The sequence below is a fragment of the Niastella sp. OAS944 genome (assembly GCA_024809215.1).
Lineage (GTDB): Bacteria > Bacteroidota > Bacteroidia > Chitinophagales > Chitinophagaceae > Niastella.
The window spans coordinates 57,672-173,014 of sequence record JANUBW010000008.1; the positions used below are offsets into that span (position 1 = coordinate 57,672).

General features: G+C 42.6%; 106 protein-coding genes (2 of these 106 cut by a window edge). 71 read left to right on the forward strand and 35 right to left on the reverse strand.

The features are described 5' to 3' along the window. Positions 1-866, forward strand: the 3' portion of a protein-coding gene (locus GGD38_RS26620; RefSeq protein ID WP_375303222.1) for a hypothetical protein. It extends 2,272 nt beyond the left edge of the window; the window shows 866 of its 3,138 coding nt (coding positions 2,273-3,138); the start codon falls outside the window, past its left edge; its stop codon occupies positions 864-866. A gap of 869 nt (positions 867-1,735) precedes the next feature. On the opposite strand, the gene GGD38_RS26625 is transcribed toward GGD38_RS26620, so the two are convergent. The 9 genes from GGD38_RS26625 to GGD38_RS26665 form a co-directional block, all read right to left on the reverse strand. Further along, the gene (locus tag GGD38_RS26625) at positions 1,736-2,014 is read right to left on the reverse strand and encodes a hypothetical protein (protein WP_375303221.1); all 279 of its coding nucleotides are present in this window, start codon (positions 2,012-2,014) and stop codon (positions 1,736-1,738) included. A gap of 256 nt (positions 2,015-2,270) precedes the next feature. Beyond that, the gene (locus GGD38_RS26630; protein WP_375303220.1) at positions 2,271-2,768 is read right to left on the reverse strand and encodes a TlpA family protein disulfide reductase; all 498 of its coding nucleotides are present in this window, start codon (positions 2,766-2,768) and stop codon (positions 2,271-2,273) included. Positions 2,769-2,928: 160 nt separating this feature from the next. After that, entirely contained in the window at positions 2,929-4,488 is a 1,560-nt protein-coding gene (locus tag GGD38_RS26635) for a hypothetical protein (protein ID WP_375303219.1), read from the reverse strand. A gap of 29 nt (positions 4,489-4,517) precedes the next feature. Beyond that, positions 4,518-5,375, reverse strand: coding sequence for an AraC family transcriptional regulator (locus GGD38_RS26640; protein ID WP_375303218.1), 858 nt, complete (start codon positions 5,373-5,375; stop codon positions 4,518-4,520). Between the two features lie 11 nt (positions 5,376-5,386). Beyond that, entirely contained in the window at positions 5,387-7,015 is a 1,629-nt protein-coding gene (locus GGD38_RS26645) for an NAD(P)/FAD-dependent oxidoreductase (RefSeq protein WP_375303217.1), read from the reverse strand. A gap of 201 nt (positions 7,016-7,216) precedes the next feature. Beyond that, positions 7,217-7,705: a MauE/DoxX family redox-associated membrane protein gene (locus GGD38_RS26650; RefSeq protein ID WP_375303216.1), complete on the reverse strand. Its 489-nt coding sequence runs from the start codon at positions 7,703-7,705 to the stop codon at positions 7,217-7,219. A gap of 492 nt (positions 7,706-8,197) precedes the next feature. Then, on the reverse strand, positions 8,198-8,551 hold the full coding sequence (locus GGD38_RS26655; RefSeq protein WP_375303215.1) for a helix-turn-helix domain-containing protein: 354 nt from the start codon (positions 8,549-8,551) through the stop codon (positions 8,198-8,200). 67 nt (positions 8,552-8,618) lie between these two features. Next, entirely contained in the window at positions 8,619-8,948 is a 330-nt protein-coding gene (locus GGD38_RS26660; RefSeq protein WP_375303214.1) for a DNA-directed RNA polymerase subunit alpha C-terminal domain-containing protein, read from the reverse strand. Between the two features lie 97 nt (positions 8,949-9,045). Beyond that, entirely contained in the window at positions 9,046-9,390 is a 345-nt protein-coding gene (locus tag GGD38_RS26665) for a helix-turn-helix transcriptional regulator (protein ID WP_375303213.1), read from the reverse strand. A 429-nt stretch (positions 9,391-9,819) separates the two neighbouring features. On the opposite strand from GGD38_RS26665, the gene GGD38_RS26670 reads away from it, so the two are divergent. Both GGD38_RS26670 and GGD38_RS26675 read left to right on the forward strand, forming a co-directional pair. Continuing rightward, complete coding sequence (locus tag GGD38_RS26670; RefSeq protein WP_375303212.1) at positions 9,820-10,113, forward strand: hypothetical protein; 294 nt, start codon at positions 9,820-9,822, stop codon at positions 10,111-10,113. A gap of 281 nt (positions 10,114-10,394) precedes the next feature. Further along, complete coding sequence (locus GGD38_RS26675) at positions 10,395-12,125, forward strand: GMC oxidoreductase (protein ID WP_375303211.1); 1,731 nt, start codon at positions 10,395-10,397, stop codon at positions 12,123-12,125. Positions 12,126-12,260: 135 nt separating this feature from the next. On the opposite strand, the gene GGD38_RS26680 is transcribed toward GGD38_RS26675, so the two are convergent. Both GGD38_RS26680 and GGD38_RS26685 read right to left on the reverse strand, forming a co-directional pair. Continuing rightward, positions 12,261-12,608, reverse strand: coding sequence for a helix-turn-helix domain-containing protein (locus GGD38_RS26680; protein ID WP_375303210.1), 348 nt, complete (start codon positions 12,606-12,608; stop codon positions 12,261-12,263). A gap of 153 nt (positions 12,609-12,761) precedes the next feature. Beyond that, positions 12,762-13,409: a GNAT family N-acetyltransferase gene (locus GGD38_RS26685; protein ID WP_375303209.1), complete on the reverse strand. Its 648-nt coding sequence runs from the start codon at positions 13,407-13,409 to the stop codon at positions 12,762-12,764. 290 nt (positions 13,410-13,699) lie between these two features. On the opposite strand from GGD38_RS26685, the gene GGD38_RS26690 reads away from it, so the two are divergent. Continuing rightward, a complete protein-coding gene (locus GGD38_RS26690; RefSeq protein WP_375303208.1) occupies positions 13,700-14,578 on the forward strand; it encodes a hypothetical protein in 879 nt (292 codons plus the stop codon). A gap of 51 nt (positions 14,579-14,629) precedes the next feature. Here GGD38_RS26690 and GGD38_RS26695 read toward each other — a convergent pair whose 3' ends face one another. Beyond that, the gene (locus GGD38_RS26695; RefSeq protein WP_375303207.1) at positions 14,630-15,874 is read right to left on the reverse strand and encodes a hypothetical protein; all 1,245 of its coding nucleotides are present in this window, start codon (positions 15,872-15,874) and stop codon (positions 14,630-14,632) included. Between the two features lie 10 nt (positions 15,875-15,884). After that, positions 15,885-17,174, reverse strand: coding sequence for a DUF4270 family protein (locus GGD38_RS26700; RefSeq protein ID WP_375303206.1), 1,290 nt, complete (start codon positions 17,172-17,174; stop codon positions 15,885-15,887). A gap of 867 nt (positions 17,175-18,041) precedes the next feature. Here GGD38_RS26700 and GGD38_RS26705 point away from each other — a divergent pair. The 11 genes from GGD38_RS26705 to GGD38_RS26755 all read left to right on the forward strand — a co-directional run bounded on the left by GGD38_RS26705 (position 18,042) and on the right by GGD38_RS26755 (position 30,892). Continuing rightward, entirely contained in the window at positions 18,042-19,070 is a 1,029-nt protein-coding gene (locus GGD38_RS26705; RefSeq protein ID WP_375303205.1) for a Kelch repeat-containing protein, read from the forward strand. Continuing rightward, positions 19,057-19,398 (forward strand): DUF4907 domain-containing protein, encoded by a 342-nt coding sequence (locus tag GGD38_RS26710; RefSeq protein ID WP_375303204.1) that lies wholly within the window; start codon positions 19,057-19,059, stop codon positions 19,396-19,398. Before GGD38_RS26705 ends, GGD38_RS26710 begins: the two co-directional genes overlap by 14 nt. A 181-nt stretch (positions 19,399-19,579) precedes the next feature. Further along, complete coding sequence (locus GGD38_RS26715) at positions 19,580-20,287, forward strand: LytR/AlgR family response regulator transcription factor (RefSeq protein WP_375303203.1); 708 nt, start codon at positions 19,580-19,582, stop codon at positions 20,285-20,287. 102 nt (positions 20,288-20,389) lie between these two features. Beyond that, positions 20,390-20,863: a Panacea domain-containing protein gene (locus GGD38_RS26720; protein ID WP_375303202.1), complete on the forward strand. Its 474-nt coding sequence runs from the start codon at positions 20,390-20,392 to the stop codon at positions 20,861-20,863. Further along, on the forward strand, positions 20,863-21,258 hold the full coding sequence (locus GGD38_RS26725; RefSeq protein WP_375303201.1) for a hypothetical protein: 396 nt from the start codon (positions 20,863-20,865) through the stop codon (positions 21,256-21,258). Before GGD38_RS26720 ends, GGD38_RS26725 begins: the two co-directional genes overlap by 1 nt. Positions 21,259-21,646: 388 nt before the next feature. After that, positions 21,647-22,399 (forward strand): murein L,D-transpeptidase catalytic domain family protein, encoded by a 753-nt coding sequence (locus tag GGD38_RS26730; RefSeq protein WP_375303200.1) that lies wholly within the window; start codon positions 21,647-21,649, stop codon positions 22,397-22,399. A gap of 120 nt (positions 22,400-22,519) precedes the next feature. After that, entirely contained in the window at positions 22,520-23,494 is a 975-nt protein-coding gene (locus GGD38_RS26735; RefSeq protein WP_375303199.1) for a Gfo/Idh/MocA family protein, read from the forward strand. A gap of 8 nt (positions 23,495-23,502) precedes the next feature. Further along, positions 23,503-24,915, forward strand: coding sequence for a sugar transferase (locus GGD38_RS26740; RefSeq protein ID WP_375303198.1), 1,413 nt, complete (start codon positions 23,503-23,505; stop codon positions 24,913-24,915). Positions 24,916-24,989: 74 nt separating this feature from the next. Further along, entirely contained in the window at positions 24,990-26,555 is a 1,566-nt protein-coding gene (locus GGD38_RS26745) for a M1 family metallopeptidase (protein ID WP_375303197.1), read from the forward strand. 465 nt (positions 26,556-27,020) lie between these two features. After that, on the forward strand, positions 27,021-29,945 hold the full coding sequence (locus GGD38_RS26750; RefSeq protein ID WP_375303908.1) for a M1 family metallopeptidase: 2,925 nt from the start codon (positions 27,021-27,023) through the stop codon (positions 29,943-29,945). 14 nt (positions 29,946-29,959) lie between these two features. Then, complete coding sequence (locus GGD38_RS26755; protein WP_375303194.1) at positions 29,960-30,892, forward strand: GNAT family N-acetyltransferase; 933 nt, start codon at positions 29,960-29,962, stop codon at positions 30,890-30,892. A gap of 4 nt (positions 30,893-30,896) precedes the next feature. On the opposite strand, the gene GGD38_RS26760 is transcribed toward GGD38_RS26755, so the two are convergent. The 3 genes from GGD38_RS26760 to GGD38_RS26770 form a co-directional block, all read right to left on the reverse strand. Then, a complete protein-coding gene (locus GGD38_RS26760) occupies positions 30,897-32,042 on the reverse strand; it encodes a hypothetical protein (protein WP_375303193.1) in 1,146 nt (381 codons plus the stop codon). Positions 32,043-32,053: 11 nt separating this feature from the next. Then, positions 32,054-32,728, reverse strand: a complete 675-nt coding sequence (locus tag GGD38_RS26765; RefSeq protein ID WP_375303192.1) for a 2-C-methyl-D-erythritol 4-phosphate cytidylyltransferase — start codon at positions 32,726-32,728, stop codon at positions 32,054-32,056. 350 nt (positions 32,729-33,078) lie between these two features. Then, entirely contained in the window at positions 33,079-33,453 is a 375-nt protein-coding gene (locus GGD38_RS26770; protein ID WP_375303191.1) for an STAS domain-containing protein, read from the reverse strand. Between the two features lie 111 nt (positions 33,454-33,564). Between GGD38_RS26770 and GGD38_RS26775 the strand changes: the two genes are divergently transcribed. The 4 genes from GGD38_RS26775 to GGD38_RS26790 all read left to right on the forward strand — a co-directional run bounded on the left by GGD38_RS26775 (position 33,565) and on the right by GGD38_RS26790 (position 40,270). Continuing rightward, positions 33,565-36,093 (forward strand): ATP-dependent Clp protease ATP-binding subunit, encoded by a 2,529-nt coding sequence (locus tag GGD38_RS26775; RefSeq protein ID WP_375303190.1) that lies wholly within the window; start codon positions 33,565-33,567, stop codon positions 36,091-36,093. Between the two features lie 421 nt (positions 36,094-36,514). Next, positions 36,515-37,207, forward strand: a complete 693-nt coding sequence (gene cmk, locus GGD38_RS26780; protein ID WP_375303189.1) for a (d)CMP kinase — start codon at positions 36,515-36,517, stop codon at positions 37,205-37,207. A 514-nt stretch (positions 37,208-37,721) separates the two neighbouring features. Further along, positions 37,722-39,194 carry a T9SS type A sorting domain-containing protein gene (locus GGD38_RS26785; RefSeq protein ID WP_375303188.1) on the forward strand — a complete coding sequence of 491 codons (1,473 nt, stop codon included), beginning with the start codon at positions 37,722-37,724 and terminating at the stop codon, positions 39,192-39,194. Positions 39,195-39,721: 527 nt separating this feature from the next. Further along, on the forward strand, positions 39,722-40,270 hold the full coding sequence (locus GGD38_RS26790; RefSeq protein ID WP_375303187.1) for a hypothetical protein: 549 nt from the start codon (positions 39,722-39,724) through the stop codon (positions 40,268-40,270). A gap of 50 nt (positions 40,271-40,320) precedes the next feature. On the opposite strand, the gene GGD38_RS26795 is transcribed toward GGD38_RS26790, so the two are convergent. The 5 genes from GGD38_RS26795 to GGD38_RS26815 all read right to left on the reverse strand — a co-directional run bounded on the left by GGD38_RS26795 (position 40,321) and on the right by GGD38_RS26815 (position 42,959). Further along, positions 40,321-40,785 (reverse strand): YcxB family protein, encoded by a 465-nt coding sequence (locus GGD38_RS26795; RefSeq protein ID WP_375303186.1) that lies wholly within the window; start codon positions 40,783-40,785, stop codon positions 40,321-40,323. Positions 40,786-40,814: 29 nt separating this feature from the next. Further along, positions 40,815-41,345, reverse strand: a complete 531-nt coding sequence (locus GGD38_RS26800) for a DUF1877 family protein (RefSeq protein ID WP_375303185.1) — start codon at positions 41,343-41,345, stop codon at positions 40,815-40,817. 12 nt (positions 41,346-41,357) lie between these two features. After that, positions 41,358-41,792, reverse strand: coding sequence for a hypothetical protein (locus tag GGD38_RS26805; RefSeq protein ID WP_375303184.1), 435 nt, complete (start codon positions 41,790-41,792; stop codon positions 41,358-41,360). A 131-nt stretch (positions 41,793-41,923) separates the two neighbouring features. Further along, positions 41,924-42,460, reverse strand: a complete 537-nt coding sequence (locus GGD38_RS26810; RefSeq protein WP_375303183.1) for a hypothetical protein — start codon at positions 42,458-42,460, stop codon at positions 41,924-41,926. A gap of 31 nt (positions 42,461-42,491) precedes the next feature. After that, positions 42,492-42,959, reverse strand: a complete 468-nt coding sequence (locus tag GGD38_RS26815) for an NUDIX domain-containing protein (protein ID WP_375303182.1) — start codon at positions 42,957-42,959, stop codon at positions 42,492-42,494. 1,208 nt (positions 42,960-44,167) lie between these two features. On the opposite strand from GGD38_RS26815, the gene GGD38_RS26820 reads away from it, so the two are divergent. Further along, on the forward strand, positions 44,168-44,782 hold the full coding sequence (locus GGD38_RS26820; protein WP_375303181.1) for a hypothetical protein: 615 nt from the start codon (positions 44,168-44,170) through the stop codon (positions 44,780-44,782). 424 nt (positions 44,783-45,206) lie between these two features. Here the strand turns inward: GGD38_RS26820 and GGD38_RS26825 are convergent, their stop codons facing one another. Together GGD38_RS26825 and GGD38_RS26830 are read right to left on the reverse strand one after the other, a co-directional pair. After that, positions 45,207-47,399 carry a glutamine synthetase III gene (locus GGD38_RS26825; protein WP_375303180.1) on the reverse strand — a complete coding sequence of 731 codons (2,193 nt, stop codon included), beginning with the start codon at positions 47,397-47,399 and terminating at the stop codon, positions 45,207-45,209. Positions 47,400-47,550: 151 nt separating this feature from the next. Next, positions 47,551-48,810 carry a hypothetical protein gene (locus tag GGD38_RS26830; RefSeq protein WP_375303179.1) on the reverse strand — a complete coding sequence of 420 codons (1,260 nt, stop codon included), beginning with the start codon at positions 48,808-48,810 and terminating at the stop codon, positions 47,551-47,553. Between the two features lie 292 nt (positions 48,811-49,102). On the opposite strand from GGD38_RS26830, the gene GGD38_RS26835 reads away from it, so the two are divergent. Beyond that, positions 49,103-50,248, forward strand: a complete 1,146-nt coding sequence (locus GGD38_RS26835; protein WP_375303178.1) for a glycosyltransferase family 4 protein — start codon at positions 49,103-49,105, stop codon at positions 50,246-50,248. 36 nt (positions 50,249-50,284) lie between these two features. Here GGD38_RS26835 and GGD38_RS26840 read toward each other — a convergent pair whose 3' ends face one another. Together GGD38_RS26840 and GGD38_RS26845 are read right to left on the reverse strand one after the other, a co-directional pair. Next, complete coding sequence (locus GGD38_RS26840) at positions 50,285-51,199, reverse strand: hypothetical protein (protein ID WP_375303177.1); 915 nt, start codon at positions 51,197-51,199, stop codon at positions 50,285-50,287. Between the two features lie 242 nt (positions 51,200-51,441). Next, the gene (locus tag GGD38_RS26845; protein ID WP_375303176.1) at positions 51,442-52,362 is read right to left on the reverse strand and encodes a glycosyltransferase; all 921 of its coding nucleotides are present in this window, start codon (positions 52,360-52,362) and stop codon (positions 51,442-51,444) included. 144 nt (positions 52,363-52,506) lie between these two features. Between GGD38_RS26845 and purL the strand changes: the two genes are divergently transcribed. The 6 genes from purL to GGD38_RS26875 all read left to right on the forward strand — a co-directional run bounded on the left by purL (position 52,507) and on the right by GGD38_RS26875 (position 62,357). Further along, positions 52,507-54,741: a phosphoribosylformylglycinamidine synthase subunit PurL gene (gene purL, locus GGD38_RS26850; protein WP_375303175.1), complete on the forward strand. Its 2,235-nt coding sequence runs from the start codon at positions 52,507-52,509 to the stop codon at positions 54,739-54,741. A gap of 208 nt (positions 54,742-54,949) precedes the next feature. Then, positions 54,950-55,945 carry an ADP-glyceromanno-heptose 6-epimerase gene (rfaD, locus tag GGD38_RS26855; RefSeq protein ID WP_375303174.1) on the forward strand — a complete coding sequence of 332 codons (996 nt, stop codon included), beginning with the start codon at positions 54,950-54,952 and terminating at the stop codon, positions 55,943-55,945. A gap of 12 nt (positions 55,946-55,957) precedes the next feature. Continuing rightward, complete coding sequence (proC, locus tag GGD38_RS26860) at positions 55,958-56,761, forward strand: pyrroline-5-carboxylate reductase (protein WP_375303173.1); 804 nt, start codon at positions 55,958-55,960, stop codon at positions 56,759-56,761. A gap of 809 nt (positions 56,762-57,570) precedes the next feature. Next, the gene (locus GGD38_RS26865) at positions 57,571-59,220 is read left to right on the forward strand and encodes a CTP synthase (protein WP_375303172.1); all 1,650 of its coding nucleotides are present in this window, start codon (positions 57,571-57,573) and stop codon (positions 59,218-59,220) included. 156 nt (positions 59,221-59,376) lie between these two features. After that, positions 59,377-61,209 (forward strand): membrane protein insertase YidC, encoded by a 1,833-nt coding sequence (gene yidC, locus GGD38_RS26870; protein ID WP_375303171.1) that lies wholly within the window; start codon positions 59,377-59,379, stop codon positions 61,207-61,209. A gap of 482 nt (positions 61,210-61,691) precedes the next feature. After that, positions 61,692-62,357 carry a hypothetical protein gene (locus GGD38_RS26875; RefSeq protein ID WP_375303170.1) on the forward strand — a complete coding sequence of 222 codons (666 nt, stop codon included), beginning with the start codon at positions 61,692-61,694 and terminating at the stop codon, positions 62,355-62,357. Between the two features lie 23 nt (positions 62,358-62,380). Here the strand turns inward: GGD38_RS26875 and GGD38_RS26880 are convergent, their stop codons facing one another. Next, on the reverse strand, positions 62,381-62,743 hold the full coding sequence (locus GGD38_RS26880) for a hypothetical protein (RefSeq protein ID WP_375303169.1): 363 nt from the start codon (positions 62,741-62,743) through the stop codon (positions 62,381-62,383). Between the two features lie 363 nt (positions 62,744-63,106). Between GGD38_RS26880 and GGD38_RS26885 the strand changes: the two genes are divergently transcribed. The 3 genes from GGD38_RS26885 (at position 63,107) to GGD38_RS26895 (ending at position 66,500) form a co-directional block, all read left to right on the forward strand. Continuing rightward, complete coding sequence (locus GGD38_RS26885) at positions 63,107-64,528, forward strand: tetratricopeptide repeat protein (protein WP_375303168.1); 1,422 nt, start codon at positions 63,107-63,109, stop codon at positions 64,526-64,528. 302 nt (positions 64,529-64,830) lie between these two features. Then, positions 64,831-65,604, forward strand: coding sequence for a phosphosulfolactate synthase (locus GGD38_RS26890; protein ID WP_375303167.1), 774 nt, complete (start codon positions 64,831-64,833; stop codon positions 65,602-65,604). A 161-nt stretch (positions 65,605-65,765) separates the two neighbouring features. Beyond that, positions 65,766-66,500 (forward strand): shikimate dehydrogenase family protein, encoded by a 735-nt coding sequence (locus tag GGD38_RS26895; protein ID WP_375303166.1) that lies wholly within the window; start codon positions 65,766-65,768, stop codon positions 66,498-66,500. A gap of 157 nt (positions 66,501-66,657) precedes the next feature. On the opposite strand, the gene GGD38_RS26900 is transcribed toward GGD38_RS26895, so the two are convergent. The 5 genes from GGD38_RS26900 to GGD38_RS26920 are packed head-to-tail and all read right to left on the reverse strand — an operon-like array spanning position 66,658 to position 69,947. Beyond that, complete coding sequence (locus tag GGD38_RS26900) at positions 66,658-67,089, reverse strand: acyl-CoA thioesterase (RefSeq protein ID WP_375303165.1); 432 nt, start codon at positions 67,087-67,089, stop codon at positions 66,658-66,660. 8 nt (positions 67,090-67,097) lie between these two features. Next, positions 67,098-68,135: a hypothetical protein gene (locus tag GGD38_RS26905; protein ID WP_375303164.1), complete on the reverse strand. Its 1,038-nt coding sequence runs from the start codon at positions 68,133-68,135 to the stop codon at positions 67,098-67,100. Between the two features lie 4 nt (positions 68,136-68,139). Beyond that, positions 68,140-68,718, reverse strand: a complete 579-nt coding sequence (locus GGD38_RS26910; protein WP_375303163.1) for an RNA polymerase sigma factor — start codon at positions 68,716-68,718, stop codon at positions 68,140-68,142. A 32-nt stretch (positions 68,719-68,750) separates the two neighbouring features. Continuing rightward, complete coding sequence (rdgB, locus tag GGD38_RS26915) at positions 68,751-69,341, reverse strand: RdgB/HAM1 family non-canonical purine NTP pyrophosphatase (protein ID WP_375303162.1); 591 nt, start codon at positions 69,339-69,341, stop codon at positions 68,751-68,753. 12 nt (positions 69,342-69,353) lie between these two features. Continuing rightward, on the reverse strand, positions 69,354-69,947 hold the full coding sequence (locus tag GGD38_RS26920) for a hypothetical protein (protein WP_375303161.1): 594 nt from the start codon (positions 69,945-69,947) through the stop codon (positions 69,354-69,356). A 130-nt stretch (positions 69,948-70,077) separates the two neighbouring features. Here GGD38_RS26920 and GGD38_RS26925 point away from each other — a divergent pair, with 130 nt between their 5' ends. From GGD38_RS26925 to rpsG, 3 genes are all read left to right on the forward strand, one after another. Continuing rightward, on the forward strand, positions 70,078-71,142 hold the full coding sequence (locus GGD38_RS26925) for a branched-chain amino acid aminotransferase (RefSeq protein WP_375303160.1): 1,065 nt from the start codon (positions 70,078-70,080) through the stop codon (positions 71,140-71,142). A 204-nt stretch (positions 71,143-71,346) separates the two neighbouring features. Further along, complete coding sequence (gene rpsL, locus GGD38_RS26930) at positions 71,347-71,727, forward strand: 30S ribosomal protein S12 (protein WP_014220863.1); 381 nt, start codon at positions 71,347-71,349, stop codon at positions 71,725-71,727. Positions 71,728-71,757: 30 nt separating this feature from the next. Further along, the gene (gene rpsG / locus GGD38_RS26935; protein WP_375303159.1) at positions 71,758-72,225 is read left to right on the forward strand and encodes a 30S ribosomal protein S7; all 468 of its coding nucleotides are present in this window, start codon (positions 71,758-71,760) and stop codon (positions 72,223-72,225) included. Positions 72,226-72,951: 726 nt separating this feature from the next. On the opposite strand, the gene GGD38_RS26940 is transcribed toward rpsG, so the two are convergent. After that, positions 72,952-75,576 carry a S8 family peptidase gene (locus GGD38_RS26940; RefSeq protein ID WP_375303158.1) on the reverse strand — a complete coding sequence of 875 codons (2,625 nt, stop codon included), beginning with the start codon at positions 75,574-75,576 and terminating at the stop codon, positions 72,952-72,954. A gap of 262 nt (positions 75,577-75,838) precedes the next feature. Between GGD38_RS26940 and GGD38_RS26945 the strand changes: the two genes are divergently transcribed. The 36 genes from GGD38_RS26945 to GGD38_RS27120 all read left to right on the forward strand — a co-directional run bounded on the left by GGD38_RS26945 (position 75,839) and on the right by GGD38_RS27120 (position 109,584). Next, positions 75,839-76,633: a M57 family metalloprotease gene (locus tag GGD38_RS26945; RefSeq protein ID WP_375303157.1), complete on the forward strand. Its 795-nt coding sequence runs from the start codon at positions 75,839-75,841 to the stop codon at positions 76,631-76,633. 227 nt (positions 76,634-76,860) lie between these two features. Then, positions 76,861-77,655 (forward strand): M57 family metalloprotease, encoded by a 795-nt coding sequence (locus GGD38_RS26950; protein WP_375303156.1) that lies wholly within the window; start codon positions 76,861-76,863, stop codon positions 77,653-77,655. A 191-nt stretch (positions 77,656-77,846) separates the two neighbouring features. Next, entirely contained in the window at positions 77,847-79,997 is a 2,151-nt protein-coding gene (gene fusA, locus GGD38_RS26955; RefSeq protein WP_375303155.1) for an elongation factor G, read from the forward strand. Between the two features lie 299 nt (positions 79,998-80,296). Next, positions 80,297-83,275: a T9SS type A sorting domain-containing protein gene (locus GGD38_RS26960; RefSeq protein WP_375303154.1), complete on the forward strand. Its 2,979-nt coding sequence runs from the start codon at positions 80,297-80,299 to the stop codon at positions 83,273-83,275. Positions 83,276-83,489: 214 nt separating this feature from the next. Continuing rightward, on the forward strand, positions 83,490-87,074 hold the full coding sequence (locus GGD38_RS26965; protein ID WP_375303153.1) for a T9SS type A sorting domain-containing protein: 3,585 nt from the start codon (positions 83,490-83,492) through the stop codon (positions 87,072-87,074). Between the two features lie 187 nt (positions 87,075-87,261). Next, a complete protein-coding gene (locus tag GGD38_RS26970) occupies positions 87,262-87,558 on the forward strand; it encodes a hypothetical protein (RefSeq protein ID WP_375303152.1) in 297 nt (98 codons plus the stop codon). Between the two features lie 134 nt (positions 87,559-87,692). Beyond that, on the forward strand, positions 87,693-89,894 hold the full coding sequence (locus GGD38_RS26975) for a S9 family peptidase (RefSeq protein WP_375303151.1): 2,202 nt from the start codon (positions 87,693-87,695) through the stop codon (positions 89,892-89,894). A gap of 25 nt (positions 89,895-89,919) precedes the next feature. Continuing rightward, positions 89,920-91,029, forward strand: a complete 1,110-nt coding sequence (locus GGD38_RS26980; protein ID WP_375303150.1) for an acyltransferase family protein — start codon at positions 89,920-89,922, stop codon at positions 91,027-91,029. Positions 91,030-91,081: 52 nt separating this feature from the next. Beyond that, positions 91,082-91,669, forward strand: coding sequence for a CDP-alcohol phosphatidyltransferase family protein (locus tag GGD38_RS26985; protein ID WP_375303149.1), 588 nt, complete (start codon positions 91,082-91,084; stop codon positions 91,667-91,669). Then, complete coding sequence (locus GGD38_RS26990; RefSeq protein WP_375303148.1) at positions 91,642-92,082, forward strand: phosphatidylglycerophosphatase A; 441 nt, start codon at positions 91,642-91,644, stop codon at positions 92,080-92,082. The genes GGD38_RS26985 and GGD38_RS26990 overlap by 28 nt, the downstream gene beginning before the upstream one ends. Positions 92,083-92,086: 4 nt before the next feature. Then, positions 92,087-93,463: a sulfatase-like hydrolase/transferase gene (locus tag GGD38_RS26995; protein ID WP_375303147.1), complete on the forward strand. Its 1,377-nt coding sequence runs from the start codon at positions 92,087-92,089 to the stop codon at positions 93,461-93,463. An 85-nt stretch (positions 93,464-93,548) separates the two neighbouring features. Beyond that, positions 93,549-94,382: a hypothetical protein gene (locus GGD38_RS27000; RefSeq protein ID WP_375303146.1), complete on the forward strand. Its 834-nt coding sequence runs from the start codon at positions 93,549-93,551 to the stop codon at positions 94,380-94,382. A 524-nt stretch (positions 94,383-94,906) separates the two neighbouring features. Further along, the gene (gene rpsJ / locus GGD38_RS27005; RefSeq protein WP_014220852.1) at positions 94,907-95,212 is read left to right on the forward strand and encodes a 30S ribosomal protein S10; all 306 of its coding nucleotides are present in this window, start codon (positions 94,907-94,909) and stop codon (positions 95,210-95,212) included. A gap of 500 nt (positions 95,213-95,712) precedes the next feature. Continuing rightward, entirely contained in the window at positions 95,713-96,330 is a 618-nt protein-coding gene (gene rplC / locus GGD38_RS27010) for a 50S ribosomal protein L3 (protein WP_375303145.1), read from the forward strand. A gap of 59 nt (positions 96,331-96,389) precedes the next feature. Beyond that, the gene (rplD, locus tag GGD38_RS27015; protein WP_375303144.1) at positions 96,390-97,022 is read left to right on the forward strand and encodes a 50S ribosomal protein L4; all 633 of its coding nucleotides are present in this window, start codon (positions 96,390-96,392) and stop codon (positions 97,020-97,022) included. Between the two features lie 44 nt (positions 97,023-97,066). Further along, positions 97,067-97,366, forward strand: a complete 300-nt coding sequence (rplW, locus tag GGD38_RS27020; protein WP_375303143.1) for a 50S ribosomal protein L23 — start codon at positions 97,067-97,069, stop codon at positions 97,364-97,366. An 86-nt stretch (positions 97,367-97,452) separates the two neighbouring features. Continuing rightward, positions 97,453-98,292, forward strand: coding sequence for a 50S ribosomal protein L2 (rplB, locus tag GGD38_RS27025; RefSeq protein ID WP_375303142.1), 840 nt, complete (start codon positions 97,453-97,455; stop codon positions 98,290-98,292). Positions 98,293-98,348: 56 nt separating this feature from the next. Beyond that, entirely contained in the window at positions 98,349-98,621 is a 273-nt protein-coding gene (gene rpsS / locus GGD38_RS27030; RefSeq protein WP_132556752.1) for a 30S ribosomal protein S19, read from the forward strand. A gap of 57 nt (positions 98,622-98,678) precedes the next feature. Continuing rightward, positions 98,679-99,020: a 50S ribosomal protein L22 gene (gene rplV / locus GGD38_RS27035; protein WP_375303141.1), complete on the forward strand. Its 342-nt coding sequence runs from the start codon at positions 98,679-98,681 to the stop codon at positions 99,018-99,020. A gap of 25 nt (positions 99,021-99,045) precedes the next feature. Then, positions 99,046-99,867, forward strand: coding sequence for a 30S ribosomal protein S3 (gene rpsC / locus GGD38_RS27040; protein ID WP_375303140.1), 822 nt, complete (start codon positions 99,046-99,048; stop codon positions 99,865-99,867). A 66-nt stretch (positions 99,868-99,933) separates the two neighbouring features. Beyond that, positions 99,934-100,353, forward strand: coding sequence for a 50S ribosomal protein L16 (gene rplP / locus GGD38_RS27045; RefSeq protein WP_132556758.1), 420 nt, complete (start codon positions 99,934-99,936; stop codon positions 100,351-100,353). Between the two features lie 91 nt (positions 100,354-100,444). After that, positions 100,445-100,651 (forward strand): 50S ribosomal protein L29, encoded by a 207-nt coding sequence (rpmC, locus tag GGD38_RS27050; RefSeq protein ID WP_375303139.1) that lies wholly within the window; start codon positions 100,445-100,447, stop codon positions 100,649-100,651. A 61-nt stretch (positions 100,652-100,712) separates the two neighbouring features. After that, the gene (rpsQ, locus tag GGD38_RS27055; protein ID WP_375303138.1) at positions 100,713-100,970 is read left to right on the forward strand and encodes a 30S ribosomal protein S17; all 258 of its coding nucleotides are present in this window, start codon (positions 100,713-100,715) and stop codon (positions 100,968-100,970) included. A gap of 125 nt (positions 100,971-101,095) precedes the next feature. Further along, positions 101,096-101,464 (forward strand): 50S ribosomal protein L14, encoded by a 369-nt coding sequence (gene rplN, locus GGD38_RS27060; protein ID WP_014220841.1) that lies wholly within the window; start codon positions 101,096-101,098, stop codon positions 101,462-101,464. A 104-nt stretch (positions 101,465-101,568) separates the two neighbouring features. Continuing rightward, positions 101,569-101,907 carry a 50S ribosomal protein L24 gene (gene rplX / locus GGD38_RS27065; RefSeq protein ID WP_375303137.1) on the forward strand — a complete coding sequence of 113 codons (339 nt, stop codon included), beginning with the start codon at positions 101,569-101,571 and terminating at the stop codon, positions 101,905-101,907. 121 nt (positions 101,908-102,028) lie between these two features. Next, positions 102,029-102,598 carry a 50S ribosomal protein L5 gene (rplE, locus tag GGD38_RS27070; protein ID WP_375303136.1) on the forward strand — a complete coding sequence of 190 codons (570 nt, stop codon included), beginning with the start codon at positions 102,029-102,031 and terminating at the stop codon, positions 102,596-102,598. 40 nt (positions 102,599-102,638) lie between these two features. Beyond that, positions 102,639-102,908: a 30S ribosomal protein S14 gene (gene rpsN, locus GGD38_RS27075; RefSeq protein WP_375303135.1), complete on the forward strand. Its 270-nt coding sequence runs from the start codon at positions 102,639-102,641 to the stop codon at positions 102,906-102,908. Between the two features lie 102 nt (positions 102,909-103,010). After that, a complete protein-coding gene (rpsH, locus tag GGD38_RS27080) occupies positions 103,011-103,409 on the forward strand; it encodes a 30S ribosomal protein S8 (RefSeq protein ID WP_375303134.1) in 399 nt (132 codons plus the stop codon). 130 nt (positions 103,410-103,539) lie between these two features. Further along, positions 103,540-104,094: a 50S ribosomal protein L6 gene (gene rplF / locus GGD38_RS27085; RefSeq protein ID WP_375303133.1), complete on the forward strand. Its 555-nt coding sequence runs from the start codon at positions 103,540-103,542 to the stop codon at positions 104,092-104,094. A 123-nt stretch (positions 104,095-104,217) separates the two neighbouring features. Then, on the forward strand, positions 104,218-104,571 hold the full coding sequence (rplR, locus tag GGD38_RS27090; protein ID WP_375303132.1) for a 50S ribosomal protein L18: 354 nt from the start codon (positions 104,218-104,220) through the stop codon (positions 104,569-104,571). Positions 104,572-104,614: 43 nt separating this feature from the next. Next, entirely contained in the window at positions 104,615-105,133 is a 519-nt protein-coding gene (gene rpsE / locus GGD38_RS27095; RefSeq protein WP_375303131.1) for a 30S ribosomal protein S5, read from the forward strand. Between the two features lie 95 nt (positions 105,134-105,228). Then, entirely contained in the window at positions 105,229-105,411 is a 183-nt protein-coding gene (gene rpmD / locus GGD38_RS27100) for a 50S ribosomal protein L30 (RefSeq protein WP_081146055.1), read from the forward strand. Positions 105,412-105,591: 180 nt separating this feature from the next. After that, complete coding sequence (gene rplO, locus GGD38_RS27105) at positions 105,592-106,041, forward strand: 50S ribosomal protein L15 (protein WP_375303130.1); 450 nt, start codon at positions 105,592-105,594, stop codon at positions 106,039-106,041. Between the two features lie 80 nt (positions 106,042-106,121). Then, entirely contained in the window at positions 106,122-107,453 is a 1,332-nt protein-coding gene (gene secY / locus GGD38_RS27110; protein WP_375303129.1) for a preprotein translocase subunit SecY, read from the forward strand. Positions 107,454-107,528: 75 nt separating this feature from the next. After that, positions 107,529-108,329: a type I methionyl aminopeptidase gene (gene map, locus GGD38_RS27115; RefSeq protein WP_375303128.1), complete on the forward strand. Its 801-nt coding sequence runs from the start codon at positions 107,529-107,531 to the stop codon at positions 108,327-108,329. A gap of 7 nt (positions 108,330-108,336) precedes the next feature. Beyond that, on the forward strand, positions 108,337-109,584 hold the full coding sequence (locus GGD38_RS27120; RefSeq protein ID WP_375303127.1) for an NAD(P)/FAD-dependent oxidoreductase: 1,248 nt from the start codon (positions 108,337-108,339) through the stop codon (positions 109,582-109,584). A gap of 48 nt (positions 109,585-109,632) precedes the next feature. On the opposite strand, the gene GGD38_RS27125 is transcribed toward GGD38_RS27120, so the two are convergent. Continuing rightward, positions 109,633-110,109, reverse strand: coding sequence for a DinB family protein (locus GGD38_RS27125; protein ID WP_375303126.1), 477 nt, complete (start codon positions 110,107-110,109; stop codon positions 109,633-109,635). A gap of 371 nt (positions 110,110-110,480) precedes the next feature. Between GGD38_RS27125 and rpsA the strand changes: the two genes are divergently transcribed. After that, on the forward strand, positions 110,481-112,400 hold the full coding sequence (gene rpsA / locus GGD38_RS27130) for a 30S ribosomal protein S1 (protein ID WP_375303125.1): 1,920 nt from the start codon (positions 110,481-110,483) through the stop codon (positions 112,398-112,400). A 724-nt stretch (positions 112,401-113,124) separates the two neighbouring features. Here rpsA and hxpB read toward each other — a convergent pair. Together hxpB and GGD38_RS27140 are read right to left on the reverse strand one after the other, a co-directional pair. Further along, positions 113,125-113,781 (reverse strand): hexitol phosphatase HxpB, encoded by a 657-nt coding sequence (gene hxpB, locus GGD38_RS27135; RefSeq protein WP_375303124.1) that lies wholly within the window; start codon positions 113,779-113,781, stop codon positions 113,125-113,127. Between the two features lie 56 nt (positions 113,782-113,837). Continuing rightward, positions 113,838-114,542: an SIMPL domain-containing protein gene (locus GGD38_RS27140; RefSeq protein WP_375303123.1), complete on the reverse strand. Its 705-nt coding sequence runs from the start codon at positions 114,540-114,542 to the stop codon at positions 113,838-113,840. A 135-nt stretch (positions 114,543-114,677) separates the two neighbouring features. On the opposite strand from GGD38_RS27140, the gene GGD38_RS27145 reads away from it, so the two are divergent. Then, positions 114,678-115,343, forward strand: the 5' portion of a protein-coding gene (locus GGD38_RS27145) for a lysophospholipid acyltransferase family protein (RefSeq protein WP_375303122.1). 102 nt of this gene lie beyond the right edge of the window; only the first 666 of its 768 coding nucleotides appear in the window; it begins with the start codon at positions 114,678-114,680; the stop codon falls past the right edge of the window.

Here is a 115,343-nt window from a genome sequence, read left to right on the forward strand (position 1 = left end):
TTACAAGGGATATATTTAAATTTCCTGTTCCGGATTATAATTGGTCGCCAATAGCACCAGGCTTTTCTCCCATGTTACTTTTAAACAACGGCTATTTGATTTTTACACCAGATATATATACAACACCACTTAAATATGGGTCTTCTGCGTTAAATGTAATTGAGGGTGCTGCTATCTATTTAAAAAAGTTGTCCTATGTTGATAAGAAACATATTGGCGGTGCTGCTCACAGTTGGTCGGCAAAATTGGCTTCCTACGTGTTTACTCATTCTCATGAACTTTCGGCAATGGCTTTAAGTGAAGGTTTTGTGTATGCTGATCTTATTAATACTGCATTATCAATCAACTACGATGACGGAAGGAGTAATATGGAAATGGTCGAAGATGGTTTTGAATATGGCAATTTATGGGAACACAAATCGACGTGGCTAGATCAAACTACTGTTTTGAATGCAGATAAAATTGAAACTCCCTTGTTACTTTATTGTGGAAAGAAAAGCTCAAAAGACTATCAAGACCAAACAATACAATTTTTTTCATCCTTAAGAAGACTTGAGAAAAGAGTTTGGTGGCTACAATATGATAACGGAGATCATACATTATTTTCCAACGATGCTAAAGACTATACGATACGATATCTACAATTTTTTGATCATTACCTAAAAGAAGCGCCTGCGCCAAGATGGATGACAAATGGGCTTCCACATAAGCTTAAGGGTATCGAAAGTCGATTAGAATTAGATCCTATGGGAAGTTGTGCTTTAAGCAAGAGAAAAGATTGCTTGGTATGCAAGAAATGGAATATGAAATGTTTTAAACAAGCCAAAATGTTTGAAGAGCCGATTAATAAATGGCATCTCGAATAATATAGAATTGAATCTGGCCGATAAGATCGCTGCATTATTCAATTCGGTAACATACATTGTAAGTCAAACTATACGGGGCCTACTTGTACATCAAAAGTAATGTTCAATGTGTGGTAGATCTACAATGCATTATCTAACTGTCAATTTCCCGAAACTTGCCCATAAACAGGTAGGCGAGTTAGGCGATAATTTTAGTTTATTTGAATCAAGTATGGAAATTAAGATTCATAAAAACGTAAATTTATTTATTCTTAAATGCGAAACGACTGTTATGTAGTGAAGATGAACGCGGTGCTAGGGGAAAATAACAGGCTTAAATGTATTTAAGGGTAGCCTAACACTCGAAATAATTCCACCAAGAAGTGCTGGAAAACAAGTTAGGCCGGTTGACAACAAAGGGGTACAGTAACAGACAAACATCTAAGTGTTCATCCCGCTTTCAGATATTTGGTGTTCTCTGATCAGTACCCGGTATAAACATTTCTAAAGATGTTGTGTGCTTATGATGCATGGAAGAATTATTTAAAATTGAGCGACCATTGGGTTTTGTCAATGCTATTACCGCTTACGCCGGAAATGATAGTCTAAAATCATAAGCGCCTATTAACGTAGACAAAGTCCAATTGATTTGAGATAATTTTATAAAAGTTGTCGATTTTCAATATTTGTAAGAGTTAAAGTCCGATTTAGAAAAGAGCCTCCCTTTCGTTATATTGAAAATAGCGCCCTTTGGGTAAATAATTCTTGGATAACGCCGTAAACAAGTTTAGGTATTGTGGCTGGAGAGAAAGGCTGCGAAGTAATCGCAGCCTTCCTTCTAAGCTAAACTCTAGTAATCCCATTTATTTATTGGGGATTTATACTAAGGTTTAATCTGTGGTTAATGTAGTTTTTGTTGTACAACTTGTTATACCAGAACAATTATTCTGTGCACTCAATTGAGTAGTATAACAAACCACATCGCCTGTACCGCCAGCATTAGTTTGCCCTGTATATAAAGCACAAGAAGAAGGGCTTGTAGGGCAAGATCCATTGCTTAATGTTGCAATAGTGCAAAATTTAGTAGTACGTTTTGCATTGAATGCCATGGCTCCTCCGGCTACGGCTAACACTAGCAGAGATAAAAGCATGATTTTTACTCTTTTCATAACATAATGCTTTTTACATCAAAAAGCTAAAGCTTAATTTAAAATGTGCCTACTCTTTTGTAGTGGTTTTCGGCTTGGCCACTTATTCGCACGAATAAACTTAAGCAAGCGTTGCAACGCTGGGTTGTTACTCATCAATAGTTGAAGTCGCCAGCATTTAGGTTGTTGTAATCCGATTGAGAAGATGAATACTTTCCGTATGGAAATATTTTCCTTAAAGGTTTATAAGCTTGGTATTTTATTAACAATTGGGGTATTACTCACTCTGTTCTGCAATCTTCTTTAGTTGACCGCTGTAGATTTTTCCTACATATGTGTTATGTAGTGTTTTGTTCTTTTTGAATACAGCTATAAAAGGCACATTTGTTATTTCAAAATAATCTGCTATGGTATTTGCGGTGTCCATTGCTGCTATTATATTAGGATATCGTTCCAGTTGATAGTCTTTACAATAGGGTTTAAACGAATTCAAAGGGAAATTTGTAATGAAATAAAATTGTATATTTTTCAAGTTCTCAAGATCTTCAATTATCTCTTTCGTTTGTGCTTTACAATAAGGGCAAAAAGGACTCAAATAAAAAAAAACAATTGATTTGTTAGATGGCAAATCTGCATTACTTAGTAAAGTAATACTATCGGTGAGCAGCAGCTTAAAAGGAGGCAAGGGTTTCCCCTTTAAGCTGGTGTTTTGAGGTTCGGATCCAAAACAACCCACCAAGGAAGCAATTATAAATGATAAAGTAAGTGTTTTCATATTTATTTTGTTTGTATGTCAGACAATGGTTAAAGGGGCGTTTTTTATCGCCTGTAGAATGATTTGTGTTTAAGAAAAAGAGCATGCCTTAAAGAAACATGAGCAATTTATCACTGCGTTGCGACCGTTCAATTATTATTTCTTTTAGTTTTTTTACTCATTAGTAAGTTGTGATACTATCAATTCCTTTGTATACCTGATTTTTTATTTTCAGTTTATTCATGTCTGTTAATTTTAAGGCTTTCATCAACTGGATCAACCAGTCTACTAATAAGAGAACAAATATTGTGGAAAGTAATATTGGAAATGACTGAAAACGTAATGCAATTGAGGCAGAACAAACGGAGAAGACTGCATTTAATAACCAAAAAATGCCACCGACAAATATTATTTTTGAGAATAAAAGGTTGTACTTCCAGCCTTTTAGCATAATATAGTATAATAGTCCAAACAACATCAGTAAGCTGATAATGCCGGAAAGAACAGAATAGAAATCTAATATTGAGATTTTGTTTTCGCCTGTATTAGTAGTTACTATCCGGTTTTTATAGCCAAACCACTTTTGCGTTCGCTCCGTCACTGTGTCAGTTTGAGAGTTATAAAAGGCCAGAAATTCAATCGGTAGGGCAAAAAACTTTTTGGAGTTGGGCCAAATAAAATAGCGCATGTAATATAAAGGGTATGTTTGGACAATGTATTTTCCATAATCCCTATAAAAAGGTGCCATAGTAGCCCATAATTTCAGTTTGTTTTGATCAGTTGTTTTTACATTTTTGAATAAACTATCTTGATATCTTCTTAACGGCAAACCTTTTGTCCACATATAAAACGTATTTGCCTGGTTTTCCTCTACATAGTAGAAAGGGTCGTTTCGAGTTTTGTAAAAGAACTTACGTACCATATTATCTAGAGCCTCAAATTTTTTAGGTACAGGTTGACGATCTTTCTTATCAACGTACCTGTAGGCATATAAGGCGTTATTGGCCAGTTGCCAGCCGCTAAATGGCGTGAATTGTTTGTAGCCGCTTAGCTTTTTATATTTATAGATATTAAAGAATATAAAAGAACTACATAGTGCCCCTGTTATCATTAATCCATATATTTTTTTGCTTAAAGGCATTCCTGACAACCAGAAGGCGGCGATGGAAATTATTGGATATATTAAGGCGTTATATCGAACTGTAAAGGATATTAGCAATACTATGGCATGCCATAGTAATATCTGATTTGAGGGGCGATAAATTATCCATATAAGTAATCCAAACCAAAAACAGCTCAATGCCAAGAATAAGCCGTCACTACTTACGAGGTTACTTAAATGAAGAAACAAAGGATTAAATACCATAAAAATAAGTAGTAAATATTGTGTTATGTTGCCCAGTTTAGTAAAATAGAAAATAGTAAATAACAAATAAAGCATACTCGATTGAATAAGTAGGTATTGTCCAGCCGTCAATGCTAAATCTGTTCTGTTAAATACACTAAATAGTCGTAGAAATTTAGAATAACCTATGGGGTGGGTGCTGATATCTAAATTCTCATGTGCCGCATTAATGTATACAAAGGAGTCATGGTGAATGTAGTTTGCAAAAGGATATAGGTATTTAAATACGGTAAATTGCAGAACAATTGCCGAAGCTGCAAGCAATATTTTCAACCTGTTTTGACGATCATACAATAAATATTGCTTGAATGATCGCTTGATATTTATGTTAGACATTTTTAATTAAGTTTAATTTATTAAATGCATTATAAATGGCAATTATTTGAGGTTGAAAAATTTCGATATTGTAGTGGCGTTGTTTGTTTTATTTTAATGAATTGTCTATGAAAATGCGCTGTGGTATTGTAACCACTTTCGAAAGCAATATCTCTTACTGACTTGTTACTTTTAATTAACTGATCACAAGCATAATTTATACGTACTTCATTTAGGAAAAATGTATAGGTTTTTTGCGTGTACTGTTTGAAGTAACGGCAAAAGGTAGATGTACTCATGCATGCGATGGAAGCCACATTCAATAGTGTAACGGGTTCTTTGAACATACTAAAAGTAAATTGAACGACTCTTTCTATGCTGTTTTTGTTAATGTAAGATTTATTGTCGAACATATGTGTAGATAGCAGGATATACTCGTTGGCAGTAGCCATTATTTGTAAACATTGTAATAGAAGAATAATGCGATTAATCTCCGATGAAGTTTCCAGCATTTTTAATAATGGATTTAAGCGAGATGAACTATTCCCAATAAACTTTAAGCCATAACAAGCTATGTTAAATAGTTTTTTAATTTGACTGCATTCTGGGATACTTGTAAACTGTTGACTAAAAAAGTCATTATCAAAATGAACCACTACTCCAGTAAGTTGCTGTTTGCTTTTTTTTTGAAAATAATGGGGCATATTGGTACCTAAAAAAAATATATCGCCTTGTGCGAATGTTTCTACATAATTTCCTATGAATGCCAGGCCTGCCCCTTTTGTAAATAATATGATTTCATACCCCGTATGAGGGTTCCGGCTGCCTTCAAAATATGTGCCTCCGCATGTTTGCACAACCAACGATTGGCCATGCGGTAATTCCGATTGCTGAACAAATGACTTCATTTTATTTATTATTATTTCTCCAATTGAGGCTTAAATGTGGATTTAGTTTTAGGTATTAGGTGGAGCGTTTGTTTTTTCTCATGATACTCTTGCTCCGTATTAATCGACCATATATTTCCTTTGCTGCTAACGCCTTCATAAATATTATCCACCGCCACCATCGCCGTCAACATACTATGATCACTATTGTTATACTTATGCATCCCATTACGACCAATTAGAAACAGGTTCTCAAACTGGTCAGTGTATTCCCTGACTTTATCAAATCGATCATAAGTGCCAAAATAAGCCGGATATGTTTTCTCCATCCGTTGCACCGTACTATCCAGTACATCTTCAACTTTAGCAAGGCCCATTTTCTCCAATTCTGCAATGGCGGTTCGTTCAATTTCTTCGTTAGTTAGGCTCCAGAACGCATCGCCTTCATTGCAGAAGTATTCCATGCCCAGCCAAACAGTATTAGGGTCTTTAACCATATAGGGGCTCCAGTTGTTGAAGATCTGAAGACGGCCTACTTTTACATCCTTTTCCTGTATATATATCCATGTGTCGGGTAGTATCTTATTATTGTCGGGCGGCGTTAATTTTTTCAACAGCACACCTATGGTAATAAAATCACGATACTGTAAACCTGCTGCAATTTCTTTTACATCGTTGGGAACCTGTCCATTCATGCCGGCTATAAGTTCCTGTACAGGCATGGTGCTGAAAAAGTAATCGCCTGTATATTCTGTTTGTTTACCGGTTTCTTTATTTTCGGTAATAACCCCTGTTACCTGGTTGCCAGTTGTCACTGTTCCTTTAACATATTCATTCATAATGATGGTTCCACCCATTTCCTGTACCTGGCGCGCTACTTCTTCCCATAACTGGCCCGGACCTAATGCGGGATAAAGAAATTGTTCTATCAAACTGGTTTCGGTGTCCTTTTGCGAAATATCAGTTGTCTTCTTTTTCTTTACCATCGTTTGCGCGGCATGTTGTATGGCCTTACTGATAGATACACCCTTGATACGTTGTGCGCCCCATTCGGCAGAGATCTCATTACAGGGTACACCCCAAACTTTCTCTGTATAATCTTTGAAGAATAATAAATATAGCTTAACACCAAAGCGGTTTATTAAAAAGTCTTTCAGGCTTTTTTCCGGTTTGCGGGGGAATAGTTGTGCCTTTATGTAGGATACTAGAATACTAGTCGTTCTGATAGGTCCTAACTTGCGTAATGTATCTATTGATAGTTGAATAGGGTAGGTAAAGAACTTGCGTAAGAAATAAATGCGTGACAGGCGTTTACGTATTAACATCATCTTACTCTCATCTTCGGGGGCAACCCGTGAATGGGTTTCTTCCTGTTTGATAGTACGCTGATTTCTCTGATAAGTAATAGTACTATAAGTATCGGCAGTGGGTTGAACGGGCATGATATTCAACCACCAGTTCATTACCCGGTCGCTTTTTGAGAAAAAGCGGTGGCCGCCGATATCCATTCTATTTCCTTTATAATTGATCGTTTTAGAAATGCCACCTATGTCACCCGATTTTTCAAGTATGATCGGTTTTGTATCCGTTCTTTTTAACAATTCGTACGCTGCAGTTAAACCAGCAGGCCCGGCGCCTATTATGATTGCTTTTTTACTCATTTCCTTACATTTCAAAATTTACTTAAGATCATTTTCCAGAAGAACAGGATGCGGTACGGATGGCCGCTCATGGTGAGCCGTATACCACATCTTCAATGTCAAAATCCTTTACCAACAGTGTATTGCCGGTTGCCTGGGCAATGCCCGTATGGTTAGCCGCATCCTTTCCCTGGTTTACATCTTGAATTATAGTAATAGAGGTCAGTTGCTTTGCTTAGATCGTCGTAATTGTTTTTCTAACCGTACCCCAGCAAATGCCAGCAGTATAAATACACTATTAAAGATCAGGTGATCTCGCCACGAGAGTAACGATATTATACCGCCACAACTACAGGGTAATTCCTTTGCAAATAGCATAATAGCGCCTATGTATATAGTAAATGCGATCATTAAAAATAAAGAGGCATATAATCCCTTTAACCGCCACCGGGGTATTATAAGCGTTGCACACACAATGAACTCTGCTAAGGGTAATGCCCAGGCAATAAACGGGGCAATTGGTTTTAGTATAGGTGATTCGGCTATCTGCTCTTTAAATACTGCGTAGTCCATCAGCTTGCTTATTCCTGTATACAAAAACAGGATCATGAACAGCATAGAGATTATTTCAACAATAGTCGTTTTGGATAGCCATGAAAACGAGAAGATTCTTGCAAATACATTTCGGTTTTGAACTACAGGCCCTTCCATATTTGATAATGTTTAATAGTTGTGTTAACTGCTCCGGATAAAAGCGGTGAAAGATGAGCGACATCCTCCGCCTTGCGGATACAATTCAGGAAAAAGCATTCATTGACCCTCGTTACTATTCATAGAACTGCCTCACCAGCTTTTAGTTCCGGATACCCCACCCAGCCTCCCCTAAAAGGGAGGTGAGGAAAACTTTAGTATTAGTATGTTCTTAAATGGTGTAGGGGTGTAGTATGAATGTAGGTTGGTATAGCTTGTTCGCCTTTGCCTAGAATTCGTCGGGCGAGGCCGGCGATGCTGCAGTTCGACAACCACGGCGTACCGGCGGAAACCTTATCCTTTGTTGAGGATAATATCGGTTTGTACTTTATGGTCCTGTACAATTAGTTTACAATACCAGCGAATCATTCATTCTTGATGCAAGTTACAATCACTTCTTTCGCATTTTTGCTCCATTGTTTTGCTTATTTGTAAGAATGTTTATCATTCTTGCTACATATACTTGTTCAACCACTCGGTGGGGGTTATCCCAAACTCCTTTTTAAACGCCCGGCAAAACGAACCCTGGCTGCTATAAAAGCATTTGGCTGCTATTTGCTTCTTGGTCATACCCGACTCAAGATATTTCTTGGCAACCTCTAACCGCTGCCGCACCTGGTATTCTTTTATACCGGTGCCATGTACTTCTTTAAATGCTTTTTCTACCGAGCTCCTGTTCGGCATACTTACATTTTCAAGTAATGCAGCAGCTGTCTTATACTGAAAGGGATTGCTGTCAATATGCTCCTTTATACACTTAACGGCATCGAGCACGTACTTTGAAGAAGACCTTACACTGTTGATCATGTGGACAAGGTTTTACTTACTAAAAAAATATTTAGCCAGTAAGGTTTATCATCGTGTAACTGCGTAGCTATTCTGTTCTTCCTGCCTTAACCTGGGCCAGCTTTTCCTTTAGTTCAGCCAGCACCTTGGCGCCGGCCCCTTTTAATTGCTTTAAGTTGTCCCAGTCGGCCGACATTTGTAAAAGTTGACCTATGGTGGTTATTTTATTATACTGTAGAATATTTAATGCGCGGGTTGATAGTTGGAACTGCTTTATGCTGGTGTGGTATAACTGCTCATCGGCCTCCAGCGTATGGATATGCTCCCATAACCAGCTGGCAATAAGTTTGCACTGCTTTAAATCAAAGTGTTGTAGTGTGTGTTGCAAATGGGCTATTTCATGGTCGTACCTGTTCATATACTATCATGTAAACAGAAAAAAGCATGACTGTAATTTACTGCCATGCTTTATACCATTTTGTACCATTGTTGTACCTTTTTGCAACTTTATGGGGCTATGATCTCATCCAGTCGGTTGGCGTCATGTTAAACTCTTTTTTAAACGCCCGGCAAAAAGCGCTTTGCGAACTGTAAAAACATTTATTCGCCACCCGTTTTATGGGCATGCCCTCCAGTAATAACAGTTTGGAAGTACCCAGCCGTTGTTTTAACTGGTACTCTTTTATTCTGTAACCATATTCCTGTTTAAAGGCATGTTCCAATATTCTTCGGTTAATTGTACTGGTCCTATCTAACAAGTCGCTGCATGTTTTGTATTTTAACGGGGATCTCTCCAGTTGCTGTTTTATGTTTGCTACAGCACTGCGCACGTAAAAAGAATATGGATGGTTGTTGCGCATTCCACGTATTATTGTTTGTGCGGGTCTTAAATAAGTAAAGGAGGCTGAACATCACCCGGGTAAATATCGTTTGCAGTATATGGTAAGCAATAGGATAGGAGTGCAATAATCCTGTATAGGGTATTGCATACGTGCAAAATATAATTATCCGCTACAACTCTTCCGGGCACAAATTGCCGGAGCCTTTAACCATGGGCCTGTGACCTTTTAAGCGCAATTTAGATGGAGCCTTTATACCTTTTTGCTCTATTACATCATCTTTTGCCTTTTTTACGTCATAGATGGACCGCGTATGTTGGGCGGAAGGGAAAAAACGCATAAAATAAAATGCGCTTACTGTGCTAGTAAGAACCTTGTATATATATGTTTAAAATCAATGCATGCCGTTAATTCGATTAATAAATAGCTTTGTATATAAATGATGCTGCTATGGAGGCTTACCCCCAAAATAATGGCCGGCATAAAAAACGACCCAACTATTTACATGCTGTTGTAGAAGCAAAAGGCTACATCATAAAAGCCTACGAAAAAAGAATACGTAAGCTCGATAAATACCTGAAAGACGGCATTATAGATGAACAACAATACCTGCAACTGCGTACCGAATTTGCCCGCAAAGCCGATACCCTGCTTCGCTGCGAAATAAGAAGCCAGGAAGATTATTCGCATATCAGGTTAATGGCCGTGTTTGATACGGCGGAGGCGCATGAATTCAAACTATGATGGTGAGTAATGAGTGTTAGTTGGTTAGTGGGTGGCAGGCTATAAGCAGTAAGCTATAAGCTGTAAGCAAAGACAGAATACAGCTGCAAGCCCCAAGCCGCAAGCAAATACAGCCTAAAGCTCAAAGCTAAAAGCCTAAAGCGAATACAAATACAGCTAAAAGCAAAGAACTAAAAACTTAAAACTAAAAACTAAGAACTACATCTATAAAAAATTAATGTCCAAATCACACATAATCCCCTTTAATTCTATAAATTGAACTTCTATTAAAAAACGATGCTATGCCAGGGGATTCGCTCAATGTTAACAGCAAAGCTGTTATCCAAAACACATATGACGCTATTGTAGTAGGTTCAGGTATCAGCGGTGGCTGGGCTGCCAAAGAACTTACCCAAAAAGGCCTGAAGGTGCTTATGCTCGAACGCGGCCGAAACATAGAACACATTAAAGACTACAAAACTGCCAACAACAACCCGTGGGATTTTACACACCGCGGTAAACAAACCCAACAAATAAAACACGACCTGCCGGTGGCTACCCGCGACTGGGCAGGCGGTACCATCGTTCATGAAGAGAACGCCGCCTACTGGGCTAATGAAAAAGACTGCCCCTACGTTGAAAAAAAGCCCTTTACCTGGTGGCGCGCTTACCAGGTGGGTGGCCGCTCATTATTATGGGGTCGGCAAAGTTATCGCCTCAGCGATTTTGATTTTGAGGCCAATGCCAAAGACGGCTATGGGGTCGACTGGCCCATTCGTTATAAAGACCTGGTGCCCTGGTACGATCATGTGGAACGTTTTGCCGGCATCAGCGGTAGTAAAGAAGGCCTGCCCCAATTGCCCGACGGCCAATTTCTTCCACCCATGGACCTTAACTGTGTGGAGAAGGATGTAGCAGCCCGCATAAAAGAACACTATAAAAATCAACGCCATTTATTTATAGGCCGGGTGGCCAATTTAACGGCGCCCATTGAGGGCCGTACGCAGTGCCAGTTCAGGAACCGGTGCTGGGAAGGCTGCCCCTTTGGTGGTTATTTTAGTACCCAGTCGAGCACCTTACCAGCCGCAGTAAAAACCGGTAACTTAACGGTAAGGCCCTGGTCGATAGTTACCAAACTCATATACGACAAAGACGCCAAACGGGCCAAAGGGGTGGAGGTGCTGGATGCCGAAACCAATAAAACATATGAGTTTTACGCAAAGATCGTTTTTGTATGTGCCTCAGCGTTAAACTCAACCTGGGTGCTGATGAACTCTGCTACTGATATTTGGCCGGGTGGGCTTGGTAGCAGCAGTGGTGAACTGGGCCACAATGTAATGGACCATCACTACATGCTGGGTGCAAAAGGATTGGTAGAAGGGTATGAGGATAAATACTACTATGGCCGCCGCGCCAATGGTTTTTATATTCCACGTTTTGCCAATTTGTTTGGCGATAAACGCGATTTTCTGCGGGGCTATGGTTACCAGGGCGGCGCCAGTCGCGATAACTGGTCGCGCGATGTGGCCGAAATGGGCGTGGGCGCCGAACTGAAAGAAGCGCTTACCGAACCGGGCGCCTGGCATATTGGCGCCACCGGTTTTGGCGAAGTGTTGCCTTATCACGATAATAAGATCACCCTCGATACCTCGGTTAAAGATAAATGGGGACTGCCCGTGCTGGCTATGGATGCCGAATTAAAGGAGAACGAGTGGAAGATGCGCAAAGATATTCTTAAAGAACTGGTGGCCATGTTTGAAGCGGCCGGCGTAAAAGATATTACCACCTGGAATGCCGATAATTATGCCATAGGGCAGGGCATACATGAAATGGGTACGGCCCGCATGGGCCGCGATGCCAAAACATCGGTGCTTAACGGGCATAACCAGGTATGGGATGCACCCAACGTATTTGTTACCGATGGCGCCTGTATGACATCATCGGCCTGCCAAAACCCTTCGCTTACGTATATGGCGCTTACGGCAAGAGCGGCGGATTTTGCGGTGAGTGAGTTGAAGAAGCAGAATTTATAGTTGCCATAGACCTGTAAGGTCCATCATAGAGGCTTGCCTTATGGTTAGCTAGCATTGGACCTGACAGGTCGTGCTATAATTCGACCTGTCAGGACCGCATAGACCATCTGATTGTGCAAACTCAAATGGCGGACCTTACAGGTCTTCTCTTTTCTGTTTTCTCCACTCTGTAGGTGTTAACCCAAACTCATTTTTGAACAGCGTTGTAAAATGCGTTACATGGCTGTAACCAATATCGTAGGTGATATCGGTTACCGACATTTCGGTGGTCAATAATAATTGCTGCGCTTTTTGTAATCGCAACTGTTGTAAATAGGTATGTATGCTTTGCCCGTACAACTCCTTGAACCCTTCCTTCAGCTTTGCTTCATTAATGCCCGTTTGCCGGGCTAATAGTGGAATGGTAATGTGTTTATCGAAGTTTTCGGCAAGTATCGTTTGGGCCCGTTGGATATATTGTATATCCTGATTACTTAAAGGCATAAAATAAGGTTTAAAAATGCGCTGGTTGCGTTTGTTAATGAACATACGCGCATTAACAAACGAAGTTAATTAATCAATCAATTATGTATGTGCCTTTTCTGGCTCAGAAGTATTAGAGTGGATTACAACCGTGGATTTTAACGCTTATATAATTTACACAAGTTTTTTTATTTGTTGTTGCCAGCTGTCAGAAAACCGCTCGTGTTTTTCGCGCGAATACAGGTAAACATGTACGCCCGGCCAGTTATAACGGTTGCTTACTGCGAAACCTAAGTGGTTAGCCAGATTAATAAAATGTTTTTCCCGCTCATGCAATACCCACGCTATTCTGTTTGCCTGCGGGTAACTGAAGAAATACTGCAGGCTGCAGCTTACCGCATTCATAAGCGTTTTACGACTGTTTATAAGGGTTGGTGATGTTATTATGTTGATCATATGGTCGCCTCGTTCAAGCATATAAAAACCTGTTTCATATTCTGCCAGTTGTTTTTCGCCATCGCATATTTCAAGCAATAAACCAGGTGTATTGTTTATTAGTACAATAAGCGGTTGCGCAAAATCGCACATCAGCATGGTGGCATAGGTTTCCTGCAAATGTTTTTCGGGCAGGCGAAACGGTTGTGATGTTGAACGGGCCATTTCACAGCTCATCCATTTGCTTATAAAACGCCAGTCGCCGGGTAACTGTAATGGCCGCAATGCTATCGTTAACTTTCCATGGTTAAGGCTTTGCTCATGTACCACCCCGGTTTTGTTGTTGGGCATAAGCGACGCATACAAAGGCGTATTCATGTTGTTCATGGCACAATCATTAGGTTTAATAATTAATAGTACGTACCGTTTAGCTAAAAAAATCGCTTCGATAAAGGGAATAAAATCCCGGCGACCCTGTAGGGCGCTTGCCGGAATGAAGTAGTTTTAAATGAGAACCGCCATTGCACGCGGTAGGGCAATATAAAGAACCTGAGCTTCTTTTGTTTATGAAATCGGAAGAAAATATTTACAGCTGTTAAATTCTTATTGCCTGTTTCGATTTGGCAAACCGTATTGCCGGTATTTTTAATACCTTGGTTTCCTTATTATTAAACCCCATGTGTTCATTCAATTACAGGCATCTCGTATTTTTTGTACTGGCCGGTTTGCAGGCATGTAGTAATAAGAAAGGTGAAGATAGCATTGCCGGTTTTTATATTACCCCACAGGAATTTGCAGTTAGTGAACCTGCGCTTAATGAGGCATCGGGTATTGCCGATAGTAAAGCAAACCCCGGCTATTTATGGGTTGAACAGGATAGCGGCAACCCGCCCAGTATTCACCTGTTACAACACAATGGTACCTGGTTAAAGTCAATTCACCTGGCCAATGTGGTTAACCGCGATTGGGAAGATCTTGTTTTGGCTGCCGGACCGAAGCCCGGTGTGCAATACCTTTATATTGCAGAAACCGGCGATAATTTACTGGTGCATACTGATTATGCCATTTACAGGCTGGAAGAACCAACAGCGGCCGCCGATACCGTTAAACAGGTTGATAAGATCGCGTTTTTTTATCCTGATGGAAGTCATAATGCCGAAGCCATACTGGTTGATGGCGATACAAAAGATATTTATATCATTACCAAGGTAGACAGGCGATCGAAAGTATTTAAGCTTACGTACCCGTATAGTACTACCGTAGCCAATAAGGCGGAAGAAGTGGGTGTTCTTACCTATAATTTAGCCGTTAGTGCAGCCATATCGCCATCGGGTAAAGAGATTGTTGTGAAAACATACGATGCTATTTATAGTTACCCGCGCAAAACCAGCGAAACCATTATGCAAACGCTGGCGAAAGAACCGGTAAGCCTGCCTTATACACAGGAACCGCAAGGTGAGGCCATTGTGTTCTCAAATAATGATTCGGGTTATTATACCCTCAGTGAGAAAGCCCTGGCCTCATCGGTAAAGTTGTACTTCTATAAAAGGAAATAAAAAAAGAGGCTTTCAAATGAAAGCCTCTCTTAAAAGTATAGAGATTATATTCTAGTCGTATTTTCTTCCTTTGCTGTACAACACTTCTCTGTACGAGAGCGACAGGGTGAATTGAACATAATTTTCGCGCACCAGGTTGGCGCTAATGGTTCCGCGGCGGCCGCCTTCAACTGCAAGGTTGTATGCGAAAGCACGGCTTAAATAACCACCAAAACCAATGGTGGCGCCTACTTCATTTATCTCCTGCCCCTTTACCTGCAAATAAGATTTACCGGTAAACAAACCTGCCTGGAAGTAATTCTTTTCGGCAGTAAAACCATAGCGTTGTACTTGGTTGCTGAGTTGGAAACCGGCAGAAATGCGTTCGTTATCCCTCATGGTCCAGGTGGTACCGCCGGGGTTCAACTTGTTCCAGTTACCATAGCTATAGTCAACGGTGAACGTGGCGCGGCCTTTATTCACCAGCGCAATACCGGCATCATACTGCCAGGGCAGGGTAAAGGTACCGTCGGCCAGCACTTTATCTTTTTCAACGTAAGAATTACCTTCTGTTACAGTAAGCGTTTTTTCGGAAGTGAGGTCGTTTTTAGTGGTTACTTTACCGCCTACTGAAAAACGCCAGTTCTTATTGATCTTGGCGCCGTAAATGGCACCACCTTCAAACCTGAAACCGGTATAATAACTGGTGATCTGTGAAACCACTGGTGTATTAAGGGCATTGAGCGTTTCGGTTTGGTTAATTGAACCGAAGATCAAATTTGAGCGTACGCCCAGCGCCAGGTGTTTGCCTATGGCAAAGGCGTTGTTCCAGAACAAATTGTGCAAACCGCCATTACCGTCGTACTGACCGGTATAGGTGCTGCTTGAACCTTCGATGCTTTTTTGCGCCGTGAACGAATAGTTCACATAGCTGAAGGGTTTAAAACCTACGCTGCTGGCCCAATGGTTCGATAATTTGCTTGAAATGGAAATGCGTTTTATTGTTACGTCTTTGGTAGAGCTGTTATCGCTGGTGATATTATTGCCTTTGAACGATACCGTTTTACCTACCAGTGCCAGGTCAACCTGGGCAACGCTTCTTTCTAACCCCATAAGTGAGGCCGGGTTTTTATTGATAAGAAAGCCCGGGGTAGACAATATTGATATAGATGTATTGGCCATACCGCTGCTGCGGTCTGGCTGCAGTTCCTGAATTTCGCCCACGCCATATACAGAATATGGTGAACTCATATTCTGTGCATTGGCCTTACTCAAAAGCACCACAAACAGCCCAATCAGTACAATTAGTTTTCTCATTATATAGTGGTTATTCGATTGTCAAAAGGTTTAAGATCAGTTTGGTTTGGTAGAACTCGTTCTGTCTGCTGCCAATTACAGCGCGGTTGATCTGTTTGGCTGCCCCCATTTCTGCCTCCATAATAAATAACCCGTTTTCGGCTGTGCCCGGGGTATTGAGCAATGCGTTTATATAGGAAGTGATATTGAACGAATAGTTGGTGTTAACGCCATACACATCATCGATCACAGGGGCACGTTGTTGAACGCCCTGGCCGGTAGTATCTAAGATGGTACCAGTAGCCTCATTCGAAGCATCGGTTGTTTGCAGGAACAGTGGGTTGGGCAGTTTGTTGCCATAATAATTATAGGAGCCTCTTACCGGTTTTAATATCAGCCGGGCATCCATAAGCCGCACCACATCATTTATTTTAAGTACCTCACGTAAGGTTGGGAATAATGCTTTCAGGTATACGCCGGTACCTGTTTGGGTAATGGCGAATGGATTGGTAGCAGTTGCAAAGAATTCCCGTTGCTCGGGGCTCGATTTCTGTAAAGTTGTACCCGTTCTGTCGGTAATAATGCGATTGAACTGGTAATTGGTACGGGTAAGTGCAAATTGAATTACCTTATCCTGTTTAACAGGAAGGGTAAGGTGATAGTGTAACCGTACTATTATGCTGCTATCGGTCATGTTAAAGCCATACACTGCACCACTGTTGGTATTGGTAGGCTTTATAGCAAGGCCTTTAAAATATTCGAGGAACAGGTTAGCGCTGGTGAACTGGTTGGCCTTGGTTTGTATTTTGGTATAGAAGTCCTGTCCCAGAGCCTGGGGCAGTCGTAACACAATAGAATCTTTTGACGAAGGTCTGAGTATTTTTGAACCGGTAACCAGGGGAACCGTTTTTACCGGAACATCAGATGTATTGTAGGCGTCTATGTGGTTTTCTTCGGGGGTAGGCTGTTGGTTCAATTCATACACCGAGATGTCGAAGGGCTGGGTGGTATCTCCGTAGTAGTAACCATTGCCCCGCATATAAAGTACAATTGAATCGTATACGGCGGTTTTGGGCAGCAGGGTAGCTGCATCTTCACTGAGAGTAGGTAAGCCAATTTGGAAAAAAGTGCTGGCATTTGTTTTCCCTGTATAAGTGTCGTGATAATTGCCTATAAGGGCCAATCCCTTGTTCGCTGTTACAAATGAGTCTTTTACATAGCTGGATAGTAACACCCCAATTGTATCAACCGTTATAATGCGGGTATGGCTTTCGGCCAGGTCACTGCCCACCTGGATCTCTTTTTTGTAGCACGAAGACAAAAGACAGGCAAAAACTAAGCAGTAAGTAAAAATGAAAGGTACCCTTTTGTTTATCTGCATATTATGTTTAGTGAGTGATTGTTAATGCTAATCAAGGACGGTTTTGGTTAATTATGGCAATCCCGGCTTTTTCAAGCGGGTGTAAAGTAATGGAATATCAGGTTTATAAGTTTCGGCTGTTGGTAATATTGTTTTCATTTTAACACCTCTTTGTGTTCGCATACCCACTTTCTGCCATAGCTTGTGCGCGCGAAAGCGGCACCCATTGCGACCAAACACGTAATTTATACGCGGGGCAGCACCAAAATTTGTTATTATATATTATTGCCACCGAATAATCGACTAAGCTTTTATTTTTGCCGGTGGAAACTAAATTTCAAATGTGCAGCCGAAATTGTGCAAATTTGCAAATTTATAATAAGCCGGGTAATATTCCCGGCTAAATTGCGCCAAGTTTCGGCGGCAAGCCGGTACCAGCGGGTGCAAAAGTGCGTTGTGGAAAATGATATGGGATGGGGAATATGTTAAGACTTGGTTAATGTTGTGGTTTACAGTATTTAACATGTTGGTTGTTTCTGTAAGCTTGCAGCTTTTTAACCCGAAAAGTTGTTTATTAAGCAAGATTTGGTAGGGCTGTAAGGCAAAAAATAAGCCTTCTGGTCTCAAAAGATGATAAACTCATGTTGGTCGACTCATTAACCTTATCTATCTATTTTATAAAGTTGTTTGGAATTCACGGAAATATTTTTACCTGCCGATATATTAAAAAATTAAAAACGGGCATGTGAAAATGCCTGCCAAGACCGGGATCAACGGCGTTCCTGGTCGCTGGTATTGTTTTAAAAATAAAACAGCAAAAAAAACAAAATGAAGAATGTTCTAGTTTACTCCCTGGCCCTTGTGATTGCTACCGCACCACTTCTCATTATTCCTGCTTGTAGTAAGAGTTCCGACAGCTCAAGCGACCTGGTGGGTAACTGGGTATATTTTGGCGATTTTGATGGTAACGCCCGTAGTGAGGCAGTTGCCTTTACTATTAAGGATACTGTGTTTGTAGGTACCGGTTTGACCTCTTCTAAACGTTTGGCCGATTTTTGGAAATATTCAAATAGTGACAAATTCTGGACACAGATTGCCGACTTTGGTGGTGGTGTACGCAGCCAGGCAGTTGCCTTCAGCGTTAACAACAAAGGTTATGTAGGCACCGGTTTGGATGTTAGCCAGAACTACACTAACGATATTTGGGAGTTTGACCCAGCTGCAAACAAATGGACCCAAAAAGATGATTTTGATGGTACTCCCCGCAGAGACGCCGTTGCATTTGTTGCTAATGGCAATGCTTACATTGCTACCGGTTACGATGACAACTACCTGAAAGACGTTTGGCAATATAATGCCGGCACTGATAGCTGGAGCCAAAAACCCGCTATCGCCGGTTCAAAAAGAGCTGAAGCCACTGTATTCACTATAAACGATAAAGTATACCTGTTCAGCGGTAACAACAATGGATCTGCCATTAACGACCTGCAGGTGTTTGATGCCGGTTCTCAAACATGGACTTCATTAAGAAAACTGACCAACATAAGCGACGAAAGCTATGATGATAAATACACTTCTATCATCCGTTACAATGCTGTAGCCTTCACTATCGATGGCAAAGCATATGTGACCAGCGGCGAAAACGGCAGCATGAACTCACGCACCTGGGAGTACAACCCCGGTGACGATACATGGGTTGAAAAAACTGCTTTCAGCGGCACAGCCCGTACCGGCGCTATTGGTTTCACACTGCAAAACCGCGGCTTTATTATGAGCGGCCGTAGCGGAACCAATCCTTTTGACAACATGTACGAGTTTCAGCCTAACGCTGAAGACAATACCGATGACAATCAGTAAAACGCATAAAATGGTACTGCTGGCAGCATGTTTATTTGCAGCCGGCAGTACTTTTTTTTTATTGGTAATTAAGAAGCCGGCCCCCCAACAGGGCCTGCATTACAACGTTTTCAAAGCGGAGAATGGCTGGGGTTACGACGTACTTGTTAACGAACGGATATTTATACACCAGCCTTTTATACCGGGTAAACCCGGTAACATCGGATACAATACTCAGGAAGAGGCGGCCGCCGGCGCCAAAACTGTTATAGAAAGTTTAAAATCAGGCGAAAATCCCATGTTTGGTCAAAAGAAGGAGCAACGCTCTGGCGTCTTACCTGCTCAATAAAGTAATGACCAACGACATCTTCAATCATTCGGTCCTCGTTATTCTTTTATTCGTCAATTTCTTTTTAGTAATACCCTGCCTTTTGGGGTACAAATACCGTATTAGGTATACGCCACGTTCGGGCCCACCTGGTTGTGAACGGGCCGCCTGTTTATTGTAAATCTGAAAATCGAATTGTTCTATGAGAATTAATTGCCTTATTATCGATGATGAACCCTGGGCGCTTGACCTGTTAGAAGATTTTATTCAGAAAGTACCTTACCTTAACCTGGTAGCCCGTTGTGAAGGGCCTGTGGAGGCATTCCCATATTTTGAAAAAGAAGAAATTGACCTGGTGCTGCTTGATATTCGTATGCCCGAACTAAGTGGTACCCAGTTTTTAAAAACCCTGAACAAAAAACCGGCAGTTATTTTTGTTACAGCTCACAATGAGTATGCAATGGAAGGCTTTGCGCTGGATGCCGTTGACTATTTGCTGAAACCTGTTCCGTTCGACAGGTTTATGTCTGCCGTAAATAAAGCTTACGAATACATCAGTTATCGTAAAACGAAATCGTTGTTGAAGAAAGACGATTTCCTGTTCATTAAGACCTCGCACAAAATTCAGAAGATCTTTTATAACGATATACTTTACCTCGAAGGGTTGAAAGACTATACCAAGATACATTTGGTTGATAGCAAGAAACCTTTTGTAACGTTACAAAGTCTCAAATACTTTGAGAACCGCCTGCCACACGAAGATTTTATTCGCATACACCGCTCGTATATTATTTCATTGCGAAGGGTAGATACCGTATCGCGCAAGGCTGTGTTGCTTGGCGAAACGGAACTGCCATGCAGTGAGCATTATCGTAATATGTTGTATTCTATCATAGGAGAGAAGCTGTGATAGGGTGAGCGGGGTGCCGTTAGAGAACGCTAAATTAATTAGTATTAAAAAGAAATACGTATATTTGGTTAAGAAGAAAAAATCAAATACCAGCGTAATTGTATGTCTTATCCAGCCTCACTCATCGCCTATGCCTTTGTAAAAAAGGGTATCAATGAAGGAAAGTTTGTGACGCAAATGAAGTTGCAAAAGCTAGTGTATTTTGCACATGGCCATCACCTTATTAAATACGGCACCCCGCTTATTAAAGAAAATTTTCAGGCATGGTTATATGGTCCGGTTATTCCGGAAATATACGACGATTTCAAGCTCTACGGCAGCCGCCCAATTACCGATACTTCTTCCTGGCTGCCTTCAGAAACCGATAAAGCGCCCTACCTCTTCGATGAAGCTGCAACCGATTCTATTAATTATACCTGGGAAGTCTTAAAAGATATCTCGGCTATGTCGCTTAGCAATTGGACACACCAGCCCAACTCACCCTGGTCAAAAGTTTACGATCCCGATAAAAGGTCTACTCCCATCAACAACGATGATATCAAACTCTACTTTGAAGGCCTGCTAATAAAAAAATAATGAAAACCGCACCCGAACAAAGTGTTGCTTCAGTTACTGAGGCAAAAGATCTACTGCATCCTTTGTACGAAGAAAAGGCAGATAGCCGGGTGAACCTGAAAGACACCAATGAAGCAGAGATCAAAAAGCTCGACCTGGATGCCGCATTCTCACAGGCGCAGTTAAAACGGCTGCTCGATGATAATAAAGCCCGTAAGAATTTCAGTGTGTTTATATTCGCTATCACGGTTTTATGGATGTTTCTGGTACTGTTTATCATAATCCAGTGCAGCCGCAAAAAATTCATTCTTTCCGATGGCGTACTAATAGCCCTTATTACCACCACCACCGCCAATGTTTTTGGCTTTTTCTACGTTGTGGTGAATTATCTTTTTAATAAAGACAAATCAACTTAGGCTCGTTTTTGAAAGCCGGATGCTTTATTTCCTTTTACAATCTGTTACAGGTTACAAGTTGCAGGTTGCAGGGGTTTGAAATCAGATCCTGCTTAGAATTGCGGCAGTTTCCTTGAAACCTGGAACCTGCAACCTGGAACCTGCAACCCGAAAAAAGTTATTCACATTTTCACGCAAAGCGGCCTGTTTAAAAGTTAAAAGCAAATTAATAATATAGTTAATGTACCCTTTGCCCGTTCCCGGACTGATTATTGTTGCATAAAAAGGCTATTTTTAAAGATATCCCAAGGGATAATATCCTTTTAAAGAATAGCGTTCATTAATTTCTGTACCGGATAGATGATGGTCTGGTTTCATTCCATCTATCCAAAAAAGCGGAACGGATTCCATGCGAAAACCATTAATCGTAAAACCGGGAAAACGGCTATACCTGTACCTGTTGATAGGTATTGTAGCGTTGCAAACGTCAGCTACCCACACATTTGGGGGTACCAGGGCGAATAATAACCTCTTTTCCGATTCTTCGGCAAACAACTCCTTCTTTTCCATTGCAAATAAATTGAATGTATACGACAGCCTGCATTTAAAAGCCGCCGGCCTGTCGAAAAAGGTCTTTACCATGGCCTTAAAAGGGATGGCCAAACTGGTAAAGAACCGTCATATAAAAGACAACCTGCTGGCGATCGTTGACTTTAGTCAGCCCAGCAATGCCAAACGCCTGTATGTGATAGACCTGAACTCGTATCAGTTGGTTTACAATACGTATGTGGCGCATGGTATGAAGACCGGCAAGTTGAATGCCGTATCGTTCAGTAATAGACAATCGTCAAATAAAAGCAGTCTGGGTTTTTATGTAACCGGTGAAACCTACAATGGCAGCAATGGCTATTCGCTTCGTTTACAAGGCATGGAAAAAGGCATTAATGACGGGGCCATGCGCCGCGGCATTGTGATACATGGCGCCGATTATGTATGCGAAGGATTGATTGAAAGCCAGGGTTATATTGGCCGCAGCTGGGGCTGCCCGGCAGTAGCGCCGGAGGTTTCGCAACCACTTATTGATCTGTTGAAAGACGGCTCCTGCCTGTTTATTTACCATCCTACAGCGGCTTATACAAGCAGGTCTGCCTTATTAAAATAGTGAGAATTTCCACAAATCGCATTATCTCAGTCACTTATTAACATCCCATACAATTACTGGTAATAAAAAAGCGTTTGGTAACGGGTGCTACCTGTTATCTTTGCGCCTTTAATTGTACGTATGCTAAAGATCGGTGTATTTGGCGTTGGTCATCTGGGTAAATTTCATTTGAATAACTGGAAAGAGATCAAGGGAGTAGAGTTAGTTGGCTTTTACGATCCCTCGGATGACGCGTCGCAGGATGTTACGGAAAAATATCAGATTCCCCGTTTTTTGGATGCAGAACGGCTCATTGATGCCGTTGATGTAATTGATGTAATTGCGCCTACACAATACCATTATAACCTGGCCAAAATGGCCATTCGCAAGGGTAAACATGTGTTCCTCGAAAAGCCCATGGCCCATACCATGCAGGAAGCTCAGGAACTGGTGAACCTGGTAAAGGAATCGCAAATAAAACTGCAGGTGGGGCACGTTGAACGGTTCAACCCCGCTTTTCTGGCGGTAAAGAATATGGAGCTTAACCCCATGTTCATTGAAGTACATCGCCTGGCGCAGTTCAATGTACGTGGTACCGAAGTGAGTGTTATTCTCGACCTAATGATCCACGACATAGACATTATTTTAAACCTGGTAAAAAGCGAAGTGAAACAGATATCGGCCAGCGGCGTTGCTGTAATGACCGATACCCCGGATATAGCCAACGTACGTATTGAGTTCAATAATGGTTGTGTAGCCAACCTTACCTCAAGCCGTATCTCCATGAAGAAGATGCGGAAAATGCGGTTATTCCAGAAAGATGCTTACATTGGGATCGACTTTTTAAACAAGAAGACTGAGATCATCAAGTTGAAGTCTCCCCAGGATGTTGACGCCTTTTCCTTCGATCTTGATACCTTACATGGTAAAAAAACAATTGCGGTTGTAAATCCGCTGGTGCCCGAAGTGAATGCCATTAAACAAGAACTGGAATCATTTCGCGATGCCATCCTGAACAATACCCCTACAATGGTATCGGAGGTGGATGGTTACCGGGCCATGGATGTAGCACACCAGATATTGCAGAAAATAAAAAACAATAATATTATTGTGTAACCCTGTACATGCCTTCGGAAAAACGTATCCATAGTACCTGGTACCTGCTGGGCGATTATTTCGCAGCCATATTGGCCTGGGTCGTTCTGTATTTTTCGCGACGGCTGTTGTTACATGAACAGGTAATTGTCGACAACGAGCTATTGCTGAACGATCGCTTCTGGTATGGTATAACCATCATCCCTGTTGTATGGATTATCTTCTACGCACTTGTTGGCGCTTACAACGATCTTTACCGGAAATCGCGTTTCGGCGAATTCAACATCACCCTTCTTTGCTGCCTCATTGGCTGCACCTTTATTTTCTTTGCCATTGTAATTAACGACCCGCAAAAAGATTATACTTACTACTACAAAGCATTGTGTTGTTATATTGTTGCCCAGTTGGTGTTCACCTGGCTATGGCGAAGCGCTTTATTGAACCGGGTAAAAAAGCAATTGCTGCAGGGACATTTGCGCTTCAATACGTTGCTGGTGGGTGGCAATAGCATGGCCGAACGTATATTTTTAGATACCCGCGATGGTTTGCGTACCGCCGGTTACCATTATACAGGTTTTATAAGCGCCGGCGAACCCAATGGCATCAGCCATCATATACCCTGGCATGGCTGGCTGCACGAAATGGAAAAAGTGATTGATGAAGGCGCCATACAGCTGGTAGTTATTGCATTGGAGAAAGAAGAAAAAGTGCATGTAGAAAAGATCGTTGACCGGCTAAGCGAATTGGATGTAGAAGTGAAGATAGTGCCCGATGTACTGGATATTTTGTCGGGCTCGGTAAAAACAAGCAACCTGTCGGGCGCTTTTTTAACCGATATAAAATCGGGTTTAATGCCGCAATGGCAACAAAATATAAAACGGGTAATTGATGTGGCCATTGCCTTAATTGGGTTTGTACTGCTGCTGCCACTGATGATCTATGTGCTCATCAGGGTTAAATTATCATCACCAGGCCCGGTGTTATATTCACAGGAGCGAATAGGGTATAAGGGCAGAAAATTCCGTATTTACAAGTTCCGCTCCATGTATCACCCCGCAGAAAAGAACGGCCCGCAGCTGTCTTCAACCCACGACCCCCGGGTTACCCAATGGGGCCGCATAATGCGTAAATGGCGGCTCGATGAATTGCCCCAGCTTTGGAATATCATAAAAGGTGAAATGAGCCTGGTTGGACCAAGACCCGAACGGGCCTATTATATAAATCAAATACACGAACAGGTGCCGTACTACTCGTACCTGTTGAAAGTAAAACCGGGTTTAACCTCCTGGGGCATGGTGCAGTTTGGGTATGCCGAAAATGTTGATGAAATGATCAAGCGTATGAAATACGACCTTATTTATATTGAGAATATATCCCTGGCGCTTGATTTTAAGATAATGATATACACCTTGCGCATTATATTTATGGGCAAAGGAAGATAGCACAATTAGCTAATTTGCTAATTTGATAATGTGCTAATGAAATACAGTACTTAAAACTTAGGATTAATAATTCTATGAAAACACTTTGTGCTTTTTTAATGATTGCGGTATTGCCACAGATTGGCTTGTCACAAAAAGATTACTGGCAACAGGAAGTGCGGTACGATATTCAGGTAGCATTAAACGATAAACAACATAGTTTAAAAGGCGATCTGTTGGTAGAATATATCAATAACTCACCCGACACACTTAACTACATCTGGTTTCATTTATGGCCAAATGCATATAAAGACAAGAACACTGCATTGGCCAAACAGCTGGCGCAGGAAAAAGACAATGTAAAGAAAGTGTTGATCAACGATCCTGGCTATATTTCTAACCTGCATTGGAAAATAAACGGGCAAAACGCAAAAACAGAAGATGATACGGCTAATATAGATATGGTAAAACTGGTATTGGCGCAGCCCTTATTGCCCGGCAAACAAATTACCATAACCACGCCGTTTACTGTAAAGCTGCCCAGCTATTATTCAAGATCGGGTTATACCAATAAACAGTTTATGGTTTGCCAGTGGTACCCCAAACCGGCTGTATACGACCGCACCGGCTGGCACCAGTTCCCGTACCTTGACCAGGGTGAATTTTACAGCGAATACGGCAGCTTTAAAGTGAATATTACCGTGCCTGCCGAATATGTTGTTGGTGCTACCGGCACCCTTCAAACCCGCGATGAACTGATGAGGTATAAAGAAATAGGCCTTGAAAATAATAACGGAAAAGCAACCCAATATAAAACCGCTACCCCGGGTAAATTAAAGACCTTACAATATTATGGCGAACGCATTCATGATTTTGCCTGGTTTGCCGGTAAGGACTTTATAATCCGCTATGATACTTTGCAGTTGACCGAACGTGATACCGTTGAGGTGTTCTCTTACGGACAAACCTCGGGCAACAAAACCTGGAAGAACAGCACCAGCTATATAAAAGACGCAGTGCGCCATTATTCAAAATGGATAGGCCAATACCCTTACCCGGTAGTACAGGCCGTGGAGGGACCAAAAAATTTATCGTCGGGTGGTATGGAGTATCCGATGATCACGTTAATAACCAGTCCGAACGCAAAGGAAGAAGAAATGGATGCGGTGATCACACATGAAGTAGGGCATAACTGGTTTTATGGTATTTTGGGTAGCAACGAACGCGATAATCCCTGGATGGATGAGGGGCTCAATACCTATTTTCAGTTCAGGTATGAGGCTGAGAAGTACCGCTCCAACACCATTCTGGCATCAATGATACCAAAGGACCTTAAGGAATTATCGGAGCCGGATTTTCAGGCAAGGATCTATGAAGTGTTGAATTCTATTCCGGCCGATAAACCGATCACTACCGGTTCAACCGGTTTTACCAATAAAGATGATTATGGTATTGTTGTTTATGTAAAAACAGCTGTATGGATGTTTATAATGGAAAATGTGCTTGGGCGCGATGTGTTGGATAAGGCCTTACAGTCGTACTTTACTAAATGGCAGTTCAAACATCCCCAGCCTGAAGATTTTAAAAAGGAACTGGAATTGGCTAGTGGCCAGAATTTGGACAAATACTTTGCTTTGTTGGATAAAGAAGGGAAGTTGTAGAACACAATGTGATAATGTGATAATTTGCTAATGTGATAATGGAATACAGTTTGACGAGTTGATCCCGATGCAATCGGGAACGAGTTAACAAGGCAGTGATGAGTTGATAGAGGTGTTGAGTTGATAAAGGAGAAGGTAGTTTTTAGTTCTCAGTTTTTAGTTCCAGGGTTCAAGTTCCGATTCTCCGTTATGGTGTGGTCCGCGTAGTAGCTGTATTCTGTATTCGATTTAAGCTTTAGGCTTACAGCTTTCAGCTGTTTTCACGTTTGCCGTTTCACGTTTCACGATAGCGAGGCCCGAAGTTCCGGGAACATTGCCGATTGCCGATTCACGCTTGCCGTTTCACGGGCAGCGAGGCTTGGGATTTCGGAAACCATTGCCATTGCCGATTGCCGATTCACGATTGCCGTTTGTAGATAACTTATCCTTAGCTTATTGCTTCATGACTATTGACCATTAACAACAATGAAAAAGCTTTACCTTCTACTACTTATTGCATTGCTGCGGTTACCAGCCATTGGCCAGGCCGATTACTGGCAACAGGAAGTGCATTATACTATTGATGTATCGCTCAATGATACCGAACATTCGCTGGAAGGTTTTTTAAAGCTGCGGTATGTTAACCATTCGCGCGATACGCTGCGTTTCATCTGGTTTCATTTATGGCCCAATGCGTTCAAGAACGATAGAACGGCATTTACCGAACAAACCCTGCAAAACGGGGATACGAAATTCTATTTTTCTACCCGTGATAAAAGAGGATATATAAACCGCCTCGATTTTCGGGTAGCAAATAGTACTCTTAAAACAGAAGATCATCCGCAATACATAGATGTTATAAAAGTTAACCTGCCGGCGCCATTGGCACCCAACCAGGAAACCGAAATAACCACGCCTTTTCATGTACAATTACCTGCCAATTTTTCGCGCGGGGGGCATACCCGGCATTCCTACCAGGTTACGCAATGGTATCCCAAACCAGCCGTGTACGATCGTTTAGGCTGGCATCCCATTCCTTACCTCGATCAGGGTGAGTTTTACAGCGAGTTTGGCAGTTTTGATGTGCGCATTACCGTTCCCCAGGGATATGTAGTGGCTGCAACGGGTGAGTTGCAGAATGAAGAGGAAAAAGAATGGTTGAAGAAAAAGGCCGATACTGCCAATCAAACGCGCGAAATAATAATAAAGAAGAAACCGGGGTTCGGCCAAAAGCCAGTGGCAAAGAAACCTGTAGCAAAGAAACCGGTAGCTAAAAAGCCAACTTCTATTGGGAAAAAGAAAATTCCGCAAAAAAAGCAGCCGGCTCAAATTGCGGAGCAACCACAAACCACCAACCGCAAACCACAAACTCTTAAAACCCTTCAATACAAACAAAATAACGTACACGACTTTGCTTGGTTTGCCGATTCGGCTTTTGTTGTAAAGCAGGATACCATTCAACTGGCATCGGGGCGGGTAGTGCAGGCCATGAGCTTTTATCGCTCAATAAAAAGCAAGGGCTGGAACAAAAGCATTCAATTCTTAAAAGACGCGGTGCATTTCAGATCGAACCTTATTGGCGAGTACCCTTATAATGTAGTGAGTGTGGTAGAAGCCAAAATGGGTTTTGAAGGCGGCATGGAATACCCTACCATTACCAGCATTTCGCCGGGCTTTGATGAAAAAACACTGGATATGACCATTGAGCATGAAGTGGGTCATAACTGGTTTTATGGCATACTGGCCAGCAACGAACGCGATCATGCCTGGATGGATGAAGGTGTGAACACCTATTACGATAACCGGTATAAGGCAATGAAATATCCCAGCAACAATTACCCGAAATGGCTGCAAAAAAGATTGCCCGATAACATTGAAGAGTTACCTGTTGATGCCCTGGCACAAATTAAAAAAGACCAGCCAATAGCTACGCCATCAGGCGACTTTACCGAGGTGAATTACATGGCTATAGTGTACCTGAAAACGGGTTTTATGATGCAACACCTTGAGAATGCTATAGGCACTCAGCGTTTCGATAGTTGTATGCAGGCGTATTACCGCCAATGGCAATTCAAACATCCGTATCCGCAGGATTTTCAAAAAAGCTTTACGGTAGGGGATGGTAAGGCCGTGCAATCGTTTATGGATTCGCTGCAACAAAAAGGCGGCATAAATACGATGGCCCGCCGCAAGTGGAAACCGGTGTTTTTATTCTCTCTGAGGAATTATGACAGCGTAAGTTATTTAAACTGGATGCCGGCAGCAGGGTACAATAACTACGACCAGTTTATGATAGGGCTGCTGTTGCATAACTATACCTTTCCGGCACATAAGTTCCAATACTTTTTGGCCCCCCTGTTTGCAACCGGCAGTAAAGAAGTAACGGGCCTTGGCCGTATTGGTTATACCTGGCGGCCTAATAAAACATTCGATAAAATTGATCTTTCAGTAAGTGGTGCACACTTCTCAACACAGGATGGTGTTGATAGTTTGGGTAAGACCCTCTATAATGGTTTTTACAAAGTAGCCCCGGCGCTGCGGTTCACATTCAAAAATAAAAATGTTCGTAGCACTGTTGATAAATGGCTCGAGTGGCGCACCTTCTTTATTTGGGAAAACGGTTTCAGGTATGTGATGAAAAATGAAGATGGTGAGTTTTACCCAACAGAAGGCAAAACAACCAACCGCTATCTGAACCAGCTTACCTTTAATATTGCCGATTACCGCACTTTATATCCTTACGATGCACAGTTACAGGTGCAACAGGGGGAAGGGTTTTACCGGGCAACGGCCACCGGCAATTATTTCTTTAACTACGCCAGCTACGGCGGCTTGCAAATGCGGGTATTCGCCGCCAAATTTGGTTATATAGGTGAGAAAACGCTTTCAAAGAAATTCAGCACACTGGCCTATCAACCCAAGTTAACTGCCGTGCGGGGCAACGAAGATTATACCTACAGCAATTACTTTGTGGGCCGTAATGAAGCGGAAGGGTTTTTAAGTCAGCAGGTAATGATGCGCGATGGCGGACTGAAATTGCGCACCGATCTGTTTCAGGGTTTGCAGGGCCGGTCAGATAACTGGATCGCTTCCATGAACCTGAACACTACATTGCCCAAAGGACTGTTGCCCGTTCAACTGCCAATAAAGATCTTCCTCGATGCCGGTACCTATGCCGATGCCTGGAAGAAGGATGCGGCCACCAGCCGGTTCTTGTATGTGGCAGGTTTACAACTGGGCCTGTTTCACGACCTGGTTAATATTTATGCGCCCCTGTTATACAGTAGGGAGTTTAAGGATAACCTGAAAACGGTGCCCGAACAAAATTCATTCTTTAAAAAGATCTCCTTTAGCATCGATATTCAACGGTTCAATATACGCAAGGTAACAGGCAATAAGATCCCATTTTAGTAGCTTAGCGCATTATGCACCCCAACCTGCAATACCTGCATCGTACACAGATCGATACCCAAAAATGGGACCGATGTATTGCCCATGCAGCCAACGGGTTGTTGTATGCCCATTCTTTTTACCTCGATCATATGGCCGATAACTGGGATGCCCTGGTGCTGGGCGATTATGAAGCGGTAATGCCGTTAACCTGGCGTCGTAAATTTGGCATCAGTTATTTGTACCAGCCATTTGTAACTGCCTCATTGGGGGTGTTCTCTGCATTGCCCATTGATGAGGCGTTGATTAAAACATTTATAGATCACATACCCGGTAAGTTCAGGCTCATAGATATTGACCTTAACGCCGGTAACAATGCTTTAAGCGGCCGCCATGTAACCCCGCGAAAGAATTATGAGTTGAAACTCGATGCTTCATATCCATTACTTCAGGAACAATACAACAGGCATGCCCGCCGTAAATTAAAGAAGGCCAATGAGGCGCGATTAACAATCACTGAAGATGTAGATGTTGAGACCATTGCCGAACTGTCATTTACCATGATGAAGGAAAAGGATGCCGTACCAAAAGCCGATTACGACCGGTTTGTGCGATTGTACAAGGGGATCCGGCCGCAGGTAGAAGCCTGTAACACCATGGCAGCGTTGAATGCAAATGGCAGCATAATTGCCAGTGACATTAATATTGTTTACAACAAAAGAGTTTACTCATTGCTGGCTGGTAATACATCCGGTTCAAATGAAAACGGCGGGTTTTACTTTGTGCTCGATCAGCTGATAAAGAAGTATGCCGGCACAGGGTATGTGCTCGATTTTGAGGGGTCTGATATTGCGGGTATTGCTTTTTTGTTTGAATGCCTGGGGGCGCAATTAACCTGGTATCCCCATATTACCATAAACAGGCTGCCGCCAATACTGCGTAAGCTTAAAATGTTAAAGTATCAATAGCGTTTTATTTCTTCTCTGTAAGATAAGACAATAGCTTTTTCATAGCCCACTGGTTGCCATGCTCGTTCCAGTGAATATCGCCACAATCAAAGAACTGCTGTTTGTAGTTCTTCTGATCATCGGGGTTGCCGGTTGTAAGCAAATCGGTGTATATGATATTTTGCGTCTTACAGAATTTTTCAAGCTCAGTAACAAGTGAAGGGAATGTTTTGCTGTTGCCATACCGGCGCCAGTCGCTGGCAATGGGAATGGTAAAGGCAATGATCCTTTTACCGGGTGCTGCATTGCGCAATGACAATAAAGATTGCTTTAAGCGGTCGAGCTCTATGGGTGAATAATCGAAATAACCAGAATAAGTTTTGTGGCCCTGGGCATGCTTTGCAATAACATTCACCGCACCTTTTTTCTTCATAACAAAGTACAGGATATTGAACCAGCAGGTAGTGTTTTCCAACACGTGCCGCAATTTGTATTTGAAGGTTGTTTTGTAATGCAGGTAGGCATTGTAACTAAACTCCGATTTATTTAAATGATCGGTGTAGTAATAGATGCTCATGTTAGGGTAGGCGCCTTTCCAGTAAGGTTTATAGCGAAGCGGGCTTTGTGATGAATCGAACTGAATATTGTCGTTCATAAAATCGTTCGCCGGTAAAATGCCTAACAGTATTGTATTGTGATCGTATTTTGATGCCAGGTGTTTATACACCAGGTATTCCTGGGTGCTGCCCATATCGCTGCAGGCAAAGTTCATGAATTCATGACCGGTGGCGGCCTCCAACAGGTTCGATACGCGGTCTTTATCAGCAATGCCAAAGCCTTCCATAAACGAATCGCCCAATACAATACAGCGGTTGGTATCGGTGCTGTGCAATGTTCTTTCAACGTCTCTGGCGCCTGTGGAATTAGGATCGCATGTAAGCGTTACACAACCATAGCGCGCTTTTACCGGATAGTTATAATGCCATACGCCCCATTGTTCATTTACATCGGCATAGGTGTAAGGGAAAACCATGGTATCGCGCGGATCGGTAAAAAATTGCGGAAGGTTGGCGCCTATGTAGCCGGTTTTGATGAAAATAAAACAGGTTATTTCTATAAGGATGTAGGTGACTGATCCAACAAGAAAAATTCGTTTTATTTTATTTTTCATCAGGGGCGATGTTATGCGGTTCGTTCCTCAAGGATCTTTTGGGCCAGCAGAATATCGAGTGGCCGGGTGATTTTTATATTGGTGGCTTCGCCTTCGATCAATTGAATGGCAACACCCAGTTTCTCAACCACACTGGCTTCATCGGTAAATGAAGCATTGTAGGGTTGTTCAAAGGCTTTTTTAATGATATCGCTGAAGAATGTTTGCGGGGTTTGAATAACACGCACTTTGGTGCGATCGAGCAGCTGACTGCCGTCAGGGGTTTCAATACGCAAAGTGTCGATGGGTTGAATGGCAGGAATGGCATTGCCTTTTTCAACCGTTTGTTCATAACAGCGGTGAATAAGGTTGGTGGTGATCAAACAACGTACGGCATCATGAACAAACACAACGCCGGGGTTTTCAATAAGGGCAAGGCCGTTCTTAACTGAATGAAAGCGGGTTTCGCCACCTACTGTTATCCTTATACGGGTGGGGTCGCTGGTGGTGTTTACGACATCGGCACCGATTTGCTGGTGATCTTTAGGCAGTACCAGAATGATCTGCACATCGGGCCAGGCTGTAAGAAAGGTTTCCAGTGAATGCCATAGCACCGGTTTGCCGCATAAGGGCAAAAACTGTTTAGGCAAAGTGGTGCCCATTCGCAAACCGGACCCTCCGGCTACTATAATTGCATATTTGTCCAAGTCTTTAATTCTGAATTGTTGGTTTTTTAGTTCCTGGGCCTGTCCCCGGTTATTGAGTTGTTCAGTTATTCAGTTGTTCAGTTTTCTGCTTTAGGCTTTGTTTACACTTCGCACGCCGGGTGTGTGGTCACATTTATGCTTCATTTTCCAATCTCTTGCTTTCAACTTGTTAACTGGTTAACTTGTCAACTTGTTAACTTCTAAACTTTAACATATCCGAAAAAGGTGTTTTAACCCATTTTTACTCTGTAAACAGGTGACACAACGGCGGTTCTTGACATATTCCGGTTTTGAGCTGTTCAACACATTTTTATGAGCTGTGAATAATACCGGGTGGGTAAAATTTTCAACTAAAATGAATCGCCCAGTTCGCGTTCTATTTCTTCCATATGTACTATATCCCATGCTTCGCTTTCTGTTGGCGCTACGTTCAATAATTCAAGCAGATCGGCGGCGTCAAGCTCTTTTTCCACCTGCTTTTGAAGGCCACAGATCACAAATGAAGCGCTTTGTTCGTAAAAGCTTTGTTGCAATTTCACAAGGTGCTCACCGGCAGCGTTATCAATGTTTTGAATGTCTTGTAAAATAAGCACCACGTTTTTAACTTCCTGTTGCAACAGGGGCATTAAACAAGCATCTAGTTCTCCTGTCATATTAGCAGATAAAGACACTTCTTTGATCTGAATGGCATGGAATTTCTCACTGGTATCAATTTTGAACTGCATAAGGTCTTAAAATTAAATTGATGCAAAACACAAAAACCATTAATAAAAGGGTACAACAGAATGTCAAAAATATTCGTTATTATTGTATAACACACAACAAATTATAATTAAATGGACAACAATTTTTCAGCCCAGGTAAAGGAGATCATTTCTTTTAGCAGAGAGGAGGCTTTACGGTTGGGAAACGATTTTATCGGAACTGAACATTTGTTGCTGGGGTTGATCCGTGAAGGAGAGAACACTGCTGTCCGTATATTGAAAAGCTTTAATGTGGATCTGTACGAATTGCGGAAAGAGGTAGAACTGGCAGTAAAAGACAAAACCGGTAAAAACATTGCTAACATAAACAGTTTACCACTCACCAAGCAGGCTGAAAAGGTGATACGTGTAACTGTGTTGGAAGCAAAAGCCCTGAAGAGCCCTACAGTTGAAACGGAACACTTAATGCTCTCCATTCTCAAGAATAAGGAAAACATAGCAACTCAAATCTTAAATCAGTTCGACGTGGATTACGATTTATTCAGAAACGAATTAGGCGTTGTTAAAAGCAACGACGTACGCAGCGAATATGCCGATGAGAACGAAGACGATTTTGATGATGAAAAAAAGTATTCGCAGCAGAAATCACGCTCTGCCGGTAATACAAAAAGTAAAACACCGGTATTGGATAATTTTGGCCGCGACATTACACGCTTAGCCGAGAGTGGTGCCCTTGACCCTATCGTTGGACGTGAGGAAGAAATTGAACGCGTGTCGCAGATCCTGAGCCGTCGTAAAAAGAACAACCCAATACTCATTGGCGAGCCCGGTGTAGGTAAAACCGCTATCGTTGAAGGTTTGGCCCTGCGCATCGTACAACGTAAAGTATCAAGAGTTTTATTTGATAAACGTGTGATCTCATTAGACCTTGCCGCTCTGGTGGCCGGTACAAAATACCGCGGTCAGTTTGAAGAGCGCATGAAAGCCATCATGAATGAACTGGAAAAAAACAGAGATGTGATCCTGTTCATCGATGAAATACATACCATCGTAGGCGCTGGTGGTGCAAGCGGTTCTCTTGATGCATCAAACATCTTTAAACCAGCCCTGGCACGTGGCGAACTCCAATGCATTGGCGCTTCTACCCTCGACGAGTACAGAATGTACATTGAAAAAGATGGCGCACTCGATCGTCGTTTCCAAAAAGTAATGGTAGAACCACCAAGTGTTGATGAAACTGTTCAGATCCTGAACAACATTAAATCAAAATACGAGGACTATCACAACGTTACTTACAGTGACGATGCCATTGATGCCTGCGTTAAATTAAGCGACCGTTACATTACCGACCGTTTATTGCCCGACAAAGCAATTGACGTTATGGATGAAGTAGGCGCCCGTGTTCACTTAAAGAACATCAACGTGCCTAAAGAGATCCTCGACCTCGAAAAGAAGATCGAAGATGTAAAGGTTGAAAAGAATAAAGTAGTAAAGAGCCAGAAGTTTGAAGAAGCCGCTTCTTTACGCGATACCGAAAAACGTTTGCAGGAAGAACTGGAAAAAGCGAAAGCAAGCTGGGAAGAAGAAAGCAAACACAAACGCTACCCCATAGATGATGAAGCCATTGCCGAAGTAGTGAGCATGATGACCGGTATACCGGTGAAGAGAATGGTGCAGGCAGAAAGCGAAAAACTGCGCCGCATGGCCGAAGATATGCGCGGTATGGTGATTGGTCAGGATGATGCCATTGAAAAAGTGGTAAAAGCTATACAACGTAACAGGGTAGGGTTGAAAGATCCTAAAAAGCCTATCGGTACCTTTATCTTCCTCGGACCTACCGGTGTTGGTAAAACCGAGCTGGCACGTTCACTGGCCCGCTACATGTTCGACTCTGAAGATGCGCTTATTCGCATTGACATGAGTGAATACATGGAAAAATTCACGGTGAGCCGTTTAATAGGCGCGCCTCCGGGATATGTGGGTTATGAAGAAGGTGGTCAGTTAACCGAGAAAGTACGCCGTAAACCATATTCGGTGATATTGCTCGATGAAATTGAGAAAGCACACCCGGATATTTACAACATCCTGTTACAGGTGCTCGATGATGGACAGCTGACAGATGGTTTAGGTAGAAGAGTTGACTTTAAGAACACTACCATCATCATGACCTCAAACATAGGTGTACGTCAATTGAAAGATTTTGGCGATGGTGTAGGTTTTGCTACCGCAGCACGTACGCAAAATGCTAATGAAAATAACAAAGCCGTTATTGAAAAAGCGTTGAAACGTACCTTCTCGCCAGAGTTCCTCAACCGTATTGATGATGTGATCATCTTCAACTCGCTGAACAAAGAGAACATCTTCTCAATCATCGACATCCTGATGAAAGGTGTAATGAAACGTTTGGCCAACCTGGGCTTCACCCTTGAGTTGACAACCGAAGCAAAACACTTCATCGCCGAAAAAGGATATGATGTACAGTTTGGCGCCCGTCCGTTGCACAGGGCTATTCAGAAATACCTGGAAGATCCTCTTGCAGAAGAGATTCTGAGCCTCCACATCAAGCAAGGCGACACCTTGTTGGCCGACCTTGATAAAGAGAACAGCAAGATCAAGTTCACGCTGAAAACGGAGAAAGAGAAATCGGAAGCAAACAATTAAGCATAAGATTAAGTATATCAATCCCTCCCGATACATCGGGAGGGATTTTTTTATGTCATTTTATGTGTTGTGGACAACTAAATAGGCAACATTTCGTTAATATTACCGTGTCCCTCGGTTTACAATACCCCCGGGTATAACGTGGCATTATCGCTATGCCGGCATATTATTCAGGGCATCCTCTAAGGTGATGGACTGCACCAGGTGACACAGCGTAGTGTGCCGATTTAGTCCCACTACAAATTAGATGTCGTCCCAAGACCGGGGCGACATTTATTTTTAAGGCACAAGGTTCAAGGCTCAAGAATCAAGGAACAGGGCCTGAAATTCAGGATTTCCGACTATGTTCAGACTGCTGGAAAATTAAAGACTTGCGCCTTGTTCCTTGTTTCTTGTTCCTTTACATTTGTACCCAATGTCTATGCAACATAAGATCATAATAACCATCGACGGATGGTCGTCTTGCGGAAAAAGTACACTGGCCAAACAACTGGCGCGTGAGTTAGGATACATATATATAGATAGTGGCGCTATGTACCGCGCTATTACGTTGTATTTTCTGCGTAACCACGTTGATTGGACGCATCCCGAGATAGTACATGAGGCTATGCAACATATAAAGCTCTCGTTTATGTCGAACCACAAGAGCGGCCAAAGCGAGATGCACCTAAATGGTGAGAATGTGGAGTACGTTATTCGCGACCTGGTGGTGGCAGAAAAGGTGAGTGAGGTTGCAGCCATTAGGGAAGTACGGGAGTTTGCTGTAAAGCAGCAGCAGGAAATGGGCCGTAGCAAGGGTATAGTAATGGATGGCCGCGATATAGGCACGGTTGTATTTCCCAATGCTGAATTAAAGATCTTTATGACGGCCGATAATGATATAAGGGTTAAACGCCGCTTTCAGGAGTTATACGAAAAGAACCCCAACGTAACTATGGAAGAGGTTAGGGCCAATCTTGAAATGCGTGATTATATTGATTCTCACCGCGAAGTAAGCCCGCTGCGTAAGGCCGACGATGCCCTTGAGCTCGATAATACAAACATTACCATGAAAGAACAGCTGGAAATTGCCAAGAAATGGGTGCTGGAGCGGGTGCCTGCATCTCATTCGTAATAATGTATACGCTATTTATAGTTAAAGCTTTTTCTGCCAGTTGCGGGAAAAGTTTTTTCTTTTATAAGGGGTTATAAATATTGTTGTTATGTTTAATGCAGACTTGTTTCAAGTCAATTATATATCTGTTCTCTTGCGAATATGAAATTCACATTCTATATTTGACTCATCTATCTCCAATACCCCTGATCATCACATCACGTCTCCTTAAAAACATCGGTATCAACAATTCTATTCCTGAGAAATTCCAGTAGACAGAATACGCTTAATTGCTGTATATAACCTCTAAATAACCGAAAAGAAAGTATGCATTGCATTGCTTCGCTATGCATATACTCCCCGGCTATTACAGGTATAACAGTTCCATTTTCACCAATAACCGATAACATACAACTTATTGCTCCGGCAAAACCGGCGTGCAGGATACTTATGTTCATACCCCTTGAAACAGTAGACCCAATATACCGCTGTGAAACACCCCTAATATTTTCCCTAACCACAAAATGCATTCATTATGAAGCGGTATTTACTTTTTATTTTATTTGCGACAATTACGACTATTACGCAAGCTCAGCTGGAAGAGGATTTTAGCCCTAACCCTACTGGTTGGATCTTAGATCAAGGATCCAAGTTTTATGTTTTAAATGGAAATGATGTTGTGCAAACTTCCGGGGCGGGTGATAATGTACCTGCGGTAATAGGTACGCCTGCGGTAAATAAAACATCTAATACAGTAAAGGTGTGTCTTGATATTACGGCTTGGGAAACCTCTATGAAAAATCAGATCCCTTTTCCCTGTATCACTTATGCAGATGTATTGTTTGTAAAATCTTCTGTAACTGATAAAAAGGATTTAGAAACAGCCTCCAATATTTATGCACACGTTGATAATTACCAGTTGGCGCAGGCAGGAGGAACGAATTGTTTTAGTTTTACTTTTCCTGCTGGTGTAAACGAAAGTAGCTTCAAAGTCTTTCTTTCGTTTCATGGAGCTTGTGGTAGTGGTGGATATAAATATGTGATCGATAATGTTTCTATCAGTGGCGTAGCGCTTATATGCGGTGGTACCAACTGTGCGCCTGTTGCATTGAACGATTGGTTTATTCGTGGCAACGGTACTGAAACAGGTTTTAGCGGCGCCTTGTATGGTTCTAATTTAGATTACCCTACCGGCAACACTGTAGATGCCGGCGGAACCGATAATGACGAGAACGATACGTATGCCCATTTGCGATGGAATGTACCTACACAACCAGTAAACGGAACGGTAGTTGTGAACAGCGATGGAACCTTTACTGTTACCCGTAATTCAACTACTATTACACAGTTGACATTTACTTACCAGTTAACTGATGACGGTCCGGATAACGACTTTGCCACAACAGCCGATAATATGACCGACGATGCAACGGTTACCATTAACTGGCCGCCGGCAGGTTCGCTGCCTGTATCGTTCACCAGCTTTACCGGTAACCGTAATGGGCAGAATGTTACATTACAATGGGCTACCAGTATGGAAAGCAACAATACCGGTTTTGAAATTCAACGCAGCACAGGCAATGGCGCATATGAAAAGGTTGGATTTGTAACAACAAAGGCTGCTAACGGAAACAGCAACCTGCCATTAACATATCAGTTTACAGAAGTTAATATGGCCAAAGCCAATACCTGGTACCGTGTAGTGCAGATAGATAAAGATGGTACCCGCAAAATGACACCATTACGCGGTGTGCGCGGTATGGAAGAATTATCGAAGATAACGGTATATCCTAACCCGGGAACTGCAAGTAACATGAATATATTGTTCGGAAGCAGTGCATTACGCGATATCAGGATCATTGACCTGAATGGAAAGGTGATAAAGCAATGGAACAATTATCATGAAGATAATATGTCAATAACCGGACTGCATACCGGAATTTACATGATGGTAGTAACAGAAAAAGGCAGCAATGAAAAGCTGACCCAAAAGATCATGATCAAATAGGTATCAGAATATGGAAGGCAAAGCGCTCCCCGACAATGCTGTCGGGGACGCTTTTTTTTTAGCGGCATACGCCGCAAGAGCCACCATTTTTAGCGCAATGGCCGCATCTGCTGCAGTTTTTACATGCCGAGCAGTACTTAGACCCTTTGCAGGTTTCATGATGTTTTTTCAGGTTATAAGAATAGCCAGAGAAAGCGGTAGCAAAGGCGGCGATGGCCACCATAGCGGATACAGCAAGCATTCGTTTCATAATGAGGGTTTGAATTAAGGGGTAATGGTAGGAATTATTTGGGTTAAAATAAATTGACGAAGGACAAGTTCGGATGAGTTGAGAAGGATGGGCATGTGGGACAAGGGGTTATGAATGGGAGGGTGGGAGAGAAGTTGATGGAGGTCAATGGGGAGGGTTAATACTTAGTTTTATTTTTGAGCTTCAATAAGCATCTAAAAGTATAAATCATAAATTAACTTAGCTCGCAAGCTTTCTAATGAGGTTCCCGGCATTCATTAACTACAAACCCCTCATTATGAAATTGATCATTTTCGCAAGCATTCTATTATTGTTTTCATGTAAAAAGAACGACGCAACTGTTAAAGAGGAACAAGTATTGCTCGTTGTTGTAAAGGATTACCGGCCAACCTCAAATGGGAATCTTTATTGGGGTATAAATATAACTTTCTCCTCCGCGGTTACACTCAATGGCTCCGTGAATGTTGAATATGATATATACAGTCAGAGCTTGCTTTATAAGCATTATTCATACAAGGTTCAGTTTTTTCTGAACAACCAAAGTAGTTATATCTATAACACTTTTGAAAGCGCACAGCTTACTGGAGCGGAGATTAAAAACATTAAAGTAAGTGGACTAACTACGGATGGGAATTATAATATTTCAATCATGGAGCCTACTGGCACTGTATCAGGTGGTTCCAGTTCGTCTGGTGGTTCTGGTTCGTCAGGTGGTTGCGGCACTCACAATGGGAAGCAGCTATACAAAGGCTCAGACGGTGGCTGTTATTACATTAATTCTAATGGAAATAAGACTTATGTAGACCGAAATGAGTGCCATTGCTAGCTTCATTGTTTTAAATTATTTAGAAGCGGCGCAAGTCGCTTTCTTTTTTTCTACTTCTTCCCAACCCTCCCCTTTATAAACTCCACCTGCTCCTGCGTTAACTTGCTTTTGTCAATGAAGGTACCTGCCTTTTTTGTATGATACAAGATCAGAAACCTGCCTATCTCTTTCTGTTTGTTAATATGTGCCCACACAAACTCGCCTTTAAAGGTTTGTCCTTGTACCGTTACTCCGCTTTCACTAAAGGTGTATGTGACGTCATTTTTAAAACTGGGGTTAGAAGTAAATTGCTTAATGGCAGCTAAAGCAATCAAACAGGGCGCCAGTAAAAGAAAGCAACCTACCGCTGTTTCGTATAATGGTGTATCTGATTCGCCGTAAATAAATGGCGACATAATCAGGTATAATCCTAAAACGGTTGAAAGAATAAATACGGGTCTTTTGTAAAGACCTTTAAAAAAAACTTTAGCGTACTCAGCAGTTGTTAACCGGGTAGTAATTGAAAAGGTTTCCATAAAATGTTGTTGTCAGGGTATGGAGGCGCTTATCCCTCAAACACCACAATATAATCCCCCTCTTCAGCTGCCTTCTTTATAATTGATTTAAGTTCTGCAAAATCATCGCTTACATGCCGAAAGTTAAACGCCTGGTCTTTCGAATCACCATCCTGCCATACTTCCGGATAAATGCCATTGCTGTTTAATTCGTCGGCATCATATAAGCTTTCAATTTCTGTGGTCGATATTTTATCAAGTGTGTTATGTATGCCGCCAATGGTTGCTGCATCGAGATAAGATATAGACATTTCATCAAAGTCAAACTCCTCAAATGAATCAAGATCATCGATGCCAATGTTTTGACCGCCTATCTGTTGGCTTGGACTGAATAATTCCTGTATCTGTTCTATGGTTGAATCATCCTGGTCTTTTGATAAAATAAATTCAAGGGCCATAAATGATCCTTGAAGTGTTATATAGTTTTTGGCCCATGATGGCTCAAATGAATTGCCGCCTGAGTTCTCCAGTTCGCTGAACTTATCCTTCGATAGTCTAAAAAGAGTTGTTGATTGGCTCATGTAATTTACTTTTTACTTCCAGTCGTATTCATCTTCGTTCTTAAATGTTACACCCAGCTCTATCTCCGTTACCTCATCATACTCTACATGTAAAATAAACCAGTTCTCTTCATTGAAGTAAGTACTGAAAAAGTCATAATCTTCAATTTCCCATTCGGTAATTGATTTACCCAGCACATCTTTTTTGATTTGATCGATGGGGACATTTATTACCGGTTTGCCCTGGTAGGTAAGCTTTGGGTTGGCGCTTCTTATATAGCCCAGTCTTCCTTCGTGTTCAAGATAAAAGGTGAGGCGTAATTTATGTTTATTGTATTGATATATCAGTTGGTCCTCATCTTCTTCATCTTTCATGGTCTTATCGGGCTTGCCAAGTTTTGCGATCACTGCGGCTTCTTTCATGCCGAAGGTAAATTCCCCTATTCCGAATTTTGGCTTTATTTCCATATTCATTTTGATATTAATATACAACTTTAATTAGCAGGTATTGGGTTGCAATATTAATAAAATAAGAAAGCCTGTGCTCAGAAAACCCATTCTTTTCCTCGCACAGGCTTGTTTACCGTTGTTTTAACTATTTATGCCAAACGGCTTTTCTTTTTGCCTTTGGTAGTGGAAGTCTTTTTGGTGGCTTTTGTTGTGCCCGACTTTTTAGTTGTTTTAGCGGCTACTTCTTTTTTCTCGGTGGTGCTTTCTTTTACCGGCATTTTTTTGATGCGGGCAATTTTTGAATCCGTTTCGCCTTTGTGAAAGTAAAGGTCCAGGTAAAAATGATCACCCTGGCGGTTGTGGTAAATAGCCCTGTAAGTGTTGTAATTTTTATCAGGGGTTACCACTACAATGCTCAGTTTTGTGTTGCTGGTAAGCTGTGAAAGCTCTTTGTGATACGCTGTGAGTGAATCTCTGTACTTTGTCTTTCTGTTCAAAAAAGCGGGGGCTATCAGGGAGATCGCTTCGTCAATTCGGCCTTGCTCCAGTGAGCTCAGGAACATGGTGGTATTTAAACCTTGTGAACGCTCTACCAGGTCACGGTGATCGTCCTTAGACACTTTTTGAGCGAAGATTGCTACGGGGCCAAACAAAATAATGGCCAGGATACATAGGGTTTTGGACATAGAATTTTGGATTAATTGAACTTATTCTTCCTTATATGCTTAACTGCAAACGGTCCATCACTTCATATACCAGAGGGGTTTGTGCTGGTAGAAGTTTCCCGATGGTCGCCTGCACGTTGAACCATTCAAATTTATCAAGCTCTGGAAATTCGGCCATAGTCCCCGACTTTGGTGGCCATTCCATTTTAAACATATTGCTTTTGACGCTATCCGGGTTAATTTCCTGCTCCACCGCCCATGCATATACCAACTTGCCACTTTTCTGTTTTATGGGCGTCAGGGGCATCAGGTCGCTTGTAATGCTTATTCCTGTTTCCTCTTTAAACTCCCGAATGGCACATTTTATTGGCTCTTCACCTTCTTCTATTTCTCCTTTTACGATTGTCCAGAAGCCAATATCTTTTTTGCGGTAGAACGGACCGCCCGGATGCGCTATGAAAAAGAACAACTGTTTTTTTACGATCTTGTATGGTATTATTCCGGCACTTTGCTTTTTCATACCATTAAGTTACCGCAGTTTTCTAACCCATTTTCACTTTTCAATTGTTCATTCATCACTTTTACCTGTTCATTTGTCGAATTCTGTGGCCCGTTCACCGATTTTGACTATCAATTCGACAAATTCACCAGTGCATATGCTTAATTCTTTAACACAATCATCAAATTCAGTAGTTCATATAGCGAATTTACCAGTGCATTCGTCAAGTTCAGTATCACATTCGCTCAATTGACGGTAGAATTTTGCAAATGTATTATAGAATTCGTCACGTTGCTTATTGAATTTGACAGATGTTTTATAGAATTCGCTTAACTGCTTATAGAAATCTGCAAAAGATTTATAGAATTCAGCATGCGGCTTATTGAATTAAACAAATGTTTTATAGAAATCGTTCAACAGCCTATTGAATTCCGCAAATGTTTTATAGAATTCGCTGTTTTGCTCAAAGAACACTGCAAAAGTCCTATAGAATTCAGTAAATCGGTTGTTGAATTCGACAAATGGGGTTTTGCCTTCGCTCAACAGATAGTTGAATTCGATAAATGCACAATAGCATTTGCCCAATTGGCTGCTCCGTTAGATAAGTTGAATGATAGATACAATAAATATGGCTGTTAATGTACTATGGGCCGGTTATTATGTTATGCCGGCCATCATTCAATAATGCGTGACGTATAGTACGCACAGGACCGTTGCATGTAATCGAAATTTTAATATTTATTTTTTAGAAGAATGCGATCAAGTGAAGGATTAATAAACTGACCATCGTCAGTTTATTGGACAGCTTTAAGGACTTAAAATACCGGTATCCGAACAGGATACTAAGTGTATACCCCTTAAATTGTTGCCAAGTGTTGCCAAATGTTGCCAAAATTTGGAAATGGCTTTTCAGCCATCGTATCTTTGTTTTAACAAATACAAACCGTTAGTAACAAACGAAAGTATTGTTGCTAGTATCAGGATCCGGCAATAGTTTAGGTTATTCTAACGGTAAGTTTCACTCACCTCGTATTGGCCAATACGAACTCCCATCCAGGCCCTGATTCACTTAAATTCATTGACGTCTTGCGTCGCTTTACTTTGGTAGTTGAGCTAAAGTTATATACCGGAATACGGTGATGTACAGGCATGGTCATGGGTAAAGGTTAAGGTTGCGATAAGTAGCGTATGGTTTAAACACTTTTTTTTAAATCTTTAAATTGTTTTTTATGTCAATTAAAATTAGCACCAAATACAGAACCAGCAGTGATATGAAACTGCTGAAGTTTGGTTACCAGATCTTGGATACAATGGATAATAATCCAATCTATACCAATTCGCCACTTGTAAAGGCTATTTTGCAAAAATCCTGTGATGATTTCAGAGTGGCTGGTTCCATAGCAAGCAGGAAAGACAGGGCCCTTTCATCAGCTAAAAACGACAGAAAAGCTGATCTGGTAAGGGACCTCGATATTCTGAATGTTTATGTGACTGAAACCTGTAAGAATGATAAAACCATGTTGTTACAAAGTGGTTTTGAAATTGCGGGGCTCAAAAATGAATCGCAGGAATTACAGCCTTTCAAAGAGGTAAAGGTGATAAGCGAATTGCCCGGTACAGCAAGTATTCGTGTAAGCAGAGTAGCAAATGCAAAGTCGTATGTATTCCAGTATACAGCCGACCCGCTCTCTACAGACAGCGTTTGGGTTAGTGAAACAGTGCTCACCCGTGAGCATACGTTCAATAACCTGAATTCTGTTGCACGCTACTGGTTCCGCGTAATTGCCATTGGCAAGGGTAACCAAACGGTGTATTCGCCGCCTGTGGCCCGGGTTATTCAATAACCCATAGATGGCGTGCCAATAAAGCAAACTAACAACCAGCGCTACTGCAGTAGTGTTGGTTGTTTTTCTTTGGGGAGAAGAAGGGTTGAAAAGTTGATAATGTTGATATTGGTGATATAGGGGAGGATGTCGGACGTCAGAAGTCGGAAGTCGGAGGTCGGCAAACGTGAAACGTGAAACGGCAAACGCCCAATTTCGAAGGGCGCATTTTGTCCGCAATCAGCTTAAATTTCGGGCGGCGCAAGATTGCATTGTAATTTCAACATTCGCGAGCCCTTTCACGTTTCATCCGCCAGCTGGCGGACCGTTTCACGAGCCAACTCATTATTCACCATTGGCCATCACCAAAAGAAGAACCCCAGCCTTATTCAGACCGGGGCTCTTACTTGTCATGTCAGTATACCTAGTTGATACATTCTGTGTATTAGCGTAAGAAGAGCATCTCACGGTATTTTGGCAGCAGCCAGTACTCATCGCCTACCAGCAATTCCAGCTTATCGGCATGGTAACGGATCTGATCAAAATACGCTTCTTTAATAGTATCGCAATAGGCGATAGCTTTCTCACGGGTATCAGTGATAACGTTGGCTTTTTTACGAGCCTGGATCATCTTTTCTACCAGTTCAGCCATTTTGTTCACATGTTCAGAAACTTTGGTAAGGATTTGTTTCTGGTTAGCATAGCTTCCTTCTGGCAAACCAACTTCTTTCAAACCTTTGATGTTTGCAATCAGTTCGTTCTGATATTTGATAGCCGCTGGTAAAATGTGGCTGGTTGCCAGCTCACCCATTACACGGGCTTCAATTTGTACTTTCTTGATGTATTTTTCAAGCTCAATTTCATGACGTGCTTCCAGCTCTACGTGTGTTAACACGTTGTTGCTTTCGAACAGGCCTTTAGCTTTATCGGTAACCATAGCATCCAGCGCTTTTGGCGTAGTGCGTACGTTTGGTAAACCGCGTTTTTCAGCTTCCTGGTGCCATTCGTCGCTGTAACCGTCGCCTTCGAACAATACTTTTTCGCTGGCTACGATGTACTCGCGAATAACGTGCATGATAGCGATCTCTTTTTTCTCGCCTTTTTCAATTAAGGTATCTACATCCTTTTTGAATTTCTTCAGCGTTTCGGCCATGATCGTGTTCAGGGTGGTCATGGGGTTAGCACAGTTTGCAGTAGAACCTACAGCGCGGAACTCGAATTTGTTACCAGTGAACGCGAACGGTGAAGTACGGTTACGGTCAGTGTTATCGAGCAACAGCTCAGGAATGCTTCTGTGCAGGTCTAATTTCAGGATGGCCTCATCCTGCTCATCGAATTTACCACCTACTCTTTCTTTAACATCGTTCAACACTTTGTACAGGTATTGACCAATGAATACAGAGATGATAGCAGGAGGAGCTTCGTTTGCACCCAGGCGGTGATCGTTTCCGGCAGATGCGATAGAAGCACGCATTAAGTCAGAATAATCAAATACAGCCTTGATGGTGTTTACAAAGAAAGTAAGGAACATCAGGTTGGTCTTTGGTGTTTTACCAGGAGCCAGCAGGTTAATGCCGGTATCTGTAGCCATTGACCAGTTGTTGTGTTTACCACTACCGTTAATGCCGGCAAATGGTTTCTCATGCAACAACGCACGTAATTTATGACGGCGGGCAACGCGGTCCATAACATCCATCAACAGGGTGTTGTGGTCAACTGCCACGCTAACTTCTTCGAAGATAGGAGCGCACTCGAACTGAGCAGGCGCCACCTCATTGTGACGGGTTCTTAAAGGAATACCCAGTTTGTAAGACTCCTGCTCGAAATCGCGCATGAAAGCGTAAATTCTGTCGGGAATAGCACCAAAGTAGTGGTCTTCCAACTGTTGGCCTTTGGCAGGTGAATGACCGAATACAGTACGTCCACCTACAACCAGGTCAGGGCGGGCATTGAAGAAAGCTTCGTCAATAACGAAGTACTCTTGCTCCCAACCCAGGGTAGCTTGTACTTTGCTTACGTTTTTGTCGAAATAGTGGCACACTTCAACGGCAGCTTTATTCAAAGCTTCCAGAGATTTTAATAAAGGTGCTTTATAGTCAAGTGTTTCACCGGTATAAGAAACGAAGATAGTAGGGATACAAAGTGTTTTACCCTGGCCAATCTCCATAATGAATGCAGGAGAAGAAGGATCCCATGCAGTATAACCACGGGCCTCAAAAGTTGCACGAATACCACCGCTTGGGAAAGAAGAAGCATCTGGCTCTTGTTGTATCAGCGCATCACCGTCGAAAGTTTCAAGCGCAGTACCATCGCCTTTCAGTGTAAAGAATGAATCGTGTTTTTCTGCAGTAGTACCTGTTAAAGGTTGGAACCAGTGTGTATAGTGAGTAACACCTTTGGTTTCTGCCCACTGACGAAGACCAGCCGCGATTTGATTCGCCATGGCGCGGTCAATTTTCTTACCACCCTTGATAGAGGCATTAAGACTTTTATAAGCCTCATCACTCAAAAACTCACGAGCAGTTTTTAATGTAAATACATTCTCACCGAAGATGCCAGTAATTTTGGTTGAACCGTCCACGTCCTGGCCGTTCTGGCTGGTCAGGTCGTTGATTGCTTTAAAACGTAATGATTCCATCACTAAAATTTTTGCTTTTGTGCAAAATAAAGACAATTACAGGTTCAAAAAAAAAAATTGAATTTATGACGCAATATTTTTGATAAAACACATAAAAATGGGCATTAGTGGGTTCAATAAAATTGAAAAAGGGGTGAAAAATGCGATTTTTTTAAATATATAGTTTTTTATTAATCTTCTGTAGGAAGGCCCAATTTGTACAAATTACCGGCACTGCAAGCAATAAAAGCTCAGGAATTGCTTTGTACCGAACAATGGCTCCCGGAAATGGAATGGTATATCCTATAAATATGTATAATGTGATGCCAAACCCCAAACTAAACAGTATCAGCGGTTTGCAAAGCATCGCTTTCCAATGTATCTCTTTTTTTATAATACATATAATTGTGAGCCCCCAAAAAATTATGATAGCGGCCGCCGTCATCAATTGCAGCGCCCCCTGGGCCTCCCATATATAAGGTCGAACAAATGTATGGCTCAGGGCCTGAGGCAGAACCCGGGTAAAACCGCCCAGGGTAGGTTGCAGGGTATCGAGCGGGAACCGGGTGCCCTGTAATGCCATAAACGCCTGCTGCCGTTGGGCAATAACCTGCGGTAAATTCTTTTGTGGCGAAAGCCAGGCCGTGGCAAAAAAGAGTAAACTACCTGTTGCAAATACCAATAGGAAAGTGGGCAACGGTTTTCGGTTAAATTTTACCGATATATACCAGGCTGCCAGCGCCGGTATTAATAATAGTAATACCTGGCTGCGGAAAATGATAATGCCAAAAACGCCAAAAACGAAATAAAGTACCGACCACTTATTATTAGTATATAACCACCTGCGAAAATGCACCAATAGCAGGGCCAGAAAGAACAGTACCAAACCATCGCCACGAATACCACTTAGCCAGAACACCAGGGGCGGAAAGAAAAAGATAAGCAACAACAGTTGTTTTCTTTTTTGCGGAAACTCCTGCACATACAATTTAAAAAGCCAGTAATGCCCCCAGAACAATACAAAATTGAAGAACACTACATTAATATAATAATTACTACCGCCAAAGAGGTTGCCAATGGTAAGTACTTTAATAATGAGGTTATTTTCCAGGGTGTGTATCCAGGCACCCATATTCTCCCAAAATGTGCCGCCCTGCCAAGCAAAGGTGTAGGCCGGCCCTAATTTGGTAATGAACAACACCGGATCGTTTAGCATCAGCTGCAGTTCTTCGAGAGAGTGTGTTTGGAACGTCCAGGTATCATCGCCATTATAAAAATGACCATATATATATCCATACAAACAACCCAGGGCCACCTTAAAAATAAAGGCCAGCGATAATTCGGTTACCGTTAACTGCGTTTTGTTACGGATGATGCGGTGTATGAGGAAAATGAATACTATACTATAGAAAATGATACCTATTATGATCATATTGTGGTCGCAAGTTATGGTTCCAGGTTACAAGTTTCAGGGAAAAGCAAATACAAAAGTTCCCGGATACCAGTTACCGGTTTCCAGGTAATACAAATACAGGTTCCAGGATTCTTTGCCTTTAAACTGTATTTTGTATTCGCTTTTAGCCTTAGGCCTTCAGCTTTCAGCTGTATTTACCTGGAGCTTGCGGCTTGCAGCCTGTAGCTGTATTCCGTTTCACGTTTGCCGTTTTACGTTTCACGTTTGATTATCCCATCCAAATGTATAAATTTGAAGCTAATATTTGTTGATGTATAGCATGGTTCGTGCTCATAAATTGATTGCCTTTGTATCGAACAGCGCGTGGTCGGTGTACAATTTCAGGTTAGATGTGATCCGTGACCTCATGGCAAAGGGTTTTGAGGTAATGGTGCTGGCACCTGATGATGAGTACTCTGCCGACCTGCAAAAGTGCGGCTGCCGCTTCATTCCGCTTCATTTCAACAATAAAACCAAAAGTTTAACCGCAGACATGGCATTTTACCGCCAGTTGCGGGAACTTTATCGCTTACATGCCCCCGATTTTATTTTTCACTACGTGGCCAAACCCAATATTTATGGGTCATTGGCGGCTGCGGCTGTAGGTATTCCATCGGTAGCCGTAATTACCGGCCTCGGCTATCCGTTTGCCAAACGCAACTGGCTATACCATGTAGTAAAACTGCTATATAAAAGAGCCCTGCGCAAAACCCGTGAAGTTTGGTTCCTGAACAATGAAGACGCCAAAATATTCATCAACGAACATATTGTAAATATCGAAAAGGTAAAGGTGTTGCCCGGTGAAGGGGTTGATACTGACTATTTCTCGTTTCCCCAGCGGAGCGCCCGCAAGGAGAATGCACCTTTTACATTTTTAATGAGCACCCGTCTGCTCAAAAGCAAGGGCATTAGCCTGTATGCCGATGCGGCCCGTATTTTAAAGAAAAAGCATTACGATGTGCGGTTTGAACTGATCGGGTTTTTTGAGCAACATCACCCCGACAGTATTTCACAAGAAGACCTTGACCGCTGGCAAAAAGAAGGATTGATCCATTACGGCGGATTTGCCAAAGATGTGCGCCCGTTCTTACAACGGGCCGATTGTTTTGTTTTTCCCTCTTTTTATAATGAAGGTGTACCGCGTTGCCTTATGGAGGCCGCCAGTATGGAGTTGCCGGTAATTACCAGCAATAACCGTGGTTGCAAAGAAGTAGTGGTAAATGGCAGCACCGGCTTTCTTTGTAATATACACGACCCGTTCGACCTGGCCGATAAAATGGAAAAGATCATTAACCTGCCTGTTGAAGAACGTTCCCGCCTTGGCCGCAATGGCCGCGCCCTCGTGATCAAAAAGTTCAGTATTAAGAATGTTATAGATGAATATGTGGCTACGTTAAACGCCGATTGGGCAGAGTAGTTAATTTGCTAATTTGCTAATATGCAAATGTGCAGATCAAAATTTCAAATCAGAAAATTTCGATTCTAAGAAAGACAATACTCCTGATTGATGAATCTGCTTCTCCCACGTCCAACTACTTAAATCAGGTTGTTCGTAATTGAATGAATTTACATTTTCCCAGGTAAAATTTTTGAGGCCGGGTTGCAGGTAAAAGTAGTTACCGCCGTATTGTTGTTGAAAGCTTCGCACCCAGGCATAGTCGGTAGTTATAACCGGCATTTTACAAGCCGAATAATCGAGGAACTTGGCCGAGGTTTGTTGATTGTATGGAACAATATCGGGCATATAATTAATACCAAACCGCGCCTGTTGTATATAGGCATATATTTCCTTATAGGGTATGGGGCCTTTGAACGTAATGTTCGGTGCTGCAGCATATGCGGCACTTACCTCATTATATGCCCGTGAAAGCACCAGCAGGCTTTGTTCTTTTAATGCGCCATGCGCAAAACAATTGAACAGTAATTCCAGTTGCCGGCCTTTATCAACTGTACCTATATATACAAAATCATATTGTTTATTTACATCCGGCAATAGGTGTGCAGTGCCCGATGGAATGCCGTAATTGCGAATACCAAAAGGAATACCATCGTTCAACTGAAATTGTTTTAGTACATACTCATTATTGAAGATGCGGTAATCGGGTTTGGTATTGATGAGTTTTTTGACGGTATCTTTTAATTGGCTCAATGGCGGCACCGATGCAGAAGCATATTCATGAATGGTTATCACTTTTTTATTGCGGCTGGTATGGCGCCCCATAAAATGCCACTCCACATCGGCCGGTAATTGTTGCTCACCGGGCGAACTCACTACCTGCGTTTTTATATTATGGGCCGAAAAAAAATCAACATAAGCTATTATCTCGGGCATAAATGCTTTATGTGGATGAATGAAGCTGATAGTCATTGCAAAATGCTGTTACAGGTTACAAGGTACAGGTTACAGGGAATAAAAAATACAGATGCCGGTTACCTGTATTCCAGTTTCCAGGGCTTTAGTTCATGGCTCGCCATTACTTTCAGATTTTCTCCCAGGCAACGAGGTTCCTGGTAACTGTATTTCCTGGTTACCGGAAACCGGTACCCCAAAACTGCATTTCTTGTAACCTGAAACCTGTAACCTGAAACCTGAAACTCCACCTGATATCCTCAAAACTTCAACTCTGGAAACTTCGATTCTAAGAATTCTAACACCCCACTTCGCCGGATCTGCTGTTCCCATGTAAAGCTTTCCACATCGGGTTTTGAGTAGGGGAGGCCATTTACCTGCTGCCAGGTAAAGTTGCTGAGGTTGGGGTTCAGGTAAAAGAAATTACCGCCGTACTGTTGCTGAAACTGTTCTACCCATTCGTATTGCGTGGTAACAATGGGCAGGCCAAGGGCGGCATATTCGAGCAGGCGTATTGAGCTTTGTTTATTAAATGGTTCTTTATCAATAACGTAGTTAATGCCAAAGCGCGCCTTTAATATATAGGAGTCCATTGAATTGTAGGGCAGGGGACCCATAAATACAATATTCTGGTACCTGGCATAGGCATTTTGCAGGTTTTCGTAATTCTTTCCTATTACCAGAAGGGTGTAGTCTTTCATTTGCCCGGTGCTGAAGCAGTTCAGCAGGTTGTCGATCTGCCGTACGGGCGAAAGATCGCCGGTATACACAAAATCATATTCCCGTTCATGCAAAAAAGGATCGGTGAGCAGCCAGTGTTCCGGTACGCCAATATCGCGGTAACCAAAAGGGATCTGATCGTGAAAATTGAGCGTTTTTCGAACATATTCATTTAAAAACAGCCGGAAATCGGGTTGGGCATTAAAAAAACTTTTCCACCAGTTCTTCCACCAGCGCCAGGGTGGCACCGAGGAGGAGCAATAATCGTGAATTTTATAGATCCCCTCTTTGGGTTTGGTAAGGTCGGCGGGCATCATCCACCACTCAACATGGCGGTGCATAAGGCCCAGATCGTTTTTGTTAACCAGCTCACATTTTATATTGTAGCCCGAAAAGAAGCGCTCGTAAGCGTCCATCTCGGGCAAAAAGGCTTTATTGTTATAAACAAATGCAATTATCATGACCTGGTAAATAGGGATAAATTTATCAATTAGATCACAGACTGTTTGTACTTTTGCGCTTTCTTAAAAACGCCGGTTGAGTTTTGGGGGAACTATCTCTCGACAGCAAATTAACACTCAATCAGCATTTTACATACAATTAACATGGAAGTAACAGTAAAAACGGCTAAACAACTACGTCTTACCGAGGAAGAATTTGAACTGATAAAACAAAAACTCGGCCGTACGCCCAATTTTACCGAATTGTGCGCATTCAGCGGTATGTGGAGTGAGCATTGCAGTTACAAAAATTCAATTAAGTGGTTGAAAACATTGCCCCGCGAAGGCAAAAAAATGCTGGTGAAGGCTGGTGAGGAGAACGCGGGTTTAATGGATATTGGCGATGGCTTCGGTGTTGTATTTAAAATAGAATCTCATAACCACCCTTCGGCCATTGAGCCGTTTCAGGGCGCAGCAACCGGCGTAGGTGGTATTCACCGCGATATTTTTACTATGGGCGCAAGGCCAATTGCCTCGCTCAACTCGCTTCGTTTTGGTAATCTGAAAGAAGCAAAGACCCAGCACCTGCTGGCCGGCGTAGTACATGGCATTGGCCACTATGGCAATTGCTTTGGCGTACCTACCGTTGGTGGTGAAATTTACTTTGAACAATGTTATCATACCAACCCCCTCGTAAATGCCATGAGCGTGGGTATAGTTAAGAATGGTGAAACCATTTCAGCAACCGCAAAAGGAATTGGCAACCCCGTATTCTTTGTAGGTTCTGCAACCGGTAAAGACGGTATTGGTGGCGCTTCTTTCGCTTCTGCCGATATCACTGCCGAAAGTGCCGAAGAATTACCTGCCGTACAGGTGGGCGACCCCTTCCAGGAAAAGAAACTGCTGGAGGCTTGTTTAGAAGTTATTAAGACCGGCGCCGTAGTAGGTATGCAGGATATGGGTGCCGCCGGTATCATTTGTTCTACCGCCGAAATGAGCGCCAAAGGCGAAGTAGGTATGCGCATCGACCTCGAGAAAGTGCCTACACGTCAAAAAAATATGAAGGCCTGGGAACTGTTGCTGAGCGAAAGCCAGGAGCGTATGTTGATGGTGGTTGAAAAAGGCAAGGAAGCTGCAGTTCAGGCTGTGTTCGATAAATGGGACCTTCCATGTTCTGAAATAGGCGAGGTTACCAACGATGGCATTCTTCATTTCTATATGAATGGCGAATTGGAAGCTTCACTTCCTGCCAATGAATTAGTATTAGGTGGCGGTGCTCCCCAATATACCCGCGAGTATAAAGAGCCTGCTTACTTCGAAAAAATAAAAGCTTTCAAAGCCGATAGCATTGAAGTGCCTGCCGACCTGAAGGCAGTGGCTGAGCAACTTATTACTATTCCAAACATCGCCAACAAACGTTGGGTGTATGTACAATACGATAGCATGGTTGGTGCTGGTACCTCAACAACCAATACGCCTGCCGACGCAGCAGTTGTTGTTGCTAAACCAACCAATAAAGGCCTGGCGCTTACAACCGATTGTAACAGCCGGTATGTATATGCCGATCCGTTCATTGGTGGTATGATAGCTGTTTCTGAAGCTGCCCGTAACATTGTGTGCAGTGGTGGTCAGCCCCTGGGTATTACCAACTGTTTGAACTTTGGTAACCCATACGATCCGCAGGTATACTACCAGTTTGTATATGCGTTAAAAGGTATGAGCGAAGCTTGTGTGAAATTCGATACCCCTGTAACCGGTGGTAACGTAAGTTTCTACAACCAGAACCCCGATGGCGCTGTTTATCCAACCCCAACTATTGGTATGGTTGGTTTGTTAGATAGCGTAGATGATAAAATGACCATGGATTATAAACAGGCCGGCGATCAGCTGTTCCTGGTAGGTACCAGCAGAAGTGATATCAACTCAAGTGAGTACCTGCATAAAATTAAGAATGTGGAGTTCTCACCAGCCCCGCATTTCAACCTGGAAGAAGAAGCTGCTTTACAAAATAAGATCGCTGAGCTTATCAAAGCCCGTGTTATTGAATCGGCCCACGATACCAGCGAAGGTGGATTGTTCATTGCGTTGATCGAATCTTCTTTCAACCGCGGACTGGGCTTCGATGTAAAAGCTGCAAAAGCCGATGTGCGTAAAGATGCATATTGGTTTGGTGAGGCGCAAAGCCGTGTGGTGGTAAGCGTGAAAGCCGATAAGGTAGAAGCATTCAAAAAAATATTGGGCAATCACCCTTACGAGCAACTGGGACAGGTTACCACTGGTACCGTTACTGTTGATGGTAACAATTGGGGCACTGTTCAAAGTTGGAAAGATAAATATGATACGGCTATTGAGAGTTTGTTGGCCGGGCATGAGAGTGAGCATGCGTTGAGCGCTTTATAATTTATAAAGGGAAGAGTTGACAAGTTAACACGTTGACAAGGAGTTGAAAAGTTGATGGAGGTGATAAAGTTGTTGGAGGGCAGTTAATGAGTTAACTGGTTAACGAGTTGACGAGTATTGCAAGCCTCGCGAAATCTTGGTCAATTCACGATTGCCGATTCACGCTTATATGAGCAAGGAATCAATTAATCATTTACTATTCTATTAAATGAATAAAGACAGCATCATAGTAGTAACCGGCGCCGCTGGCTTTATTGGCAGCTGCCTTACCGGTTTTTTAAATAGCAAAGGATATAACCGCCTTATTCTGGTAGACGACTTCAGTAAGATAGAGAAAACACCAAACCTCGAAGGAAAACAATACCAGGAGAAAGTGGAGCGTGAGCAGTTCTTCGGGTGGCTGGCACAAAATAAACCCCAGGTTGGTTTTATCTTCCATATCGGCGCCCGTACCGATACCACCGAGTTCGATTACTCAATACACCAGCATTTGAACGTGGAGTATTCGCAGAAGATCTGGAACTACTGCACCGAAAACAAAGTGCCGGTAGTGTATGCATCTTCGGCTGCTACCTATGGTTCGGGCGAAGAAGGATACAATGACGACCACGCCATTGTATATTCATTAAAGCCATTGAACCCTTACGGTGTATCAAAGAATGAGTTCGATAAATGGGCCTTACAGCAGGCAACACAGCCGCCTTTTTGGGCCGGACTGAAATTCTTTAACGTATATGGCCCTAACGAATATCATAAAGGCCGTATGGCCAGTGTGATCTGGCATTCATTTAACCAGATCAACAGCCAGGGATTTGTGAAGTTGTTCAAATCGCACAAAGAAGGTTATAAAGATGGCCAGCAGCTGCGCGATTTTGTGTATGTAAAAGATGTATTGAAGATCTGTTACTGGCTCATGGAGCAATTTGAAAAAGGCAATGATGTAGCGAGTGGTTTATATAACCTGGGAACGGGCAAGGCCAGGAGTTTTGAAGACCTGGCAAAAGCTACCTTCAGCGGGTTAGATAAAGAAGCGAAGATCGAATTCATACCAATGCCCGAAGATATTCGCGACAAATACCAGTATTTCACAGAAGCGAATATGCAAAAGCTGAAAGATGCCGGTTATTCAGATTCATTTTATTCACTGGAAGAAGGCGTGAATGATTATGTGAGAAATTATTTAGCGAAGGGTAACTTTTATTAAGTTCGAATTATCATGAACAAGAAAATAGCAATCATAGGTGGCGGCAACCTTGGTACTGCCATTGCAGAAGGACTGATCAACAGCGGTTTTACCTTACCTGAACATATTCTCATTACCAAACGGAATATTAAAACACTGGCTGCTTTGGAAAAGCGCGGTGTGCTGGTAAGCGATAACAACGAAGAAGCGGTTCGTTTTGCCGACATGATCATTTTGGCGGTAAAACCTTTTCAGGTAGACGATATTTTAGGAAAACTGCAGTCATTGCTGAACCCCGAAAAGCATGTGCTGGTATCGGTGATCACCGGTATTACCATTGGGCATATGCAAAAAGCCGTTGAGAAAAAAGTACCTGTAATACGGGCTATGCCAAACACTGCTATTGCTATACAGGAAAGCATGACCTGCCTGGCAGGTTCACACGATGTAAGTAAAGATCACATTTCATATATCGAAGACCTGTTCAACCAACTGGGTAAAGCTGTTTGGATCGATGAAAAGCTGATGGATGCAGCCACTGTATTGGGCGCTTGCGGTACGGCATATGCTATGCGGTACATTCGCGCCAATATTCAGGGGGGTATTGAAATAGGTTTCGATGCAGCTACTGCCAGTTTAATTGCCGCGCAAACGGTAAAAGGCGCTGCTGAACTATTATTGCAAAAAGGTACTCACCCCGAGCAGGAAATAGATAAAGTAACTACCCCTAAAGGTTGTACCATTGCCGGTTTAAACGAAATGGAACACCAGGGTTTCAGTTCATCTCTCATTAAAGGAATTGTTGCCAGTTATGATAAAATTGCAAAGGATAGCTAACAATTCTAAAACTATTCAGGATATTTGCTAAATAATATGTGAGTTATAACGTTAATGTGGCATAGATTTTATGGTAATATGAAGAATTGATTGTGTTATTGCTACGTAATTGTAAAATTACAGGCACATGTATTCGTAGTTGTACGAATATGATAAAAAAGAATATGTTTGCTTGCAATTGAAACAAAATTTTCGTTGCTTTGTTGCGCGAAAAATTAAAACCGTACCCCATCAAGGTAATAACCCACTCAACACTTATGAAAAAGGAGCGATTTAGTTTTTTTATCCTGTTTTTTGAAATTGCAGCTATTGTTTTTTTACATTCTGCAAAGAACAGGGACACAGAAAGAAAGAATACTGCAAGCAATAGAAAAGCGAACATCACAGCTTCTGCGCAGTTCAAATCTCTTTCTTTAACTAAAGTTAAATAGGTAGCAACAACTATACTCTTACTTTATTGTTTTGATTTACTTAAGATTACGTCTAACCTCCCCGCGCCCCGGGGAGGTTTTATTTTTACCAGTTCCAGCTCAAAAAATGCCATTTTAGCTTTCAAGTTATTGGTTTTAACCACTTTTTAATGCTGCCCGCCCTGAGTAAGCCAGGGTTTTCCACACCCTAAAAAATCACGCTTTTCTGGCGCAATAATTTGCCGTAACTTTGCACGACCTCCCGGAATTATTTTCCATTAAGAGTTTTAAATATCCGCTGGTCAAATAGGGATTAATCAATTAATCAATGATTGTTGTAGGACGTTGGTTTAACGTCGGTCGTAGTTAAAAACGAACTGAAATAAATAACCATAAATTATGGCCAAGCATATTTTTGTTACCGGTGGGGTAACTTCATCATTAGGAAAAGGGATTATTGCAGCTTCGCTTGCAAAATTGTTGCAGGCGAGGGGATTGAGGGTAACAATTCAGAAGTTCGATCCTTACATCAACGTAGATCCGGGTACATTAAACCCATACGAGCATGGCGAGTGTTATGTTACTGAAGATGGCGCCGAAACCGATCTTGACCTCGGTCACTACGAGCGTTTTCTGAATATTTTCACTTCACAGTCGAACAACGTAACTACAGGCCGCATTTATCAAACAGTAATTAATAAAGAACGCGAAGGCGCTTTCCTGGGTAAAACCGTTCAGGTGGTTCCACATATTACCGACGAAATTAAACGTCGCATGTTACTGTTGGGTACTACCGGACAGTACGATATTATTATTACCGAATTGGGTGGTACTGTAGGTGATATTGAAAGTCTTCCGTTCATTGAAGCATTGCGTCAGTTGCAGTGGGAGTTGCCCGAAGAAGATACGGTAGTAGTGCACCTGACCCTGATACCATACCTGAAAGCAGCTAAGGAATTAAAAACAAAACCCACCCAGCACAGTATCAAAATGCTGAGCCAGGAAGGAGTTCACCCCGATATTATCGTGTGTCGTACTGAAAAAACACTGACACCCGATCTGCGTCGTAAGATAGCCCTGTTCTGTAATGTAAAACAGGAAGCGGTAATTGAAGCTGCCGATGCGCCTACCATTTACGAAGTGCCATTGGCCATGATGCGCGAGAAGCTCGATCTTATTTGCTTAAAGAAACTCAACATCACCGATTTTCACGAACCCGATCTGCAAAAGTGGAAAGAGGTGTTGGATAAATTGAAATACCCCAAGAGCCAGGTTACTATTGGCCTTATTGGAAAATATATTGAGCTGCAGGATGCTTACAAATCGATACTTGAAGCATTTGTACATGCCGGCGCTTTGAATGAGTGCAAGGTGCAAATTCAAAACGTGCACAGTGAATTCATTACTCCGGAGAACGTAGGCGAAAAACTGGCTAACCTCGATGGGTTGCTGGTAGCGCCTGGTTTTGGCCACCGTGGGGTAGAAGGTAAGATCCTGGCTGTGAAATATGCGCGTGAGAACAAATTACCATTCTTTGGTATTTGTTTGGGTATGCAAATGGCCGTTATCGAATTTGCCCGCAACGTATTGGGATTAAAAGACGCCCATTCAACCGAAATGAACAAGGACACCCCCGACCCCGTAATTGACCTTATGGAAGAGCAAAAGGCCGTTACCTCAAAAGGCGGTACTATGCGTTTGGGTGCTTATTCATGCGAAACAATTGAAGGCAGTTTGGCCCGTCAGATCTATAATAAAGAGATCATCAGCGAACGTCACCGTCACCGCTGGGAGTTTAATAACCGCTACCTGAACCAGTTTCAGGAGGCCGGTATGATTACGAGTGGCAAAAATGTTGAAAGCCAGCTGGTTGAAATAGTAGAACTGCCCTCGCACCCATTCTTTATTGGCGTTCAATACCACCCCGAATTAAAGAGCACGGTTGAAAATCCACACCCCATTTTTGTGAATTTCGTAAAGGCCGCCAAAGAGTACACCGAAAAAAAGGCCACAGTAAAGAACCCTTTGCTGCAAAGCGAAATGATATAATAATTCCGTCGTTGCGTATATAGTTAAAATGTTAATAGATATGCTTTTAGCAGCATATCTATTAACATTTTGTAATAAAAATGCAGATCGGTTAACTAATAACTCAAAAATTATAAGTTCCGACTATCTTTGCACCTCTTCTAAACTAGTAGTATAATGAACATGGACCGCAATACGGTGATTGGCTTTGTGTTGTTAGCGCTTTTACTGTTTGGTTATCTTTTTATTTCTACCAAAAACAGTCACGAGTTACAGGCAAAAAAACAAAAGGAAGCAGATTCCACTGCACTGGTAAAACGTGTACGGGATTCAATTGCCCAGGCTAACGATACCACCGCTAAGCTCACCACAGCTGTAGATTCGAACCAACTCCCAACACGCGGCGTTGAAGAATTAACAGTAGTTGAAAATGAAGTAGTTAAAATAAGCTTTACCAATAAGGGCGGTCAGCCCAAAACGGTTGAGTTAAAAAGCTATAAATCGCTTTTAGACGGAAAGCCGGTAGTGCTCAACAGCCAGGCTTTTGACAAGTTCTCTTACCGCATCAATACAGGTAATAATAACTCAGCTGAAATAGCCGACCTGTATTTTAGCAAACCCCAGGTGGTAAAGAATGCTGATAACAGCCAAACGCTCACCTTTCAGTTACCAGTTCCTGGTCAGGGTACAGTGGCTCACCAGTTTACCATCAGGCCCAACGATTACCTCATAGACTGGGGTGTTCAAATGGCCGGTGCCGATAAAATGCTTACCGGCGGTAGCTTTAACCTGGTATGGCAACAACAACCCAGCCAGCATGAAACTGATGTAAAGTATGAGCGTACGCAAACCACTGTTGGTTATTATGAAGACAACGAGTTTGATTATGTTCAAACAAAATCGGCCAAAGCATTGGAAAAACCGGTGCAATGGGTAAGCGTATCGCAACAGTTCTTCAATACCACACTTATTGCTGCCAAAGAGAAATTCACTTCTGGCGATATTAAGTTCATCAAAAATGCTGAGGATACAACTACCAAAATAGCCGAGGTTACTACAACCCTGCATACAAAAGTGCCATTAGGTGCTAATGCCGCATTACCGTTGCAGTTATATTTCGGTCCAAACGATTACGGTATTCTGCGCAAGCATAAGAACGAGATCCCCGAAATGGATAAGATCGTGAACCTGGGTCGTGATATGTATGCTTTTGTACGCCCCATCAACAAGTACATTGTGATGCCGGTGTTCGGTTTCTTCAAAAGCTTTGTTGGTAGCTTAGGTATTGCCATCTTATTGCTCACGTTATTCATTCGTTTGCTCACTTCACCGCTGGTATATACCAGTTACCTGAGTGGTGCTAAAATGAAAGCGTTACGTCCCGAAATTGATAAGCTGAAAGAGAAATACAACAACGACCAACAACAGGTGGGCGTTGAGCAAATGAAATTGTTCCGCGAAGCTGGTGTGAATCCGTTAGGAGGTTGTATTCCTGCCTTGTTGCAGATCCCTATCTTCTTTGCATTGTATAGTTTCTTTAACTCGAATATTGATCTGCGTGGGGTTAACTTCCTGTGGGCCGATAACCTGGCGGCATACGATGCCGTGTTGCGTTGGGGCTTTCACCTGCCAGGTTTGGGTAATCACCTGAGCTTGTTCACCATCACTGCGGTGTTGACCAGTTTCCTGATCTCTATTTATAACATGAACATGACGCCCGATCAAAACAATCCGGCGCTCAAGTACATGCCTTATATTTTCCCATTCATTCTGTTGTTTGTGTTTAATGGTTTGCCGGCGGCCCTTACGTGGTATTATACCGTGTCGAACCTGATAACGCTGATACTGCAGTTCGTTATTCAGAACTACATTATTGACCACGACAAGATCCTGGCGAAAATCGATGAGAACCGTAAGAAACCTAAGGGTAAATCGAAGTGGCAGGAAAGGCTGGAGCAGATGCAGGCTGCACAGGCCGAAGCGCAGAAGGCCCGCGGGGGGAAGAAGTAGATTGATTTTATTTCATCATAGTAAAGTGAGTTTCTTTTTAGAAGCTCACTTTTTTTGTGGGGCGGTTTTGAGTAGGGAGTTGAAAAGTTGATAAAGGTGATGAAGTTGATAGAGGTAAGGAAAATTTTTGGAGGGGGCCTTTTCACGTTTCACGTTTGCCGTTTCTCAATAATCGCGAGCCCAGAAGTATCGGACACCATTGCCGTTTCACGACTTGCCGCGAGCCCCCGGAATTTCGGAAACCCACTCACCACTTGCTTACACGGTCTAAAACGGAAACAGAGAAATGCCGCACATAGGACCTTGTCAACCCGTCAACCTCTTAACTAGTCAACTTCCCCCTTCATGACATAAAAGCTTCATTTTTAACAAATTTATCTATAAAGTACTCTTTTACTTTTTAAAAATTACCAGGTCTTTGTATTTTACGCAGCAACTATTATCACCTTGTCCGCATCTTGCTATAATTACAACCGTAGATCATGAAAAAAGAATTTGCAATACTGTTAACTGTTTGTTTGGGAACGCTTTATACCGCCAACGCGCAGCGTAAGGTGAGCGAGCTTACCATGGTGTATGATGCCAGTATTTCAAGCGGAAGCAAAGAGCCTAAACTGGCCGACGCATTTGACGGCCATACCAAAACAATATATGTAAAAGGTAACATGAGCCGGGCCGAACTGGCCAGCGCCTTGTTCTCTTCAGCTACTATTCACGACTCTAAGGCCGGAACATCAGTGGTATTAAGGGAAGTGAGCGGGCAGAAGCTACTGATCAGAATGACCAATGAGAATTGGGTAGAAAATAATAAACGCTACGATGGAATAACTTTCGCCAATACGAGCGATACAAAGACCATTGCCGGTTATAACTGTATTAAAGCGGTGGCAACTTTCCCCGACGGAACCACCTTTACCGTGTATTATACGCCGGATATTGTTCCTGAGAACAAGGACTATGAATACCTGTTCAAGAACCTGAATGGCCTGCCGCTTGAATATGAGCTGGTTCAGGGTAAACTCACCATCAAATACACCGTGTCAAAAATTAATTTGAACCCGGTACCGGCTTCTAAATTCGACATACCTAAATCAGGCTACCGCGAAATGACCTATGAAGAGAGTAAAAAAATGAACGTAAGTAATTGATCGGGATCTGGTTAAAAACCGGATTATTTCCGGAACCGGATCTTCAGATCAAAAGCGTTCAGGTTGTTGCGATTGTACGATGATCTATCAGGGGTAACATTTACCCGGTTTTGGCTGTTATAAGGTAGAATAAATACCTTATTGCCTTGCTGATACGTTACCACCGTACTGCGTGTGATGTAGTTGTTGGCGCGCACACTGTTGAATGTGTGGCTGCCTGTGTAAGCAGGACCGGCTTTCAATGTAAAGCCATTAGTCGTTCTGATAGGAGTAAAATCGGGTTTGCGAAGTGTCTCCGCTTTCTTTTTGTCACCACCTCCGCTGCTCGCCAGCGCAAGCGCAAATACCCCGATCATCGCACAACTGATGATGGTCTTTTTAAGCATGTGGTTAAGTTTTAGCGTAGAGTTCACTTGCATATTGAGTACAAAAATATAAAAAAATATTTACTTTTTTTTAACCCCGTGGATTAAAGTTTATACTATCCTTAACGAATGAGATACATAAATGTTACGGATTTCATAAAGAAAGGGTTGGTTTTTTTACAATTTTTTGATTGGTATTTGTAACGTGTTGCTAACCAGCTGTAAATGTTTTTCTGACCCTTATAGAAGGTACCTAATGCTTGTTAGTAAATACTACAATTAGCTAAGGGTAAGTATTTATAATTATTGTCCACATGTGTCAAAAATTAAAATTGGTATACATCGGCGAAAATCCTATTTTACATTAACCTACTATTTAAAAGAATGAGAGAAAATCCGTTTCGTCAGGATAATGAAGAAATCAGGGAGTTAGTTAAGCAGTTTCAGAACCTTAAAGCGGGGCGCGGTAATTCTTTCCTTGAAGAAGAGGCCTTCGAAAAGATCATAGATTATTTTGATGACGTGGAGGATTTGCCGCAAGCTTTGGAGGCCGCTGAAATGGGCATTGAACAATATCCCTATTCGTCGGCATTACTAATTAAAAAAGCCGACCTGTTAATAGCTACCCGGCACTATAATGAAGCGCTCGAAATACTCAATCACGCCGAGTTGCTCGATAGCAACGATATTAACCTGTACATTTTAAAAACAGATGTTTACCTGGCGCTCGACCAGCAGGAGAAAGCCGTAGAGCTTTTAGAGAATGCCCTGCAGTTGTTCGAAGGCCAGGAACGTATAGAATTGCTGTTTGAGCTGGCCGATGTGTACGACGATTACGAGGAGTTCGACAAGATCTTCGACTGCCTGAAACTTATTCTTGAACAGGAGCCCACCAATGAGGAAGCCTTGTACAAGATCTGTTTCTGGACCGACTTCACCGGCCGCAACGAGGAAAGCATTACGCTGCATACGCACATTATTGATGAAAACCCATACAGTGAGCTGGCCTGGTTTAACCTGGCTGCAGCTTTTCAGGGTTTAAAACTCTACGAAAAGGCCATTGACGCCTATAAGTATGCAGTTGCCATCGACGAAAAGTTCGATTATGCTTATCGCAATATGGGCGATGCCTATATTCGCCTTCGTAAGTATAAAGATGCCATAGAAGTGCTTGAAAAAGTACTGGAGCTTTCGCGGCCCGAAGATGTGATCTATGAAGCTATTGGCCACTGCTACGATCGTATGAAGAACTATGCACAGGCCCGCTTCTATTATCGCAAGGCATCGCATCTGAACCAGGGCGATAGCAAGTTGTACTATAAGATCGCCTGCACTTATATTAATGAAGAGCAATACTCAATGGCCGTTAAACAGCTGGAAAGTGCTATGCAAATACATCGCTTACAGCCTGAGTATAACCTGGCTATGGGCGAGTGTAAAATGCAGTTAGGCGATTATAAAGAAGCTATACAATATTTTTCTAATGTTGTAAGGCAACGGCCGCGCAATATTTCAAGTTGGGAAGCATTGATCCGCTGTTTATACCAGGGCGAATTTTACGAAGAAGCGCTGGAGCAGGTAAAAGCGGCCATAAAGATCACTGAAGGAAAACCCATTTTCCTGTATTACCTCAGCGCCATTTACCTGGCATTGGGCAAAACCAAGGAAGCCCTGTTGCAACTGGAATCGGCGCTTACAGCTTCACCAAAACTGCTGAAGAAGCTGATACACCTGAACCCCGCTATTTTGCGGCATCAGTTGGTAATAGAAGTGATAGCCCATCATAAGAAGAGTAATAAACAATAAGCTATTGACAATATGCAATAGGGTAGGCGTTCCGACCGATCGGAACGCTTTGCTTTTTTTGTTCATTGCCCATTGCCATTTGCCAATTGATTTTAATTTCCTTTTAACTGCCTCAATTTTATTGTTAATTCCACGTTTATGCCGGGCAAGGCAGGCAATTGACAGTGATTACACTTAATTGCTAATTGTTTTGCATATACGCTGGCCGCCGGAATTTTGTTATGATTTTAACCATGTGCCTTGTATGTGGTTTTCCATTATTTTTGCGGCGGCTTTAAAATTGTTGCACAAAAAAACAAGGAATGAATTTTAACCTCACACAGATCCCCGACAGGATTAAGAAACCACGCAACAGCGGTATTACCATGGTAATGGATAAAGGCCTCAGCATTCCGGAAGCGCAAAATATGATGAGCGTGGGACACCCGCACATCGATATTGTTAAGCTTGGCTTTGGCACTTCGTTCGTAACACCCAACCTGCGCGAAAAGATTGAAGTTTACAAGTCGTACGATATTCCCGTTTATTTTGGCGGCACTTTGTTTGAGGCGTTCCTGATCCGTAACCAGTTCAATGATTACATCAGCGTATGTAAAGACTATGATATATCATACATGGAGGTAAGCGATGGATCTATCAATATACCTCATGCTGAAAAATGCGGTTATATTGAAAAGCTGGCAAAGCATGGAACGGTATTGAGTGAAGTGGGAAGTAAAGATGCCGCTCATATTATCCCTCCTTACAAATGGATTGAACTGATGCGTGCCGAACTGGATGCCGGTTCAACCTATGTGATCGCCGAAGCCCGCGAAGCCGGTAACGTAGGTATTTACCGTGGAAGCGGTGAAGTACGTGAAGGCCTGGTACAGGAGATCCTTACACAAATACCCGGTGAAAAGATCCTTTGGGAAGCGCCACAAAAAGCACAGCAATTGTACTTTATTGAACTGCTGGGCTGTAATGTGAACCTGGGTAATATTGCACCTACCGAAGTAATTCCGTTAGAAACAATGCGTATTGGCCTGCGTGGCGATACATTCAATTTGTTCCTGAATGGTAACGGACAGAAGTGAGGTAGGAAATAGGACGTAAGAAGTAAGAGTTTTAAATTTCGGAGTTCCAGATAGGCAATCGGCAGTCAGTGATAGCGGCTTTCACGTTTCACGTTTGTCGTTTCACGATTGCCGATTGCCGATAAATTTCGCGAGGCAAAAAATAAATAAAGACATCTGAGATGAGAAGATATGGCTTGATTGGCTACCCGTTGAGCCATTCATTTTCACAGAAGTATTTTACTGATAAGTTTCAGCAGGAAGGCATCACCGGTTGTGTGTATGAGAACTTTCCGCTGGCCAGCATCGATGAATTTGCCGCACTTATTCAAAATAACCCCAACCTGAATGGGTTGAACGTTACTATTCCGTATAAAGAGAAAGTAATTCCCTTCCTTACCGCCCAAAGCAATGTAGTTAAAACTATAGGCGCCTGTAATTGCATTAGAATTGAGAACGGTGAGTTAACCGGTCATAATACCGATGTGGTGGGTTTTGAAGAATCGTTACGTCCGCTGTTACAGGCACATCATAAAAAGGCGCTGGTGCTGGGCACCGGTGGCGCTGCCAAAGCCGTGCATTATGTGCTCGATAAACTGGGCATTGCTTTTTATGAAGTTTCCCGTACGCCCGCCACTGCCCGCCAGATCTCGTATCAACAGGTTGATGAGGCCATTATAAAAGAACATGAGGTTATCATCAATACCAGTCCGCTGGGAATGTACCCCAGGGTAGATGAATGCCCGCCATTGCCTTACCAGGCGCTTACTTCAAAACATTATTTGTTCGATCTGGTATATAACCCCGCCAAAACATTATTTCTGCAAAAAGGAGAGGAGCAGGGCGCTGCCATTAAGAATGGCCACGATATGCTTATTATTCAGGCAGAGGAGAGTTGGAGGATTTGGAATGCATAATTAGCAAATGTGATAATGTGCTAATGTGATAATGAAATACAGCTTCGCGCTTTCGCCTGTATTTCCCTGTAACCTGCAACTTGAAACCTGCAACCTGTATTTGCATTCCCGGCAACAGGTATCCGGTAACCGGTAACACACAACTATATACTTAATTCTATCCTTTCAACTTAACAGCTACTTCTTCAGGTATAGCTGCTACTTTTTTCTTGCTGTAATCATAGCAAACCATACCTGTTTTTGCTACTGCAACAAGAATTGTTTTGTCGTCAGCAAGCTTCTCCAGCTTATAATATAAGTCGAAAGATATTTTGGAAAGATCACCGGCAGCTACGGAAACAAGCACTTCGTCGCCGTAGAATAATTCGCTTTTGAACTCAATGCCTACGTCGCTCATAATAACACCAACGCCGGCCAGGTCAAGTTCCCCATAACCCAATTTTCGCAGGTATTGTACCCGCGCTTCGTGTATCATTGAAAGTATGGTATCGTTACCTACGTGTTTACCGTAATTGAGATCAGTTATGCGAACAGGAATAGTGGTAGAAAATGCGAATTGTTCAGGTAGCTCAACTTTAATTCTGGCCATGCTAAGGTTTACTCTTCAGTGATCAATAAATCTCTAAGTTCAAGTATATCGGTAAAGCTGGTAGCTGTAGGAACAAAAGAAGCCTGGTTCAGGAACTTCTCTTTCCATTCGCTAAAGCGAAGTTTCCACAAGCTGCTTTCGCGGGTCATAACATCTAACTCGTCCTGTGGTTCCACATTCTGGTTAATGGTACTGATGATATGCAGGAATTTTGAAGAAATACGGGTTTGCTCGCCGTTAGGACTGGTAACGGTGATATAACAATCATCGGGTGAAATGAGTTTTTTATCAAGTATCACCTGGTTGTTAGCGTCGCGAATAAGCGGTGCTTCAACGATAGCCGTGTTTTCTTTGGTAAAATCAACATCAACATCATCCATGCTCGAATAGCTGGTGGCTATTGGTTGATAATCGTACCAGGCTGCACGGCGGGCTCCATGACGGTTACCGTACTTGCGGTTGATGATATCATTATCGGTTAATGCGGCCAGTTGCTTTTGGCTCAGCTGCTCGCGCTCAACAGGGCGTTCGCCAATTTCAATATCGGTAGAACGAACTTTTTTGTTTGATGGTGAACTGCTATTGGTAGTAGATGGGCTTTGGCCTGGTGTTACATTGGCCACATCAATAGCATTATTATTATCTAAGAAATACCAGGCGCCAAGGGTCAATAATACCATGGCGGCTGCAGCTGCAATAGCCTTCCACGAATGCAGGGAAGTGAGCCTGCCTTCTTTTTTAACGGCTGGTTGTTGCGGTAACTGGGCTGCTATCTTTTTCCAGATGCTGGCCGGTGGCATTACAAAAAGATCGTACATTTTTTTGCCAACGGAAGCTTCATCTGCTTTCAATTCTGTATTGAGCTGAGCGGCAATTTCGGCAAACATACCTGGGGGAGGGGTTACCGAAAGGTCGAACATTTTTTGAGCAACGGGAACCTCATCGGCATCAAATTCCGCATCTAGCCTCGACGCAATGCGAGGCCATACGCCAGATGGAGGCGGAACTTCCAGATTGTACAGCGTATGTTTTTTATTCGTTGCCATAATTCTACCTAGTGTAGGATTTTTGGGTGTCGCTCAAATACTGAGCGACCTTTTTTTGTAAAACGGATTTGGCCCGCGCCAATTGTGATTTGCTGGTCCCTTCACTAATTCCCAGCATATCTCCGATCTCTTTATGGGAGTACCCTTCTACCACGTACAGATTGAATACTGCCCTGTAGCCGGGTGATAACTCCTGAACTATTTTTATAATATCTTTTTCTGCCAGGTTTTCCAGTGCGGTTATATCGGTATCCTCAATTGTACCTTCTTCTTTTTCGGTTACCATCGACAGTTTGGTCGATTTCTTCCTGAAATGTTCGATGGAGGTATTTACAAATACCCGCCTGATCCAGCCTTCGAAGGAGCCTTCTGCCCTGAAATGGTGTAAATTCCGGTAGATTTTAATGAAACCTTCCTGCAGCAGATCCTGTGCATCTTCTACATTGCTGGCATATCGCAAACAAACCGCGTACATTTTGGGAGCAAAGCGGTGATACAATTCTTCCTGCATACGCCTGTCCCCGGCAATGCATCCTTTTATTAAGTCGGATTCAGAAATCGTATAGTTGCTTTTCGGCTCCAAAAAATTTTAAATCTAAGTAATTAAATATTAACCTATCGTGTTTTGAGTACCTGTTCCTGCAAAAATAGTACAAGTTTGTCAGCCGCCTTTTTACGATGACTGAGTTCATTCTTTTCGGCCATGCTCATTTGGGCGAAAGTACGGTTGCCGCCTGTAGGAATAAATACGGGGTCGTAGCCAAAACCGCCGGCACCTGCCGGTTCGCGGGTAATGGTTCCCTCACAAATTCCTTCAAACAGCCATTCCCTGCCTTCCCATATAAGTGAAATAACCGTACGAAAACGGGCTTTCCGGTTATCTGAATTGCCCAGTTTGCTCAATAATTTTTCAACATTCTTGTCAAAGGCTTTGTCTTCTCCGGCATAGCGGGCGCTTTTTACCCCTGGTTCGCCATTCAGGGCGGCTACTTCCAGGCCGGTATCCTCACTAAAACAATGCTGGCCGGTGAGCTGGTGAATGGTGCGTGATTTTTCCGAAGCATTGGCCTCCAGGGTATCGTGCGGCTCAGGAATATCTATGTCAATACCGGCCTGTTTAAGGCTGATCACCTCCAGCTGATTACCAATGGCCGCCTGAATTTCTTCTACCTTATGTTGATTGTTAGTAGCAAATATTAGTTTCATGCACTACGTTGGTTATAAGAACATTCTTTTTAAACACTCCCAAAGCTTCTTTTTCAATCCCTTAGCTACATCCGTATCGCCATTCAGCTGACTGAGCGCCGGGGTAAACAGATAGGTTGTGTCGGCATAAGGTTGCTCCTTGAACGATGGAAAATTTATAGGCAGATGAATTACATCGGGTTCTACTCCAAATAACAGCAGGAATTTGGGTTGTAACTGCGCCTTCACTTTTTCAATGGTCACCGCAGCTGTGGCATGGTTCACAATTGCCACATCGGCCATGTTCAGTTTACAGGCGTCGAGCATTTTTGTTAGGAATTGCAGGTCGCCTTCCGGAACAAACACGTCCTGAGGGCAGTTTACCACTACAGTGATCTGTTTTTTATTATTTCCCAGGATCTTATACGGCGTAGTATCAACCGGTTTCGGCATAGCCTTTTCAATAACAGGTTCCGGCTGCGGTGTATGGGTGGCAACCCTAACCGGTTCAGGTTCTGCCAGTTCCTGAGCTCCCTGCTGAGGCACATAGCCCTCGGGCTGTATCAGCGAGTTGCGGTACAGGTCGGCAATAACAAAACCGGGCAATTTTATATTAGATAAGCTCATTGATTGCAATGTATTCTTAATCAGACAAATATCGGAAAACAAGCGCATATATTAATACGAACACTTGTTAGTAATTTATTTGACGGCAACAAACTTTATTTGTTTATTTGCGGCTCAAAAATACTTGATTATGGTTGAAGCTTATAGTATACCTGTTACAAAAGTTACGCAAAGCAGGTTACCTGAAATTACGCTCAAGAACATTCCCTTTGGCAGAACATTTACCGATCATATGCTGGTAGCAGATTATGTGAACGGCGAATGGAAAAATGTGGAGATAAAGCCATACCAGCCCCTGGTAATGAGTCCTTCACTGGCTGCCATTCATTACGGCCAGTCTATTTTTGAAGGCATCAAAGCCTACAAGAATGAGGCCGGCGAAGCATTTATTTTCAGGCCATATGATAATTATAAACGATTCAATTTAAGTGCGGCCCGCATGGAAATGCCCGAGGTGCCCGAAGAAATTTTTATTGAAGGTATGCGTCAGCTGGTAGCGCTGGATAAAGACTGGATCCCCGCCCTGCACGACCACTCGTTGTACATTCGTCCGTTCATGTTCTCTTCCGACGAAATGATTGGCGTACGACCTTCTGAGAGCTATAAGTTCATGATCATTCTGGCGCCTACAGGGCCATATTATGCTGCACCCATGCGTATTTATGTGGAAGAAAAGTATACCCGCGCCGCTCCGGGTGGGGTAGGGCAGGCAAAGGCAGCCGGCAACTATGGTTCTTCCATGTATGTTACCGCCCAGGCTAAAAAGCAGGGGTACGACCAGGTGCTTTGGACCGATGTATATGAGCACAAGTATGTTCAGGAAATAGGTACCATGAATGTGTTCTTTGTTATTGGCGACACGGCTGTTACGCCCGATTTGAGCCAGGGGACCATTTTGGCCGGCGTTACCCGCGACAGTGTTATGACCATTTTAGAGGAAATGGGGCTTAAAGTGGAAGAAAAACCGGTATCTATCGACATGTTGATAGAAGCTTACAAGGCCGGTAATCTGCGCGAAGTGTTTGGAACCGGTACCGCCGCCACCGTTTCGCTGATCCGCGAATTGAAGTATAAAGATTTTGTGATGAGCTTCGACACCGCCAAATGGACGGTGACCCCCGAAATTAAAAGCCGCCTCGACGCCATCCGTGAAGGCCATGCCGCCGACAAGTTTGGATGGATGTTTAGTGTTTAGGGTAATAAAATATGGTTGAGACCTCCTTCGGGAGGTCTTTTTTTGTGGTTTTTTATTCTTTTTTCGATCGAAAACCCCTGTTTTTCATGTTATTTTGCACAAAAGGGCCAGGTTATCCACATAACCCCTGAAAATTGAACTCAATTTTTTTGGTTATAAAATTAATCCGCTTAACTTTGCCCTCCCAAAATCAAAAGGTTCAGAATGCCTACTATACAACAATTGGTAAGAAAAGGAAGAGAAATCATTAAGGCTAAAAGTAAGTCAAGAGCTTTAGACTCCTGTCCTTTCCGTCGTGGTGTGTGCACCCGTGTTTATACAACGACTCCTAAAAAGCCTAACTCAGCTTTGCGCAAAGTGGCGAAAGTACGTTTAACAAACAAAGTAGAGGTTATCGCCTACATCCCCGGTGAAGGTCACAACCTGCAAGAGCACTCAATCGTGCTGGTACGCGGTGGTCGTGTAAAAGACTTACCAGGTGTACGTTACCACATCGTTCGTGGTAGTCTTGATACTGCGGGTGTTAAAGATCGTAAGCAAAGCCGTTCTAAATACGGAACTAAAAAGGAAAAGGCTAAAAAATAATTAGTACTACAGTTCTACAAATTTTTATAAATGAGGAAGACAAAAGTCAAAAAAATTCCCTTAGCGCCTGATGCAAGGTATAACGATTTGATGGTTACCAGGTTCATCAACAACCTGATGTGGGAAGGAAAAAAGAACACTGCTTTCACGTTGTTCTATACCGCGCTGGATCGCGTTTCTAAAACAACCGGTGAAAACGGTTATGAAATATGGAAAAAAGCCCTGAGCAATGTTACGCCTGCTGTAGAAGTACGCAGCCGTAGAATTGGTGGTGCTACTTTCCAAATCCCTGCCGAAGTTCGTGCAGACAGAAAGATCTCTTTAAGCATTAAGTGGTTGATCCGCTATAGCCGTGAAAGAAACGGTCGTAGCATGTCAGAAAAACTGGCTAACGAGATCATCGCAGCAAGCAAAGGTGAAGGTGGAGCTTTCAAAAAGAAAGAAGACACGCACCGTATGGCTGAAGCTAACAAGGCTTTTGCTCACTTCCGCGTATAACACAGTGTTAAGTACATCTTACCATATACACCCACCGGTTTCTCCCGGTGGGTTTTTTAGTTTGCTTTCGGTGAAGGTCTCTCCGGACTTTTTTATTATTGCCCGGCCGTTGGAATTTAGGGCGGGGTTTAATTGAAAAAAGAGGAAATAATTCTCAATTACAAGTCTTTTGAATTGAAAAAAAAGAACTGTTTGTTCAATTGGAGATTCTCATAATTAAAGAATATGAATTGTTTTTTCAATTAGAAGTTCATTCAATTGAAAAAAAAGAACAGTTGATTCAATTGGATAAGCTTTCAATTAAAAAGATTGTCCAGTTTTTTCAATTGCGTGCACATCTAATTAAAAAGAATGTACAGTTTTTTCAATCAGATGCGCATCCAATTAAAAAGAATGAGGAATTTTTTCAATTAGAAGTTCTAAAAAATAATTACATTTTTTTCAATTAAATAAGCTTCCCTTTAATAGAAATAAATTGATTTTCAGGCATTTAAACCATCGGCATGGCTGTTCTTTATCAAGAATTCTATTTGTCCCGGTCTGCCTGCATCAATTGAGTACAGACAACACTTACTCTCCCGCATTATAACTAACCGGCCATTTATTCTAACTACGCATACAGCATAACGATACAAAGAAGTAACTAATCCTCCAGGAATTCAACTTGATCCCTAATCGCATTGCTTCCTCGTCAACCCGTCAACCCGTCAACTCGTCAACTATTCTCTACTTAACCATCACCTTCCCCGTAAACTCCTTCTTCCCATTCTTTTTTATGATCACAAAATAGATTCCACCCTGGAGTTTGTTCAATGAAATACTTTCCGCCGTTTGGGTTAGCTTTTGCTGCAATACTTTTTGCCCCAGCGTATTGAAGATCTGTAAATAAGTATTCTGCGGTTCATCCTTCATTAACACCGATAAGGTGCTGGTTGCCGGCACCGGGTTAGGGAAAATAATATAACGGGTGGTAAGGAAGTAATAAATGCTTTGTGGGTCACTGGTTATAAACAGGCCGTTTGCCAAACCGATCTTCACCCGGTAGCTGTTTACCCCATCGGTTAGGTTATTGTCGCCCAGTTCAAAATCGGGTTTTGTAACGGGTTGAAAGGTTTGCAATGGCTGCCACTGCCTGTTCACCAGTTTTTCAAACGTTATACTTTTTACATTAAGCACAGTACCAATGGATGCTGTAAGCCAGCCCATATTCCCGTTCTGTAGGTCGGCGAAAAAACTTTTCAGGTAGCAGTCTACACCCTGTGTACGAAAATTGATGGTGTAGCCCTTTATGCCCTGGTAGTTATTGTTTATCACCGGCGCTACGGTATACCACAATTTTTCGCCTGGCGCCCTAACAATAATACTGGTATCGGCTGAGGTTACCAGCGGTTGCAGGTATTTTTCGCCCAATTGATATACTGTGTATGAATTTATGCCGGGTTGTTTGCTCCAAAACAACAATGCCGAGTCGGCGCAATTAAAGCCCACCTGTACATTTACCGGCGTTGAAATGGTGAAGGTATCTGATACAAATGTTTGTCCGTTTATGGTCATGCGTAGCAAAGCAGTGCCAAATATTTCGGGCGCCTGCCAGTATTGTGAGCCGGCGGCTAATACAGCGTCATTTTTCACGGTTTGCCAGCTGGCGCCTTTGTCAATACTGTATTCCAGCACACCGGTTGTGGTGTTAAAAGTACTTGTGTAGCGAATCAGGCTGGCTTCACCGCCTTTTATATAATCAACCGAAACAGGGTATTGCCATTGAAACTGATCGGCCGCCTGTTCCTGCCAGGCCACAAAAAATGGCTGGCTGCCGGTAGGAATGGCGTAGCCTTTTACCCGGATGGTGTAGGTACCGGCAGTTGGGTTATCGAGCGTGATCTGTTCAATATTGTTAAGCGTATCTTTTTTGCGAACGGCTGGTTTCAGCAGGGAATCTAGTACTGGCGCCGAACTTAACACCCAGGGCAGCCAAACCTGCCCGTTACTGTTATTCACTAACTCAACATCAAGATCGTTGATCAATGCCCTGGGCGCATTGGCGGCAGCGGCGGGGTCGGTGTAGCAAAGGGTTAATTTCAACTGCCGGGTATTGGCTGGCACCGTTACCGTAAAGGTTTGACTAATACCTTGCGACACCGTGCCTGAAAAATATTGGTTGTTCTCGAGCCCACGCAGTGCATTGTATGCATTCAGGCTGCCGTAACCCGAAAGGAAGTCGGGCCCCTTGGTGCCCCGGTCGTCGGCATTGTTCACCAACAGGGCTTTAATTAATGAAGCGGGGGGAAGGGTACCGCTGTTTTTTTCCTTGTAATACTGTTGTAAAAGCAATACAGCGCCCGAAGTATGGGCGGCTGCACCAGAACTACCATCTTCACCAAAAGCCACCAGCTCGGGTTTTATACGGCCATCGTAGGCAGGTCCTCTTGAGCTTAAATACGATACGTTGCCAAAAGAGTCGGCTGCGCCTACGGTTAGCACATTCTTAGCCATTTTAAAACTACCGGTAAGGTTGGCCATATTTACAATGCCTGCATAGGGACCGGTACTGGTAAGGTTGCCTGAGTTACCCGATGAAAAAACATGCAGAAGCGATGGGTTGGCAACAATGCTGGCATCATAGGCTGCAGCATCGGCCCCATAGTAATTTTCGAGGCCGGTGCCATAGGAATGGTTCTGCACCGAAACCCCGTATTGTTTGTAAATGTTATCGCCGTCGGGTAAAAGCGATTCAAAGTTGGAGGAGACGATAGATGCCTGTTTTACAACACCGCCCCCCGTATAAAACGAATTTTCGCCACCGGCAATAACGGTGCACATGTATGAGGCATGTGATGAAATAAGGTTCGAACTAAGCGGGGTTGAAATATACCGCCCCCTGAAATCGATATCGGTAGTATCGGGTTTGTTTTCTTTAACTGAAACCACCAGGCCGTTGCCATTTAAGTTTGGGTACCTGCTATGCACCACGTTAATAGTGTTCAGGCTGTTATCGAACAGGTTAAGCGACAGCTCTTCGTGTGGAGTACGCGGAACATCAATAAAGCGAATAAAGGGAAGGGATAATACCGTAGAGTCAATTACTGTGCCTTTGGCCGATACAACCAGCAGGCCCCCCGCGTGTTCCCGTATAATAGTGACCGGCAATTTCTTGTCGGCAAAGTACTTCCTGGCCGAATCAATGTTTGAGGTAACCAGCCAAAACACCTGTTCCTTTTTAAGGGTAAGCAGTTTCCTGTTGTTTTGCAATACCGGCGATAGTTTACGGTTGGCTGCGGATATCATATGCTGCGCCTGTACCAGTTGTACGGTAAATAAAAGAACAAGCAGCAGAAGCCCGGTTTGTTTCATACTACAATCTACAAAATTTGATATGATGCCGATACACCAACCAATAAATAACGTTGGAGCAACACGGATCAAACACCTAACTATATAGGGCAACCTAAATTGATAAATAATTACTTTAATATATGGTAATAATAAACATTAAGTTATAAGATTATGCACCTGCCATCTGCAACAGAGTTGCTTAATTAAAGGTTCTTTTATGTAAGTAATTTTCTTAAATTGAAATAACCATTAATTTATAAAAAGCTAAAAAGAAACACTTATGAGAATCAGCCCCCTGAAAGCAACAATGCTTATGGCCGTATCTGGTGTTATGTTCATTGCCTGCCGTAAAAATGTTGCTACCGAACAAGTTGCATCTCCCTCCGAAGAAGCGCTCGCTAAAATTTATGCCCTGGGTTTCAGTAATAAAAATGTCTCAATGGATGAGGACGGAAATTATGTGGTGGAAGGTGATATTGTGTTAAGCCAGGCCGACCTTAATACCAGACCCGAATTGCAGTTCTTACGGGTTGGTGCCGAAGAGCAATACCGAACCAATAACCTGGTTACCGCTTTACCCCGGGTCATTAAAGTGAGTGTTTCCTCAAAACTTCCTTCCTCATACAAAGCGGCGTTGGATGAAGCTCTTGGCCGTTATAATGCCGAGGGCCTGAAAATCACTTTTCAGCGGGTTAACTCTAATGCCGACATCTCTATTGTAAAGGCTGCGGGTAATTATCTGGCATCGGCCGGTTTCCCAGGCGGTGGCAATCCTTATTACCAGGTAAAGGTAAATTCAAGTGCGCTGAGTGGGCAACCACAGACTATGATAGCTTCTGTATTGGCACATGAAATAGGGCATTGCATAGGATTCCGTCATACCGATTATATGGACCGTTCGTTTAGCTGTGGCGGCCAGGTGGTGAATGAAGGTGCATCTACAGTTGGTGCGGTATTTATTCCAGGCACCAATGCCAACCCCGATCCTGATTCATGGATGTTGTCGTGCATAAGCTATGGCCAGAACCGTCCGTTCAATGCCAATGATAAGGTTGCGCTAGGTTACTTGTATTAAGTCTACAGACAGCTAATACGTTATACTAACTATCTTGTATAGTGCATTTTAGTAATAGCTAAAAAAAACTTTTCCACAATAACGGTGAACCTTACTGGTAACTGGGTATTAACTGCGGTTATCTGCAACTCCGTTGCCATTTTGCGAAAAAGCCCTCTGGATAATTTCGGTAAATTGATAGACGTGCAGTAACATTACCATTAACCGACATTAAATCTACAAGTCACATGAGAAAGACTATCTTCACTTTAAGTGCAGTGGCAGCCTGCATGCTCATCCTATATGCCTGCCGCAAAAATGTAAAGACTGAAACTGCTGAACCCGCAGTTTCGGACGAAGTACTTGCTAAAATTTACAACCTCGGATTTAGTAACAAAGATGTAATTCCAGACGGGAATGGCAACTATATTGTTGAAGGTGATATTCTGATAAGCGAAGCTGAATTGAACGAAAAAGTTAATGTATCACTTTTAAGGGTGGGCAACGAGGAGCAGTACAGAACAACCAATTTGGTAAGGAGCCTGCCCCGGACCATTACGGTAAGCCTGGCTTCCAGTCTGAGTGCCTGGTCTACAGCGTTGAATACAGCCATTTCGCGTTACAACGCGTTAGGCCTTACCATTACTTTTTCCCGCGTAACCTCAGGCGCTAATATTTCTATAGTTAATGGTTCCGGCAGTTTTCTGGCCTCAGCCGGCTTCCCAACTTCATCGGGAAATCCTTATAATCAGGTGATCCTCAATAACAGCGCGGTTTCTGGTCAGCCCCAGAACACCGTGGCTTCCATTCTGGCGCACGAAATTGGCCATTGCATTGGTTTCCGCCATACCGATTATTTTAACCGGTCTATCAGTTGTGGCGGTTCAGCGGTAAATGAAGGATCTGCAGGGGTAGGGGCCATCAATATTCCCGGTACGCCCACCGGTACCAGTGCCAACAGCTGGATGCTTTCCTGCATAGGCTCAGGCCAGAACCGGCCTTTTAACTCAGCCGATGTTATTGCATTGAACTATCTGTATTAAATTTCTATTACCTGGTAGGTTACTGCACCGGAAAGTCCTGTAAATCACGCAGGGCTTTCTTTTTAGCCCCTGGCGGGGCTTTTTATTTTTACCCTGATACATACGAAATTCGTTGGAATTTTTCTTACCTTTGCCCGCTCATTTTCAGGGCATTTTTCCCTGGAACATTAAAAAGAAAATATAACAAAGTCATGGCAGACTTACGATTACAAAGAAATTTTGGAATTGCGGCACACATCGATGCCGGTAAAACAACTACTACGGAGCGTATCTTGCGCTATACCGGTATGATCCATAAAATAGGAGAGGTGCATGATGGGGCGGCTACCACCGACTGGATGGAACAGGAAAAAGAAAGAGGTATCACCATTACTTCTGCTGCTGTTAGCTGCCAGTGGAACTTTCCTACCGTAAAAGGTAAGGCTGATGCCAATACTAAAAAATACTACTTCAACATCATCGATACTCCGGGCCACGTTGACTTTACCATTGAGGTAGAGCGTTCAATGCGTGTACTGGATGGTTTGATCGCCCTGTTCTCTGCCGTTGATGGCGTTGAGCCTCAGTCTGAAACCGTTTGGCGTCAGGCAAACCGTTACAAAGTTCCCCGTATCGGTTTCGTAAATAAAATGGACCGTTCAGGTGCCGACTTCCTGATGGTGGTTAAACAGGTTAAAGAAATGCTGGGTGCAAAAGCAGTTCCCCTGCAGTTGCCCATCGGCGCCGAAGATGATTTCAAGGGCGTGGTTGACCTTATTAAAATGAAAGGTATCATTTGGCACATGGAAACAGAAGGTATGACCTTCGACGAAATTCCTGTACCAGCTGATATGGTTGAAGAAGCAAATGAGTGGAGACAAAACCTCATTGAGGCTGTTGCCGAATACGACGACAAGCTGATGGAGAAATTTTTCGATGATCCTAATACAATCACTGAAGACGAAGTACATGAAGCTATCCGCAAAGCAACGATCGATCTGAGCATCGTTCCAATGATGTGCGGTTCTTCATTCAAAAATAAAGGCGTACAAACTGCACTGGATGCCGTTTGCCGCTACCTGCCTTCACCAGCTGATATCGATGATGTAGTTGGTACTAATCCTGAAACCGGAGAACCAGAAGTTCGTAAGGCCGATCCTAAAGCGCCTTTCGCAGCCCTGGCCTTCAAGATCATGACCGACCCATTCGTAGGTCGTTTGGCATTCTTCCGTTGTTATAGCGGTCACCTCGATGCCGGTTCGTATGTGAAGAACATGCGTAGTGGTAAGAACGAGCGTATCAGCCGTATCATGAAGATGTTCGCCAACAAACAAAACCCCATCGATTTCATCGAAGCCGGTGATATTGGTGCTGCGGTAGGTTTCAAAGAGATCAAGACCGGTGATACCCTTTGCGATGAAAATCATCCGATCACTCTCGAGAACATGTTCATTCCTGAGCCGGTTATCGCTATCGCCGTTGAGCCTAAAACTCAGGCCGACGTTGATAAAATGGGTATGGCTATCGCCAAACTGGTAGAAGAAGATCCTACATTACGTGTAAATACCGATGAAGATACCGGTCAAACCATCCTGCGTGGTATGGGTGAGTTGCACCTTGAGATCATCATCGACCGTATGCGTCGTGAGTTTAAAGTAGAAGTTAACCAGGGTGCTCCCCAGGTTGCTTATAAAGAAGCGTTCAGAAAAACTGTTGAGCATCGCGAAACCCTGAAGAAACAAACCGGTGGTCGTGGTAAATTCGCCGACATCGTGTTTGAGATCGGGCCCGCTGATGAAGAGTGGCTGAAAGAAAATCCTGATAGTAAAGGATTCCAGTTCGTGAATGATATCTTCGGTGGATCTATCCCCCGTGAGTTCATTCAACCAATTCAAAAAGGTTTCGAAGCAGCGATGAGCACTGGTGTACTGGCCAGCTATCCTGTAGAGAACGTGAAAGTTCGCATTTTCGATGGTAGCTACCACCAGGTTGACTCTGACGGTATGTCGTTTGAGTTGTGTGCCAAGAGCGGTTTCCGTGAGGCTGGCCGTAAAGCACAACCTGTATTACTGGAGCCTATCATGAAAGTGGAAGTTATTACGCCAGACCAATACATGGGTGATGTTACAGGTGACCTTAACCGTCGTCGTGGTATGCTCGAAGGTATGGATACCCGCGGTAATGCACAGGTAATTAAAGCTAAAGTGCCGCTGAGCGAAATGTTCGGTTACGTAACACAATTACGTAGCTTATCATCGGGCCGCGCTACCAGCACCATGGAGTTCAGCCACTACTCACCTGCACCTACCAACATCGCTGAAGAAGTGATAGCTAAGGTGAAAGGTAAAGTGAAAGCTGACTAATTACAGCGTTCTCATATCTCTTAATATAAGGCCCTGCCGCATGGTGGGGCCTTTTTTATGTGCACAGTTATTGCCCAAAACTGCACGCTTATAGCCTAAAACAACACAGTTATTGGGTGTTAACGTTAGGCAATAATTATTTATTAGTTTTGACGGTCTTTATTTATTCTGCATCCAACTTCCTGTAAAAAGCGCTTGTGTTTACCTGTTAATTCTACAAAGAGCATAGGGTTTAATCTTAATACTAAAACAAAGTATCATTTGGTGGTTCTGTAGCAAATGAATACCATTTTATCGCTATGCGTAAATCTATACTTTTAACTGTTATCTTTTTTGCAGCCGTTCATTTTTGTAATGCGCAGGGAAAAGCCCCCGGCCTAAAGTGGCAAAAAATATGGGGAGCCGAAAACTCTGATGAGTTAACGGGCGGCGACCGCATCAATTTTATTGACCGCGATGGTAAGTACCTGTTGGGCTTTTCATCCAATTCAACCACCGGTTTATATTCCGGTAATCATTCGCCCACCGGAATATATCCAACTTCTGATATTTGGGTAGCGAAACTTGATGAACAAAGAAATATTATCTGGAACGTTTCTTTGGGTGGTTCAGCTAGCGAAGGAATAGGTTCCCTGCAATTGGCTCATGACAGTGGTTATATTGTTGCCGGTGGCGCTTCTTCTAATAATGGCGATGTAACAGGGCATCATGGTAACGGCGATGCGTGGGTAGTTCGTTTAGGCAACAATGGTAATATTATTTGGCAAAAATGTTATGGAGGCTCGCTAAACGACCATGCTACTTATGTAGAAAGAACTCCGGATGGATATATCTTACTTGGAAACACCGCATCAAATGACGGCGACGTGTCAGGATCGCACGGAACAACCTATGATATTTGGGTGGCCAAACTAGATAAAAATGGAAATATGTTATGGCAGAAATGCCTGGGTGGAAGTAATAATGAATATCCTGGGGCTATTAAGCAAACCGCCGATGGCGGATATATTTTAACCGGTTCAAGTAATTCATGGGATGGCGATGTACAGGGTTCGCATAGTGTCCCCGTCGATACTTCAGTTAGTTGGATTAAACCAGATGCCTGGGTAGTTAAACTTGACAGAAATGGCACTATAGAATGGCAAAAATGTTTGGGTGGTACAGGTGAAGATAGCGGTACTGATATTGAGATCACCCCTGCAGGTGATTATATTATTAGTTGTGGTTCCAGCTCAACCGATGGTGATGTAACAGGCCTTCACCAACCTGACCCCTACGGTGGTATCAGCGGCGACGCATGGATTGTAAACCTGTCGGCAACAGGGGTTATAAAGTGGCAAAAATGTTTTGGTGGCAGTGATGGCGATAATATTAATGATATTCAAATGTTACCTGATAAAACTTTTGTGGGTGTAGGCGGAACAAGCTCAAACGATGGCGATGTATCACTCCCATCTGGGACTGGCAGCAACTGCTGGCTCATCAATTTTGATGGGAATGGCAATTTGATTTGGGAAAAGAGTTTCGGCGCTGCCTCAACTGATTACGGATTATGCCTGACGTTAAAAAATAATGGGAACATTGTAATAGGTGGCTGGGCACTGATAAACTGGGTCGACATGTGGATGTTTGAAGTAGGCGCCAGCAACACCATTGCCGGCCGTGTTTTCTATGATGCCAACAGCGATGGCTTTCAAAATAATGGTGAGTTAGCTTTTGATAAGGTTACTGTAAGATCAGGTAAGAACGGTGACACCACCTCGGCCATTCCATATAAAGGTTATTATACTATGGATGTGGATTCCGGTACTTATGTAACAAAGGCGGTCCCTTACAGCCCTTATTATAGCATAGTTCCTGCAACTAAAACAACCACCTTCAACAGCTACTTCAATACCGATTCAATTCACTTTGCGGTTCAACCACTGCCCAACCTGCGCGATGTTAATGTGAGCATATTGCCGCTTACTGTAGCCCGCCCTGGTTTTACAGCCCAATATAAGATCATATATAAGAACGTTGGAACAAATACGGTTGCCACTGGTAGTATACAACTGATCAAAGATACCCGTCTTACATTAACCGGTTCACAACCAACAGCAACCGTAAATGGCAATAACCTTACCTGGAATTTCAGTAACCTGGCTCCCAATACTGAGGCATTCATAACGCTTAACTTTGTGGTGGCTGCCCCGCCGGCAACAAATATTGGCGATACGCTGAAGTCAAAAGTATGGATAGAACATGACGGTACAGATGTTACGCCAAATGATGATACTGCCATACTAAAACAGGTGGTAATTGGCTCCTTCGACCCCAACGATAAAACGGAGTCGCATGGTGGTATTATAACGCCTGATCAAATCTCCGGCGCCGATCCGTTAACCTACCTCATCCGTTTCCAAAACACCGGTACCGATACAGCCTTCAATATTACGGTTCGCGATACGCTCGATAGCCGGCTCGACTGGAGCTCGCTGCAAATGATCGCATCGAGTCATGCATACCAGTTATCAATTGATGATGGTAATAAACTCACCTGGAAGTTCAATGACATAAAGCTGCCATACACGGGCATCGATGAGCCTAACAGCCACGGTTATATTGCCTATAAAATTAAACCCAAACCAACCGTACAATTAGGTGATATCATTAAGAATACTGCCGGTATTTATTTCGATTATAATTTACCTATTGCAACCAATACCGAAAAAACAGCAGTATTGCTACTTACACCATTACCGGTTACCTTAACACGGTTCCATGCTGCTGAAGATGGTGATGTAGTTAATGTATCCTGGGCAACCAGCATGGAGGAGCATATAAAACAGTTTGAAGTACTGCGCAGTAGTAATGGAATTGATTTTACTACCATTGGCAAGGTAAAGCCTGGTATGAGTACTTATTTGTTTATAGATAAACAACCCCTAAAAGGATATAATTATTACCAGTTGAGATCGGTTGATGCAGATGGATCGTTTACATTGTCGACCATTGTGTTGGTAAACCTAAAGAACGGCGCCGATATTATTTCATCGTTGTATCCCAACCCCGCTACGGGCAATGCTACATTGAAACTACAGGGTACTGTTGAGGGCAATGTGCAGGTTCAGGTGCTTGATCAGCAGGGGCGCCTTGTTACTACCAAGCAATTTGGTGTACAACATACAGCTGCGTTTAAAACACCTTTAGATCTTGGTCATCTGGCCAGGGGAAGTTATGTGTTACGAATTATGGTGAATGATAAAATCTATCTGCATAAATTACTGATCCAATAATAAAGAAGAACTGAGCGATCCCCCGGCTTGCCCCGGGGGATTTTTTTATGCCTTATCTCTTTTGCCTGCACACTTATGCCCCAAAACTGCACGCTTATAGCCGGTAATGCACAGTTATCAGTTCTATTGGCCTTATCCCAATAAAAAATTACATTTGATTACCTTTTATATAAATATTCAACAGCAGTTTCCCAAGCCCTAAAACTTTCTTATCATGATTTTTAATCTCAGGTTTATAGTCGCTGTATGGTGCACTATTCTTACTTCGACGGCTTTTGCCCAGAGCCCTGGTATTGAATGGCAAAGGCCTATTGGTGGAAATTTATCCGATGGTTGGAATAGTACCCTCATAACAACCGATGGTCACCTGCTTGTTATGAGCGGAAGTAATAGAAGCGGATCGCTTTCAGATTTCCGGGTAACTAAGATGGGGCAGGATGGTAAAATCATATGGGACAAATATGCAGGTGGTTCTGGGTCTGACTTTTTACGTAAATCAATAAATACTCCTGATGGCGGATTTATTTTAACAGGCCTAACGCTTTCTGTTGATGGTGATGTAGTTGGTTTTCATGGCCCGGTTAAGGGCGCTAATTATGATGTTTGGGTTGTGAAATTTTCGGCTAACGGCGCAATTGAATGGACGCAAATCATTGGTGGCACCGCTGTTGATGATTTTGTACAAGCCGAAGTGCTACCAGATGGAAGTATATTAATTTTAGGAAAGACTAATTCTGTAGATGGTGATTTTCAGGGTAATGATGGTTTGTACAAACCATTTGTTGTTAAACTGGCAAATGATGGAAGTGTTATCTGGAAGACAAGAATTGGAACAAAATCAAATGACCCCAAAAAAATGATCATAAAATCGAACGGGAATATTGTAGTGGCCGGCGATTTTTTTGATACCCCGGATAGTAATCATTACCTGAACGATTTTTTTGTTACTGAATTATCTGCCAATGGAATGGTGTTATGGTGGAATTCTTTTGGATCAACATTTTCACCGGAAAGTTTATTTGACGTAATACAAACAGGTTCATCTCAAGTGAGCGTGGTAGTTACAAGCAGCGGATCGGACAGGAATATGACCGGCGCACTTGGGGGCGGAGATGTTTGGATGTTTACACTTGATAATAACGGAAGTATTGTTTGGAAAAGACCCATAGGTGGCAGCAGGTATGACGGGTCTCCAAAAATGTATTTTAATAATATAGATAGCAGCATATTAGTGACCATGATCACTTCATCAATTGACGGTGATGTGGGAAAAAATAATGGCGACTACGATGTATGGACAGGGAAGTTCTCCAATAATGGTACTTTATTATGGAAAATAGCACTGGGTGGTTCAGGTGCAGAATCTTTTAATCAAACTTTTATTAATGCCGCCGGAGAGACTTTTTTACTAGGTACAACAACGTCTAACAACGGTGATATAAACGGCTTTCATGGCGTATCTGACCTTTTGTTTGTAAAGTTGGCGGCAAACGGCACCCTTGCCTGGCAAAAATGTTTAGGTGGTTCGTTGAATGAGAGCATTTCAATGAGCAACCTTCCGCGGTCCGATAATTTTTTTGATGACGGAAATACTTTTACCATACTTGCATCTACCGGCTCCAATGATGGTGATGTACAGGGCATGCATTTTAAATCAGATACCAGTACTAATGATATGTGGCTGGTAAACGTTAACGCCAACGGCGGTATTAATTGGCAAAGGCCATTAGGCGGCTTTGGGCTTGAAATACCTGGGAAAGCATATAAGATAAATGGAAAATATTTTGTTTTTGGCAATACAAATTCCAATGACGGCGATGTGAGTGGATTAAAGGGAAGTCAGAATACCTGGGTGGTTAAATTAGGGCCAGCCAACATTATTAAAGGTAACGTGTTTCTCGATCTAAATGCAAACGGAATAAAAGATGCAGGCGAGTATTATTACAGCGATGTTATTGTTAATAGTGAAAAGCCTGGTTACAAACGTTCGGGTATACCATACAATGGCCAATTTAAAATTGAAGTAGATACAGGATCATTCATTACTTCAATAGCGATTAATAAACCATATTATACGGCTGTTACGGTACCTCATCAGTCAAATTTTGCCAATTACTTAATGGTTGATTCGGTTGATTTTGCACTACAGCCCATTGCCGTTACGCGTGATGTACAGGTAAGTATTATCAATACCAGCGCAGCCAGGCCAGGATTTAATAGTTCTTATTCTATTCACTATAAAAACGACGGTACTGAAACCATTACTACCGGTACCGTAATTATGGTTAAAGACTCCGGTACTACTTTTGTTAGCGCAGTACCTGTCCCCGATTTACAAAACGGCGATACGCTTGTATGGAACTACAACAACCTGCTGCCCGAACAATCGGCTTCCATTGCCATTGTGTTGAAAAATAAAATAGCACCTGATGTAAACATTGGCGATACCTTGATGCATATAGTGTTTATAAAACCTGCCACCGGCGATATACAACCTGTTAATAACAGGGATACTCTTCTGCAGATAGTGACCGGTTCATTTGACCCCAATGATAAATCGGAAAACCATGCCGGAAGAATTTCACCTGCAGCCGTTTCAAATGGTGAAGAACTAAGTTATGTGATCAACTTCCAGAACCTGGGTACCGATACCGCATTTAACGTGGTGATAATGGATACCCTCAGTGATAAATTAGATTGGAGCAGTATTGAAATGATCGGCGCCAGTCATCCCTGGACATTACAGATAACCGATAATAATAAGTTTAAATGGACCTTCGGCAATATTTTACTGCCACATGCGGCGATAAATGAACCAGCCAGCCATGGCTATATTGCTTACCGTATAAAACCAAAAACAAACCTGTCTATAGGAGAAGTAATAACAAACTCGGCCTCTATTTACTTTGATTTTAACGCTCCTATTGTAACCAATTTAGTTAGTACCATTGTAAAGCCCGATCCTGTTGTGCAACCGGTTATAAGCGGGCTGGTAAACAACTACTGTGGCACTGTTGGTGTGCAAAAAATAAAACTGCTCAATTTGCCCAATAACACTGCTGCTGTTACTGTTAAGCTTGATAATACCATTTTAACCATTGCAGTTGATAGTACGGTGTCTATTGCACCCGGCACCCTTACCGGTGGTACGCATACTGTAAGTGTGAGCTATAGCAATACAACCGATACCAAAACCACTACGGCCAGCTTTACGGTAACGGTGGCGGCCACACCCGATGTAAATCTGAGTGCCAGCACCACCAATGTGGTTACACTTGCTAACCCTGTGGTGTTAACCGCAACCAATGTAAGCGGTGGTGGTAAAAATCCGCTATATACCTTTGCCTGGAACAATAGCTTTACCAACATTGTACAGGCCGAAAGCAGCAATAATAGCATTTCTATACCAGCCGCTTCATTAGCCCTTGGCGATAATAAGGTGTATGTGAAAATGAGAACAAGTGAAAATTGCTATACCGCGCAGGAGAATATCGACAGCATTACCATCCGCCGGGATATGAGCACCGGTATAACTGATACCGATAATCCTGGCCAGGTGATCACCGTGTATCCCAACCCGGTGAAAGGGCCAATCACTATAAAAGGCCTCAGCACCGGCAAAACCTATACTTTCACAATTGTGAATTTACAGGGCCAGGTGGTGTTAACTAAACGTATAGCTAACCAAAGTACCGCAGCCATTACCGGGTTTAACAGCGCAGCAGGCACTTACTGGTTAAAAATATATGATGAGAAGATTAGCCGCATCCTGGGCACCCTGCAATTGATTAAGCAATAATGATAGTATTCTGAAAAAACAGATAGCCCCGACAGTATCGTCGGGGCTTTTTTATATAATAAAATTTAACAGATAAATCCCCTCATTTTGTTAATGAAATGACAACACCAAACACAGGCTTAAACTTTTGTTTTTACCAGCCCTCCAAATAGCGGAAAATGTATTGTGAACAGTAAAAACAGATAGTATGAAAAAGTATATTAACCGCATTATTATAGCCGCAGTGTTGGTAGTAGGATTTTCATTTGCTTCACAGGCCCAGCTGGTAGTGAGAGTACGGCCCTCGGCGCCAGTAGTAGTTCGCCCTGTGGCGCCTTCGCCTCGTCACGTGTGGGTTGAAGGTGGGTGGGAAAACCGTCGCGGCCATTACGTGCACGTAGATGGTTATTGGGCTAAACCCCGCCACCATCGCCATTATGTACAAGGCTATTGGGCGCCCCGCCGTAATGGGTATACCTGGGTTCCCGGTTACTGGGCCCGGTAATAACCCCTAAACTTTATTGTGAGCATCAGGAGTACTAATAAATAGACCCTCCCGTCTCTTCGGGAGGGTTTTATATTTATGGTAACATTTGTTTGCGTGCAAATCCTTAATTTCCTGCCCCAAATTGTATCAACATGCATCCTTCAACTGTACTCAGAACTTTTTTAATAATAATAGCATCTGTATTTGCTCATGTTGCCCTGTTTGCCCAGGGGGCGGCCATTAAATGGTCGAAGAACGGAAATAGCTACTATCGTATTGAAGATGGAGATCTGTGTTTATTTACCCTGCCCCAGCACAGCAAAACGGTTGTCGTTACTAAAAAGCAGCTGACGCCCGAAGGCCAGACTACGCAGATCAATGGCCGCAGTTTTAGCTTTTCGGCCGACGAAAAAAAGGTGCTGTTCTTTACGAACACCAAAAAGGTATGGCGCCTGCAAACCAGGGGCGACTATTGGGTGTTTGATACAAATACCGGCAGGTTGACCAAACTGGGTAAGAACCGCCCAATATCATCCCTGATGTTTGCCAAATTTTCACCCGACGGCGCTAAAGTAGCCTATGTAAGCGAGTATAATTTATTTGTAGAGGACCTGGCTACAGGCAATATTCAGCAACTAACAAAAGATGGTAACCGAAAATTCATCAATGGTACATTCGACTGGGTGTATGAGGAAGAGTTCTTTTGCCGCGATGGTTTTCGCTGGAGCCCCGATAGCAAAAGCATTGCTTACTGGCAAATTGATGCGCGCAAAACGAAGGATTACCTTATGGTGAACAATACCGATTCTATTTATCCCTTTGCCGTACCGGTTGAATATCCCATAGCCGGTGAAGCTCCTTCGCCTTATAAGATCGGTGTAGTGGATATTGCTTCTGGCAAAACCAACTGGATGGATATTCCTACCGACGCCACGCTGCAAAGTTATGTGCCGCGCATGGAGTGGGCTGCCAATAGCAATGAGCTTATTATACAACACCTGAACCGGCATCAAAACCAAAGCGACCTTATGCTGTGCAACGCCCAAACCGGCGCATCGCAGGTTATTTATACAGAAAAAGATTCGGCCTGGATTGATATACTGCCTACCTGGGACAATGACTACATTTGGGGTGGCTGGGACTGGATCGGCAATGGCAAAGAATTTATTTGGGCATCGGAAAAAGATGGCTGGCGCCATCTGTACCGCATTAGCCGCGATGGAAAAAAAGAGCAACTCATAACAAATGGTAATTACGATGTAATGGATATTGCCGGCATTGATGAAAAGAACGGGTATGTGTATTTTATGGCTTCGCCCAATAACGGCACACAAAAATACCTGTACCGTACAAAACTTACAGGTAAAGGCGTAGCAGAAAGAGTGTCGCCCGCCAACCAGGAAGGCACACACGATTATGAACTTTCACCCGCAGCCACCTATGCCCGCCACATATTCTCAAATTACTATACGGCTTATACTGATGAATGGATATCGCTGCCCGACCATAAGGGCCTCAATGGCGAGAATAAGGTTAATGATAAATTGGCTAAGGCCAGCAAGAACAATGGCATCGAGTTCTTTAAGGTAAAAACCATCGATGGTATTGAAATGGACGGCTGGATGGTAAAACCAAGGAATTTCGATAGCAACAAAAAGTACCCAGTTGTATTTTATGTATATACCGAACCCTGGGGCCAGAATGTAAAAGACCAGTTTGGTATTGCAGATAATTTCCTGTACAAAGGCGATATGGCCAGCGACGGATATATTTATATTTCCATAGATAACCGCGGTACACCAGTGCCTAAAGGACGTAATTGGCGCAAAGTGATCTATCGTAATATTGGCCAGGTAAATATCCGCGACCAGGCAATGGCCGCCCGGGAAATTTGCAAATGGCCATTCGTTGATACCTCACGCATAGCCGTATGGGGCTGGAGTGGCGGTGGATCGGCCACATTAAACCTTATGTTCCAATACCCTGATATTTATAAAACCGGTATTTCAGTAGCGGCAGTAGGCAGCATATTTACATACGACAATGTGTACCAGGAGCGTTATATGGGCCTGCCCCAGGAAAATAAAGCCGATTATGTACAGGGTTCGCCTGTAACACATGCTAAAAACCTTAAAGGCAACTTGTTGTACATTCATGGCAGTGGCGACGATAATGTGCATTATCAAAACGCCGAACTATTATTGAACGAGCTCATCAAATACAATAAGCAGTTTCATTTTATGAGTTATCCAAACCGTACCCATAATATATCTGAAGGGCCGGGAACGTATGAGCATCTGAGCACTTTGTTTACGAGTTATTTGCGATCACATTGCCAACCGGGCGCACGATGAGCATTATGCACATGAAAATAAATTCATGCAATCCAACATCCAACAAACACATTTCAACGGTCAATATTTTGCACTTTTCGATGGCTTTCGTGGCCTGGCCATCTTAGCAGTGATGGCCTGGCATTTTGTAGGGTTTACACCTGGCTGGGCAGGTGTTGACCTGTTCTTTGTGTTATCGGGATTTTTGATAACCTGGAAGCTGATGCAGGGTGTAAACGAGCCTGACTATTATCGTAACTTTTACTGGCGGCGGGTAGTTCGCATTTTCCCCTTGTACTTTGCTTTATTGGTATTTATATTTTTAATATTCCCATTACTTATACCATCGCTGGTTACCCCTTCGTACCGCCATTTGATGAATAAACAAATATGGTACTGGACGTTTTCTGAAAACATATGTAGCCTGCGCTATGGCTGGCCCGAAAATATTTCTCTCATTCATTTATGGTCCCTGGCAGTTGAAGTGCAGTTTTACCTGGCCTGGCCTTTTGTGATCAGGTTGTTTTACAAAAAAGGAAGCCAGCTAACCTGGGTAATGGTTGGCCTTATTTTGTTTGCCATTGTATTCAGGTTGGGTGCCGATAAGCTTATAACAATGGCGCCGCTTTACCGGTATTTATTGTTACCCGGCCGGATAGATGCATTTGCCGCGGGCGCTTTACTGTACCTGTTAATTCAACGCAATGCCAACCGGTTAAAACAAATACTGCTTTGGATTGCCATAGCAGGCGTGGCCCTGAATGTTCTTTTTTATGTGGTATTGCAAATACCCATGCATTTTACCGAATCGTTCACCAGTCGCCTGGGATTTACTCTTATTGATATTACCCTTGCTGCTGTAATGGGGTATGGGCTGCTGTCGGCAAAAAACAACCTTATTCAACAGCTGTTTACAAAAAAGATACTCACCAGCGTTGGCAGGTACTCCTACGCCATGTATATCATTCATATGCCTTTATGGACAATGTTAAACCGCTTACTCCTAAATAAATACGGGCTGCAGTTAAAGAATGAAACCCTATTGTTGTGGGCTGTTTCGTTTGGGCTTGCCGTGGCTGTTTATTTAATAGCCTATATTAGTTATCATAAGTTTGAACGGTACTTTATGCGTTTGAAATTACCGGTTTTGGGTTGAAGTTTAACGCATTTGGAACCGCGCAGAAGATAGTTATCTTTGACGCATAAGAATGACTAATACTACCAGTTACCGGCTTCCTGTATGGTTGCCCAATGTGGTCACCATAGCGCGGATAGTGGCGGGTGTTTTACTGTTTATAGCAATATTCTACGACAGAAAGATCACCGGCATTCGCATGGCCTGTTTTATGGCCATTGTTTTTACCGATTGGGTCGATGGCTGGCTGGCCCGTAAATTCGATGCCCGTACTGCCTGGGGGCAATTGCTTGATCCCATTGCCGATAAAGTTGTTTTGCTGGGCGCCTTTGCCTGGTTCTGCCTTGTTGGCGATATTAGTTTATGGTTTACGGTATTATACTTTGCCCGCGAAATTGTGCAAACCATTGTTCGCATTGGTGCTTTTGCCAGTAACAAACAACAACAGGTGCCTACCTTGTTCATAAGCAAACTAAAAACCGCTTTGTCGTATTTTTATGGCATTTTACTGTTTGCGGAACAATTGTACCTGGTAATGCCTGCCTCCATTGCACGCAATTGGTTACATACAGCACTTGAAGTGTTTATTATACTATTATCATACACCGGTTTGGTAAAACCCTTAATAAAGAAATGGAATTGGAACGTTGGGAAAAAGTAGCCGGCTCTTTTTTTTACATAGGGTATAAAACAAAAGGGCCGGGTACGGTTACCAGTGCGCTGGTTTTTTTAGCTGCCTGGTTCATACAGCCCGATCTTATGTTGGTTGGCGTTTTACTGGTATTATTGCCCCTGTCGTTTTACCTGGGGTACCGGTTCGAAAAATGCATAGGGCACGACCCTTCCTGTTTTACCCTCGATGAAGTTATAGGCTCGCTGATAGTTGTATGCTTTATACCCCATAAGCCGGGTTATTATTTAGTTTTTTTTATTGTATGGCGATTGTTCGATATTTTCAAGCCATTCTTTAAACCGGTTGAACAAATTCAGCAGGGTATAGGTATTGTGCTCGATGATATTATTGGCGCATTGTGCACCGTAGGGTTTTATTTTCTTTACATCTGGCTTATATAATTATATGGAATTGCAAAAGCAAAAGATCTGGCAATGGTTACTGGGTGCATTACTGATACTTGTGGTTCCTAATATCTTATTTTGGTTACTGGGGCTGAAGGTTAGTTTACTGCGGGGTGTTTTTGTAATGGAATATTTGCTTATTGCCTGTTTATACCCTTACATCAATCGCAAGCTGTTTGTAACAACCTGGGTATTGTTTGCTATTTATGATCTCTTCTTTTCATCAACTTCACTCTTCTTTTTAGATTTTTTAGAGGTAGCGCATGCGCTTACAAAAGTGCCTAATATGCCGTTGGTTGATATACTGAAATGGACAGGTATATTGATATTGTTTATCGCTGTTGTTGTTGGTTTGCTTATGCTGTTAATGCGGTACAATGAAAAATACAAAATACTGCATGTGCGGTTTCTATGGCCCTTGATAGTGGTTGGTCTTGTGTTAAATGCATTAAATGAGAAAGGGCATTCAAAAAGGGGAGTAGTGTCTGTACCTGCATGGGCATTTGTAAAAGCAGTACAAAGAGTAATTATAAAAACCACGGCCAAAAAGGATATTGAATTACTGGGGTCGGCTGCAAAAAAGATCTTTCTTGAAACGCCGGGTAGTGGTAAAACAACAAAGGAAGCCCTTATACTGGTTGAATCGTGGGGTTTGTTTACCAACGACGAATTGCTGCGCGATGTAATGCAACCATTGAATGAGTTGTCGAAAGAAAATAAGTATACCGTTAAAGTTGGTACCAACCGCTACAAGTATTTAACCCAGGCCGGCGAATTCAGAGAGTTGACCGGTTATGTTTTTCATTATTACCAGGTAAAAGATTCGTGGGTAAAAGAAAACTCACTGCTGGTTAAAAAACAGCAACAAGGTTATCATGTAGTAGGAGTACATGGCAATACCAGCCGGTTTTACCAGCGAAATATAATATGGCCGGTATTGGGTATGCAGGAAATGTATTTTTTAGAAGAGTTTGAAAAGCTGAATATGTCCATGTGCGGACATAAAACATTCAGGGGTGTGTGCGATACGGCCATCAATACCTGGTTGTTAAATACCATGAACCGCCAACCCGAAAAAAAGGAGTTTTATTACTGGGTAACACTCACTACGCATTTGCCGCTGATTGAGGTACATGATGAAGGCTATCAAAAATTTTCCGATAAGTTTAAAGGGTTGAGAACCTCAGAAACAATATTGCAATTAGCTTATCAACAGCAGCAGTTGTTTAAAGACCTGGCCGGTAAATTAAGTAAGCCAGGTGCGCCAAAAGCGCATATACTACTGGTGGGCGATCATGCGCCACCTGTTATTGACCCCGCCGAACGTAAATTATACAACGAGCAATTAGTACCGTATGTTGAATTGATCCCTAATTAACACCACGGTGTTCTTAATATTTGTTAATTCAACCTTCCTTAACACATGCCGTTTTTGTATTCTGCTACCTTGTGTGAAAAAGCTTATGGTAAAAATTTTACCCATTGCCGTTATGGCGGTCCTTCTTTTTTCTTCCTGCAGTACTTATCAATATGCAACCGTTAGCAGTTCAAATTTAGACATGAACGATTTACAGGAATTTGAATTTGTGAACGACACGGTTCGCATAGTTTATAATTTCTATGGGGAGAATGCACCCGTTACCATTACAGTAGAAAACAAATTACGCGTGCCCATTTTTATCGACTGGCATAATTCCTCGCTCATTGTAAATGGCCGGTCGGTTAGTTATGCGCCCCGTCAAATAAATATAGAAGGCACCGCATATGGCAACTCTTATAACTATGGAAACGGGGGAGGTGGTTATAGTTCAGGTACAGGCAATTTAAGTGCTGTAGCCAGCCTGCCGCCATCGGTTGATTTTGTTCCACCATATTCATATTTTACCAGGAACCCTATAGGTATTACAAATAATTTTATTGATGAAGTGCCTGATGAAGCCTATCAAAAAGTGCAATACTCTGTAACAGATGGATATAGTATACCGGTAAAAGCGGCTGTGTTTACCGAAACTTCTTCGCCCTTACGGCTCAGAAGTTATCTATCCCTGTCAATAGGTAATCGTGATGCATTTCCGGTAGCTTATGAGCATTCATTCTTTGTTTCGCAGCTCATTCAAAGCAATCAGGGGCCGGGAACCATGTGGATGAATGGCAATCACCGTGGCAACCAGTATTTTGTTATGAAGGCAAGCCGTGGCGGAGCCGCTGCCGGAACAGTGGTTGGTGGGCTATTGGGCGGAATTTTAATTATTGGGGCAGTGGCAAACTCGGCGAATACGACTGATGCCGGTAACTGATTGACATTCATTAAATTAATGAGGGCTTACTACCCCTCGACTACCCCTTGGTTTTTTATCGTGCTGATAATTAATGTATTATAACGTAAAAACGCAATTTTGGCTACCCCTTTACTACCCAAACACTACCCTTTTACTACCTAAACACTACCCCTTTACTACCCCAGGACTACCCCTGGGCCGTACCTGGGCTACCCTGGCACTACCTCTTTACTACCTTGCCACTACCTTTTTACTACCAATATGGGTAACACAAGGGCAGGGAAAAAATAATGAATTAGTAATTCAAAAACGACAGAGGAACGAAGGAGGTTGGTACGATGGGGGTGAAAATAGGAGGGTGGTGAGCAAACATAATGGCCTGGGGCAGTGTTATTATGGCTGGAATTACCCCGAAAGGGGCAGAAAAGCCCCAGTTTTTGAACTTTTTTTGTGCTTAGAGCAATTTTTTTTGATAATTCTTTTGCACAATAACTATCAACCCCTACCTTTGCATCCCCAATGGAAAAATTGGGTTTTGCAATATGTCTCAGCGAATCAGAATAAAATTACAGTCTTACGATCACAATCTGGTAGATAAATCTGCTGAAAAGATCGTAAAAACCGTTCGCAGCACTGGCGCTGTGGTAACAGGTCCAATTCCTTTACCTACACGTAAAAAAATATTCACCGTATTGCGTTCACCCCACGTGAATAAGAAAAGTCGTGAGCAGTTTCAGTTGTGCACCCATAAACGGTTGTTAGATATTTATACTTCTTCTAGCCGTACAGTGGACGCCCTGAGTAAGCTTGACTTACCCAGTGGTGTAGAAGTAGAGATCAAAGCGTAAAAGCATTTGTATGAACCCTGTCAGGGTTCTAAAAATCCTGACAGGGTTTTTTCATAAAGTTCTTTCAAGCCTATCTGCAAACTTTGTTTGGTCAAATGGCCTACAGATAAAGCAGCGCTGGGTTAACTAATTGAACCGCCTGTGAAAACAGGGTTTGTGAAACGTTTAAAGCGGTTCACACATAAAATAGGTTATAAACTTTTTAAAATATGAACTAGCCCTTCGAGGTTAGTTTACTGTCGGTACTTCCAGCGACCGCCAACGCTTAAGCAGAGGTGGTTATCTTAGAAAAAAGATTACGAAGACCAGCACGCGGCACAAGGCCGTAAAAGCTGAAACTTCGGCGCCAAACGGAAAAGGTCGGCAGCAAACGGAGATTGAAGTTGCTCATGGTTGTGTACCTGTCTACTGCCTGGTAGAGGTACCTAATAAGAACCCCCTGGTTCTACAATCATTGCCGCAAATGTCTCTTCAACCACGAGGGCACAAACCGAACAACGATGAAAGGAATCATTGGTAAAAAGATCGGGATGACCAGCATCTTCAGTCAGGATGGCAAGCAAACTGCCTGCACCATCATTGAAGCAGGTCCCTGTATTGTGACCCAGGTAAAAACTACCGAAACTGATGGATACAATGCTATCCAAATAGCTTACGGTGACAAGAATGAAAAGCACACTATCGCTGCTGAAAAAAATCACTTCGCTAAGGCAAATACAGCCGCAAAGAAATTCATCAAAGAATTCCGCAATTATTACACTGAAAAGAATTTAGGTGATGCTATCACTGTTGACATTTTCACTGAAGGTGAAAAAGTTGACGTTGTAGGCACTACAAAGGGTAAAGGTTTTCAGGGTGTTGTTAAACGTCACGGATTTAGTGGTGTGGGCGAGCAAAGCCACGGTCAACACGATCGTCAACGTGCTCCGGGTTCAATTGGTAACTCATCGGATGCTTCACGCGTATTTAAAGGTATGCGTATGGCCGGCCGTATGGGTAACGATCGCGTGAAAGTTAAAAGCCTGAAGATCCTGAAAGTATTCCCTGAGAAGAACTACATCCTGGTGAACGGATCTGTTCCTGGCCACAATGGCGCGATAGTATACATTCAAAAATAATTTTGTTATTGCAGATTTATCCCGAGTTAATCGGGAGGTGATCTTAAATATAAAGTACGATGCAAGTAGATGTATTAAGTATAAAGGGTGCTAAAACCGGTCGTTCTGTAGAATTAGCAGATGATATTTTCGGAACAGAGCCCAACCAACACGTTGTTTACCTGGCTGTAAAGCAATATCTGGCTGCACAACGTCAAGGTACGCACAAAGTAAAAACCCGCTTGGAAGTTAAAGGTTCAAGCAAAAAACTGCACCGTCAAAAAGGTACTGGTGGCGCACGTAAAGGTAACCTCCGTAACCCTTTGTACAAAGGTGGTGGTACTATCTTTGGACCTAAACCCCGCGATTACGATTTCAAACTGAACCGTAAAGTGAAAGATCTGGCAAAGATCAGCGCACTGTCTTATAAAGCTAAAGAGAACGCCATTGTAGTTGTTGAAGATATCAACCTGGATGCTCCTAAAACAAAGACTTTTGTTGAGATCATGAGCAGCCTGAAGATCGACAACAAAAAAGCTTTGGTTATTATTCCAGAGTATAACGATAACCTGCAACTGAGCGTTCGCAACATCCCCAATGCACTGAGTGTACAGTTTGCCGATATCAATACATACGATATCGTAAATGCAGATGTGTTGTTGTTGACTGAAAGCGTAGCCAAGTTGTTCAGTGAGGAAGGTGTTGAAGCATAATTTAATGCTGATTAGCTAATTACAAATTTTTCAAACAGAGTAATATGAAACTCGCAGAAGTACTGATAAAACCAATCGTTACCGAAAAGAGCAACAAGCTTACTGATAAAAGCAGAACTTTTGCTTTTCGTGTAGCCCGCAAAGCCAACAAACTGGAAATTAAAAAAGCAGTTGAAAGCTTTTACGGTGTAACGGTTACAGAAGTAAATACAGTAGTAGTGCCCGGTAAAGCAAAGAACCGGTTCACTAAATCTGGTTTTATTTCTGGTGTAAAACCGGCTTACAAAAAAGCGTATGTGAAAGTAGCAGAAGGTGAGAATATCGATTTATACGCTAACATCTAATCCTATACGTTAGGGTTAAAGAATGGCGAGTCAAGCGCCGCAAAGAATTGACAAAAATTTTTTAACAGTATTATACAGACGAAAACATGGCACTTAAAAAATACAAACCGATTACAGCCGGAACGCGTTGGAGAATAGGAAATGCGTTTGCTGAAATCACTACAGATACACCAGAGAAAAGCCTGCTTGAACCAATAAGCAAAACCGGTGGCCGTAACGCCCAGGGTAGAAGGTCTATGCGTTATATCGGTGGCGGACACAAGAAACAGTTCCGTATCATCGATTTCAAACGCGATAAGAAAAATATTCCTGGTACTGTAGCTTCTATCGAATACGATCCAAACCGTACTGCATTTATCGCTTTGATAAACTACAAAGACGGTGAAAAAAGATATATTCTGGCTCCTCAGGGTTTACAGGTTGGCGCTACCGTTATAAGCGGTGATGCTGTTGCTCCTGAAGTTGGTAATGCGCTTCAAATGAAGAACATGCCACTGGGTACCAACATTCACAACATTGAAATGCAACCTGGCCAGGGTGGTAAATTGGTTCGCAGCGCCGGTACATCGGCTCAGCTTGCCAACAAAGAAGAGAAATACGCTGTATTGAAAATGCCTTCTGGCGAATTAAGAAAAGTACTGATCAACTGCTACGCTTCTGTAGGTGTGGTAAGTAACGGTGACCACAACCTCGAAATGATGGGTAAAGCTGGTCGTAACCGTTGGAGAGGTATTAAGCCGCGTAACCGTGGTGTTGCGATGAACCCTGTAGATCACCCAATGGGTGGTGGTGAAGGTAAGGCTTCAGGTGGTCACCCACGTTCCAGAACTGGTAAATACGCCAAAGGTCTGAAAACACGCCAAAGAGGTAAAGGAAGCGATAAACTGATCATTCAACGTAAGAACGGCAAAAAATTAGCCAAGTAATATTGAAAGATCTGTAGATCAAATTTTCAAACAAACCGAATTATCAAATCTTAGATATGGCTCGTTCAATTAAAAAAGGTCCTTATGTAGCCGCTAACCTGGAGAATAAGGTTCTTAACATCAACGATGGTAAAGCAAAGAAAGGTGTGATCAAAACCTGGAGCCGTCGTTCAACAATCACTCCGGATTTTGTAGGGCATACATTTGCTGTGCATAACGGTAACAAATTCATACCAGTATATGTAACCGAATTCATGGTTGGTCATAAACTTGGTGAGTTTGCTCCTACACGCCAGTTCAAAGGACACTCTAGTAAAAAAGTTGGTTAATAAAATTTCAATATCCCTGATTGAAGGATTGGGGGTCAGAAATCAGAAATAATAAAAATGGAAGCTGTAGCAAAACTTAGAAACTATCCCACATCACCCCGCAGAATGCGTTTGCTGGCTGATGAAATACGTGGTGTTGAAGTGGAAAAAGCGTTAGCGTTGTTGGAATTTCATCCTCAACACTCTGCCACTCCACTGTACAAATTATTAAAGAGCGCCATTAGTAACTGGGAGCAAAAGAACGAAGGACAAAGCGCTGCTGATGCAAGCCTGATCGTTAAAACGATCTTTGTTGACGGCGCACGTACTTTGAAAAGAATGTTACCTGCTCCGCAAGGCCGTGCTTACCGCCTTCGCAAGCGCAGTAACCACGTTACTATAATCGTTGACGTTAAATAATTTAAGCAAATTCAAATTATAATAAATGGGTCAGAAATGCAATCCTATTGGTGCCAGGTTAGGGATTATCCGCGGTTGGGAATCTAACTGGTATGGTAACAAAAAAGATTATTCTACCAAGTTAATCGAGGATAACAAGATCAGAACTTATCTGAACGCCCGTATCAACAAAGGTGGTATCTCTAAAATCGTTATTGAGCGTACGCTGAATAAACTGATCGTTACCATTCATACTTCTAAACCTGGTATTATCATAGGTAAAGGCGGTGGTGAGGTTGATCGCATTAAAGAAGAGTTGAAGAAACTGACAGGTAAAGAAGATGTGCAGATCAACATTCTTGAAATCCGTCGTCCTGAGCTGGATGCCATGATCGTAGGGGATACCATTGCCCGTCAGATCGAAAACCGTATCAACTACAAACGCGCCATTAAAATGGCTATCGCTTCTGCACTGCGCATGGGTGCTGAAGGTATCAAAATAAAGATCAGCGGACGTTTGGGTGGTGCTGAAATTGCCCGTACCGAAGAGATCAAACAAGGTCGTACACCATTGCATACCCTGCGTATGGATATCGACTATGCTAACGTATTTGCGTTGACTGTTTACGGTAAGATCGGTATCAAAGTATGGATCTGTAAAGGTGAAGTACTTGGTAAAAGAGATCTGAATCCGAACCTCGTTGGTGGTAAGAGCGATGTGAACGACAGAAGAGACAGAAGAGAAGGTGAAGGTGGTGGCGATCGCGGACATGGTGGACACCGTGGCGGTGGCGACAGAAGAGGTGGTGGTGACCGCAGAGGTGGTGGCGACCGCAGAGGTGGCGACAGAAACAGACAACAAGACTAATTAGTTACAGTGCTAATACGCAGATGAGCTAATTAATCAATTTTCAAATTTTCAAATTTTAGATAAATGTTACAGCCAAAAAGGACGAAACACCGGAAAGCGCAGAAAGGCCGCATCCGCGAAGTAGCAAAACGCGGTACTACTATCGCTTTTGGTTCTTTCGGATTGAAGTCTCAGGAAGCTATCTGGTTAACAAACCGTCAGATCGAAGCTGCCCGCCAGGCAATGACCCGCGCTATGAAGCGTGAAGGTAATGTTTGGATCCGCATATTTCCTGATAAACCAATTACCCGTAAGCCACTTGAGGTACGTATGGGTAAAGGTAAAGGTAACCCCGAATTCTGGGCTGCTGTAGTTGAGCCAGGCCGCATCATTTTCGAATGCGACGGTGTTACAGAAGCAGTAGCAAAAGAAGCGATGCTGCTGGCAGCACAAAAACTGCCAATCAAAACTAAGTTCGTTGTAAGACGCGACTATAGTGCATAAACATAAGGTGATAATTAGCCAATGTGCTAATACGCTGATCGGTTTTTAATTATCACATTAGCTAATTATCGAATTATCAAATTGAATTAATATGGCAAAGAAAATAGATTTCAATAAAGGCCTGAAGGAGATGAGTGAGGCAGACCTGAAAGCCCGGATCCAGGAAGATGAACTTCGCCTTAAAAAGCTGGAGTTTGCACACGCAATCTCTCCATTGGAAAATCCGATGAGCATTCGTGACCTGCGCAGAGATGTAGCCCGTTTAAAGACTGAACTCAGAACAAGAGAACTGGCTTAATTCTGCTAAATGTGAAAATGCACTCACATTTACCCATTTTCAACTTTTCAAATAACAATAGATGTTAGACAGAAATTTGCGCAAAACAAGAACCGGGGTGGTAACCAGCAACAAAATGGAAAAAACCATAACTGTTGCGGTAGAAAGAAAAGTAAAACACCCTATCTATGGTAAGTTCGTAAAGAAGACTACCAAATTCCACGCTCATGATGAAAAGAATGAGTGTACCATAGGCGATGTTGTTCGCATTATGGAAACCCGTCCCCTGAGCAAGACTAAGAGATGGAGACTGGTAGAGGTTGTAGAGAAAGCGAAGTAATATAGAGCTGTTAGCAGCAGGCTTAAAGCCTGTTTGCTAACGACGATTTCAAATAAATTTTTAATCATTCGCTATTGGTTCCGATAGCATCGGGACTAAAGGCTGAGAGCTAAAAAGCTAATAAAATGATTCAGCAAGAATCCAGATTAAATGTAGCTGATAACAGTGGCGCCAAGGAAGTACTGTGTATCCGTGTACTGGGAAACAGCGGCCAGGATTACGCCAAGATCGGCGATAAAATTGTAGTAACCGTAAAGGATGCTATTCCTGCTGGTGGTATTAAAAAAGGTACTGTTACCAAAGCGGTAATTGTTCGTACAAAGAACAAATTACGTCGTAAAGACGGATCTTATATCCGGTTTGATGACAACGCCGTAGTGCTGTTGAATCAGTCTGACGAGCCTCGTGGCACCCGTATCTTCGGGCCCGTTGCACGTGAGCTGCGTGATAAAGGTTACATGAAGATTATTTCTTTGGCTCCGGAAGTTTTATAAACAAGCTGCAAGCTATAAGCATGATGCTTGTTGCTTGCATGAAATATAATTGAAAACGGCTTTAAGCTTGCAGCTTGCAGCTTTTAGCTAAAAGCTAGAATAAAATGAGCAACAGATTCAAACCTAAGTTTAATATTAAAAAAGGCGATAACGTAGTTGTTATTGCCGGTGATGATAAAGACGCTAAAAAACCTCGCGTGGTTTTGGAAGTATTTCCTGAGAAATCACGTGTACTGGTTGAAGGCGTGAATATCGTTACCAAACATACCAAACCATCGGCTCGTAATACCCGTGGTGGTATCGTAAAGAAAGAAGCGCCTATTCACATCTCTAATGTGATGTTATGGGACGCTAAAGCCGGAGCAGGCGTGAAAGTAAAGCGTACCCGCGAAGAGGGTAAGCTGGTGCGTGTTTCTAAGAAATCTGGCGAAGCAATAAAATAAATACTAAAGGCTGAACGCGAAAGCAGTTGGCCTTAAGTTTTAATATAGAAACTATCGATTTTCTAAAAGGTGTTATGCTGTTTGCACCATGCATTAAACATAACACGCTAAGCTTAATAAAATGAGTACAACAAAATATAGCCCCAGGCTGGCAGACAAATACAAAAAAGAAGTTGTATCTGCTTTAATGAAAAAATTCAGCTACGGCACCGTAATGCAGGTTCCCCGTTTGGAAAAGATCTGCATCAATCGTGGTGTTAACGGAGCTGTTTCTGACAAGAAGCTGGTAGATATAGCTATTGATGAGCTGACAATGATCTCTGGTCAAAAGGCTATCCCTACAATGTCTAAAAAAGACATTTCTAACTTCAAGTTGCGTAAGAACATGCCGATCGGCGCCCGCGTTACTTTACGTGGTACCAAAATGTACGAGTTCCTCGACAGGCTGATCTCTACTTCTTTACCTCGCGTACGTGACTTCAAAGGGATCAATGATAAAGCTTTCGATGGTCGTGGTAACTACACACTGGGTGTTACAGAGCAGATCATCTTCCCTGAGATCGATATCGATAAAGTAAGCAAGATCACTGGTATGGACATTACGTTTGTAACTACTGCCCAAACCAACGAAGAAGCTTACGAGCTGTTGAAAGAACTGGGTATGCCTTTCAAAGGAGCAAAGAAAGACTAAGAATTTATACATTCAGAAATCTCAAAACGTAAAATAAATTATGGCTAAAGAGTCAGTTAAAGCCAGACAAAGAAAAAGAGAACGTATGGTAGCACAGCATGCTGAAAAACGTGCTGAACTGAAAGCTGCCGGCGATTGGAAAGCTTTAGATGAAATGCCGAAGAATTCTTCGAAAGTTCGTCTGAAAAACCGTTGCCAGTTAACAGGTCGTCCGAAAGGATATATCCGTTACTTCGGCTTAAGCCGTGTTACGTTCCGTGAAATGGCGTTGAATGGCAAAATCCCAGGTGTTAAAAAAGCATCCTGGTAAAGGCAAGGCACAAAGTGCAAGCCTCTCAAACTAGAAGAGAAAGCCTGGTAACAGGGACTACTCTTGAATAAAATTATAAAACTGTTTTAATTTAGAATAAACATGGTAACTGATCCAATAGCAGATTTCCTGACTAGAATTCGTAATGCGCAGATGGCTGGACACAGGATTGTTGAGATCCCGGCTTCTAATCTGAAAAAACGTATTACTGAAATATTGTACGATCAGGGATACATTCTTAAATACAAATTTGAGGATGATAACAAACAGGGTGTTATTAAAATAGCCCTGAAATATGATGCTCAAAGTAAAGAGCCTGCTATCAAATCTCTGGAAAGAATCAGCCGTCCTGGTTTACGTCAGTATGCCAGCCCTGCAGAGTTCAAAAGAGTGAAAAATGGTTTAGGTATTGCAATTGTGAGCACATCACAAGGTGTAATGACCGACAAACAAGCCAAAAGCCAAAACGTTGGCGGCGAAGTTCTTTGCTACATCTACTAAGAAAACAATATAACGCTGAAAGCTTACCGGCTTTCAGCGTTGTTCTCCGGATACATTAAGCCCACACCTATAGGGGCTGACCGGTTCGGCGAACGCAAACAACATATAACAACTATAAATTTTATTAGTTATGTCTCGTATAGGTAAAAAACCGGTGACTGTTACAAGTGGTGTAACCATCACAGTTAGCGCCGATAACGTTATTACTGTTAAAGGTCCTAAAGGTGAATTGAAACAGGCTATTGACCGGGATATTAAAGCCGTAGTAGAAAACGGTGAAGTTGTATTCACCCGTCCTACCGACCAGATCCGTCACCGTGCTATGCACGGTTTGTACCGCGCGCTGGTAGCCAACATGGTGAAAGGTGTTACTGAAGGGTATACAAAGAAACTTGAGTTGGTTGGGGTAGGTTATAAAGCAAGCAATCAGGGTAACCTGCTCGATCTGTCGCTGGGTTATTCTCACAATATTCTGTTCGAGATCCCTAAAGAATTGAAAGTTTCTACTGACCAGCAAAAAGGGGAGAACCCAAAGATTACCCTGGAAGGTATTGACAAACAATTACTGGGACAGGTAGCCGCTAAATTACGTAGCTTACGTAAACCTGAGCCTTACAAAGGAAAAGGTGTTAAATACGTTGGCGAGGTTATTCGTCGTAAAGCTGGTAAAGCAGCTGGTAAATAAATTGGCTAATTAGCTAATGTGCTAATGTGCTGATTAAAAAGATGCACTGGCACATTAGCAGATTAGTACATTATCACATTAACATTATCTTCCGGCAGTATCGGAGGATTTAAAATAAAAGCAATGAATACTAAATTAGAACAAAGGCAAAAGATTCGCTACCGCATTCGTAAGAAGGTTGCCGGTACAGCTGCAAAGCCCCGTTTGGCCATTTTCCGTAGCAATAGTGATATCTATGCGCAGCTGATCGATGACGAACAAGGTTTTACCTTAGCTGCCGCCTCTTCACGCGATAAAGATATCAGCGCGCAAAAAATAACCAAAGTTGAAAAAAGCAAACTGGTAGGTCAGGCAATTGCCCGCAAAGCAAAAGACCTGAATATCAGCGCTATCGTTTTTGATCGTGGTGGCAACCTGTATCATGGCCGTGTGCAAGCTGTTGCTGAAGGCGCTCGCGAAGGAGGTCTTCAATTCTAAGACAATTCACATTTTACAATTCCGATAATTTCAAATAGAAATAATGGCAAAAGTTAATTTAAACAGGGTTAAAGCCGGCGATATCGAGCTGAAAGAGAAAGTGGTGGCTATTAACCGCGTGGTAAAAACAACCAAAGGTGGTCGCGCTTTTAGTTTTTCTGCCCTGGTAGTGGTAGGTAACGGAAATGGTGTTGTAGGACACGGTCTGGGTAAAGCTAAAGAAGTACAGGAAGCTATCACCAAAGGTATCGAAGACGCCAAAAAGAACCTGATTAAAGTGCCTATCATGCACGGTACAATTCCCCACGACCAATGGGCTAAAGAAGGTGCTGCCAAAGTATTGGTTAAGCCTGCTGCTCATGGTACTGGTGTGATCGCCGGAGGCAGTATGCGCGCAGTGCTGGAAGCCGCCGGTATCACCGACGTTCTGGCAAAATCACTGGGTTCTGCCAACCCACACAACGTGGTAAAAGCAACCTTCAAAGTTCTTGCTTTGTTGCGTGAACCAGTTACCGTTGCCCGCCAACGTAAACTGAACCTGAAGAAAGTATTTAACGGTTAACCACAAATTCGCCGGTGGGCGGAGAGTAAGGTTTCTGTTATAAAAATAATTCTCAACTTATAAACTTCATCCGTCGGTTGGCGGAGACAGGGGTTATGAAAAAGATTAAAATCACTTTAGTAAAAAGTCCTATTGACCGTCCTGAGCGTCAGAAACTGACCCTGCAGGCCCTGGGTTTAAATAAGACAAATGCTTCAAAAGAAGTAGAAGCTACTCCTCAGATCCTGGGTATGGTTCGCAAAGTGACCCACCTGGTGAAAGTTGAAGAGCTGGCTTAATCATAAATGAGCTAATTGGCCATTTTTCTAATTAAAAGCAGTCAATTCTAAAAGATTGATTGCTTTTGATGTTAGTAAATGATTATATTCGCGGCCGCTTTAATTAGCTTGTAGTACACATTAGGAATTTATACATTAACATGCGAGGGGCGATTCCCCGTAAGTAAAAATCAAAATAAGATGAAATTACATGAACTGAGGCCTGCAAAAGGCGCAACACACAAGGAAAAACGTTTAGGTCGTGGTGAAGCTTCTGGTAAAGGTGGTACCTCTACCAAAGGTAACAAAGGTAGCCAGAGCCGTGCTGGTTATCAACGTAAAAACGCACATGAAGGTGGTCAAATGCCCATTCAGCGTCGTTTACCAAAACGTGGATTTAAAAATCCGTTCCGTGTTGAATATACAGTATTTAACCTGGGCCAAATCGATCACCTGGTAGAAAAATATGAACTGAACGATTTTTCTCATGAAACACTGAGAGAATGGGGACTGGTAGGCCAAACAGATAAGATAAAAATATTAGGTAACGGTGAACTGAAAAGCAAGGTTGCTATCAAAGTGAATGCTATTAGCGAAAAAGCTAAGCAGGCAGTTGAAGCTGCGGGCGGCTCAGTAGAATTGGTAAAGTAATTTTGTGTAACTTGCATAGACGCATTGAACAAATGCGTCTTTTTTTTCTTTGAGGGAAATCTAAAAATCTTGGCAAATCCGTGAAAAAGTTCATCCAAACACTGAAAAATATCTGGAGTATTGAGGAGCTGAGGAGTAAAATTCTGGTGACCATTACCCTGATAGCCGTTTACCGTTTAGGCACACACATTGTTCTGCCGGGTATTGACCCTGCCAATATCACTCAGGGTAAATCCTCAGGTGGTATCCTTGGTTTGATCGACGCCTTTGCTGGTGGAGCCTTTTCACAGGCTTCTATTTTGGCATTAGGTATCATGCCGTACATTTCTGCATCGATCTTTATTCAATTGATGACCATCCTGTATCCTCCTTTCCAGAAATTACAGAAAGAAGGCGACAGCGGTCGTAAAAAGATCAATCAATACACCCGTTACCTCACAGTACTGGTTACTATTTTACAAGCCAGCGCGTACGTAGCATTCCTGAATTCTACCAACGCCGGTGCCATGATTGAATCTTATAAACCCTACTTCTGGTTGTCTACCACCGTTATCCTCACTGCAGGTACATTATTCGTAATGTGGCTGGGTGAAAAAATTACCGACAAAGGTTTGGGTAATGGTAGCTCGGTGATCATCATGGTGGGTATCCTGGCTCGTCTTCCACAATCAATGTGGCAGGAGTGGGCAGCCCGCTCAAACAGAGGCGGTGGCGGTTTATTGATCTTCGTGATCGAAATTGCTATCCTGGTTGCCATCATCATGGGGCTTATCATCCTTATCCAGGGTGTACGCAAAGTGCCTGTACAGTATGCTAAACAAATTGTAGGTAACCGCCAGTTTGGTGGCGCCCGCCAGTTCCTCCCCTTAAAGGTGAACAGCGCAGGTGTAATGCCTATCATCTTTGCCCAGGCGATCATGTTCTTACCAACCCTGTTGAGCAACTTCGACTCAACTAAAGGACTGGCTGCCGTGTTTGGTAATCATAGCAATTTCTGGTACATGATCATTTATGCAGTAATGGTAATTGGTTTTACCTTCCTGTACACTGCGTTAATATTCAACCCCAAACAAATTGCCGACGACCTTAAACGTAATAATGGATTTATCCCAGGCGTAAAACCTGGTCAGCCTACAGCCGATTATATTGGTGCTGTAATGGATAAGATCACATTCCCGGGTGCGGTACTGCTTGCAATGGTTGGTATTTTACCAGGTTTTGCACAAAGAATGGGTGTTCAGCAATCATTCTCTTCTTTCTTTGGAGGTACTTCCCTGCTTATCATGGTAGGTGTAATTCTCGATACCCTTCAACAGATAGAAACGCAGCTGCTGATGCGCCAATACGATGGCTTAATGAAGAGTGGAAGAATTCAGGGACGCCAACAGGTTACCCCAGCTTCTACTTTATAAAATATTTCTCAGCAAAACCAAACCTGACAGCTGTTTGTATAGTTGTCAGGTTTTGTTTTAATATAAATTAATGTAATGATCTATTATAAGACCGAAGCTGAAATTGCATTGATGCGGGAAAGCGCTTTACTGGTTAGTAAAACACTGGCCCATGTGGCCGGGTTATTAAAACCAGGTATCACTACGCTTTCTTTAGACAAAATAATTGGCGAGTTTATTCGTGATCACCAGGCAGAGCCTGCCTTTCTGAACTATAAAGGCTATCCATACAACTCCTGCATTTCGGTAAACGATGTGGTGGTGCATGGTTTTCCCGATAAAAACGAACTGAAAGAAGGTGACATTATTTCTGTTGACATTGGCACCTTAAAGAACGGTTACTATGGCGATCATGCCTATACGTTCGCTATCGGCGACCCCGGCGATGATGTAATGAAACTGATACGTATAACTAAAGAATCGTTATACAAAGGCATTGAAAAAGCGGTAGCTGGTAACCGCATTGGCGACATTGCATTTGCCATTCAGGAGCATACCGAAAAAAAGCATGGTTACGGTGTTGTGCGTGAACTGGTAGGGCACGGCCTGGGAAGATCGATGCACGAAGATCCGCAGGTGCCTAATTACGGCAAGCGCGGTTCGGGCCCTGTATTGCGCGAAGGATTGGTGCTGGCTATTGAACCTATGATCAACATGGGTAAGAAAGAAGTATATACCGAAGAAGATGGCTGGACGGTTCGCACGGTTGACCACAAACCCTCTGTTCACTTTGAACATGATGTATGTGTGCGTAAAGGCAAAGCCGATATTTTGAGCGATTACAGTATCATTGAAGCTGTTGAAAGAACGAACCCCAATTTACATACCAAGGATTAAGCAATAAGTGAGTGGTAATAAGAAAAGATTAGTTGTAATAGGAGGCGGGGCGGCCGGTTTTTTTTGTGCAGTAAATGCCGCCCGGCTGCATCCTTCGCTTGAAGTGACCCTTCTCGAAAAAACAAGCAAGCTGCTCTCAAAAGTAAGAGTTTCCGGTGGTGGCCGGTGTAACGTAACCCACTCTTGTTTTTCCATTCCCGATATGGTGCGCCACTATCCGCGTGGCGGCAATTTTCTTAAGAAAGCATTTCATCAATTCTTTACTACCGATACCATACAATGGTATAGCGAACGCGGCGTAAAACTGAAAACCGAAGAAGATGGCCGTATGTTCCCTGTTACCAATACATCACAAACAATTATTGATTGTTTGTTACGCGAAGCGAATAAGTACGGTGTTGATATAAGAATGAATTCAGATGTTAAGAGTCTGAAATATGAGCAGGAAGCGTTTACACTTGAGCTATCTGACCTTCGGATGCTAACTGCAGATTACGTTGTTATAGCATGTGGCGGTTTTGCCAAATTAGCGCAGTTCGGTTGGCTGCAACAGTTGGGACATACTATTGCAGAACCGGTTCCCTCCCTGTTCACCTTCAATATGCCCGGTAACGCTATTACACAGCTAATGGGCGTATCGGTACCTGATGCACAGGTTAAGATAACAGGCAGTAATTTATTGGCCAAAGGGCCTTTGCTGATCACGCATTGGGGTATGAGCGGCCCGGCTGTATTACGTCTGTCGGCCTGGGGTGCCAGGCAATTGGCAACAGGCAATTACCAATTTGCAATTATAGTAAACTGGCTTCCTGATTACAATGAGAATACATTGCGGGAGCAGTTTCAACAATTACGATTTGATCTGGCAGCACAAAAAATAGTGAACCGCAATCCCTTCAACTTACCACAACGGTTATGGCAATACCTGGTTGAACAATCGGGTATACAGGAAGAAAAACGCTGGGCCGATGTTTCGGCTAAAGAGCAAAACAAGCTTATTGCAAATTGTTGTGCACAGGAGTTTAAGGTGCAGGGTAAAACAACGTTCAAGGAAGAGTTTGTAACAGCGGGTGGTATTCAACTGGCAGAGGTAGATGCCAATACAATGCAAAGCAAAATTGTACCACACTTATATTTCGCAGGTGAAATACTTGATATAGATGGTATTACCGGCGGCTTTAATTTTCAAAACGCCTGGACGAGTGGCTTCATTGCAGCAAAAGCAATTGCAGCAGATGTAAAACCCGCCATTTAAGCAACGAACCACCAAACCTGTGAAGGCATTGATGGTTCGTTGAAAAATTTATTGTTTTGGTGCTTCCGCCTGTTCCTGAGGAAAGCCCAGTAATCTTCTGTGATAATTGATTTGCCCGGTATGATAGCTCAGGTGGGTGAGCATATGTAATAACAGGTACTCAGTTGTTACAGTTTCACCATTAATAGGCAAAGGATAATTTTTCTCCAGTGTTTTCTTGCTGGTTTGCTCCAATGCATCTTTAACGGCTACTTTCGCGTTCTCTATTTCGTTCAGCAATTTATGTTTGCCGATATTCTTTATATTAAATTCTCCTTCCCGGTTTCTAATATAACCTGAATCGCCTAACACATTGCCAATAAAATGTTGTAAGCTTCCAGTCAGGTGCAAACACAGGTTGCCACCGCTGTTTTTGATGCCTTCCTTTACCACCCACAGGCTGCTGTCGTCAGGATATTGGGAGATCTCTTCAGTCAGTTTATTCAGGTCCCGCTCAAATAATGTGATCAAAACTGGTGTAATCATAACAAATAGTCAGTTGAAAAATTTCGATAAATGTAAAAAGAAAAAACGCCGGTCAAAATAACTGCACAAAAAAATAATTTTCATTCATTAAAAACAATCTAATTTATACACGTTTCCAAAAAAATCAGTAGGTGATTTTCGTACAATATATACTGTTGGTTCGGCTAATCGTTTTTGCATGTGAATCATACTAGTAACACTGAATATAAATATAACCTTAAGAGCAAAGTGCTGCATCCTGCTTCCAAAAATACTTGTTAAGGCTGTGCAAATCAATAGATTACTAAACTAAAAAAAACGTTTAAAACCTTACAGATCCGGCATTTTGGCTTATCTTTGCAGCCCGAATTAAAATCATCGGGTTTTTTATCATGTTTCATTTATTTATTAAACAATTAAACGCTGATGCACAGGAGTCTTCTGCAGCCGGTCAGGGTGCTGAAGCTACAGCGACACCAAAAGCACCTGCGGCTCCGGAAGTGGACAACACTGCCCACGACGATTTCGACTGGAGCATTGACAAACGTAACGTAGCTACTTATTCCAAAGAACAAAAGGAAAAGTATGATGCTGTTTACGAAGGTACTTTCAAAGCTGTTACCGACGGCGAATTAGTTAAAGGTTTAGTAGTGGCGCTTACTAAAACTGATGTTGTTATCAACATTGGCTTTAAGAGCGATGGTCTGGTTTCGTTAAACGAATTCCGTGATCTGCCAAACCTGAGAACTGGTGATGAAGTGGAAGTTATGGTTGTTGAGAAAGAAGACCGGGAAGGTCATCTTAACCTTAGCCGTAAACAAGCCCGCATTACCCGTGCCTGGGAAAGAATTGTTGAAGTTCATAAAACTGGTGAAGTTATTACCGGTACTGTTACTTCAAAAACCAAAGGCGGTTTGATTGTGGATGTATTTGGTATGGAAACCTTCTTACCAGGTTCACAGATCGACGTTAAACCTGTAACTGATTACGATCAGTTTGTAGGAAAAACAATGGAGTTCAAAGTAGTGAAGATCAACGAAGCTATTAAGAACGCCGTAGTTTCTCACAAAGCGCTGATCGAAAGCGATATCGAAGCACAACGTGCAGAGATCATGAGCAAACTCGAAAGAGGTCAGGTATTGGAAGGAACTATCAAAAATATCACCGACTTCGGTGCCTTCATGGATCTGGGCGGCTTAGACGGTCTGTTGTATATCACAGACATCAGCTGGGGCCGTATCAGCCATCCTGGTGAGGTGCTGAAACTCGATCAGAAATTGAAAGTGGTTGTATTAGACTTCGATGATGAGAAAAAACGCATCAGCCTTGGTCTGAAACAACTGACTCCTCATCCATGGGATATTCTGCCAGAGAACATTCACGAAGGTTCTGTAGTGAAAGGTAAAGTGGTGAATATCGAAGATTATGGCGCATTCCTGGAGATCATGCCAGGTGTTGAAGGTCTGGTACACGTAAGTGAAATTACCTGGGCTAACACACCAATCAATGCGAAAGAATTCTTCAAACTGGGTGATGAGTACGAAGCTAAGATCGTTACGCTCGATAAAGATAGCCGCAAAATGAGCTTGTCCATCAAGCAAATGAGCGAAGATCCATGGAGCACTATCGAAACCAAATTCCCAGAGAGCAGCCGTCATACCGGCCTGGTGAAAAACATCACTCCTTACGGTGTGTTTGTTGAACTGGCTCCTGGTATTGGTGGTATGATCCACATCAGCGATCTGAGCTGGTTGAAACGCTTCAACCATCCTTCTGAGTACACTAAAGTTGGTGAGAACATCGACGTGGTTATCCTCGGAATCGATAAAGACAATCGCAAACTGCAACTCGGACACAAACAACTCGAAGAAGATCCCTGGAATGCATTACAGGGCACATTCGCTGTTGGTTCTGTACACGAGGGAACAGTTATCCGCAGAGACGACAAAGGTGGTATCGTTCAGTTACCTTACGGTCTGGAAGGATTCGCGCCTAACCGTCACCTCATGCGTGAAGATGGCAAAAGCATCGGCGCCGATGAAACGCTGCAATTCATGGTTATCGAATTCGATCGCAATGAAAAACGCATCGTAGTATCGCATACTCGCCTGTGGGAGCAATCTAAACAGGAAGAGAAACAAGCTGCTCAAAAAGAAGCACGCGCTGAAGCTGATAAAACCAAGAAAGCAGTTAAGAACATTCAGGGTAAAGTAGAAAAAGCTACTTTAGGTGACCTGGGTGCACTGGCTGAGATCAAAGAAAAATTGAAGCAGGAAGAACAACAAGGTGGTTCTTCAGAAACAAAAGAGTAATCTTTTACTGCTGAAATAATATAGGTCCCCCGAGATAATCGGGGGACTTTTTTTTATGTGTACTTATGTCGTTGGAAATCAAAGCGGGGAGCTCTGCCCTTTACCGGTATATTGATTGAGGTTATTACTTAAGAATTTATTTGCATGTAAGCTTGCATGAGAAAAAACTGCGTTATATATTTATGTCAGCAACACAGGCACACAATCCTAATCCTATCTGCAACATTAGCAACGCTCTACATTCCAGTGTAATTGATCTGTGGTATTTCACCGTTATCCTTCATTAAGAACAAGGTTGTTTGGTAATTCAAATTCGTGCCGTATGAAGAAGCAATTTACTTCAATCGTATTCATATGCATATTCCTGTTCTTTTATGCTCTTCATTGCAGCACCCGGTAACCTGGCTGCTCTGAAATGATAACCATTACTATAACCGATTAAAATATTACGTACATCGATGCCAGTTACAGTAGTATTGTACTAACCAGTCATGTACTCAACTTAATAACAGGTTCATTGGGTAGTTTACACTCAACGGGATGTTCCGGGTGCCATCGGAATGTCCCGTTTGAATTTTATGAGGTAGGAGGTAAGAAGTAGGAGGTAAGAAGTAGGAGGTAAGAAGTACCCGATATTCGAAGTTACCGATAAGGTTTAACCGCCTGCCGTTTCAAGCTCTTCATACTTCTTACTTCTTACTTCGTATTCTTTAATCCAATTAGGTTACAACGTTTCTAAAACTGTCTTATTAAATCCTAACAAGCTTGTCAACTTACGATCAGCCGCATCCCATCTTCCTTCGTGATGAACGTGTGGCGCAGGAATAACAACACATTTCATGCGTGCTGCCTTGGCGGCTATCATTCCATTAAAAGAATCTTCAAAACAAATACAGGTAGTTGGCTTAACCTGTAATAGTTCGGCACAATTCAAAAATACCTGTGGATGCGGTTTGCCATGTGGCAAATGCTCGGCAGAAGTGATGGCATTCAGGTATGGCTGAATATTGAGCTTTTCAACAACCGCTTCAATTAACCGCATAGGCGAAGAAGAGGCGAGGCCTATAAGGAAATTATTGGCTTTAAAAAAGTCCATGATGTATTGCACGCCTTCCATGGCTTCACCATGTTCTTTTATTTTGTTTAAAGCAGCCTGTTCAATTTGCCGGGCAGCTTCTTTTGCCCTTTCCTTACTAATGGCAAAATGGGTAAACCAGTAATCGACCCATTCAGGTGTGCGAAGGCCTGTAGTAAGAATATATTGCTCGTCGGTGAGCGTAACACCATACTCTTGTAACGTTTCGGCGCCTGCCTGCTGCCATAAAGGTTCAGAATCTATAAGCAGACCATCCATATCAAAAATTACCGCAGAAAATTTCATGGGGGCAAAGATAAGATGATACGCTAAAAGGGAAAAAGGATAAGGTTTATGGCTGGTTATTTTATAGCAAATACAACATTTACTTCCATATAAACTTTGATCTTTTTGAAATCAATGCCTCCATCTGAGCTAAAGAAACCATTGTTACCCGCCATTTCCATTCTATTGGAAGTTTGGCTAATGTTATAATATGGCTGTATAATGCCCGTATTGTTTTCAGAAATAGTAACTGCTGTACCCAGGCTTTCACCTACAGCTTCAGTAAGATAACCTGCTTTTTCTTTAGCGGCTTTTATGGCCAGTATTCTTACCTGTTTACGGTATTCCTGTATTTTACTGTGGCTAACACGTACCACATCGAAGCCTTGCGTAGCTTCATCATCGAGTTTGTTTACCAGTTCATCCATTTTTTTACTGTTATTGAATTTTATCTGGTAGGAAATGGTGGCATATAATTCTTCCTTTGATCTCTTTTTCTTTAACAGATTACCTTCGTATGAAGCAATGGTAATAACCGAATCGTGCAAGCCTACATTGCTGCAGGAATTTAAAAAATCGGTTTTAATTTTTTCAATACCTATTTTACCAGTACCCTTTTTTTCATATTCTTTTAATGTAACAACCACATATATTTCATCGGGAGTGATCTCCATATCGGCACTGCCGTTAACGTTTATGGTTTTGGGGTACGGGTTTGGCGCCTGGGCAAATAAACCTGAAATAAAGAAAGCAAGGATGGCGGTAGTAATAATTTTTTTCATGATCATTTATTTAATACTGATAAGATTTCGGGAACCCATAAATTACATAAACAGGAAACCGTTTGCAATAATGATAACCGGTTTATTAACATTTCCTTAATTTCGGTACAAATTGGATGGTAAAAATAAGCTAGCATGAGCGAGTTCAGTGAAAGGTTACGACATATTAAACTGGTTCGAAAGATACTATATGCACTAATAGGTATAGTAACCTGGCCCGGACTGGTTATCATTAACAAATTACGTATAAGGGGCACTGAGCATATTGCCAAACTGCCCGGGAAGAATGTGCTTTTTGTCAGTAATCATCAAACTTACTTTGCCGATGTGATCACCTTTCTGCATATTTTCTGTGCAGTGAAATGGAGAAAGAAGAACAAACTTGGTGTTCCTTATTACTTATTAAATCCCTTTACTAAAGTTTATTATGTGGCTGCCGAAGAAACAATGCGCGGCAGTTTTATCAGCCGTTTGTTTACGTTAGGAGGTGCGCTCACTGTAAAACGTACCTGGCGTTCGGCGGGTACCGAAGTACGTAAGGGGCTCGATCCTTCCGACACCCGCAAAATAACACGGGCATTGGATAATAACTGGGTCATCACATTTCCGCAGGGAACAACAACACCTTTTGCACCCGGACGAAAGGGCACGGCGCATATTATAAAATTGTGTAAGCCTATTGTAGTACCGGTTGTGATCAGTGGATTTTGGCGTGCCTTTAACAAAAAAGGATTGAAGTTTAAAAAGAAGGGAACATTACTTTCTGTTACATTTAAAGAACCGCTGCAAATAGATTATGAT

What these genes read in the sequence shown, in the direction of transcription:
- GGD38_RS26625 (WP_375303221.1), bottom strand. Translation starts at nt 2,014, where the DNA reads ATGAAAAGAGTAAAAATCATGCTTTTATCTCTGCTAGTGTTAGCCGTA.
- GGD38_RS26630 (WP_375303220.1), bottom strand. Translation starts at nt 2,768, where the DNA reads ATGAAAACACTTACTTTATCATTTATAATTGCTTCCTTGGTGGGTTGT.
- GGD38_RS26635 (WP_375303219.1), bottom strand. Translation starts at nt 4,488, where the DNA reads ATGTCTAACATAAATATCAAGCGATCATTCAAGCAATATTTATTGTAT.
- GGD38_RS26640 (WP_375303218.1), bottom strand. Translation starts at nt 5,375, where the DNA reads ATGAAGTCATTTGTTCAGCAATCGGAATTACCGCATGGCCAATCGTTG.
- GGD38_RS26645 (WP_375303217.1), bottom strand. Translation starts at nt 7,015, where the DNA reads ATGAGTAAAAAAGCAATCATAATAGGCGCCGGGCCTGCTGGTTTAACT.
- GGD38_RS26650 (WP_375303216.1), bottom strand. Translation starts at nt 7,705, where the DNA reads ATGGAAGGGCCTGTAGTTCAAAACCGAAATGTATTTGCAAGAATCTTC.
- GGD38_RS26655 (WP_375303215.1), bottom strand. Translation starts at nt 8,551, where the DNA reads ATGATCAACAGTGTAAGGTCTTCTTCAAAGTACGTGCTCGATGCCGTT.
- GGD38_RS26660 (WP_375303214.1), bottom strand. Translation starts at nt 8,948, where the DNA reads ATGAACAGGTACGACCATGAAATAGCCCATTTGCAACACACACTACAA.
- GGD38_RS26665 (WP_375303213.1), bottom strand. Translation starts at nt 9,390, where the DNA reads ATGCGCAACAACCATCCATATTCTTTTTACGTGCGCAGTGCTGTAGCA.
- GGD38_RS26670 (WP_375303212.1), top strand. Translation starts at nt 9,820, where the DNA reads ATGGAGGCTTACCCCCAAAATAATGGCCGGCATAAAAAACGACCCAAC.
- GGD38_RS26675 (WP_375303211.1), top strand. Translation starts at nt 10,395, where the DNA reads ATGCCAGGGGATTCGCTCAATGTTAACAGCAAAGCTGTTATCCAAAAC.
- GGD38_RS26680 (WP_375303210.1), bottom strand. Translation starts at nt 12,608, where the DNA reads ATGCCTTTAAGTAATCAGGATATACAATATATCCAACGGGCCCAAACG.
- GGD38_RS26685 (WP_375303209.1), bottom strand. Translation starts at nt 13,409, where the DNA reads ATGAACAACATGAATACGCCTTTGTATGCGTCGCTTATGCCCAACAAC.
- GGD38_RS26690 (WP_375303208.1), top strand. Translation starts at nt 13,700, where the DNA reads ATGTGTTCATTCAATTACAGGCATCTCGTATTTTTTGTACTGGCCGGT.
- GGD38_RS26695 (WP_375303207.1), bottom strand. Translation starts at nt 15,874, where the DNA reads ATGAGAAAACTAATTGTACTGATTGGGCTGTTTGTGGTGCTTTTGAGT.
- GGD38_RS26705 (WP_375303205.1), top strand. Translation starts at nt 18,042, where the DNA reads ATGAAGAATGTTCTAGTTTACTCCCTGGCCCTTGTGATTGCTACCGCA.
- GGD38_RS26710 (WP_375303204.1), top strand. Translation starts at nt 19,057, where the DNA reads ATGACAATCAGTAAAACGCATAAAATGGTACTGCTGGCAGCATGTTTA.
- GGD38_RS26715 (WP_375303203.1), top strand. Translation starts at nt 19,580, where the DNA reads ATGAGAATTAATTGCCTTATTATCGATGATGAACCCTGGGCGCTTGAC.
- GGD38_RS26720 (WP_375303202.1), top strand. Translation starts at nt 20,390, where the DNA reads ATGTCTTATCCAGCCTCACTCATCGCCTATGCCTTTGTAAAAAAGGGT.
- GGD38_RS26725 (WP_375303201.1), top strand. Translation starts at nt 20,863, where the DNA reads ATGAAAACCGCACCCGAACAAAGTGTTGCTTCAGTTACTGAGGCAAAA.
- GGD38_RS26730 (WP_375303200.1), top strand. Translation starts at nt 21,647, where the DNA reads ATGCGAAAACCATTAATCGTAAAACCGGGAAAACGGCTATACCTGTAC.
- GGD38_RS26735 (WP_375303199.1), top strand. Translation starts at nt 22,520, where the DNA reads ATGCTAAAGATCGGTGTATTTGGCGTTGGTCATCTGGGTAAATTTCAT.
- GGD38_RS26740 (WP_375303198.1), top strand. Translation starts at nt 23,503, where the DNA reads ATGCCTTCGGAAAAACGTATCCATAGTACCTGGTACCTGCTGGGCGAT.
- GGD38_RS26745 (WP_375303197.1), top strand. Translation starts at nt 24,990, where the DNA reads ATGAAAACACTTTGTGCTTTTTTAATGATTGCGGTATTGCCACAGATT.
- GGD38_RS26750 (WP_375303908.1), top strand. Translation starts at nt 27,021, where the DNA reads ATGAAAAAGCTTTACCTTCTACTACTTATTGCATTGCTGCGGTTACCA.
- GGD38_RS26755 (WP_375303194.1), top strand. Translation starts at nt 29,960, where the DNA reads ATGCACCCCAACCTGCAATACCTGCATCGTACACAGATCGATACCCAA.
- GGD38_RS26760 (WP_375303193.1), bottom strand. Translation starts at nt 32,042, where the DNA reads ATGAAAAATAAAATAAAACGAATTTTTCTTGTTGGATCAGTCACCTAC.
- GGD38_RS26770 (WP_375303191.1), bottom strand. Translation starts at nt 33,453, where the DNA reads ATGCAGTTCAAAATTGATACCAGTGAGAAATTCCATGCCATTCAGATC.
- GGD38_RS26775 (WP_375303190.1), top strand. Translation starts at nt 33,565, where the DNA reads ATGGACAACAATTTTTCAGCCCAGGTAAAGGAGATCATTTCTTTTAGC.
- cmk (WP_375303189.1), top strand. Translation starts at nt 36,515, where the DNA reads ATGCAACATAAGATCATAATAACCATCGACGGATGGTCGTCTTGCGGA.
- GGD38_RS26785 (WP_375303188.1), top strand. Translation starts at nt 37,722, where the DNA reads ATGAAGCGGTATTTACTTTTTATTTTATTTGCGACAATTACGACTATT.
- GGD38_RS26790 (WP_375303187.1), top strand. Translation starts at nt 39,722, where the DNA reads ATGAAATTGATCATTTTCGCAAGCATTCTATTATTGTTTTCATGTAAA.
- GGD38_RS26795 (WP_375303186.1), bottom strand. Translation starts at nt 40,785, where the DNA reads ATGGAAACCTTTTCAATTACTACCCGGTTAACAACTGCTGAGTACGCT.
- GGD38_RS26800 (WP_375303185.1), bottom strand. Translation starts at nt 41,345, where the DNA reads ATGAGCCAATCAACAACTCTTTTTAGACTATCGAAGGATAAGTTCAGC.
- GGD38_RS26805 (WP_375303184.1), bottom strand. Translation starts at nt 41,792, where the DNA reads ATGGAAATAAAGCCAAAATTCGGAATAGGGGAATTTACCTTCGGCATG.
- GGD38_RS26810 (WP_375303183.1), bottom strand. Translation starts at nt 42,460, where the DNA reads ATGTCCAAAACCCTATGTATCCTGGCCATTATTTTGTTTGGCCCCGTA.
- GGD38_RS26815 (WP_375303182.1), bottom strand. Translation starts at nt 42,959, where the DNA reads ATGAAAAAGCAAAGTGCCGGAATAATACCATACAAGATCGTAAAAAAA.
- GGD38_RS26820 (WP_375303181.1), top strand. Translation starts at nt 44,168, where the DNA reads ATGTCAATTAAAATTAGCACCAAATACAGAACCAGCAGTGATATGAAA.
- GGD38_RS26825 (WP_375303180.1), bottom strand. Translation starts at nt 47,399, where the DNA reads ATGGAATCATTACGTTTTAAAGCAATCAACGACCTGACCAGCCAGAAC.
- GGD38_RS26830 (WP_375303179.1), bottom strand. Translation starts at nt 48,810, where the DNA reads ATGATCATAATAGGTATCATTTTCTATAGTATAGTATTCATTTTCCTC.
- GGD38_RS26835 (WP_375303178.1), top strand. Translation starts at nt 49,103, where the DNA reads ATGTATAGCATGGTTCGTGCTCATAAATTGATTGCCTTTGTATCGAAC.
- GGD38_RS26840 (WP_375303177.1), bottom strand. Translation starts at nt 51,199, where the DNA reads ATGACTATCAGCTTCATTCATCCACATAAAGCATTTATGCCCGAGATA.
- GGD38_RS26845 (WP_375303176.1), bottom strand. Translation starts at nt 52,362, where the DNA reads ATGATAATTGCATTTGTTTATAACAATAAAGCCTTTTTGCCCGAGATG.
- purL (WP_375303175.1), top strand. Translation starts at nt 52,507, where the DNA reads ATGGAAGTAACAGTAAAAACGGCTAAACAACTACGTCTTACCGAGGAA.
- rfaD (WP_375303174.1), top strand. Translation starts at nt 54,950, where the DNA reads ATGAATAAAGACAGCATCATAGTAGTAACCGGCGCCGCTGGCTTTATT.
- proC (WP_375303173.1), top strand. Translation starts at nt 55,958, where the DNA reads ATGAACAAGAAAATAGCAATCATAGGTGGCGGCAACCTTGGTACTGCC.
- GGD38_RS26865 (WP_375303172.1), top strand. Translation starts at nt 57,571, where the DNA reads ATGGCCAAGCATATTTTTGTTACCGGTGGGGTAACTTCATCATTAGGA.
- yidC (WP_375303171.1), top strand. Translation starts at nt 59,377, where the DNA reads ATGAACATGGACCGCAATACGGTGATTGGCTTTGTGTTGTTAGCGCTT.
- GGD38_RS26875 (WP_375303170.1), top strand. Translation starts at nt 61,692, where the DNA reads ATGAAAAAAGAATTTGCAATACTGTTAACTGTTTGTTTGGGAACGCTT.
- GGD38_RS26880 (WP_375303169.1), bottom strand. Translation starts at nt 62,743, where the DNA reads ATGCTTAAAAAGACCATCATCAGTTGTGCGATGATCGGGGTATTTGCG.
- GGD38_RS26885 (WP_375303168.1), top strand. Translation starts at nt 63,107, where the DNA reads ATGAGAGAAAATCCGTTTCGTCAGGATAATGAAGAAATCAGGGAGTTA.
- GGD38_RS26890 (WP_375303167.1), top strand. Translation starts at nt 64,831, where the DNA reads ATGAATTTTAACCTCACACAGATCCCCGACAGGATTAAGAAACCACGC.
- GGD38_RS26895 (WP_375303166.1), top strand. Translation starts at nt 65,766, where the DNA reads ATGAGAAGATATGGCTTGATTGGCTACCCGTTGAGCCATTCATTTTCA.
- GGD38_RS26900 (WP_375303165.1), bottom strand. Translation starts at nt 67,089, where the DNA reads ATGGCCAGAATTAAAGTTGAGCTACCTGAACAATTCGCATTTTCTACC.
- GGD38_RS26905 (WP_375303164.1), bottom strand. Translation starts at nt 68,135, where the DNA reads ATGGCAACGAATAAAAAACATACGCTGTACAATCTGGAAGTTCCGCCT.
- rdgB (WP_375303162.1), bottom strand. Translation starts at nt 69,341, where the DNA reads ATGAAACTAATATTTGCTACTAACAATCAACATAAGGTAGAAGAAATT.
- GGD38_RS26920 (WP_375303161.1), bottom strand. Translation starts at nt 69,947, where the DNA reads ATGAGCTTATCTAATATAAAATTGCCCGGTTTTGTTATTGCCGACCTG.
- GGD38_RS26925 (WP_375303160.1), top strand. Translation starts at nt 70,078, where the DNA reads ATGGTTGAAGCTTATAGTATACCTGTTACAAAAGTTACGCAAAGCAGG.
- rpsL (WP_014220863.1), top strand. Translation starts at nt 71,347, where the DNA reads ATGCCTACTATACAACAATTGGTAAGAAAAGGAAGAGAAATCATTAAG.
- rpsG (WP_375303159.1), top strand. Translation starts at nt 71,758, where the DNA reads ATGAGGAAGACAAAAGTCAAAAAAATTCCCTTAGCGCCTGATGCAAGG.
- GGD38_RS26940 (WP_375303158.1), bottom strand. Translation starts at nt 75,576, where the DNA reads ATGAAACAAACCGGGCTTCTGCTGCTTGTTCTTTTATTTACCGTACAA.
- GGD38_RS26945 (WP_375303157.1), top strand. Translation starts at nt 75,839, where the DNA reads ATGAGAATCAGCCCCCTGAAAGCAACAATGCTTATGGCCGTATCTGGT.
- GGD38_RS26950 (WP_375303156.1), top strand. Translation starts at nt 76,861, where the DNA reads ATGAGAAAGACTATCTTCACTTTAAGTGCAGTGGCAGCCTGCATGCTC.
- fusA (WP_375303155.1), top strand. Translation starts at nt 77,847, where the DNA reads ATGGCAGACTTACGATTACAAAGAAATTTTGGAATTGCGGCACACATC.
- GGD38_RS26960 (WP_375303154.1), top strand. Translation starts at nt 80,297, where the DNA reads ATGCGTAAATCTATACTTTTAACTGTTATCTTTTTTGCAGCCGTTCAT.
- GGD38_RS26965 (WP_375303153.1), top strand. Translation starts at nt 83,490, where the DNA reads ATGATTTTTAATCTCAGGTTTATAGTCGCTGTATGGTGCACTATTCTT.
- GGD38_RS26970 (WP_375303152.1), top strand. Translation starts at nt 87,262, where the DNA reads ATGAAAAAGTATATTAACCGCATTATTATAGCCGCAGTGTTGGTAGTA.
- GGD38_RS26975 (WP_375303151.1), top strand. Translation starts at nt 87,693, where the DNA reads ATGCATCCTTCAACTGTACTCAGAACTTTTTTAATAATAATAGCATCT.
- GGD38_RS26980 (WP_375303150.1), top strand. Translation starts at nt 89,920, where the DNA reads ATGCAATCCAACATCCAACAAACACATTTCAACGGTCAATATTTTGCA.
- GGD38_RS26985 (WP_375303149.1), top strand. Translation starts at nt 91,082, where the DNA reads ATGACTAATACTACCAGTTACCGGCTTCCTGTATGGTTGCCCAATGTG.
- GGD38_RS26990 (WP_375303148.1), top strand. Translation starts at nt 91,642, where the DNA reads ATGGAATTGGAACGTTGGGAAAAAGTAGCCGGCTCTTTTTTTTACATA.
- GGD38_RS26995 (WP_375303147.1), top strand. Translation starts at nt 92,087, where the DNA reads ATGGAATTGCAAAAGCAAAAGATCTGGCAATGGTTACTGGGTGCATTA.
- GGD38_RS27000 (WP_375303146.1), top strand. Translation starts at nt 93,549, where the DNA reads ATGGTAAAAATTTTACCCATTGCCGTTATGGCGGTCCTTCTTTTTTCT.
- rpsJ (WP_014220852.1), top strand. Translation starts at nt 94,907, where the DNA reads ATGTCTCAGCGAATCAGAATAAAATTACAGTCTTACGATCACAATCTG.
- rplC (WP_375303145.1), top strand. Translation starts at nt 95,713, where the DNA reads ATGAAAGGAATCATTGGTAAAAAGATCGGGATGACCAGCATCTTCAGT.
- rplD (WP_375303144.1), top strand. Translation starts at nt 96,390, where the DNA reads ATGCAAGTAGATGTATTAAGTATAAAGGGTGCTAAAACCGGTCGTTCT.
- rplW (WP_375303143.1), top strand. Translation starts at nt 97,067, where the DNA reads ATGAAACTCGCAGAAGTACTGATAAAACCAATCGTTACCGAAAAGAGC.
- rplB (WP_375303142.1), top strand. Translation starts at nt 97,453, where the DNA reads ATGGCACTTAAAAAATACAAACCGATTACAGCCGGAACGCGTTGGAGA.
- rpsS (WP_132556752.1), top strand. Translation starts at nt 98,349, where the DNA reads ATGGCTCGTTCAATTAAAAAAGGTCCTTATGTAGCCGCTAACCTGGAG.
- rplV (WP_375303141.1), top strand. Translation starts at nt 98,679, where the DNA reads ATGGAAGCTGTAGCAAAACTTAGAAACTATCCCACATCACCCCGCAGA.
- rpsC (WP_375303140.1), top strand. Translation starts at nt 99,046, where the DNA reads ATGGGTCAGAAATGCAATCCTATTGGTGCCAGGTTAGGGATTATCCGC.
- rplP (WP_132556758.1), top strand. Translation starts at nt 99,934, where the DNA reads ATGTTACAGCCAAAAAGGACGAAACACCGGAAAGCGCAGAAAGGCCGC.
- rpmC (WP_375303139.1), top strand. Translation starts at nt 100,445, where the DNA reads ATGGCAAAGAAAATAGATTTCAATAAAGGCCTGAAGGAGATGAGTGAG.
- rpsQ (WP_375303138.1), top strand. Translation starts at nt 100,713, where the DNA reads ATGTTAGACAGAAATTTGCGCAAAACAAGAACCGGGGTGGTAACCAGC.
- rplN (WP_014220841.1), top strand. Translation starts at nt 101,096, where the DNA reads ATGATTCAGCAAGAATCCAGATTAAATGTAGCTGATAACAGTGGCGCC.
- rplX (WP_375303137.1), top strand. Translation starts at nt 101,569, where the DNA reads ATGAGCAACAGATTCAAACCTAAGTTTAATATTAAAAAAGGCGATAAC.
- rplE (WP_375303136.1), top strand. Translation starts at nt 102,029, where the DNA reads ATGAGTACAACAAAATATAGCCCCAGGCTGGCAGACAAATACAAAAAA.
- rpsN (WP_375303135.1), top strand. Translation starts at nt 102,639, where the DNA reads ATGGCTAAAGAGTCAGTTAAAGCCAGACAAAGAAAAAGAGAACGTATG.
- rpsH (WP_375303134.1), top strand. Translation starts at nt 103,011, where the DNA reads ATGGTAACTGATCCAATAGCAGATTTCCTGACTAGAATTCGTAATGCG.
- rplF (WP_375303133.1), top strand. Translation starts at nt 103,540, where the DNA reads ATGTCTCGTATAGGTAAAAAACCGGTGACTGTTACAAGTGGTGTAACC.
- rplR (WP_375303132.1), top strand. Translation starts at nt 104,218, where the DNA reads ATGAATACTAAATTAGAACAAAGGCAAAAGATTCGCTACCGCATTCGT.
- rpsE (WP_375303131.1), top strand. Translation starts at nt 104,615, where the DNA reads ATGGCAAAAGTTAATTTAAACAGGGTTAAAGCCGGCGATATCGAGCTG.
- rpmD (WP_081146055.1), top strand. Translation starts at nt 105,229, where the DNA reads ATGAAAAAGATTAAAATCACTTTAGTAAAAAGTCCTATTGACCGTCCT.
- rplO (WP_375303130.1), top strand. Translation starts at nt 105,592, where the DNA reads ATGAAATTACATGAACTGAGGCCTGCAAAAGGCGCAACACACAAGGAA.
- map (WP_375303128.1), top strand. Translation starts at nt 107,529, where the DNA reads ATGATCTATTATAAGACCGAAGCTGAAATTGCATTGATGCGGGAAAGC.
- GGD38_RS27125 (WP_375303126.1), bottom strand. Translation starts at nt 110,109, where the DNA reads ATGATTACACCAGTTTTGATCACATTATTTGAGCGGGACCTGAATAAA.
- rpsA (WP_375303125.1), top strand. Translation starts at nt 110,481, where the DNA reads ATGTTTCATTTATTTATTAAACAATTAAACGCTGATGCACAGGAGTCT.
- hxpB (WP_375303124.1), bottom strand. Translation starts at nt 113,781, where the DNA reads ATGAAATTTTCTGCGGTAATTTTTGATATGGATGGTCTGCTTATAGAT.
- GGD38_RS27140 (WP_375303123.1), bottom strand. Translation starts at nt 114,542, where the DNA reads ATGAAAAAAATTATTACTACCGCCATCCTTGCTTTCTTTATTTCAGGT.